Origin of the sequence: Candidatus Merdisoma sp. JLR.KK006 (genome assembly GCF_036941035.1) — a bacterium.
Classification (GTDB): domain Bacteria; phylum Bacillota; class Clostridia; order Lachnospirales; family Lachnospiraceae; genus Laedolimicola.
In genome coordinates, this window is the sequence record NZ_JAYMNS010000017.1 from 1 (window position 1) to 98095 (window position 98095).

The 98095-nt window shown below is 39.6% G+C and carries 85 protein-coding genes and 1 pseudogene; 51 read left to right on the top strand and 35 right to left on the bottom strand.

What is annotated here, in order from left to right:
* Nucleotides 1–99: 99 nt before the first annotated feature.
* Nucleotides 100–663, top strand: coding sequence for an accessory gene regulator ArgB-like protein (locus VSQ61_RS13475; protein WP_334344942.1), 564 nt, complete (start codon nucleotides 100–102; stop codon nucleotides 661–663).
* A 59-nt stretch (nucleotides 664–722) separates the two neighbouring features.
* Here the strand turns inward: VSQ61_RS13475 and VSQ61_RS13480 are convergent, their stop codons facing one another.
* From VSQ61_RS13480 to VSQ61_RS13500, 5 genes are all read right to left on the bottom strand, one after another.
* On the bottom strand, nucleotides 723–1094 hold the full coding sequence (locus VSQ61_RS13480) for a hypothetical protein (protein ID WP_334344943.1): 372 nt from the start codon (nucleotides 1092–1094) through the stop codon (nucleotides 723–725).
* Between the two features lie 147 nt (nucleotides 1095–1241).
* On the bottom strand, nucleotides 1242–3674 hold the full coding sequence (locus VSQ61_RS13485) for a hypothetical protein (protein ID WP_334344944.1): 2433 nt from the start codon (nucleotides 3672–3674) through the stop codon (nucleotides 1242–1244).
* Nucleotides 3652–5802 (bottom strand): hypothetical protein, encoded by a 2151-nt coding sequence (locus VSQ61_RS13490; RefSeq protein ID WP_334344945.1) that lies wholly within the window; start codon nucleotides 5800–5802, stop codon nucleotides 3652–3654. The genes VSQ61_RS13485 and VSQ61_RS13490 overlap by 23 nt, the downstream gene beginning before the upstream one ends.
* Before the next feature lie 65 nt (nucleotides 5803–5867).
* Nucleotides 5868–6473: a DUF4313 domain-containing protein gene (locus VSQ61_RS13495; protein WP_334344946.1), complete on the bottom strand. Its 606-nt coding sequence runs from the start codon at nucleotides 6471–6473 to the stop codon at nucleotides 5868–5870.
* Nucleotides 6474–6476: 3 nt separating this feature from the next.
* Nucleotides 6477–6809 carry a hypothetical protein gene (locus VSQ61_RS13500; RefSeq protein ID WP_334344947.1) on the bottom strand — a complete coding sequence of 111 codons (333 nt, stop codon included), beginning with the start codon at nucleotides 6807–6809 and terminating at the stop codon, nucleotides 6477–6479.
* Nucleotides 6810–7207: 398 nt separating this feature from the next.
* Here VSQ61_RS13500 and VSQ61_RS13505 point away from each other — a divergent pair, with 398 nt between their 5' ends.
* Nucleotides 7208–7594, top strand: a complete 387-nt coding sequence (locus tag VSQ61_RS13505; protein ID WP_334344948.1) for a hypothetical protein — start codon at nucleotides 7208–7210, stop codon at nucleotides 7592–7594.
* A 71-nt stretch (nucleotides 7595–7665) separates the two neighbouring features.
* Here the strand turns inward: VSQ61_RS13505 and holA are convergent, their stop codons facing one another.
* From holA to VSQ61_RS13575, 14 genes are all read right to left on the bottom strand, one after another.
* Nucleotides 7666–8559: a DNA polymerase III subunit delta gene (holA, locus tag VSQ61_RS13510; protein WP_334344949.1), complete on the bottom strand. Its 894-nt coding sequence runs from the start codon at nucleotides 8557–8559 to the stop codon at nucleotides 7666–7668.
* Nucleotides 8549–11218, bottom strand: a complete 2670-nt coding sequence (locus VSQ61_RS13515; protein WP_334344950.1) for an ATP-dependent helicase — start codon at nucleotides 11216–11218, stop codon at nucleotides 8549–8551. The genes holA and VSQ61_RS13515 overlap by 11 nt, the downstream gene beginning before the upstream one ends.
* Before the next feature lie 49 nt (nucleotides 11219–11267).
* Nucleotides 11268–12098 carry a hypothetical protein gene (locus VSQ61_RS13520; RefSeq protein ID WP_334344951.1) on the bottom strand — a complete coding sequence of 277 codons (831 nt, stop codon included), beginning with the start codon at nucleotides 12096–12098 and terminating at the stop codon, nucleotides 11268–11270.
* Entirely contained in the window at nucleotides 12095–12886 is a 792-nt protein-coding gene (locus VSQ61_RS13525; protein WP_334344952.1) for a hypothetical protein, read from the bottom strand. The genes VSQ61_RS13520 and VSQ61_RS13525 overlap by 4 nt, the downstream gene beginning before the upstream one ends.
* A complete protein-coding gene (locus tag VSQ61_RS13530) occupies nucleotides 12883–13590 on the bottom strand; it encodes a ThiF family adenylyltransferase (protein WP_334344953.1) in 708 nt (235 codons plus the stop codon). Before VSQ61_RS13530 ends, VSQ61_RS13525 begins: the two co-directional genes overlap by 4 nt.
* A gap of 4 nt (nucleotides 13591–13594) precedes the next feature.
* Entirely contained in the window at nucleotides 13595–15331 is a 1737-nt protein-coding gene (locus tag VSQ61_RS13535) for a Mov34/MPN/PAD-1 family protein (protein WP_334344954.1), read from the bottom strand.
* A gap of 15 nt (nucleotides 15332–15346) precedes the next feature.
* Entirely contained in the window at nucleotides 15347–15949 is a 603-nt protein-coding gene (locus VSQ61_RS13540) for a hypothetical protein (protein ID WP_334344955.1), read from the bottom strand.
* Between the two features lie 125 nt (nucleotides 15950–16074).
* Complete coding sequence (locus tag VSQ61_RS13545; RefSeq protein WP_334344956.1) at nucleotides 16075–16353, bottom strand: hypothetical protein; 279 nt, start codon at nucleotides 16351–16353, stop codon at nucleotides 16075–16077.
* A gap of 16 nt (nucleotides 16354–16369) precedes the next feature.
* Nucleotides 16370–17317: a phosphoadenosine phosphosulfate reductase domain-containing protein gene (locus VSQ61_RS13550; RefSeq protein ID WP_303661656.1), complete on the bottom strand. Its 948-nt coding sequence runs from the start codon at nucleotides 17315–17317 to the stop codon at nucleotides 16370–16372.
* Nucleotides 17318–17330: 13 nt separating this feature from the next.
* Nucleotides 17331–17789: a hypothetical protein gene (locus tag VSQ61_RS13555; RefSeq protein ID WP_334344957.1), complete on the bottom strand. Its 459-nt coding sequence runs from the start codon at nucleotides 17787–17789 to the stop codon at nucleotides 17331–17333.
* Nucleotides 17786–18511 (bottom strand): Rad52/Rad22 family DNA repair protein, encoded by a 726-nt coding sequence (locus tag VSQ61_RS13560; RefSeq protein ID WP_160274255.1) that lies wholly within the window; start codon nucleotides 18509–18511, stop codon nucleotides 17786–17788. Before VSQ61_RS13560 ends, VSQ61_RS13555 begins: the two co-directional genes overlap by 4 nt.
* 247 nt (nucleotides 18512–18758) lie before the next feature.
* A complete protein-coding gene (locus VSQ61_RS13565) occupies nucleotides 18759–19367 on the bottom strand; it encodes a hypothetical protein (protein WP_334344958.1) in 609 nt (202 codons plus the stop codon).
* Nucleotides 19368–19381: 14 nt separating this feature from the next.
* Nucleotides 19382–20950 carry a hypothetical protein gene (locus VSQ61_RS13570; RefSeq protein WP_334344959.1) on the bottom strand — a complete coding sequence of 523 codons (1569 nt, stop codon included), beginning with the start codon at nucleotides 20948–20950 and terminating at the stop codon, nucleotides 19382–19384.
* 185 nt (nucleotides 20951–21135) lie between these two features.
* On the bottom strand, nucleotides 21136–21723 hold the full coding sequence (locus VSQ61_RS13575) for a hypothetical protein (RefSeq protein WP_334344960.1): 588 nt from the start codon (nucleotides 21721–21723) through the stop codon (nucleotides 21136–21138).
* Between the two features lie 341 nt (nucleotides 21724–22064).
* Here VSQ61_RS13575 and VSQ61_RS13580 point away from each other — a divergent pair, with 341 nt between their 5' ends.
* The 3 genes from VSQ61_RS13580 to VSQ61_RS13590 all read left to right on the top strand — a co-directional run bounded on the left by VSQ61_RS13580 (nucleotide 22065) and on the right by VSQ61_RS13590 (nucleotide 27062).
* The gene (locus tag VSQ61_RS13580; protein WP_334344961.1) at nucleotides 22065–23663 is read left to right on the top strand and encodes a replication-relaxation family protein; all 1599 of its coding nucleotides are present in this window, start codon (nucleotides 22065–22067) and stop codon (nucleotides 23661–23663) included.
* Nucleotides 23664–23740: 77 nt separating this feature from the next.
* The gene (locus VSQ61_RS13585) at nucleotides 23741–26086 is read left to right on the top strand and encodes a type IV secretory system conjugative DNA transfer family protein (protein ID WP_303661735.1); all 2346 of its coding nucleotides are present in this window, start codon (nucleotides 23741–23743) and stop codon (nucleotides 26084–26086) included.
* 16 nt (nucleotides 26087–26102) lie between these two features.
* Complete coding sequence (locus VSQ61_RS13590) at nucleotides 26103–27062, top strand: hypothetical protein (RefSeq protein WP_303661734.1); 960 nt, start codon at nucleotides 26103–26105, stop codon at nucleotides 27060–27062.
* A gap of 56 nt (nucleotides 27063–27118) precedes the next feature.
* On the opposite strand, the gene VSQ61_RS13595 is transcribed toward VSQ61_RS13590, so the two are convergent.
* From VSQ61_RS13595 to VSQ61_RS13620, 6 genes are all read right to left on the bottom strand, one after another.
* Nucleotides 27119–27805 (bottom strand): ABC transporter permease, encoded by a 687-nt coding sequence (locus VSQ61_RS13595; RefSeq protein WP_334344962.1) that lies wholly within the window; start codon nucleotides 27803–27805, stop codon nucleotides 27119–27121.
* Complete coding sequence (locus VSQ61_RS13600) at nucleotides 27798–28721, bottom strand: ATP-binding cassette domain-containing protein (RefSeq protein WP_334344963.1); 924 nt, start codon at nucleotides 28719–28721, stop codon at nucleotides 27798–27800. Before VSQ61_RS13600 ends, VSQ61_RS13595 begins: the two co-directional genes overlap by 8 nt.
* 1410 nt (nucleotides 28722–30131) lie before the next feature.
* Nucleotides 30132–31313, bottom strand: a complete 1182-nt coding sequence (locus VSQ61_RS13605) for a zinc metalloprotease (protein ID WP_334344964.1) — start codon at nucleotides 31311–31313, stop codon at nucleotides 30132–30134.
* Entirely contained in the window at nucleotides 31297–32637 is a 1341-nt protein-coding gene (locus VSQ61_RS13610; RefSeq protein ID WP_334344965.1) for a radical SAM protein, read from the bottom strand. Before VSQ61_RS13610 ends, VSQ61_RS13605 begins: the two co-directional genes overlap by 17 nt.
* 53 nt (nucleotides 32638–32690) lie before the next feature.
* Nucleotides 32691–32861: a hypothetical protein gene (locus VSQ61_RS13615; RefSeq protein ID WP_334344966.1), complete on the bottom strand. Its 171-nt coding sequence runs from the start codon at nucleotides 32859–32861 to the stop codon at nucleotides 32691–32693.
* A gap of 328 nt (nucleotides 32862–33189) precedes the next feature.
* A complete protein-coding gene (locus VSQ61_RS13620) occupies nucleotides 33190–33921 on the bottom strand; it encodes a LytR/AlgR family response regulator transcription factor (RefSeq protein ID WP_303661543.1) in 732 nt (243 codons plus the stop codon).
* A 115-nt stretch (nucleotides 33922–34036) separates the two neighbouring features.
* Between VSQ61_RS13620 and VSQ61_RS13625 the strand changes: the two genes are divergently transcribed.
* A complete protein-coding gene (locus VSQ61_RS13625) occupies nucleotides 34037–34612 on the top strand; it encodes an accessory gene regulator B family protein (protein WP_303661544.1) in 576 nt (191 codons plus the stop codon).
* On the opposite strand, the gene VSQ61_RS13630 is transcribed toward VSQ61_RS13625, so the two are convergent.
* The 7 genes from VSQ61_RS13630 to VSQ61_RS13660 all read right to left on the bottom strand — a co-directional run bounded on the left by VSQ61_RS13630 (nucleotide 34584) and on the right by VSQ61_RS13660 (nucleotide 41888).
* Nucleotides 34584–35867, bottom strand: a complete 1284-nt coding sequence (locus tag VSQ61_RS13630) for a sensor histidine kinase (protein ID WP_303661545.1) — start codon at nucleotides 35865–35867, stop codon at nucleotides 34584–34586. The two genes, VSQ61_RS13625 and VSQ61_RS13630, sit on opposite strands and share 29 nt — an antisense overlap.
* A gap of 299 nt (nucleotides 35868–36166) precedes the next feature.
* Entirely contained in the window at nucleotides 36167–37006 is an 840-nt protein-coding gene (locus VSQ61_RS13635; protein WP_303661546.1) for a nucleotidyl transferase AbiEii/AbiGii toxin family protein, read from the bottom strand.
* Nucleotides 37006–37599, bottom strand: a complete 594-nt coding sequence (locus tag VSQ61_RS13640) for a type IV toxin-antitoxin system AbiEi family antitoxin domain-containing protein (protein WP_303661547.1) — start codon at nucleotides 37597–37599, stop codon at nucleotides 37006–37008. Before VSQ61_RS13640 ends, VSQ61_RS13635 begins: the two co-directional genes overlap by 1 nt.
* Nucleotides 37600–37746: 147 nt before the next feature.
* Nucleotides 37747–38340: a type IV toxin-antitoxin system AbiEi family antitoxin domain-containing protein gene (locus tag VSQ61_RS13645; protein WP_334344967.1), complete on the bottom strand. Its 594-nt coding sequence runs from the start codon at nucleotides 38338–38340 to the stop codon at nucleotides 37747–37749.
* A gap of 119 nt (nucleotides 38341–38459) precedes the next feature.
* Nucleotides 38460–39284, bottom strand: coding sequence for an AAA family ATPase (locus VSQ61_RS13650; protein WP_334344968.1), 825 nt, complete (start codon nucleotides 39282–39284; stop codon nucleotides 38460–38462).
* Between the two features lie 636 nt (nucleotides 39285–39920).
* Nucleotides 39921–40865 carry a ParB/RepB/Spo0J family partition protein gene (locus VSQ61_RS13655; protein ID WP_303661551.1) on the bottom strand — a complete coding sequence of 315 codons (945 nt, stop codon included), beginning with the start codon at nucleotides 40863–40865 and terminating at the stop codon, nucleotides 39921–39923.
* Nucleotides 40866–41888: a ParA family protein gene (locus VSQ61_RS13660; RefSeq protein ID WP_303661552.1), complete on the bottom strand. Its 1023-nt coding sequence runs from the start codon at nucleotides 41886–41888 to the stop codon at nucleotides 40866–40868.
* A 492-nt stretch (nucleotides 41889–42380) separates the two neighbouring features.
* On the opposite strand from VSQ61_RS13660, the gene VSQ61_RS13665 reads away from it, so the two are divergent.
* From VSQ61_RS13665 to VSQ61_RS13695, 7 genes are all read left to right on the top strand, one after another.
* Nucleotides 42381–43610 (top strand): DUF3854 domain-containing protein, encoded by a 1230-nt coding sequence (locus VSQ61_RS13665; protein ID WP_303661553.1) that lies wholly within the window; start codon nucleotides 42381–42383, stop codon nucleotides 43608–43610.
* Between the two features lie 328 nt (nucleotides 43611–43938).
* On the top strand, nucleotides 43939–45528 hold the full coding sequence (locus VSQ61_RS13670; RefSeq protein ID WP_303661554.1) for a hypothetical protein: 1590 nt from the start codon (nucleotides 43939–43941) through the stop codon (nucleotides 45526–45528).
* 15 nt (nucleotides 45529–45543) lie between these two features.
* On the top strand, nucleotides 45544–46530 hold the full coding sequence (locus VSQ61_RS13675) for a hypothetical protein (RefSeq protein WP_303661555.1): 987 nt from the start codon (nucleotides 45544–45546) through the stop codon (nucleotides 46528–46530).
* Nucleotides 46523–47449 carry a DNA polymerase III delta subunit-related protein gene (locus tag VSQ61_RS13680; protein WP_303661556.1) on the top strand — a complete coding sequence of 309 codons (927 nt, stop codon included), beginning with the start codon at nucleotides 46523–46525 and terminating at the stop codon, nucleotides 47447–47449. Before VSQ61_RS13675 ends, VSQ61_RS13680 begins: the two co-directional genes overlap by 8 nt.
* A 40-nt stretch (nucleotides 47450–47489) precedes the next feature.
* Entirely contained in the window at nucleotides 47490–48923 is a 1434-nt protein-coding gene (gene dnaX, locus VSQ61_RS13685) for a DNA polymerase III subunit gamma/tau (RefSeq protein ID WP_303661558.1), read from the top strand.
* A gap of 328 nt (nucleotides 48924–49251) precedes the next feature.
* Nucleotides 49252–52644 carry a DNA polymerase III subunit alpha gene (locus VSQ61_RS13690; RefSeq protein ID WP_502877038.1) on the top strand — a complete coding sequence of 1131 codons (3393 nt, stop codon included), beginning with the start codon at nucleotides 49252–49254 and terminating at the stop codon, nucleotides 52642–52644.
* Between the two features lie 333 nt (nucleotides 52645–52977).
* The gene (locus tag VSQ61_RS13695) at nucleotides 52978–53121 is read left to right on the top strand and encodes a hypothetical protein (protein ID WP_303661560.1); all 144 of its coding nucleotides are present in this window, start codon (nucleotides 52978–52980) and stop codon (nucleotides 53119–53121) included.
* Between the two features lie 34 nt (nucleotides 53122–53155).
* On the opposite strand, the gene VSQ61_RS13700 is transcribed toward VSQ61_RS13695, so the two are convergent.
* Nucleotides 53156–54424, bottom strand: coding sequence for a hypothetical protein (locus VSQ61_RS13700; RefSeq protein ID WP_303661561.1), 1269 nt, complete (start codon nucleotides 54422–54424; stop codon nucleotides 53156–53158).
* 1499 nt (nucleotides 54425–55923) lie between these two features.
* On the opposite strand from VSQ61_RS13700, the gene VSQ61_RS13705 reads away from it, so the two are divergent.
* The gene (locus tag VSQ61_RS13705; RefSeq protein ID WP_160274863.1) at nucleotides 55924–56184 is read left to right on the top strand and encodes a type II toxin-antitoxin system prevent-host-death family antitoxin; all 261 of its coding nucleotides are present in this window, start codon (nucleotides 55924–55926) and stop codon (nucleotides 56182–56184) included.
* A gap of 1004 nt (nucleotides 56185–57188) precedes the next feature.
* On the opposite strand, the gene VSQ61_RS13710 is transcribed toward VSQ61_RS13705, so the two are convergent.
* Nucleotides 57189–58649, bottom strand: a complete 1461-nt coding sequence (locus tag VSQ61_RS13710; protein WP_303661564.1) for a hypothetical protein — start codon at nucleotides 58647–58649, stop codon at nucleotides 57189–57191.
* Between the two features lie 288 nt (nucleotides 58650–58937).
* On the opposite strand from VSQ61_RS13710, the gene VSQ61_RS13715 reads away from it, so the two are divergent.
* The 6 genes from VSQ61_RS13715 (at nucleotide 58938) to VSQ61_RS13740 (ending at nucleotide 66969) form a co-directional block, all read left to right on the top strand.
* The gene (locus tag VSQ61_RS13715) at nucleotides 58938–60026 is read left to right on the top strand and encodes a DUF6094 domain-containing protein (protein WP_303661565.1); all 1089 of its coding nucleotides are present in this window, start codon (nucleotides 58938–58940) and stop codon (nucleotides 60024–60026) included.
* A 74-nt stretch (nucleotides 60027–60100) separates the two neighbouring features.
* On the top strand, nucleotides 60101–63472 hold the full coding sequence (locus VSQ61_RS13720; RefSeq protein ID WP_303661566.1) for a DEAD/DEAH box helicase family protein: 3372 nt from the start codon (nucleotides 60101–60103) through the stop codon (nucleotides 63470–63472).
* 51 nt (nucleotides 63473–63523) lie between these two features.
* On the top strand, nucleotides 63524–64708 hold the full coding sequence (locus VSQ61_RS13725; protein WP_334344969.1) for a hypothetical protein: 1185 nt from the start codon (nucleotides 63524–63526) through the stop codon (nucleotides 64706–64708).
* 243 nt (nucleotides 64709–64951) lie between these two features.
* Nucleotides 64952–65320: a helix-turn-helix domain-containing protein gene (locus tag VSQ61_RS13730; protein WP_334344970.1), complete on the top strand. Its 369-nt coding sequence runs from the start codon at nucleotides 64952–64954 to the stop codon at nucleotides 65318–65320.
* Between the two features lie 10 nt (nucleotides 65321–65330).
* Nucleotides 65331–66119 carry an ImmA/IrrE family metallo-endopeptidase gene (locus VSQ61_RS13735; RefSeq protein WP_303661569.1) on the top strand — a complete coding sequence of 263 codons (789 nt, stop codon included), beginning with the start codon at nucleotides 65331–65333 and terminating at the stop codon, nucleotides 66117–66119.
* Complete coding sequence (locus VSQ61_RS13740; RefSeq protein ID WP_303661570.1) at nucleotides 66112–66969, top strand: hypothetical protein; 858 nt, start codon at nucleotides 66112–66114, stop codon at nucleotides 66967–66969. Before VSQ61_RS13735 ends, VSQ61_RS13740 begins: the two co-directional genes overlap by 8 nt.
* Before the next feature lie 346 nt (nucleotides 66970–67315).
* Here VSQ61_RS13740 and VSQ61_RS13745 read toward each other — a convergent pair whose 3' ends face one another.
* Nucleotides 67316–67804: a hypothetical protein gene (locus tag VSQ61_RS13745; RefSeq protein ID WP_303661571.1), complete on the bottom strand. Its 489-nt coding sequence runs from the start codon at nucleotides 67802–67804 to the stop codon at nucleotides 67316–67318.
* Between the two features lie 335 nt (nucleotides 67805–68139).
* Here VSQ61_RS13745 and VSQ61_RS13750 point away from each other — a divergent pair, with 335 nt between their 5' ends.
* The 31 genes and pseudogenes from VSQ61_RS13750 to VSQ61_RS13905 all read left to right on the top strand — a co-directional run.
* Entirely contained in the window at nucleotides 68140–68505 is a 366-nt protein-coding gene (locus VSQ61_RS13750; RefSeq protein WP_160274872.1) for a hypothetical protein, read from the top strand.
* Nucleotides 68506–68577: 72 nt separating this feature from the next.
* Entirely contained in the window at nucleotides 68578–68916 is a 339-nt protein-coding gene (locus VSQ61_RS13755) for a hypothetical protein (RefSeq protein WP_160274873.1), read from the top strand.
* 3 nt (nucleotides 68917–68919) lie between these two features.
* The gene (locus VSQ61_RS13760) at nucleotides 68920–69342 is read left to right on the top strand and encodes a hypothetical protein (RefSeq protein WP_303661573.1); all 423 of its coding nucleotides are present in this window, start codon (nucleotides 68920–68922) and stop codon (nucleotides 69340–69342) included.
* An 11-nt stretch (nucleotides 69343–69353) separates the two neighbouring features.
* The gene (locus VSQ61_RS13765) at nucleotides 69354–70358 is read left to right on the top strand and encodes a hypothetical protein (protein ID WP_303661574.1); all 1005 of its coding nucleotides are present in this window, start codon (nucleotides 69354–69356) and stop codon (nucleotides 70356–70358) included.
* Nucleotides 70359–72575 (top strand): VirB4 family type IV secretion system protein, encoded by a 2217-nt coding sequence (locus tag VSQ61_RS13770; RefSeq protein WP_303661575.1) that lies wholly within the window; start codon nucleotides 70359–70361, stop codon nucleotides 72573–72575.
* Nucleotides 72572–75271, top strand: a complete 2700-nt coding sequence (locus tag VSQ61_RS13775; protein WP_303661576.1) for a hypothetical protein — start codon at nucleotides 72572–72574, stop codon at nucleotides 75269–75271. Before VSQ61_RS13770 ends, VSQ61_RS13775 begins: the two co-directional genes overlap by 4 nt.
* 11 nt (nucleotides 75272–75282) lie before the next feature.
* Nucleotides 75283–76221: a bifunctional lytic transglycosylase/C40 family peptidase gene (locus tag VSQ61_RS13780; protein ID WP_334344971.1), complete on the top strand. Its 939-nt coding sequence runs from the start codon at nucleotides 75283–75285 to the stop codon at nucleotides 76219–76221.
* Nucleotides 76222–76241: 20 nt separating this feature from the next.
* The gene (locus tag VSQ61_RS13785; protein WP_334344972.1) at nucleotides 76242–76793 is read left to right on the top strand and encodes a YddI family membrane protein; all 552 of its coding nucleotides are present in this window, start codon (nucleotides 76242–76244) and stop codon (nucleotides 76791–76793) included.
* A gap of 8 nt (nucleotides 76794–76801) precedes the next feature.
* Nucleotides 76802–77539, top strand: a complete 738-nt coding sequence (locus VSQ61_RS13790) for a hypothetical protein (RefSeq protein WP_334344973.1) — start codon at nucleotides 76802–76804, stop codon at nucleotides 77537–77539.
* A gap of 22 nt (nucleotides 77540–77561) precedes the next feature.
* Nucleotides 77562–78185 carry a hypothetical protein gene (locus tag VSQ61_RS13795; protein ID WP_334344974.1) on the top strand — a complete coding sequence of 208 codons (624 nt, stop codon included), beginning with the start codon at nucleotides 77562–77564 and terminating at the stop codon, nucleotides 78183–78185.
* Between the two features lie 8 nt (nucleotides 78186–78193).
* Nucleotides 78194–79087, top strand: coding sequence for a hypothetical protein (locus VSQ61_RS13800; protein WP_334344975.1), 894 nt, complete (start codon nucleotides 78194–78196; stop codon nucleotides 79085–79087).
* Complete coding sequence (locus VSQ61_RS13805) at nucleotides 79074–79556, top strand: hypothetical protein (RefSeq protein ID WP_334344976.1); 483 nt, start codon at nucleotides 79074–79076, stop codon at nucleotides 79554–79556. The genes VSQ61_RS13800 and VSQ61_RS13805 overlap by 14 nt, the downstream gene beginning before the upstream one ends.
* A gap of 47 nt (nucleotides 79557–79603) precedes the next feature.
* On the top strand, nucleotides 79604–80584 hold the full coding sequence (locus VSQ61_RS13810; protein ID WP_334344977.1) for a hypothetical protein: 981 nt from the start codon (nucleotides 79604–79606) through the stop codon (nucleotides 80582–80584).
* Complete coding sequence (locus tag VSQ61_RS13815; protein WP_334344978.1) at nucleotides 80584–81600, top strand: hypothetical protein; 1017 nt, start codon at nucleotides 80584–80586, stop codon at nucleotides 81598–81600. Before VSQ61_RS13810 ends, VSQ61_RS13815 begins: the two co-directional genes overlap by 1 nt.
* A gap of 9 nt (nucleotides 81601–81609) precedes the next feature.
* The gene (locus VSQ61_RS13820) at nucleotides 81610–81741 is read left to right on the top strand and encodes a hypothetical protein (protein ID WP_334344979.1); all 132 of its coding nucleotides are present in this window, start codon (nucleotides 81610–81612) and stop codon (nucleotides 81739–81741) included.
* A 13-nt stretch (nucleotides 81742–81754) separates the two neighbouring features.
* The gene (locus VSQ61_RS13825; RefSeq protein WP_334344980.1) at nucleotides 81755–82171 is read left to right on the top strand and encodes a hypothetical protein; all 417 of its coding nucleotides are present in this window, start codon (nucleotides 81755–81757) and stop codon (nucleotides 82169–82171) included.
* Between the two features lie 552 nt (nucleotides 82172–82723).
* Entirely contained in the window at nucleotides 82724–83950 is a 1227-nt protein-coding gene (locus VSQ61_RS13830; protein ID WP_334344981.1) for an adenine nucleotide alpha hydrolase family protein, read from the top strand.
* A 26-nt stretch (nucleotides 83951–83976) separates the two neighbouring features.
* Nucleotides 83977–84228, top strand: a complete 252-nt coding sequence (locus VSQ61_RS13835) for a hypothetical protein (protein WP_334344982.1) — start codon at nucleotides 83977–83979, stop codon at nucleotides 84226–84228.
* Nucleotides 84229–84286: 58 nt separating this feature from the next.
* A complete protein-coding gene (locus VSQ61_RS13840; RefSeq protein WP_334344983.1) occupies nucleotides 84287–85501 on the top strand; it encodes an amino acid--tRNA ligase-related protein in 1215 nt (404 codons plus the stop codon).
* Nucleotides 85502–85515: 14 nt separating this feature from the next.
* On the top strand, nucleotides 85516–86337 hold the full coding sequence (locus tag VSQ61_RS13845; RefSeq protein WP_334344984.1) for a transketolase: 822 nt from the start codon (nucleotides 85516–85518) through the stop codon (nucleotides 86335–86337).
* 12 nt (nucleotides 86338–86349) lie between these two features.
* Nucleotides 86350–87285 carry a transketolase family protein gene (locus tag VSQ61_RS13850; RefSeq protein ID WP_334344985.1) on the top strand — a complete coding sequence of 312 codons (936 nt, stop codon included), beginning with the start codon at nucleotides 86350–86352 and terminating at the stop codon, nucleotides 87283–87285.
* Nucleotides 87275–88705 (top strand): aldehyde dehydrogenase, encoded by a 1431-nt coding sequence (locus VSQ61_RS13855; protein ID WP_334344986.1) that lies wholly within the window; start codon nucleotides 87275–87277, stop codon nucleotides 88703–88705. Before VSQ61_RS13850 ends, VSQ61_RS13855 begins: the two co-directional genes overlap by 11 nt.
* Nucleotides 88706–88708: 3 nt before the next feature.
* Nucleotides 88709–89335: an aspartate/glutamate racemase family protein gene (locus VSQ61_RS13860; RefSeq protein ID WP_334344987.1), complete on the top strand. Its 627-nt coding sequence runs from the start codon at nucleotides 88709–88711 to the stop codon at nucleotides 89333–89335.
* Entirely contained in the window at nucleotides 89328–90557 is a 1230-nt protein-coding gene (locus tag VSQ61_RS13865; protein ID WP_334344988.1) for an aminotransferase class V-fold PLP-dependent enzyme, read from the top strand. The genes VSQ61_RS13860 and VSQ61_RS13865 overlap by 8 nt, the downstream gene beginning before the upstream one ends.
* Nucleotides 90558–90570: 13 nt before the next feature.
* Nucleotides 90571–91422 carry a class I SAM-dependent methyltransferase gene (locus tag VSQ61_RS13870; RefSeq protein ID WP_334344989.1) on the top strand — a complete coding sequence of 284 codons (852 nt, stop codon included), beginning with the start codon at nucleotides 90571–90573 and terminating at the stop codon, nucleotides 91420–91422.
* Between the two features lie 122 nt (nucleotides 91423–91544).
* A pseudogene (locus VSQ61_RS13875) lies at nucleotides 91545–92816 on the top strand (IS110 family RNA-guided transposase).
* Nucleotides 92817–93275: 459 nt separating this feature from the next.
* Nucleotides 93276–94901: an AMP-binding protein gene (locus VSQ61_RS13885; RefSeq protein ID WP_334344991.1), complete on the top strand. Its 1626-nt coding sequence runs from the start codon at nucleotides 93276–93278 to the stop codon at nucleotides 94899–94901.
* Nucleotides 94882–95700, top strand: coding sequence for an alpha/beta hydrolase (locus VSQ61_RS13890; RefSeq protein WP_334344992.1), 819 nt, complete (start codon nucleotides 94882–94884; stop codon nucleotides 95698–95700). The genes VSQ61_RS13885 and VSQ61_RS13890 overlap by 20 nt, the downstream gene beginning before the upstream one ends.
* A gap of 11 nt (nucleotides 95701–95711) precedes the next feature.
* A complete protein-coding gene (locus tag VSQ61_RS13895; RefSeq protein WP_334344993.1) occupies nucleotides 95712–96434 on the top strand; it encodes a class I SAM-dependent methyltransferase in 723 nt (240 codons plus the stop codon).
* Nucleotides 96435–96437: 3 nt separating this feature from the next.
* Nucleotides 96438–97148, top strand: a complete 711-nt coding sequence (locus VSQ61_RS13900) for a thioesterase II family protein (protein WP_334344994.1) — start codon at nucleotides 96438–96440, stop codon at nucleotides 97146–97148.
* A partial coding sequence (locus VSQ61_RS13905; RefSeq protein ID WP_334344995.1) for a hypothetical protein occupies nucleotides 97120–98095 on the top strand: 976 nt, incomplete at its 3' end. The genes VSQ61_RS13900 and VSQ61_RS13905, both read left to right, overlap by 29 nt.

Here is a 98095-nt window from a genome sequence, read left to right on the forward strand (position 1 = left end):
AGCGAGGGGGAAAAATGACGTGGATACCCGTATTTATTACGAGCAATATTTTAACAAAGAAAGTATTAGATACACTTGCTATATAAAAGGGGTGAGATTATGGATCGCTTATCCACAAAACTAACAAATTACATACTCTTAAAAGGCGTTATCGAAGAAAATGACTTTGAAATATACCAATACGGCTTTCATCGATTTCTAGAACTATCCATAAATATTATGTGCAGCATCATTATTGCCATTTTATTAAATATGAAACTTGAATGCATTGTATTTTTCCTCTTTTTTATTCCCCTTCGCTCCTATTCCGGCGGTTTCCACATGGAACACTATTTATCCTGTCTTTTTTTATCCTGTCTATCCTTAACCGGCATCCTCTGTATCGTAAAGTATTTTTCAGCAACACTGCCTCTTTCGTGTGTTTTATACTTCATTTCCTTAGCGGTAATCAAAATAATAGGATCCGTGAACCACCCTAACCGAAGCGTTGACAAAGAGGATAATCTATTTTTTAATAAGAGAGCCAATATCATTCTGCTTGCAAGCCTTATCATATTTGCAATCTTTTTACTTTCAAACAATACACGCTATCTATTTTTAGAAGCACTTGTCTTTACCCTGATGTCTGTATCCTTGATTATCGGAAAAATTCAATATTCGTAAATAAAAAAAGGACTGCCGCTCAACACGGCAGTCAATCCAATATACTGTTTATATAGCAGTCATACAGGATTATCCAATATAACTTCAATTTTATGCTCCAATTCCTGCAGCTGGTGCAAATAATCCTCTCTCAGATCATCTGGTACATCCTCATCCAGATTCTGAATATCTTTATAGTCCTTCTTTCCGATATCCTGCTTGTGTCTGTAAAACCATTGCCATCTCCAGTTTTTCAGAAGACTCTCCGCCATTTTTTCAGGTGCGTCTAATATTTCATCTATAAAAAACGTTGCGCTGCTTTCATGATTTGTAACACCAATCTCTCCAACAACAGATACATAACCTGCATAATATATATGTGCAATATGGTAATCCTGAGATTCCTTTAAGATATCAGAAAAAATTTTTATTAATTCTTCGTATTTATCCATAACGTCCTCCAATTTATCTAAATTTTATCATAAATTTGTCCTATATTATTATTACATCGGGCAAAATTTATGTACATTAATAATATTGTTTATAGCAAAAAAGGGAATACCCTTAATAAGTCTCCCTCTCATATCCTCGATATGCAATTACTCTTTCACACATACTAAAAATTTGTTCTTCTTATAGCTTCCCTCCTTATCAACTGTATTGGAACCATCCAGGCTGTCTAAATACTGTTCACCGGCTTTCGATTTGGATATATACATAGAAAAATCCGAACACACCATCCTTTCCGGTTTCCATGTCTTATATTCCATATTCATCACCAAAAGAGCTCCCAGCTGCTCAGCTTTCCTTTTCATCAGACGGAAAACCATTTTCATTACGTCTCCTATCATTCTGTGCGGAACTCCGGCTTCATAATACCTTTCCAAAAAAAGCACTAAAAACTCTTTGTTTTTTATATCCGGTTTATTTTCAGCCACCTCCTCTCGAGTTAAATCGACAAATTCCAGCTGCGGCTCCATTACACTACTCTTCTTATTGGCATCTCCATACATTCCCTTTGTCAACCGAACTGCAGCACGCATCACTATATTCCCGTTCCAAGATACATACAAAACCTTTTTGTTAGAGTCATGACTGGCCAATAAACACTGCTTATATACTCCGTCTATATAGGAAAGACATGTGCGGCTTGGCATTTCGCCCATTTTCATAACGGGCAGTAGTCCGTCTTCCTCCCAAACGCATAGACTGCCATCCTCATCATACAGATTTTCCATCCAAATATGTTTAGCAGTCTCGGTAATCGGATAATCAAGTTCATTGCCCAGATCATTGCTATGGTACTTCAATTCCTTGAAACGCCCCAACAATTCTGCGGATACCAACCGCCTCAATTCCTCTTTCTTATGGGAAACATTTGTATAGTATGTCCACATAATATGCGCACCATCTTCATAAAGGAACGCCATAATCCTTTCCTTATTGTCCTGCACAAATTTCTGGTCGAAACCAAATACATTCTTCAACTGAAGCCACTCCTGATCCTTCTCTAACGTGTCATTTCTAACAGAGTCCATATCCGCATACTGTGAAAAAATTTCTGCATTACTGGAAACATAGCGCGCCTCTGACACACTCTTGATGTCATTAAGAAGATGCCTTATTTTGTCAAACTTCTCTAACAGCCTCATGGCAACATCAGCATCCAAATCCTTAATATGGACAAGATCCTTCTGCATCCACTTTGACAGAGGATAAAGTGATAATTTAGCTGCAATTGCAGAAATGTCCATATCCTGCCGCAAACATTTACGCTTAATAATCTCCCTCATCACTTTCAGCCTGTCATCAACACGCTCATTCTGTAATTCAGAATACAGCGCAGCATATTCAACGGGCAGTTCTTGTAATACGGAAACCTCTTCAAAAGTGTGAGTTCTTGCAGACAGTAATTTCATGATATCTTCCGGATAATATTTGATGCTCCGGCACTGTTTTAAATTTTTGTCATTCAATGTATTTATATTTACCACGCGGGAATAAAAAGATTTCTGGAACAGCAGGGAATTATAAGGTACTGAACAAAAGATTTCAGGATTATTCCTGACAAGTGACAGAAATGCCTTTTTCTTATGTGTCACCGCATAGATGACAAGATCCTCTCTATACTTACCATTCCAATTTTCATTAAAATACTCATTATAGAAGAAAGAGATATATGAGGCCCGGCTCTCTATCATCTGATGCGCCTCCTGAATTTTTCCCTCATCCACCTTTTTCCTGAGCCTCTCCAAATCATACAACAGCGCACGGTTCTCCAAAAGACGCTGACAGAATTTTTCACCTTTGTTTCCATTATAAAAACCGTCTGACCATCTAAGAAGTGACTCTATTTTATCTGGCTCAGCCTCAATCTGCTTAAAAAGCTCATCGTCAATCTGCACCCTGCCGCCGCACATCCTATTTATAATTTCCAGGATCCTCAAGATTTTTCTATTACGCGCCATACTCCAAAGACATTCCATATAACAATCACACATACTTGACAGCATACTTCCTGATATCACATCATTGTAAAAAAGTTTTCCATGCAGGCGGATTATTTCTTCACCTTCCTGTCCCTGATGCGAATAATAATTATCCAGTCCTTGGCACAGCTGACGCCTTTCTTCACAAAGCAACCCCATATCAGCATAGTACCTCAGATATAGTGCGATATATGAATTACTAACCATTTCATCCTGCAAAACATCATACAGCTTTTCTATTGAATATTTTAATACTTCTTTCCCATCCATCTGCTTTAAAAGAAAGCTGATTCTCCATGCAGGAATACCCCTTTGAAACAGTTGCGAAATATTTTTCCGCAATTCTGCACTATTTATCAGAAGTGCCTGCTGGATACCGGGCAACTCTTTGTAAGCTGCCGACACCCCCATATCAATGATATCCCTGCAGCCCGCTATCAGGTTTTCTTCACTGCACTTTTTTGTCAATGATGCATCAAATTCTGCATTTACAATTAAATGGCAACATTCTCTACGCTGCTTAATCTTCTGAATTTCCATCATGCACTACCTCCATTTTACTTATTATCTCCTGCACTTCACACCAAGCAAGCCTGTTAAAGCGGAATTCATCAACAATACACTCCGCAATTGTACCTGCCGCCTTTTTTCCGATTTTGGCACATATTTTCATGTTATCCCTAAATAGGTTCAGGCACACAAAAAACTTATCATCGCTCCACCGTAACTTCGAAAAACGCTTGGAAAGCATATCGTAAACCTCATAGCAATCTTTGGCAGTTGAAATCTCCTGTTCCATTTCTTCCCGACATCTGCGCAGAGATTCCTGCTTATCCTTCCGCTTTTTCTCTTCATCGCGCTGCTTTTCTTCATTCCGATATATCTCCCATTCTTCATCCGTATAATACTGCCTGCATAACCGCTGCTTTTGAGGTCCATCATCCATAGTATCCCGGATCACAAAAAACAGCTCTTTACTCTGCTCCGGGAACAATCTTTTCGCCAAATCATCCGTCAAAAATGCATAGAAAAAATCCTCGTATTGCGATGGACGTTCTCTGTATAATGACTGTTCTACCCATACGAAAAGTTTCCGTTGTTCATCAAGTGACAGTATCCCCTCTTTAAAATCCAGCCGTTGAATACAGTGCCCCCTGTAATAGCCGGAGGTTTCGATTATCACGTCATCAAGTATGATCTTATCCTTACCCATGAAATTCCCAAGTTCGCATATCCCATACTCTTTGTCAAAGGCTTCCCAAAAGCGGAATATTTCATGATGATCCAGCTTCTTCATGGTATCCATGATATTCGCTTTCATAATCTTCCACTTTTCGCTCATCTCGTCCTCTGACAAAGTCCTTTCATCCTCAACATACTGTTGAAAAAGCTCTACAACATCACACTTTTTCTCTGTAATGAGCCGCTTAAACGTCTGTTTAACCTCATCCGTATCTTTTATCCAAACAAAATCCATATAGCTTCTGCCTGTGCTTTTCTGAAAATTCAGCAGCCATAGTTCAATATCCGAATTCAGATGAAAGTATAGACTTCTTGCAAATATGCACTCAAATTCATCCGGATTCATCCATGCTGCAATGTCACACCAGTTTTCATCGCCAAAATTTACATAAAACCATTCTTCAGGAATATGCATCTCTTCCCTGCCTTGGTACAAATATTTGTATATATCATGATTCTTAATGAAAACTTTCCGTGAAAGGCTTTCTAAAATACCCCTTTTCCCCTCAAGGCATATTTCGTACTTCATATATCTTATTATCAATGCCTTACAGAGTGCCATCAGATGCATCTCTTCCAAATGTTCTGAATTAAAAAGCATTTGTACTCCGGCAAGCGCCATTCTTTCCATTGTAATAGAATTTAGTTCCAGCACATCCGGCATTTTTGCATTTTCCGGCAACGACAAATTCAGATAGAGGATCTCCTGTTCGGTATATCCCATCTCCAAAAACCTGTTCCACGGTGTACTTCCTTCCTTTACATACTTACAAGGCAGCTCTAAAAGGCTTTTTAAAAGGTTGGCATCCTGTTTTCTGTATTTCCGAATGTCATAATAAAACTGTTCCAGAAACCATTCATAAAGCCTTTCATTTCCATACGCCTTTATCGTTCTATCCTTTCCGAAAAACCGCACTGCCTGCTCTCTCGCAAACTCCCACGCGTCCGGTTCATCCCGCAATGTGTATATTGCAAAGATTGCCTCTGCCGTTTCCTGGAAAGAATACCGACATATCCTTGAACGCAGCTTTTCTTTTTCTCCCTCTTTATCCGAAAAAAGAAACAGGGCACAGCTTAGATAAAAATCTCCTTCTGCGCACAGCCTTACTTTTCGCAGAAACTGCTCCAACTGCCTTCCAACGAACATGGAACCTTCCAGCAAATTTTTCCCTTCAGCCAGAGCCAACATAATTGCCCGCATCTGACGTTCACCGCCACCACATCTTTCCTCATACCGCTCCAATACTTCTCCCGGATAATTCAGCCCGTACTGTTCTTCCATAGGGCTTACAGGAACACACTGTCCGAACAAACTGTTCCTTTGTCTCTCCGTAAACTGCTTATCCTCACTCGACAGTGTAAAAAGCAGGTGTTTCATCTGTTGCAACAGTGAAATGTCCACATATTGTTCTAATGATGCCAATTGCATACAATAACCTCCTTTTGTTAAAAAAAGGGCGCCTTACGACACCCTTACAACTCCATTTATAATTTTCAATTCGGGAACAAAGCAAACATTTCCTTAAAACAGCTTTCACATATGCCCTGTCCACGCGCCAGCAGTCCTCTTTCTCCGTTGCTTAATTCCGGAAAAATATCCTGTATCAAATACGGCGCACCTTCTTGATATTCGCGGTACATTGCGGCCGCTTTTTTGCTTACGATCAACGGGAACTCCTTGCTACAGATTTCACAGCTTCGGATAAGGAATTCCTGTTTCTCGCCCAACTCCTCCTGCCATTTCAGATATTGCGCATAAAACTCGTTTGTATATTCCAGCAGTATGCTTTCATCAAACAAAAACTCAGGATACGACACATAGCCCGATTGAACCTTACGCCCAGTTGCTTTTCCCAGACCGTTCTCTTCCAGCCACTTTACGATATCCGCGCCACAATTATTGACATCAATATACGCACAGTTTTTCGCCTGTGGCGCATCAAGGCAACAGGTAATTACAAACGAATCTTCATCGTCAACGCCACTTCCCGCCTTATATATGTACACCCCCAGACTCCTGTTAAACAAGTAATAAACAGGATATAATTGCACATGCATCATCTGTCCGCCAATTTGGTACATCAGTTTCTTTTCTTTCATAAATTAAGCTCCTTCCTTTTTACAAATATAGCCATCAAAAATCTCCACTGTGTTATCTGGTAATCCGGCATCTACTTTGGGTCCTGCCACCAAAAGAACACTGATTACACTACTTCTTTCAAGGCTGGCATCCTTTACCTGATAAGCGGCTATGATATTTTCCTGCACATTGACAGCTACATTGACCTTTGTGCAGTCAAATATATCCTCCTGCTTAACCTCATATCCCGCCACCGACGCCACTGTTTCATAAAATGGCGTCAGTACCTGTTTCATCTGTTCATCAGACAAACAGACTAACTTAGATTTTTCTTCACAACTGTTTTTTCCTTTCATACGCATTTCCTCCTAGTTTTGAATAAAAAATGGCAGAAAACGCACACTTATCCTGCGCTTTCTGCCGTAAGTACTTATAGCATATTTAGTTGTATTCTGTAATTCTGTTCCTCCTCTTCCCATAAAAAAACATCCGGCACAGCCAGATGTCATCTACGTTATATCTATCATGAACCCATTACTGGGAATTGCTTTTACAGGTATTCAGCATAAGCCATTTACCATAAAAATAAAAAAAATTTATAATAGATATTATAATACTCTTTCCGTTTTTGTCAATAATTGTCAAATTTCCAATCCGTTCCCTGCGCCCCTTGACTTTGACATTTATTTCTCTTAAAATTAGAATACTTCCATCCTTTTCCACGCAACCTATAAAAATTGAGGATATAATATTTATGAACATGATTGCAATTCAAAATAATCCAATTTCCAAAAACACAAAGAAATTCTTAAAAAATATCGGCATTACGGATATCTCAGCAGTTGACACGATTTCCTTTTCTTCTTTGGAACAGAACCTCCTACCTTACGATCTTGAAAAAATAGTATATGAGTTAATGCCTCTCGGATGCTTGCGCCACCCTGATGGCGAGATTTTCATTTTTGACATTCCAATGACCAAAAGATTACTGCATATCCTGGCGAATTATGATGTGTATTACTTATCAAGGCTGGCAAAATACAGTCTTAGAGAAATTATGCAGTTCCGCAACCTCGGAGCCAATACCTTCCATGAATTGGAAAAAGTATGCAAGGAATACGAAACTCCACTACCAAGCTGACAACTTGCAATAAAAAAAGAGTTCTACACTTCACATAATACGAAATGCAGAACTCTTATCATAAAATAATTTTATTGCTTTTTTAACTGACATAACTGCGATAAACATAAGCGGAAAGCAAAATCCTGAGCATACCGTCCGCTTTTTATTCCATTCACTGCCTTTTGAATAATGTCAATCCCCTCGTCAGCCTGCTCCAGCGTCATCTTGGGAATATATGTCCTCTGATGAACACCTGCTTCCTGTAAGGAACAGCCACACACATTAACCTTATACAGAATACGGTAGCTCCTTAAAAGGAGAGAAAGCGTACCTATCACGTTCTGTCCGCCATTCTGGATTATCAAGTCCGCCTGATGGAATAAATCTGTAGTCCTGCCTTTGTCTATCAGGCATATCAGCTTGAAAACATCCTCCCGCTCATTCAACTGCACCAGCCGCTGTACTAGTTCCGTCGTTATTTCATCCTGTGTTGTACACAGGCGGTTCAGCGCTGATTTTACATGATATAAGTTTACATCCTCCATTTCATAATTAATACGCATAAGGAATTCCTCGTATGCTCCTTTGGTAATTTTGCAATTCTGCCTTTTTATGTATCCCAAAATCCATTTTTGCAGCATACCCATATCCTTATCCAGCTGCTTTACGCTTTCTTTAGGGAATTTCTTATACAGGGAAAGCCTTTTGTCTATCTCTCTGGCAAATATATATAAATCTGTCTTGGGCGCCGGCTCTTTCAGGTATTTTTCCAAAAACTCATTTGCCACCAGTTTTTCCATAGACACAATCAGAACCCTGCGGTTTCCCATAAACGGCATCTGCTTTGCAAAATCTCTCTCCGTCTGCGTGAACTGCTCCGTTTCCATGAGATTGAATTCCGGCATCACAATCCCCTTGACTGCCTCTGCCCTATATGCATGGAGCAGATAAGGCTCATTTCCAAAAATCAATTCATTTTTCATACCGCGCTCTCCTATTTACAGAAATATATTTCTCAATATCCTTAAGGAAATTGCTTTTCCCCGGATAGTCCTCCAGAATAAACAATACCCTTTTCGCCCTGGTTACTGCCACATATAAAAGCCTGCGATCCTCTTCCACATCGCCGCATTCAAAATTGTCTACCCCATATATAATTACCGCAGGAAACTCTTTTCCTTTCGCGTCATGGGCGGTCAACATGCGGACCTGGGAACGTTCTCCCGTGCTGTAATAAATTCTCGTGTCATCTTCAAAGACCTTCATTGCTGACATAATCTCATAGAGCTGTTTGTAATGCTTAATCTTCTTCTCATACATTATGTCCTCTATCTTCTCAAGTATCTCCTTCGTGCAGACTCCCGTTGGAAAGAAAAACAATCCCAATTCCGACAACGCCTGCTTTAATGGCTTTTTCAACACCTGCATGGCACGATAAATAGAACCATATGCTTTTTTCAGCGGTTCCAACGGTTCCAGAAAATATCTGCTGGATTCGTCCCCATAGAAATCATATATCAATCCCTCATTTACATGGTCCTCATAGATACTGAGCTTCCTGTCTACCTTTTCCACGGAACACCCCATGATACTTAAAAGCCGGAACAATGCCTTATCCTGACACATCCCCTTGACCGCAAGCTCCAACAAGTCCAAAAGCATCTGAAAAACGCAGTCTTCACGCAGGTAGAACTTCGGCCGTTCAAGTGGTACCGCTACACCGGTCAGGACTGCATCTTTGTCTACAATCTTACACAGGTTATTCAGCTCCTTATTTGTCCGGGCAATTACTGCAATATCCGAATACGCATATCCTTTTCCATGTATTTCCTTAATCAGCGCCCCAAACCTGCAATCATTAAAATTGGGTATATGTATAGCCTGCATCCCCGTGGAAAAAGATGCTGCCAGCTGCATTGGCACCCGCTCCCGATTCTTTTCTATCAGACCTGACGCCATTGTTACAATTTCTTCTGAGGAACGGTAATTTCGGGAAAGCAGAATATCTTTCGTTTCAGGAAATATGTCTGGAAAATCCAGCATAAACCGGTTGCTTCCGCCCCGAAAGGCATATATCGACTGATCCGCATCACCACAAATCATCAGATTATTTTCCGGTTCCTTCACCAACAGCCCGACAAACTCCGCCTGGGCATCATCGAGATCCTGCACTTCGTCCACCATGATATAGTCATACTGATTCTGCACCGTTTCCAGAATACCCTGATTGTTTTTCAACAGTTCTACCGCCATACCCACCTGATCGTCAAAGGTAATGTATCCCATTTCTTTAAAGGCTGCATCATACAGTTTCTTGACTCCTATGATTCCTTCCACGTCTTTTTTGCTATATGCGTTAGAAAACGCCTCTATCCCATGCTTGTTAATAAATTCAAAATCTTTCAACAGCGTTGCTATCAGACCGTAGCGCATGGTAAGCCCCTCATAGCTGACCCCGGAAATCAAGGGCGCATGGTTAAGGACTTTCATCAATAGGTTCTTACAGTCCACAAGCCCTGCAAGGCGTACCGGACCTGTCAGGAACTCATTTTGGGTGAGAATCCCAAATGCCAGCGCATGGAGTGTATAAATATTAACTCCCTGTCCCACCTGCACTCTCTCCTGCATTTCCTGCGCCGCTTTCTTGGTAAAGGTAATTGCAAGGATTTTTTCTGCCGGAACTCCTGACTCCACCAGCTTTCGTATCCGTTCTACCAAGACAGCCGTTTTACCACTGCCGGGACCTGCGCACACACGAAGGGGGCCCTTTACATGGTTTATTACATTTTCCTGTTCATTGGAAAAAGAAATCTCCTTTTTCTTTGTATGTGCTTCTTCCACCTGCTTTAAAAGAACAATATTCGGCGGTTTGCAAATATTTTCAAAAAAACAACCGTCACAGGAACACTCCTCTGCCTGTCCGATAATATGCTGTATATGCTCCCATACTCCTTCCGGATGCCTCTCAATATACTCCCCGCTTGAAATCTGAATGATATTATCACCTTTCTTTTCCTCGAACCTTGCAAGCCGGTCCGGTTTGTCAGCGGAAGAAACAAGCCTTACCATCATTACCCTGATCTCCTTTTGGGGATACTTTTTACTAAGCCCTTCCATCAGAACCAGCATTTCCAGACTGTTCTCCACTTTATGCTGCAGCTTCCTCGCCCTATATGAATACGGCTTACAAAAGTTCCTGCATAAAATGACGCCAACAATACTTCCATCAGACTGTTCAAACAGCAGGTCTGCCGTTCCTGAAATGCCAGCTACGTCTATTTCACCGTGGCACAACGGCATCTCCAAAGATACCATTGTATTTACTGATATTCTTGCCAACGATGGGATTGGGAAATTCCTTAAGAACCGGTCAAACAGCGCAATTTCATGTGCAATCACCCTTTTACGCTGCCAGCAGAGGGCGAACCAGTCTTCCTGATACGCCTCCTCCATATACATCTGCAGCTCTTCTATGATGGCATCCCTTTCCTTTCCCATGGCAATTCCCGCAGACATTCTCCTGATTGCCTCACTAAAACATAGATTCCTTGCATTATGGTCTTTCAGTGAAAGTTTTTGCAGTTTATATTTTCTGCCGCATTCCAATCCTGCAATCAAATCCTTACTCCTTATATGTTCCACTTTTTCCTCCTTATAAAAAAACGGGGCAGCTTTCCGCCGCCCCTAAAATCTACGCCACCTTTTTTGGGGCGTCAGTATAAGCCTCCAGTTTCTTTAGTGCGATATCAAGAAGCTGATCCATAACAAACGTCTTGCATACCCAGTTAGGATCAAAATTGTCAAAACCATAATAATTGTAACCATCACAGCCAAGCAAAAAAACACCGTACTCCTCTCCATCACATTCCTTTTTCTCTTCAGCAAAGCAGGCCCAAAACGGCATCCAGATATCATGCTCCAACCTGCTTATATGAAGATCTTCTTCCTTGCACACCGTCTGTATCAGATCTGCATCCTGTTTCTTAAGCGTATTATATGTAATCAGTTTCTCATTTAATAAAATGCCAAGATTAAAGTAATCCGTATAACGTACCGCCCCATTCACTAATTTCTCCTCATTCTCAAAGAATTTTCTCGCAAAACCTTCCACGCCGCATTCATCCAGAAATTCCATATACGCCTTATGAAACCGCTCCTCTTCCGAATCTCCACTGCCCCCGGAATCATCAGAAACCTCAATGTCCCCGCATTCATGTCGCAAACCGATACATTTCCATCCGTTAACACTGACAGCCGTATGCATAATATCCGACATCTCCTCGTCCCAAAAACGATAATCCTCTTGTGCATCGTCATATGCACCTACTAACCTTGTGGGATCATACGTTCTGACAAGCTCCGGCTGGTACTTTTCCCAAAAAAGGTTCAAGTACCGTAAAATCAGATTGCACAGGTTAGCTCGGAGTGGTGCCGAAGCATGATAATTACCCGTTATGCACTCATCAAGCACAGTGTCATCAAACGGGCAGGTATCTATTTTCAAAATATCTTCCAACGTCACATTTTGTCCTCCTTGTTCATTTTAAATAATTCCATTGCATACTCCAGCAGTTTATCCAGCACTACAATCCTGATGAAAAACAAACTATTCATCATCCGAAAGTTCACATCGCCATCACCATTCCAACCTTCAAACAGGCCCAGTAAATACTTGCCTGCATCAAGCATACAAAAATCTTCCTCAAATTTTATACATAATGGTCTGCAGATTTCCTTCAGCAGTTCTTCAATTTTTTTATCCCCTTCCGAAAAAGCCAACTTAACTTTCCGGTAGTTTTGTTTCCTGAACTGCAGATACCATCCTAAATTATAATTCCAAAAAATATAATATTTTGCATCGCTGCGATATGGTTGTATGCACTTCTTCATTTTTCTGGTCAGTTTTGCCGCACTCTTCCACTCTTCCAATTTACACGGCGCCGTCTCCGGCAGCCGGGTCAAAGTCTTCCCTTTGTATGCCATAATTCTATACTGCCAGTTGCATTCCGTCATTATCTGGATAAAAATTTTTCTGGCAAACTCTCCTTCACGCCATCGTGTGATATACTTCTCAGCGTTCACGTCTTTATCCTTTTTTGACAGACAGTACTTAACATCCGGCAATGAGATAGACATATTCATGGTCGAAACGAATTTTTCAATATACCGGTAGAGCAGAAGAAAATATACCCATTTCTTAATTGACAGACGCGATGATTCATATGTGTAAGTCCATGACGTACTTATATCACATATCACTTCTTCATCAATCGGAGTCGTATCAATGGCAAGAATATCTTCCAAGTTCATAATGCCTCCCGCCTCGGCGTCCGATCCATTGAATAGCACTTGAACGCATCAAAGAAAACAATTCCACCCGGCCAGTCATCCGAAAGAAACTTTATCGTATTAACCAACAGGATTAATGCCGCGAACTGGTTGGTTAAGAGATGCTGTGGTTCCACCTGGTTCAAGACCTCACAGCTTTCCTCGCTCCTTTTTACAGCCCCCTCCTGCAGCACATCCGGAAAATAGGTCGCTCTGTCAGGATACATCTCTACCCCGCCTATCCGCGATCCGATAACAATTTCTCCCGACTGGTATTCATTTGCACTGTCCATGTAGATACAATGTTCCCTATTCATATAAAAACCGTGCATACTCTGTCTGCACTGGTGGTTATCGACACACCCCACCAGAAAAACAAGCGAATCGCCCCTCACAAGCTTCTCTATGTCCTTTTCGCAGTCAATATAACCATCATAATAATCTACGGAAAGACCATACGCCTGGGAAAGCATCTCAGCCATGACCTGTGCCTTGTTATACCCTATATCCTGCGGCAAAAAAGCCTGCCTTACCAGATTTTTGTCCTCAACCAAATCACCGTCAACCAGAACTATACGTATTTCATCGTTCCGAAGGCATCTGTTTCCATAAAGATATCTTCCAAGTTCCTTGATATAATGGCTTCCTGTGCCGCCACAGCCAACAATGACAATATCACTTTTCATTTGTCTAATCCTCCATTTCAAAAACATCACTCAGCTTCAGCATTTTGTAATTTCCGGCAATGCCGGCACGCAGCTTATGGGTGATTTCCTTCTTGTCAAGATTGCCAAATACCATAAACAGACGCGTGCCTTTCTCATCATTATCGTCTATGGACGAAAAAAAGGCATTCATGGTTCCATGACTATGTATATCCATAACCAATACTTTGTCATTTTCCATATCATGATTGCGCGTAAAAACAACACTTGCAGACGTCACTTTCTGTTCCGGATAGTATATTTCATACTTTTCCGTTTCCAAGTTATAAAAAATCTGCACGGCAGCTTCTTTGCGTGGATTTCTCTTAAAAAAGGCAACAACATCCATCAAAATCCCATAAGGAATCTTTTTTTCCGTCATCCTGAAATCCACATCGGAACCGTCTTCCCTGCAGTCAAAACATCCATATGGCATCTGCTCAATTCTGTAAACAAAACCATTGTGCCCCGTTACAATAAAAAACCCCTGATTCTTGCGCACATTCATTATCTGAACGCCTTTCCGGGAGCCTTTGAGTACTGGAATAACAAATCCCCTTTCGTCATAATGCATTTCCGTACGCTCTTTTGAAAACTCCGGATAAATGCTTTCTATCACTGTACGGATTTCTTCCAGCGTAGCCGACTCTGCGTTTTTCAGGTCTTCTTTCTCGACCATCATTGTAAAGCCGGAACCACGTACAAGAATAGGCAGGCCAATCCGTTCGTTGGCCATCTCCCTTTTAAACTCCAATACAGGGAACAGCAGGTTAATTTCTGCATTGTAAACGAACATTCCGTTTTCGTACTCAGGATGCTTTTTCCCATAGGTTTTACGGATTTCCTCTAAAGTCACCTGTTCTTTTTCCGCATTTCCAAAATCCGCGCCCGTATATGTTTCCTTTTGGTCCAGGTATCCTATCTGGACAGGCAGGCTGTACTTCTTGCCCTTGATTTCGGTACCGCCTAACATATATGGGAACAACAGGCTGTTTCTCTCATCATAACAGAAATGACAATCCGAATACTCAGGATATTCTTTCACCCATGCCGCCCTTATTTCTTCAAGCGGCACTTTTTCTTTTATTTCCAGTTCATATTTCCCGACTTTAACAGTTAACGGAAATGCGATGGTCTGGTCCTTTTTTACTTCCTGATACTGGATATCCAGCTTGACCCAGCATCCTCCACCCTGGCAGGTCTTTTCATCTGCTTGTCCGTCATCAGAACCACCGTCTGTATCCGCTGCTTCTTCCTCAGCATCCAGTTCGTCATCCTGCTCCTCGTCCGCATCTTCATTCCCATAATCTTCTTCAGACGCAGCTTCCGCAATGTCTAACGGATCATCTTCTTCAGTCCGGTCTTTCTCATCATCCGCATCCGTATTTTCCGCAAGTTTTTCCATTGTTTCATGCAGCCTCGTAAATTCATTGCTGAACTTTACAAGACTGAACTGAATTCCGCTCAATTCAGGATACAGCTTACGAAGCTCTGTCTTTATTTCGTTTTCGCCCAGAGTCACTCCTCCAAACTGTTCCTGCGTAAGCGTACACTGAATATATCCGCTTCTGATCCGCACGGGTAACTGATAGCGTCCACCCTGCTTTACGGGCTTTTTTTCCTTTTTCGCTGTTTTTCCTCCGCCCTTTCCTTTTGCACCTTTTTTCTTGTTAGCCACATCCTCACTGCTGATTCCAAATAATTCTGCTAAACTGCTACTCATAATCATATCCTCCTTTTATTTTTTCCATGTCATTAAATCTTTCAGGCACATTTTCCCTCTCTGCTTTTTTATTGGCATAAGATATTCTTCCGGGAAATTCTGTTTGTTATGGAGCTGCTCAAATAGTTCACGCAGTGGTATATCCTTCACTCCAATACACTTTTCTGACTTATACAGATCCGAGTTGCATGGACTCTGTATAAACAGCGTCATTACCATTTCCAGCCTCTTTATTTCCAGGATGTCCGGAAATACATTACTTCCCCAACAAACTCTCCCATCATCGTATACGTTTCCAAATGGATATCTGTAAAGCACACTATTCCCCGTCGGTTTATCATCTTTTAATACAAAAACCCGCGTTTTTTCCAGCCTGCCCTTATCCACATGAAACGAAAACACAAGTGACGGCACACAGACATCGTACTGAGTATTCTCATACTGCATCATCTGCATGCTTGCAGGCAGCACAGTGACAATATCCGCCTTTAACTTATTGTTTCTAATACCAACTGCACCGTTGTAATATCCAAATGGAATTTCTCCAATAGGTGTTAGTTCTACTGTTTCAACAACCGACTTTTGGAAAGCTTTCAACAGAGATCCAATTTCTACCATTTTAGAATTTTTTTTCCCTTTCTCATCCGTAAATACAACATTGGCACAATCGTAACCATGAGAACGGTTAAAATTCTGATTCAAATAAATCGCTATATCCTGCATTACCATACCCTCCTTTTACTCTACAACGCTCTCCGCTGATTATTTTTGTAATCAACCAGCTTCGATGCATTAAAATAATCTTCGGTACATGAGTCATAGAGACTCAAAATTTCCGGTGTCTCATTAAACAGGTCTGCCATTCCTTCCAGACTAAGTTCATTAATGACCCTCTTATCTCCTGCCAATACCAAAAACAATGTCCGAATTCTTTCACTTTTCTCATTAAGCTGACCGATATCTACAGGCTTCAGCTTCAATATTTCCTTCTTAAGCCGCTTTCCATCAATAAAAATAGCCAAAACGTATCCTCCTTTTTTAGTGAATAAAATTGCAATAGTTCAAAACATAATCAAAGCCTAATCCTCCCGCACTCATAGGTTCCATAACAAACCTGTATACCTTTGGATAATTTTCCCTAAGCCGCTGGTACCTGTTCGGCTGTTCCTCCAAATGGCATCCCATAGCGCAGTACATACAGCCTGTCCTCTGCTCGCCCGTATTGTAATAGGCTCCTTTTTCGCCGCAGATTTTACCGTATACAGGACATATCCTTAAATTATTTTCCACTGCATACCGCAGGATATCCTGCCGCGGCCAGAAACCGAGTGGCTGTGATTTAGGCTTATCTGCAAGATACACGTTGCACCCTGTCCGGTTATACTGTCTCTGCCTCATAAAACCTTCATCCTGCGTAATCCCTATGTATGGCACCCGTCCGGTTCTTTTTGCATACTCAGTCAATGGTTTTTCCTTCATGACTATGCAGCAATATTCGCTTATATCAAACGGCGCATCTATAAGGAATTTCCAGCATTCAGACAGCTTACCAAGCTTCCCCCGTTCATCTCCATGCAGAAGGTAATTCCGGTAGCGCTCTGACAGGTTTCCATGCCTGAGCTTTCGTATCTTTGCAGCAACCTCCTTACTGATCAACGGATAGCCATAAGTAAGCAGGACATCTTTAAAATTCATTTCCGGATACAGGATTTCCACATCATAAAAACTACGGACAAACTCCCGTATCTGAGGGAATTCTAAGCCTGTATCCACAAAAACCTTTGGTATGGACCGGTCCAGAACCCTCTCCACCATATGCACCAGCACCGTTGAATCCAGGCCGCCGGAAAAACTGATATACACATCTCCGCCATAATATTCATACCATTGCCGTATCCGTGTAGCAGAGAGCCTCAGCTTTATCTCATATGGCAGATATTTTCGCTGACTGAACTCCCAATCCTGCAGTTTCAAATCTTTGTCCATGATATACATTTTCTTACACCCTTTTTCTAGCTAAAAAGCTGAAATCAATCTCCTTTTGCAAAAATAAAAGAATGTAAATACCTACTTCATAAATGAACAGGTTCACCCTGTTGCTATGATAGTTTTGTATCCACATTCCTGCTATCCGGGCAGCATCTTCCGCGTTGCCCACAATTTTCCCTTGCTCCAGCCGGCATCCTTTCATTGTAATCTTCTCTGCAATGTCAAACCCGGCATATTTCGTCTCCATTCGTTCGCGGTAATACTTCATCAGTTCCTCCGCCTCGCTTAAATTTTCAAGCAATATCACCGCTTCCATTTCATCAATGCAGAGCCCGTCTTCCACATCCTCCGCCAACTGCATTGCCGCAATCAGGTACAGTGCATAGAGCGCATAAGCGTAATGATAGTTGACATATACATCAAACGGCTCTATCCCATGCTTTCTAAAAAACTGACTTCCTTTCATCATGCTGCGCCTTTCTTGTCAAATGAAACAAATTCCAGCTGCATACTCCCGCGGTATTCTTTGCGTATCCCACGAAAAGTCATTTCATTCAGTTTTTGCCCGATCTGAAATTTTTCACCGTATGCTTTCTGGAGATCATCCCACTGCTTTTTCCAGATGAAAAGCTCGAGTGTTTCCCCATCACAACATACTTTCGCCTTGACACCGCCCTTCGGCAAGGCTTTAAAAGGCTCCATGACCGTCACTTTCACGACCACTTCTTTCTGCGGTTCCCGACCGGGCTGCCGGGATCCGGTTGACGCTTTTCCTTTCATGCCAATCCCGAACCTTTTTGCACATCGTTTAAAAACATCCTGCACTGCAGAGTCAACCGAATTTGCAACAGATGTTGGACGTGTTGATTCTTTGGGATAGATGACATCTGCCGCCCCGCTGGTACTGCGCACAATAGGTACACGCTCGTCATCATAGATACTGAGTTTTCCGCTTGCAATGCAGCTTTCAAATCCATCAGATCCGAAACTGTACACCTGAACAGGGGCTATGAGTTCAAAGTCCCAATTTCCCATACCCACCACGTTATTCAGGCGCTCTTCAATCTTTTCAACCGGTATGTACGCCATCCCTGTTGACGGATGCTTTTTTACCGCATCTGAAGGAAATTCCGCCTGAAGCTTTTCCCATACTTCTCGTATGGGCATTCCATTTACTGTTCTTTCTTTCAAGATTATCCTCCTTTTATAAAATTTTTCATAAAAAAAGCGCCTACAGTAACCTGTAGACGCAATATTTTTATGATGCACCCTTATCATACACAAAAAGACCTGTTTCCAGGAATTTAATCCCTCTGTCAGCATACGCTGGCAATGTGAATAATAAAGAATGTTTAGGATATTATATTACAATGAAAGGGCGTTTGTCAAAGAATTCTTATATTACAGTAGTCTCATTTATTCTTTCATTATTCCACTCTTATCGAAACATTAAACCATATAGATAATTGGCTAATTGGTTTATTAAATCTAGTTGTTCAAGAAAAGGAATCAATATAACAAATCCCAAAATAGAAAAAAGTCTATTTTTTTTATTTAAGGGTAACTTCCAAAAAATAATTATAACTGCTATAACATCAAACCAAAGCTGTGGCGTAAAATAGCTAGACGTACTAATAAATTTATATGCTTCACTCCCAAGTAATAGGTTTGGAATCAAGGTTCCCAATATAGCAATATGTCCATTTTTTCGTCTTAGTGTTATCAAAATATACAACAAAGGGCTACATACTGCCACAATACTCCATAAGAGCAAATATCTGTAAGGAAAATAACGATATACAAAAAGGGTCGCACAATAATAACTAATGACCATACTCAGCATAAAACATAACGTCTTAACTATTCCTTCTTTTGTATTTTTTGAGTTATATTCAACAAAACAAACAACAACAATAAAGACACCTAAATAATTCAAAAGGTCTTTTAAACCCAAATACCCCAATAATGTATTTCCAGGAATTAAATCCACTATTTTTGCCAATGATCCAAATAATAATCCTATAAATATGGATTTACAGTAGCGCATAGAAACCATCTCCCTTAATATGTCTTATAAAAAGACAAAATGTAAGAATAAATTGTGGATATATACATTACACCTTCATAATCTTGAATCAAAAATTTGTTATCAATTTTTGCACTTTCTACTGATTGGAGGTGCATAGACTCCGAATTTAGATTTAATTCTTTTGCTAAGCTCAATGAACTATATGTCATATTTGCGGATTCTGATAAAGTTCTGAATTCATTTTCTATCTCATCTTTGCTCATCAAATTAAACTTGAAAATCAAGCCTAAGAAATCAAAAGCTAAATTGAATGATTCTGTAGATACAAGATAATTATACTGCGATAGAATGTAATTTTCATCTTCTTTGCCAATCTCTACCTCAGCTAAATCTAATATAAGATAATAGTAATATATTTTGGTATTATGCGCTTCATATCCTTTGTCTTTTTCAAACGATAATCGTTCCCTAATTAAATCAAGCTTTTCGTCTGAGATTTCAATGTTTTCTTGAACACAGAATAAGCACTCATAATATGATTGAGTAGAAGAATTTGTTGCGAACAGATTTTTTCCCGTTTGTTCTCCTAAGAAGTTTTCAAGTTTTTTCAATCTTTCATCATCTGAATTAAAAACATATTTTAATAATAAAAATGTTTGATACTCCTCAATCCAATTATCATATTCAACTACATAACTTGGATATAGATTATTTACCATTGGTGTAATAAAATTATAATATTCTAAAAAATATTTTGATCCGTCAAAGTCTTGACTTTGCAAATCCAAACACATAACAGCATAATAAATCTCACTAGACAAGAAAACGTAAGGCAACCGCTCTGATATGTTCTGTATAATTTCATTATCAATACTTGCAACTATTTCAAGTTCTTTACAATTCCAGAGATAATAATAAAGGTTTTCATATTTATAAAAATCTTCATTTTCATAATGATATGAACTTTCTAATTCTAAATAGTCTCGACATTCTTTTAAAAAAATAGAATTTCCATCAATGTAATGATTTCTACATAAGTTCAAATACCAATATATCATAACAAGCCTATTGTTAACACTAGTTTGAGTTGGTATATTGACTTCCAAGAATTGCCTTAATTTTTCTGTATTAAAAGCGGAATTTTCTTTTCCTAAATACATTGCAAAAATGTAATAACATTCAACTGTATCTTCAGTAACTTCCGGATTCAGAGCAATATATTCTTCGATATTTATAACATTTTCATTAGAGTAATCAAGGATATCTGCATATTTTAAATACATTATATCCTCTTTTAGTTTATCATTGAGAGCATCTCTAAAGGCTGTGACAGCTTGTTCATTAACTAATAGATTAAAGTACTCTTGTATTTTAAGATGATAATATGTCTGCTCAAAACTATTAGATTCAATATTTGATAATTTTGATGACATAAAAACACCATCTTCTTTTATAGAGTCAAGCAGAAAATCTTCAACTCCTTCATACATATATATCTCAGAATTATTAACTTGATTACCCGATTGCGGGATAACTTTACAGCCAGACAAGAAAGATATAAGAATGACCAAACTCAAAAAAAATGCTGTTTTCCTTTTCATAAAACACCTCCGTCTTTCTATATTGCAATAGTCGGCTTTACATCTATATTACCCTAAAACCACTTCTCTCTTCAAATTTTTAACAAGGATTTTTGCTTAATGCCTCTATAAATAATACAAGGGATGGCATGAATCTCATACCATCCCTCATTATGCGCTTTCACACTAGACATTTTTCAGGATCTTTAAGGTGTAACAGATGTCTGAGTAGTAATAGTTGCTTTTTTCACTACAGAACCACCCCAAACAGAAGCTTCGTTAACCATCGTAACCTTTTTCCAGTTGCCTTGCAACGCAATATTAGAACGATAAGAGGCATCCTGTTGACCCTTAGTGTTCTCATAATACTTATGAGGGGTAGTAGCCATTGTTGTGGTTGAACTAGTAGTAGCACTTACAGACACTCCTGGCGAAGTTACATTCAGCGTTACAGTTACACTGTGAGTCAATGATTCAGATTCAACTGTGCAGTACCACTCCGTTCTGATGTTAGTGTGATCAGTTTTATTGTACTGAGCAGAAACCTGATAATCTATTAGATCATTCGAAAAAATCGAGCTCAGCCAAACGTTTGCCGTCAATGTACCACCTGTGTCGGTCTTAATAGTTTTAGACAAACTTGCTCTAGGGGTAGGATACTGAACATCCGATAAAGAGTCATTTGGCGCTGCTGGCGTGGGATCTTCAGCCGCAAATACTGTGATGGATGTAGCGCACAGCATTACGACTGTCAAAGCTACAGATAATAATTTTCTTAGTTTTTTACATTTCATGTTTTTTCCTCCTTCTTCATTTGAACTTATACATTGCTTAATTAAGATACTACTATCATAATTATTTCAACTAGAACTTACAAGTCATTTAACGAAATGTACAACTTTTCGTCCCCACGTAGAATGAAAGAAACGAACTTACAATTTAATCTATCATTTTCACACACTATAAAATATCACTTACATCTTGCCAGTTATAACTTTCATGTGCTAAAATACCTTTGTTATTATTAGCATTTAGCTCCTTTCGGAGAAAATGAATACCAAATCCCTGGCAACAGGTTATTTAAGCTGCAGATTCTGCAGCTTTTTATTTTGAATAGAAAGGAGCACTTAAACAAATGCAAAACACACTAAATTATAAAGATACACTGATTAAGGAAGCCTGTCTGCTTTCCCTGACGAAAAGCGACTGCGACCTTTTCATTCTCGCTCAGGTAAATACAATAACTTACCAACAGTTAGCAGCCACCGGACTTCACGGCATTTCCACCACCGGAGGGCGCCTGAGCCTGAAAAAGCTCACGGAGCAGGGATATATAACGGGTAAGACCCTGCCAAATACCAACCGCGTAAAGTATTTCATCCTGACTGCCAAAGGGAAGACACGCCTGGAAAAGATTTTTAGCAGCACTTTTCTAAGCACAAAGCAGATTGATCTTGAGCGCAGACCCCCGACAAGCCAGCAGCAACTCCCGCACCGCATCCACACCAACGATTTATACTTTGCGTATCTCTCCTGCCCATACCTTGAAAATCTACCTGTTTGGCAACTGGAGGCACGCTATCAGGCGGCATCGGAAAAACTGCAGACACCCCGATGCGACGGACTGCTTGAGACAGGATACGGCAATTACTACATAGAACTGGATAACCGTACACAGGGGGATGCCGCATTAGAAAATAAGCTGTCACAATATATGGATTCGGATCTGTTTCTTGGCAGGAATGCAATAAAAAACACCCTAGTTTTTACATTAAACACGGAAGTAAAATCGCCGCCGGTAAAGAAACCACCCTATTCCGTATACCGGATCTTGCTAAAGGCAATCCGCATATGGCAGGCTCTGGAGAAGGAACAGGATAAAGCAATACATTTTTCAGCATTCTGCGACATTATGGAGAACGGCAGCTATCCTTATTTATGCCTGCTGTCAGCAAACGACAAAATGATTTTAAGGAATCTGTGCAGGCAATATCCCGATATCTCATTAAACGATGCCGTCCTTATGAAAAAAGAATTCCTATATGATACATCCCTTCAGGATGAGCGCGTTTCCAATCAGGACGCGCTTTTTTTGAAACGTCTGAAACAGAAATTTTACAGCATACTGGATAACCGCCACTACGCCACTTTGCATTACCGTATTAGACAGGGTATGCGTTTGTATGCCATTCCTAACCACAGGCTGGCAGATAACATACCTTTTCTTTTTCAGCAAGAATATCGTCTACAGCTATGGTTTCCGCAAATCCTGTTCCATATGGGACTGCAGAACTTAGAGGCGTGGAAATACAATCCCTCCCAGTACCTGTCCGATACAGGGGAGCTTCGGTTCTTTTTTTATAACACTTTTGAAAATACGGATTCTTCCCAATCCGTAATCATATTCGAGGATATTGTGCATGACCTTGGCGGACGCGAACGTGTCCGCTTTTTTTTGCGGAAACACCGGAAGGTACTGGACTGCCTGCTCATATTGCTGGTTTCAGACAGAAAGGATGCGGTCCAGTTTATGTCTGAGATGTCCAATATCCTGCAGAAGCCGGAAAACGCCTGTGTGCATATCTGTTTTCTAGATAAAAAGGCAGACCTGTACCAAACACCTGCCATGCAAAACGCCTATTTTAAAAAAGAAAACCTTTGGCTGCCCGCCATGATTGATTTTGACGACTTTACCGGGCAGTTATCCCTTACAGAAAGGAGCGATCTATATTGAGTAAAACGTCTTTCCTTACAAGTTACTTTCAAAGTATCAGGGAGCAGGCCGCGGAAAATTTAAAGGGAAACCGCGCTATGCTGCCCGTTAATGCCGGATACCTGATCTTATTCCTGCATATGCTACATTTTATTTTCAGGTTTCTCGTTTCCCTTTACCGACTCGATTACAGCTTTATCCCTCTGCACCCGGTATACCTTGTATTCTGGATAGTCGCTCCAATACTGCTTTATCTCTATGGCACAAAGTATTCTTTTTATAACTTCCATCAGATAAAGCTGCTCTGCCTGGGAAGCGTACTATCCTCCGCTTTCCTGATTCTGCTCTCACTGATTTACTGCGGATTGTCCCGTATTTTTCTCCCGGCAATCCTGCGCTTTCCCGTGGATGAGGCTTTTACAAAAAATATGGTATTACTGCTTGGACGTATAGTAACGCAGCTGCCCCTTATCCCTATCGGACTCCTCTTATCAAAGGGAGTCTTTTTTGCACTCCGGGATCCCGCGTGCCGCAAACAAGTACTTGCATACAAGATAACACATTCCATAGAGCCGGAATCTCAGAAAAAAAATGAGATTGCCTATAACATGAATATTGTCCGGGACATAAACACCGGGAAAAACATTACTATATATGCAAAAGACCGTTTCCTGCACACGCTGATTGACGGGACCTCCGGTACAGGAAAAACGTCCTCCACAATTCTTCCAGCTATCCGTGACGACTTAAATATGCGGTGCAAAGCAGAGGATATGCAGAAATTCCATGTAAAGCAGCTGGAATCCGCCGGCCTTATCGCATACTCTCCTCCCGCCAATACACGAAGTTTTTCCGTCAACGACTGCATTCCTATTGTAAAACAGCCGGAAAATATATCACCTGCAGACATTGACCACAAACTTAAGGATATACAGGAGAAGCTGGAAAATATCCGCCTTAATTATCCCATATGCGGACTTACCGTTCTTGCTCCGGACGATTCCTTAACGGACGATGTATGCCGCCTGTGCGATGCGCGCGGCATTCCATACAACCGGATAGATGCAGTCCGCGATGCAGACGGAAAGCACAAAAAGAACACTATCGGACTAAACCCGTTTTACATCCCTACCCATATGGAAGATGAGGCAAAAAACCAGATGATCGTAAAGAGAGCCGTCATTTTTTCCGATGTCATGCAGGCAATAACGGACTTAAAGGGAAAAGCAGACTCTTATTTTACCGGCCTGAACCGCCAGATGATTGCCAATCTTGCCATTCTGGTGATGGCAACCGTACCCATATTGCGAAGACGCCAGGCCACGCCTACGGACTTACAAGCAATCATCAACAATTTTAATTTACTTACGGAGTACGTCGATAAACTGGAAGAACTGGACCAGAGTACAAAACAATACGCCTTTATTATCCAATACATACGTGAAGATCTGCTCGGAAAAGGCAGGGACAAAATGGAGGATCAAAGCCGCGGTACCCGGAACATTATCAATGAGTTCCTGCTGATGCCTGCCAACAGGGAGATTTTTTGTTCGCAGAACAGCATTGATTTTGACCGGGCATTAGCTAACGGGGAAGTTACTGTATGCAACTATAATCTTGCCAGCGGCGACACCGATGCCGTTGCATTCGGACTGTTCTTCCTGCTTTCCTTCAATAATGCAGTGTTATCCCGCCCGGGAACGGAATTTACGCGCGTCCCTCACTTTTTCTATGTAGACGAGCTTCCCGTGCTGATCCATCCTTCACTTGAGAAAAACTTCTCATTATTCCGTAAGTTCCGAGTCGCAATGACTGTTGCAATCCAGACATTAGATCAGATGGAAAAGAACGAAATCACCAAATATTTGAAAGGCGTCATTCTTGGGTGCGCCCATATCATTGTATTTGGGCGGTCTTCCCTTTCTGATATGGAAATTTTCTCTGCCCTGGCAGGCGTGCATGATGTGGCAGAAGTACAGCAGTCAACAACGGAAACTGCCATCACTGACAGTTCTCCTCATTATTCATTTTCCAGCCGGGAAATGATAACACAGAAGAATTTCCTTGAGGAAATTGATATCAGAATGAAGGATTTTCAGGAAGTTACCTTCTTTACAACCAGAAACGGGCGCCCTCTTCCCGCTTTACAGGGAATTGTGGAATTCCTAAAACCCACGGACTGGGAGAACATAAAGAGAAACAACATTGTCTTTTATCCGGTTACTGTCAATACGGACAGCCCTATTCCTGATGATTTGGATATTCCTGATGACATCATACCCTCCCAGGAGCAGGAAACAAGCTACAGCTTCCTTCCTGGAACGCCATTAAGCTATTTTCAGAGCGCAGTCAAAAAGCCCATATCGAAAAACTCAGGGAATACAGACCAAACACCCCCAAATTCACTGCCTGACGGCAGCGAAAATATTGATGATATTCTATAAAATATAAGGAGGACTTATGAACTATAAAGAAATAGCAGAAACGGAACCTTTTACTGCAAAAACCCCTTTCCATATGAACCCCGGGTGGGAACTTTTGCTCGAAAACAGCAATAAAAACTGCAGCCACTCTGAGATTGAACTTTTACTGCAAAAGCGGATTATCAATCTTATCGATATTGAAATAATGAAGATTTTGGCACAGTATCCATACACAAACAGCAATAATATAACATTCCTGCTTAACCACACGCTCCATCAGGGCTATCAGAAACCATCCTACCTAAGCAACCTGAATAAACTGAAAAAAGCCGGAATTATTCTTCGATATGCCTTTACAGACACCGCGAAGCAAACAGACGGAGTATTGGCTACTGCCTCTCCGCTCCGTCTGTACTGTTTATCCCAGGCAGCGCATACATATATGGCCTCCATCACCCCGGACTGCCATCAGGCAGCTACTGCATCCATTTCCACTGTCCGCAAGCTGGAGCTTGCATCGTTAAACCAGTTCCTGATACGGTTCCAGCAGCATTACAGCACCCATATCGCCTCATTGCAATACTTAAAAAGCACAAAAATCGGCTCTACTCCTTTTACCATTGATGCTGCCCTTTGCTGTAGTGCAACACATCCCGTTTTCAAGGAGAAAGAGCATATCTGGCTTTTTATGTTCTCCTGCAGGGAGTATGGAAACTGGATAAAAAACAACCTTACCCGGCTTAAAATGCTGCACATCTGGCTCCAAAGGCACTCTGATGAATACCTTGCGCCATTCGTTATCTACCTGACAGAAAACCTGTCAATGGCGTTGACGTTATACTCTCACATACAGAACGTGCCACTATTAGAAAGCTTTCCCGTATATTTTTGTCCGGACAGCCTGCTGGTATCCTCCCCGCCTCTTGATTCAATATATTCGTGCGAACTAGAAGAGGACGGACATTTGACAGCAATACGGCATTCTATTTCTTTTTAATCAAAAGTAAGTGGCAACACATTCATATATCTATTGCCACTTACTTTATGATCCGCCTATATATCTACCTTTTCAATATTATAAATTGTAAGAAAAACTGAAATAATGGATAAAATAAACAATATGATATAGAATGCAAGGTTATCTACCAACGTATACGCCCCTATGTTTCCTTGAGTTAGACATACTAGGATAACCGAGCTAACTATAGTTGCTTTTGAAGACTTCATTTTGACACCAACTAATAAAGCAATAAAACAGATACTAATCATCATTATGGAACTTATGATAATTTGAGAATAGAATGAAAACTCGCTAAAATTGACTCCCCTCATATCTACATCGATAAACCGACTTACAAAACTAAAAATCCCATATGCCAGAAGTTTAGTTATAATTAATGCAGCTATATTAAAAGTCCAAACTGACAGCATTTGAGCCAATAGTATTTTTTGTCTTTTTATTGGATATGAAAACATCAAGTAGATTGTTTTGTTCTTATAGCCGCTAACAATAAACGATGCTAACATTGTACTTGCAAACACAATATAAGACATATTAGCAAACAATTCTATACTTACGCAGAGAATACTTTTATTATACAGTTCCGCCGAGTCCTCCATTTTCATTTCTCCAACCATGAATAAAAGCAATATAAGTAAAATCCCCGTCATAATACAAGCATTGCGCATATATTTTCCGATATGATTCTTCTTCCATTCCAATTTAATCATTTTAATCATTTTTTTCACCTTCTCCCATTAAATGCATGAAATAATCTTCCAGATGTTCTGCCTTTTTGCCAATAGAAATGATTTCATTTCCTTCAAGAAGCAACGCTTTGGTTATCTCTTGAGGTGTGATATTTTCACTATAAATGCGAAGCATGTTTTCACCAACTATTTTATAATCATCATTTAAAAGAAAACCTCCTAATGTCTGCATCGCCTTTCTTACATCCTGCACTTCTACTTCAATATAAGGCGAACGCATTTGAGAGATTTCTTTTGTTGATATTTCTCTTATCATCTGCCCATGATTAATAATTCCAACTGTGTCTGCAATATCTTCTATTTCGGAAAGAATATGTGTTGAAATCATTATTGTTACTCCTAATTCTTCCTTAAGCATACGAAACAGGTCTCTCATTTGCTTCATCCCTATAGGATCCAATCCGTTTGTCGGCTCATCAAGAATCAAAAGTTCCGGCTTAGTTAATACAGCTCTTGCAATTCCTAATCTTTGTTTCATTCCCAACGAATACTGCTTCACCGGTTTTTTAGATGCATCTTTCAATCCCAGTAAATCAAGAGCATTCTCTATTCCCCGTTGGTTATCATATCCGATATACTCGCAATGCAGTTTCAAATTACTTTCTCCGCTAAGGTGTTCATAAAACACCGGAAACTCTATGATACTCCCTATTCTTTTTAAAACTTCATAGGATGTTGATGTCAATTTTTCTCCAAATACTTCAATTGTCCCCCCTGTCGGCTTCCAAAAATTCATTATCATCTTCATTACAGATGTTTTTCCCGCGCCATTGGGTCCCAAAAAGCCGTATATCTCTCCTTTATTAACATGAATATTAAGATTCGAAATAATACTTCTCCCTTTAATATTTTTTTCCAAATTTATAGTCTGCAAAATATATGACATATTGTAAACCTCCTGCATCCTGAAACTAATTTACCAATATTTCACAATAATAAAATAATTATTATACAACATTAACCAATACTTTTCCTTTTTCAAGAGGTGCGCTATCTATGTCCAGCATGCGCACCTCTTAACTTATATTACCAGCAACATGCAATGATACCGAATGCCGGCGTTGTCACTTCCTCCAGCTCTTCAAGCTCTTCAAATCCCTCTACGAACTCTACACGCATCTTGGTTTCCTCCTCTCTGTTTGATTGTTGACTACTTATGTTTCCACTGCCTTACCAGCAGCATGCAATGATACCGAATGCCGGTGTTGTCACTTCCTCCAGCTCTTCAAGCTCTTCAAATCCCTCTACGAACTCTACACGCATCTCTTTTTCCTCCTTCTTTTGATTATTGACGCCTTAAGGTTTTCTGCCTACAGGCAGCATGCAATGATACCGAATGCTGGTGTTGTCACTTCCTCCAGCTCTTCAAGCTCTTCAAATCCCTCTACGAACTCTACACGCATCTTGGTTTCCTCCTCTCTGTTTGATTGCTGACTACTATGTTTCCATTGCCTTACCAGCAGCATGCAATGATACCGAATGCCGGTGTTGTCACTTCTTCCAGCTCTTCAAGCTCTTCAAATCCCTCTACGAACTCTACACGCATCTCTTTTTCCTCCTTTTCATTTGATTATTGACACCTTAGGGCTTTCTGCCTAATGGCAGCATGCAATGATACCGAATGCCGGTGTTATCACTTCTTCCAGCTCTTCAAGCTCTTCAAATCCCTCTACGAACTCTACACGCATCTTGGTTTCCTCCTCTCTGTTTGATTGCTGACTACTATGTTTCCATTGCCTTACCAGCAGCATGCAATGATACCGAATGCCGGTGTTGTCACTTCTTCCAGCTCTTCAAGCTCTTCAAATTCTTCTACGAACTCTACACGCATCTCTTTTTCCTCCTTTTCATTTGATTATTGACACCTTAGGGCTTTCTGCCTAATGGCAGCATGCAATGATACCGAATGCCGGTGTTGTTACCTCTTCCAGCTCTTCAAGCTCTTCAAATCCTTCTACGAACTCTACACGCATCTCTTTTTCCTCCTTTTCATTTGATTATTGACACCTTAGGACTTTCTGCCTAATGGCAGCATGCAATGATACCGAATGCCGGTGTTGTTACCTCTTCCAGCTCTTCAAGCTCTTCAAATCCTTCTATGAACTCTACGCGCATCTCTTTTTCCTCCTTTCCGTTTGATCATTGACACCTTATATCTCGCAACATGCAACGATACCAAATACAGGCGTAACTACTTCTTCTAAAGATTCCAACTCTTCAAACCTTTCAAGAAATTCTGTTTTCATCTCAGGTTCCTCCCTTTCTTATATTTACTATATTTAAAAATATAATAATTTTATTTGATGCTGGCGACATTTTTAATAAACTTAGCCATGTTCAAAACTGTAATAAACCCAAAAAAGAATATAACTAATATAAATATATGTATACTCGAAACATTTAACAGGTTGAAAAAGTGAAGTATCGACTTCAACAATCCTACACAGCCCCAAATACTTATTATATATGCCAGCAATATATATGATATTAAAAACATGTCCTCACGCTTATTTACTATTGTATTCATTTTCTTAGGATTCTTAATAACTTGTCCTATCATAGTCAAAGCTTTCCACCGTGCGCCTTCTATGCCGAGCATAATTGCCAAAACCTGATATCCATCACTTGTTCCTATTGGCAAAATGCAACTTATTATACATCCAATATTAACTAGTGCGCCTATCATAAATACCCATGAATCCGATGACAAACAGAGAATAAGATACATCAAAACCTGTATAAAGTTCATAAAAGTACCCATTAAAAGAACTTTTATTTTTTCCTTACTTTTATGAATACAAAAATTTTTGTACCGCACATAAAATATAGGACTTATTCCCCAAATAAACGAAACATTTATGCTCTTCCATTCTATTCCGAGCTTTTGAGCCATCAGCAGATGACCGCTTTCATGTAAAACAATAGCCAATGCGGATATAAAAGCAATCGCAATCAATGATTTCAAGTCTACGTTTTCTATAGAAAACTTCATATTACTCAGCTCATTAATGATATGTTCACGATACAAAATTAACCCCGCAAGTGACATCATTATAATTAACACTGAAATAATGCAAACAACATTAAAACACGCTTTCCATACATTCCGCTTCCTATTCAATTTTTCTAACGGGATCTCTAGAAACTTCTTGCTATTCAAATCAATGGTAACTTTAGTTTTTATACCCTTATCATCATCAAACAGATTATATCTCTGCAACATTTGACAAATGACATTCAAAGAAATTTTCCCCTCAGATATTTCTCTGCACTTTTGATCTAATTTCAAAGAATCTCTCTCTTTCAAAGCATATGGTATAAATTCAGCAAAGAAGTTATATTGAGCTGCATTAAGCTTAAAATATTGTGATTTTTTATCGCTGGACATAAAATATTTCACTTTACCTCCAAATTCATCCTTTGATACACATATGTCATCAATAATTGGAGGAATATATCCACTAAATAACGAATCCATCTTCCATCAGCCTTTCTGATAAATTTTTGTAATTTTTCAAGAGATTTGTATAACTAATACTTTTTTTGTCGAGTTTTGCCAAAAACTTAATACATTCCTCCATAATGGCTTTCTGATATACACATCGCGGAGGGCAAATTTCATACATATTCCCATTTGATAACAATTGGATCCCTTTACAAAATACCACGCATATGTTTCTTGCAATACATTCCTGACAGGTACTACTATTAAACCGGGAAACATTAGCATAATCCTTTATAATCTCCCCACGCAGACCATTTTCAGAGTCACCTATACAAGCCTTTGCACTATTACAAAACATTTGGCAAGGATAAGCTTTACCATCCGTATCGATTAACAAAGAATGACCAGATGTACAATTCCCTACAATCTTTTTATGCACAATCTGAAATATCGGTGCTACAAGACCCGTAGGTATAATTCCAGGCTCACTGCTTATCAATCTCTCTAAATAAAATTCCGCCAATTCCCTAATAAACGCATCTAATGTTTCCAACTCCTGCGCTACAGACAAATCCTCAGCGTCACTCTCCACAGGTATTGCTAAATAATTAGAACACCCTGTAGCTTCAATGCTTTTCGCCCACTCTATCGCATATCCTGGTTTATATTGCTTTAAATGATTTCGATTAATGGTGGCCTGTAAAACAAATTTTAAATTATGCCGCTGCAAGCATTCGATGCCTTTCATAACTTGATCATAAACACTATCTGATGTATATCCGATTCGAGAAAGATCATTCAGTTTCTTTCCCCCATCAAGGCTGATCGCGACCCTAATATTATATTTCTTAAAAAACTCTGCCATATCATCAGTGAGCATTACCAAATTAGTAATAATAGAAAGCTTTGGTATTTCCAATTTGTTTTGCTCAAAATAGCTGATTAATTCCGGCACAAAAAGAGAAATTTCTTTAAAACCAATTAATGGTTCTCCCCCAAAAAATGAAATGCTTTTTATTCCTTCCGAATATTCTCTTAAAACCATTTTTACTGCTTTCATGTACATATCCGCAGATAAAATTTTGGGCTTATCTGAAACATTGCCATATTCGCCTTCACCGGCATAACAATATTTACATCTTAAATTGCAAGTTCTGGCTGACATAAAGGTAATCCCAACTTTTCCCTCGCCTAATCGCAGCTTTCTCTCTTCCTTCTCCATCAATTCACATTCAGGAATCTGCATTTTTTCAACATCTGATCCTTTTTCAATTTTTGCAATCTGAAATGATGACGGTAAATATAAAACATCATAATCTTCTTTTTCACATTTAACAATGAATGCATCTTTACTCATTTTTCTCTCCTTTACAGTTTTTTAGATTTATTAAACACTATAGAAGCTTGCATCTATCTGTTTTTGTTATTCTTTTTGTCAACGCTGTTATCATCTTGGCTTCCACCAGACATCAATTTGGCCGGTACTTCAAAATCATACATTCCTAATGTAATAGATTTACCCAGACCAAACTTTCCAAAGCCACATAGCATATCAATACTTTTTTTCCTTAAACCTTTCATTGTTGAATCTCCTTTTCAAATGATTTATTTGATAATGCTACTTTATCATGCATTACAACAGATCATACGCTTTTTTCTTAAAAGAACTTCTTTACATAGTTAACGTATTTTAGCTGTTTCTTAAATAACGTTTAAGTAATAAAAAATAGCTTAAACGTTTTATTCTCGTCTTATGCGTATACTTTTACAATAAAAAACAACCCGCAGAAAACATATCTAGCGAATTGTCTTTCTTATTATGACATTATACTTAAAAACCATGTAAAAATTCCATCTCACTGGGATGTAGAGAAGTGAATCCTGAAAGAATAAATACAGAAATGGATATTTATATTTGGCTTCTTACATGTCCGAACATTCTATGAGAAATAGGACATTCTGCCTCATTTTTCATAATAATAACTTTATCAGCATATAAAACTTCTTTTACATTATTCTTGTTCACCAAATAAGCTCTATGACAACGAATAAAATCTGTTCCAACTTCATCTTCAATATCTTTCATTTTGCCAAAAAATTCCATTGACTTATTTTTTGTATGTACAACTAATTTATGCTCATTAACAGATGTTTCAAAGAACATAATATCATCGTAAGCCAATGTTAATTTTCTTCCGCCCCTTGTAATAGTAATAGTTTTTCCTCCGCCTCTCGAAATTTTCATATATTTTCTATTTACATTTTCTATGCATTCACATATTCGATGCTGCAGTTGATGTGGGTCATCTTTTAAAATAAAGTCTAAAGCTTCTACTTTATATTGAAATGTTATAAAGGACATTTCTGAATGAGATGTTATAAACACTATAAATCCTCTCGGATCATATTCTCTTATTTCTTTAGCAAGCATTAATCCATTCTTACTTGCTTTTAGATCTATATCAAGAAAATAAAGACCAGTATTTTCCGATTTTTTTAATTGCTCTATCAATTCCTCCGGATTATCTGTGCTTATACGTAATTTCATATCATATTCCTGAATCAATATAGCTGCCTTAACATAATGAGCTATAATATCTCTCTGCTCCTTAATATCTTCACATATATATACATCTATCATATTCGATATCCTCCATTACGCTTAAGCTATTTTTTCCTTACGTTTAAGAAATAAAACACTACTTTCTAAATCAATTCATTATAATTAATATTAAAAAATAAAAGGCGGTTATTATATGAAAAATTTAATCAGTTATGTTGCAAAAAAAATAATCAATATACTTGATAAAGACAATCAGTGTTCAGAAATAGAACTACTGCAAATGTTTTTTGGACTTCAAAATATTTTATATAATGTTGTTATTACTGCATCTATTTTGCTTATATCGTTAATTACAGACAATTTTATTGAAACTCTTCTGATATTTACTTTTTTTGGAATATTGCGTATCATTGCCGGAGGATATCATTGTAACAGCGTTGAAAAATGCATAATAACTACCTCTCTAGTCATGATTGGCGGTGGCAAATTTATACAGTCCATACACATAAGTCAATCTATATGTATTACTATATGTATTTTAGTAAATATCGTATTTTTTTCTTATATACCAAAGGGTACACACAATAATCCTTACTCTCTAGAATATAGTGTTAAGCAACATAAACGCTTAAAAATAGTTGCTATTTTATTATCCATAATCTCTATTTTATCAAATTCTATACTGCGTGGAGCAATTGTTTACTCAATGTCCATTGTTGCAATTTTACTAATTCCTACTATCAAGCATAAATTTCCAATAATTGAGTAAAGTACCCTGCTTCATATTCTGTGTCCATAATCACATTATCGTAATCATTAGTAATAGTTTTAATATTGTACAAACCCGCTCCTCTACGTTCCCCTTTAGAACTGATACCTATACTTCCTAGCTTGCTGTAGTCAATATCATGCTTAATATATGTATTTTTTATAATAAATGTTATATCTCTATTTATTTTCATTATGCTAAAACCAATACTAGGGTTCTCACATTCTTGACAGGCTTCTATTGCATTATCCAATAAAATACCTATGATTCTTACCAAATCAACACCCTTCATATTGATCTCCTCAATTTTTTCAGTTATTTCAAGACTTACTTCTATATTGAGTTCTAAAGCGTGATTTATTTTAACGAAAATTAGGCTTTTCAGTTCTACAATATCCAAATTATGTAATATTGCTATGGCATCATTTGCTTTTATAAGCTGATTACTGATTGGAAATATCTGCTTATCATAATACCTTTTTAAGCCTTCCATATCATTACCCTCAATATAACCCGCCATACTCACCATAATATTTGCATAGTCATGCTTAAAAACCCTGAGATTTTGATAAAGCTCCTCAATCTGAGACATATATTCCTGAAGATTATCATATGAATTTTGTTTCAATATTATTTTAGCATTAGTATCATACTCTTTAACAATTGTTGTCACCATTGAAAATGTTAATAAAAAATACCCTATATATAATATTATGCTACTAAAAAGAACCGATGATGATGATCCCACCTGCTCAGCCACAGTTATATGCATAACAAAAATAATCATACATAATGTCAAATCCATTCCCAAAATTGCTAAAATCTTTGGGGATAATATCAATTCTTCCTTTTTTTTCAATTTTACTATTTTTCTCGACATTAATCGGCATACCACAATAAAAATTGGATAATCCACAATCATATAAATTGGCCAATGTTTACTAACATTCAATCCTATTATATTCCAAACAAAATGAGTCAAATTATCTACAATTACTAATAAAGTATACGAAAATACTATTAGAAATACATTTACTAGCCAATCCTCTTTTTTTAACCACACTATATACAAAATCAATATTAAAAACATTGGTATAACAAATAGACTGCCAATTATATTGCCAATAAATACTATATTGACAGCAAGAGCAACAGTAATAACAATGTTTTGAAAAATATTTAAACGAAAAGTCAAACAGCTGTTGAATAATAATAAATATGTAATAACACTCATTATTACAATCTGTATTTCCATATATCTGATATCCTTTCCACACATCAAACTTTGGAAGCGGCATTCTTCTAGTTTTATTTTATTTTAATTATAATTGAACTTCAACAATCTGTACACGACATACATATTTTTGTCCCAATGTACAATACAGTGATTCAAAGAGACATTCCAACTCCGAAAGCGAGAAGCGTTATTACGACAATGGCAATATTTCCCGCATTTTACAGGCACTGTAATTCCAGTCGATGAGTTACGATACTTGTCACAAAAAACCTCGTAATCGAATCCTGTATATGCTATTGATGTATTGCACTATGATTTCATGCACCTAATTTGAATAATACCCGAACAGAATTAATAACTGTTTCCCAATCAATATTCTTTGCATATGTGAAACTTTTTTGATAATTTATCCAAAGACGTTCCATAACAGGATCTTTTTCCACATCATCAAGGATTGCTAAAACATCCTTGAGCATTTCCTGCGTTCCACGCTTTTTTGAGGTGGCAATCAGAGCATCACGAAAGACATCCGCGTCAATGTTTTCAGCGTGAATCTGCTGAAGGATATGAATGTCATAAAAATCTCTCATACGCGTATTGGCAACATTACGGCTGATAATGGTTTCAAGTTTTTCCGCAAGCACTGTTTCCAGATTGTAGGCATATATCTCAATAGATCGATCTTCAAGCATAAGTTTGAAACTATACCTTATTTCACTTGGAGTAATTACATCGCCAGTAGATATGTCAATCTTGAGAGGCGTTCTTACTCCATCAAAGAAAGCTTCCATACCGACCCGAACACCGGGATATTCTGCCTCATCCATAATCCGTGAAACACTTTTTATCCGAAACTCCACGCCATCTTCTATTTGTTCGGATATAATCGAAGTTACAATTTTCTCCACATCTTCTATAGTAATATTGACACCCTTTACCGTTGCATCAAGATCCATGGTAGAGCGTGAATCAAGCCCCACCATCGCTGCAACTAACATGCCGCCCTTTAATATAAATTTGTCTTTGTAATCAGATACCGAAATACGTTCCAAAAGGCGCTCCATCATATAGTTTCTCATTAAAATCTGGGCATCCGCAGAATTCTTTTTAGAAAGATTACGAATTAAGTCTTTTAACTGCCTTGCTGAATTTATCATTATAAAAGCACCTCCAGATATTGCCGAAGCAATTTTTCTACATGGAAAAAAGCCGCGTACTGCATAAGTTTTCGCAAGTTCTTATCTTTCCGCAAAACATATTGCTTTAATGCGTTTTGGAATACCTGCATTTCAATATTACTCCGACTCCTCAAAAGATCACAAATTGTCCGTTCCATATCATAAATCGGCACCATATTGCCAAAAGGAGTCTCTGCGCCAATTATCCCAACTCCATGCAGCTCTTTTTTAATCGTATAAACCTTAAAGCCATCTCCGCAGAGCCGAGTCGGATTATAACCAGTTTTTACAGTAATGGAATATACTGCGGGCTCCCGATCGGTAAGGTCATGAAAAAATAATGCCGTCTCATGAGAAAAGACAGCCTGACTGCAACGAAGATGAAGCAGATACATGGCGTCTGCCCATGAATCAGGAGAAATATATACGCCATGAGCCACCTGTTCAAGCTTATGTTCCCGTACATAAGCATAGAAAACAGGCTTGCTTATATTAGCCTCTGTCACCTGAGAAGTCTGGATAATGCCTTTGTTTTGTCGAAGCAACTCGTCAATTTGTTCAAACTTATTCATATAAATATTCCTTTCATGCTAATATTGTAAACCAAATTAGCACAAAAGGAAAGATAAATTTTTTAGAAATAGTTCACTCAAATTTTCCACACACCTTTTTCTTCTTTTTCTTAATGAACTCTTTAAGCTGCATAGGATCTCTAGTTATCACAACAATACCTCCATATAACGCAGTATCTTGGGTCCCACCCGTAACTGTTCGGCATACTTCATCAGTTTATGAATATTTTTTTCCTTAGAAGCTGCGTATCGCTTCATTGCTTCATTTACAACTTGAATATCGCTGCCACTTCCACGCACAATATCGCACAACGTCCTTTCAAGATTATATATCCTGATAGGATTTCCGCTTGGTGATTTTATTTCAATAATTCCAAATGAATAATTATCTGGTATAACGCGTCTGATTATGACACTTTCCTGCTTCAGAGAAGGGGCATTATATCCTTTAGGAAACGTCATTGTATATTTCGCTGGCGTCCTGTCTGAATATCCGAGTAAATACAATGACGTATCATGGGAATAAATCCCTCGTCCATATTTACATTGAAGCAGATAAAAGTCATCTTCCCATGTATCACTTCGTATATAGAGCCCTCGCCCATAACGATATAAATCTCCGGCCTCTACAAGCTCTTGCAACACACTTCGATGCACCCCACATTCTGTCACCTGTTTTGCAGTAATTGTTCCGCTTGGGGAATTTTCTAATAATAAATTTATTGTATCCTTAGCCTGCACAGCAATCACTCCTTTGACTTTTCACACATCAAATTACACAAAAATAATGTGTGTTTGTCAATCTCATTAAAACTATAAAACAATATAAGTATGAATACCGTGCACAACTGGCAAATTGCCTATCCCTTCTTTTGACTTTCCTCCAATTTTTGCCTTAATTTCTCTATCTCCTTCTCATATTTTTCCCTAAGAGCCTCCTGTTTTTCATCGAACTGCGCTTTTATATCAGCTTTTTCCTTCTCATGCTTTCTTTCAATATCCAGCAATTCCACCTTATGCTGATATTCTGAATCTTTTATCCGACTTTCAAGTTCCTGCACTTTTATATTAAGCTCCTTAATCTGGACATCTCTCTCCTGCATCTGCTTCGGGTATTCCTGATACTCGCTTATTTTTGCCTGAAGCTCTGATACATTCTGGCTCAAAATATCATTCAGTCTTTCCTTATCAGACAATATAGAGGCATGCTGATCTGCCTTCTGCTGCATTTCCAGTCTTAGTCTTTCCGTTTCCATTTGTTCATTATGCAGGCTGGTCTCAATCACCTTTTTCTCTTTTTCCGCCCCATTATACAATTCTTCGTATGTCTGCTTATGCTTCCTGGCACCCTCTAAGGCTTCCTGCAGCTCGGCGATCATAGTATCCTTGGAGTCCAGAAGTTTCTGCACATCCACCCTTGCTCTGTCATCCGCCGTTGACAGTGCTTTTAACACATCGGCAAATTTTGCCGACAAACACCTTTGATATTTCTCAAATACATTCATATCTTCTGAAAACTGCGGATTTGCTTCCTGTATCTTTTCTCTTTCAAAAGCTGCCAACAATGCATTCAGTGCAGCATCCTGATTTGAAAACGCCTTCGCTGCCTCCCGAAACCTATCCGCAGTTTCCTGCTCTATGCGAAACGGCGTTGGAGCCTTTGCTTTTTTCTCAGTACCTGACATGCCTATATCCTCCCAGACTCTTTTTCTTTTATTATACACCATTCTTGCTCTTTTTCAATATGTAATACATTACATAGTTTTTTATTGAAATATTTTTTTATTTATATCTTAAAAAGGTGTATTACATTACTATGTATTACATTATTTTTCCTTGTAGTTTCAATATTTTTTAATTTTTATGCGTAATACATTATATTGATTTTTTGAAATATTTGTTATATAATCTAATCAAAGAAAAGTATTACAAAGGCGGTGATTATATGGCAGCTCCCCAATTCCTATACGCCGAATATTTAAGGCTATTAGAACGTGTAATTCTCAATAAGTCCGGGTTTTACCACTGCAAACCGGAGACCCTATGTGTACTGCGCCAAATTCTATACACAGAATATCCGTATCAAGAAGATGACATAGAGTACCTAATGGACATGACAAACTACTACATACGCAAATCAGGATACACTGGCAGAAAATCACGTTTCCCAATCAGCAAGTATCTTGACGCAATCAGCAAGGATGAGTTCTATATAAGCTCATTTGCAACGCCCGAACAGTTCCCTATGCCGTTACAAAAAAAGGATGCCGAAGTCTCATAACTCCGGTATCCTTTTACCAATTCTACTAATTTCTTTTATTCTATTTTCCAACCTTTATCAACCACTCTTCAAGCATTCCCCTGAATTCCTCTACACGGTCTGCAGGAATCTCTACAGTCAGCTTCTTAATACCCTGTGCTTCCGCATTAAATACGTTTGCGATAGCATCCCGGTTCATATTCTTTTTTAGTGCATTCACCTTTGCCTCTGTTATCCGATCATTGAAATTGTCATATATCCACTGCTGGGTGTCTCCATCAAAGTATGTAAACTTTAATATCGCTTTTCTCTTCAGTTTCCCATCATAGTACAGTTCCTGTAATGGTGCATAGACGTTCTCACTGATCGACAGGTTTTCATAAATTGCCGTTTTCTTGATCCCCAGCTCCTTTGCAAGCTGATCTATCCTTTCGCCTTTGCTGTACCGCCTTCTTTTGTAAACATCCATTCTCGATTTGATAATTTCTATTTTCACTTTCTGCGGAAGTTTTGAAAAGTCCCTGTAAAGGTTTGTATCATCTATAATTCCTCTAGCCTGTTCCTCACTCAGTTCGTCCGCCGCATATACGATGCAGGCCGGATAGCGATACTTTTCCTCCTCAAACCCCGGTTCCTCACGGCATTCCTGTATGATTTCACAGCTGATATCACGCCTGTTATGTCCGGCCAGTATCATATATTTACCGTCTGATCTTTCCCACAAAATAGGAGGATCCTCGATACCTTTTTCATAAATCGACATCTTTAATTCAAGATATTTCTCTACCTGGTTATCTTTCAATCTCGGATATTTATTCCATTCTTCCGGAGCATCCACCATTTTATAAACGTCAACATGAGTTATCTTCTTTTTTCCTTTTTCCGCAATCTCACCCAGGCCTATTTTTTCCATCGTCTTTGAAACATCCTGCGTGGCGGATTGTGCATTTGCGGATACCTGCCTTAAGAATGCGGCATTATCTACACTGCCTTTTTTGCCAGCCATTTACTTCACCACCTTATCTGATTTTTCCTTAACCTTCTCCAGCAATTCATCTGCAACTTCTATCATCTGTTTGTTTGCTGCACAGCTTCTATTGTAAACCCCTAGCGGATAATGTTCACGCTGCGAATTGTCAATATTGGCATCGTTTTTTATAAAACTCTTGAAGGCAAGTCCCGGTGCTATCTCCTCCACCAGCTCAAGGGATTCGGGTAAAGATCTCTTTTTACGCATATCCACTTTATTGTATAGAAACCCCAAAATTTTCAGTTTGGGATTATTCTTGCGTACTTCCTCCACCTGGGCCAAAACCGGTGGAACGGCTTTCACTGCAAAAATAGCAGGTTCCAGAGGAGACAATACAAAATCAGCCTCTGCCAGCGCTGCAACGTTCATGAGCCCCGCTGTTTTATCCATATCTACAAATATAAAATCATAGTAGTTGTCCTTCCGTATGGTTCTCAGGCATTTTTCCCATATACGGCCTCTTATGTTTTGATCCAGTACACCAAGCTGCCCTTCCAGTCCTTCACACTTAGCCGAACCCGGTATAATATCTAAATTCACATACTCGGTATGCCTTATATACCCCGGTTCCATAAAGTCGTCATGCATGGAGAAAGCCTCATAGAAGCTGACATCGGGCTGTTCAAGATAATTGGGATAAAGGACACTCGACATGTCCGATTGGCTGTCAATGTCGATGCCAAGCACGTTATAACCTCTCCGCGAAAGCTCATATGACATATTCATTGCTGTCGTAGATTTTCCCGTCCCTCCCTTATGTGTCCATACAACAATTATAACCGGCGATTCGAACCTCATCATCTTCTTGTCTAATTTTGCTGCCTTTGTGTCATCATAGATATTCTGAAGGCTTTCCGGATCCAACTGCGTCGTATCCATAGCCATCAGGTTCTCCAGCTGCCACTGATTCAGCCCCAATGCCCTATGCCAGTCTTTCATATCCCACTTCTTCTGTCTTAGCAGAGCCTCCATTTTTTCTTTCCAAGTTTTCTCTGACATAATGTCTCCTTCCTGCTGAGCGCTGTATCATTTTCTCCTATGTCGCTTTTTTCTCCCCATGTCATTTTTTATGATACTAGATTTTTTTTAATTAATCAAGTTTTCTCTAATTATTTTTTCCGCCCGGCGGAAAAATCAATATCCTAATCATAAATTCTCCCCAAAAATTCCGCCGGGCGGAATTTTTCAACTAAAAAAGATATGTTTGTCCCATAGTTCAAAAATCTGCACACTTTCATGAATTATTGTACCAATTTTTCCGCCCGGCGGAATTTTAAAAGAAAACCATTTATTGCACACGATAAAATAATTGTATTATACTTTCACTATTGGCTATTTTATTTTTTTACCAGGGGCATTATCAGGCTTTTGCCTGTTCGTGCCTTTTTCTGCGCACATATGTCGCACGTGAATCACAGGTTGATTCTAATCAGGACAGGCAAATTGCATTGTCCAACGACTGCTTGTCGGCAATCGTGAAAGGAGGATGAAATGTCAAATTTTCGTAACGTCTCCAAAAGAGAACCTTGCCCAATCTGCGGAAAACCCGACTGGTGCTCCATTCAGGAAGCAAGTCCGTCCACACAGCTCTACTACTGCCGAAGAATTCTTTCAGGCATAGACATTATAAGTCCAGTAAACAACAGGGAGTACGTCTATATAAAACAAACAACTGACGGTTCCTGTCTTTACAAAGACCGCGAACAATATGATGCCGACCGTGACGAGTGGCTGCTTCAGAACAGCGGATACAATCAGCGGCGCCCGCGAAAGGAACGTCCGAAGCAGATTCCTTCGGATCAGTCCGAAAACCGCATGGCTGGTGACACTTTATCAGTTCCGGCAAAGCCAAACCATGAACTCGACCTTATATACCGCTCTTTTTTAAAGCATCTGCACTTAAACAGGATGCATGTACGGTATCTGGCAAAGGAAGGCTGGCCAATAGAACTGATACAGCGTTCCATGCTGCGCTCCCTTCCGGTAAACAACAGTTCCCATTACAACGCATATGACAGGGAGCGCATTACACTGGAACTGATCCATGAATTCGGTTCCGTAAAAGGTGTGCCTGGTTTTTATCAAAAGCAAGACGGAAAATGGACTTTTTCAGGTACATCCGGCATTTTAATTCCGCTATACGATCACAACCACTGCCTATACAGACTCAGGATACGCTTGGATCATCCACAGGTTGATGACTCTGGAAAGGAAAAGAACAAGTACAATAACTTTTCTTCTTACTTTGAAACCAAAACGACAACCGGCGCATTGGCAAACGCATACATAAACGGCTGCCGTTCAGGAAGCCATATCGGATTGTACGACAATCCCGCACTTGATGATTACACTGTCTGCTATATTACGGAAGGAGAAAAAAAGGCTATCTATGCCAACCACGTTCTCCGCATTCCTGTGATATCAATCCCCGGGGTAAATTCATTTAGCAAATTGTTGGAGCAATCTGAAAACGGTTTTACTGTACTGGATTACCTAAAATCACGCGGCTGCCGGATACTGATTATTGCATATGATTCTGACAAGTATATTAATCAGTCTGTCCTGATGTATGAAGACAAAATTATAGAATTCCTGTCTTTGCAGGACTTCCATATAGGAGTCGCTTTTTGGAATCCGGGCTTTGGTAAAGGGTTGGACGATATACTTTCAATCAATATCCGTCCGAATTACGAATTGGTCAAGGAAAATACAGGTGTATAGTTTTGCTATATGCCTGTATTATTTTTTCAAAAATTCCGCCGGGCGGAATTTTACATGTGAATCTCTCGATTTTTCCGCCGGGCGGAATTTTACATGTAAACCTCTCAATTTTTCCGCCGGGCGGAATTTTTGACTTTTTTCTTGTCATGCCGCCTTTGATTTGTTATACTGTATAAAATATTTTTTTATTTATGGTTCTGCAGCACGCAGTCCGTTTACTTAATTCCTAGCAATAGGTCTTATTCACAATCATGAGGACATCTTTGATGTCCTTTTTTATTTTGCCGTATATATTTAACGGTTATTTTTAATAAAAGGAGGATTTAAAATGAAGAAAAAACAAAGTCAGCTAATTACCGACGAAATACTTTATCAAATGGGTGTATACTTTCCACCAGGAATACCGGATTCAGAATCATTCTCAAGGAATACCGATTTTCTCGAAGGCAACCGTATAATCAGCCTAAAAAGGGAAAGTACTTATAAAGCTATGCTCCCAAAATTGAATATGCACAGTTTCCTGAACCTGTCTTTTCCTATGGTTGATTATTACTCTGAATCACACTATGGCAACATCATTAAGGTCATAGGGAAATTCATTCAGGCAAAACTATGCAAAATTAAGAACGAGGACTCCCTAGCTACTCAGGGAATCCCCTTTTTATGTGATCTTGCTGGAATATATAAGGATAAACTATCCTTTTCATTTCCCAGTCCTGAAGAACATGGTGGCGCAGAAATTGCAGCGGCAACGCTGAAAACAAGCCATATATTAAGGGTAGAGTTAATAGGACCTGAAAAAATTGAATTCTACGGCGGCATCGGCTCCACTTCAAAGAGAAAAATGGGATTTTATCATATGAGAAGAAATCCGGATTACAACATAGGAATTGCTAATGTCATTGATTTTTTGGCACATATGTCTGTATGTAATTGTCTTTACTCAATTATTTCGGAAGATATCTCCCCATTAATATCAAATATTTTTTCAAAGGAGCTGGATGAACTTAACGTAAACATCAATGATCACGCTCTCTATACCCCGATAATTCGATTTCTTAATGACAAGGAAGCCATACCATTGGAATTTCTTTTCAAAAGATCTAACAGGCAGGACGGACACCTTCCGCCATATTACTACAGCCCTGATTACACACTTTACCCTAAGCTGGTTCACCTGTTTTATCAGGTTGCTGATGTATTTCAGGATGTACAAAATGAATTTCAGCACAGGGAATCCCTTCACAAAAAGATTGCTACAGCATACATCACCAAAAAGAACATACCTTTATCTATTCAGAAGGCAATGGATAGTTCTGGCTTCCATGACTACTTCGGATATGTAGAATATGATGAAGATGTAGACTTAGATGCAGTCGGCAAAATAGAAAAGGAGTACAAGGCAATCAACAAACAGTATTTTTCCGGTTCAAGATTCATGGATGTAACATTGCGTTTCCGGAAACTTGGGAAGCACAAGGCCAGCGGTCTGTATTATCCGAGCATACATAATCTATGCGTAGACATACAGACCCCGTCTTCGTTCATACACGAACATTTCCATATGCTGGATGAGCAGCTTGGCGATTTATCCCTTGAGGTAGATTTTGATACAATTGTAAAGACATATAAGGCAGCTTTCTTAAAGGAAATGGAAAATTTTGACCCTGCAGTAACAAAGAAACTGAACAGTTCCAGCAAGTATAATTTAAAGTATTTTTTCCGCCGGGCGGAAATTTTTGCAAGATGCGGAGAGATATACTTCAACCGGATTCTTAAGGTAAAAAGCTCTTTATTAGAGCCCACCCTTACATATGCCTATCCTGAATCAGAGGAACTGAACAGGCTTATTGAGAAATATTATGAGCAGCTTCTAAACGAGCTGTCGAGCAGCGCTGTCTTAAAACGGGCAGTTTAACAAAAGGAGGAACCTATGTCAAAGAACATCTATATTTCAGGAATATCTGATTTTTTTACCAAGACAATTGAAACATCTTTTTATGTAAGAAATATTGCTGAAAAACAGACAAGTGAGAGTAAAAAAAGATATTTAGAAGTCCTGCTTCAGGATTCTACCGGCACAATTTTTGGCACAATATGGGAAGAATACATGGAAGCGGAATATGAAAGCTATATGGGAAAAGTGGTACAGATTAACGGAATGGTGATTCAGAACCAGGATGCATCTTATCAATTGATAATAACCCATATGGCGCTTTTGGATGAATACCTGTATTCAGATTACGTTAATGGCATATCTGAGAAGGACACAAAAAGCTACTTGGAATTACTCCATAAATACATCGGAGCTGTCAAGTCACAAAATTACCGTAATCTATTACATCATATCTTTACAAGTATTCCTGATTTTGAAACACTCCCTGCAACCTTGAAAGGGCATCACAACTTTAACGGAGGGCTTTTGGTATACAGTGTGAGCGTCACATGTCTTGCAAAATACATGGCTTATTCACTGGAAAAATACAATTTAAACCCATCTTATTCCTTGCCCTACAACAGCGATCTTGTTATTGCCGGAGGGCTGCTTCACGCAATCGGAACCGTCAACATGTTAAAGCCGTTTCCGGAAATGAAACGCATCCCGGAATCAATCCCGTTGAACCTGCATGAACTTACGATGCAGTATCTATGCCGGATGCTCTCGCAAAATGACGGATTCAGCCTGACAGAAGAGGAAGAAAGCCTTTTGATGCATACAATCGGCTGCGTATATGAGAGTACCGACAGGAAACCAATGATACGGGAGGCTATTATTTTAAAAAATGCCATTCAGCTTCAAGGCGATGTTTCCAGGCTTGAATACTTTTTATTCAGCAATCAGGACAAGTGCGGTTCAGTATTTGATCCCGCGCTTAATAATTATATTTACATACAAAAGGAGCATACGGATAATGGATAAAACTTTTATAGGAAATGATGAGGCATTCCTTAACCTTAATTCTTATGCCATGTCCCAGAATCCCGGTCCCCTCATATTACTGGGGAAACGGGGGCTTGGTAAGCGGCAGGCAGCAATGGATGTCATTGCACAGCTTATGGGATGTGGCAGTGATGAACTGTATAAAAACCCCGACTTTTTCCTTCTTGACAGGCAACAGGATACCATAAAGGTAGAGGATGTACTTGCTCTCCTTGATAAGAGTTCCCTTGCCGCGTTAAAAGGAAAAAAGTTTTTTTTGGTGTGCAATGCGGAAAATATGAACGTCCAGGCACAAAATAAGCTGTTGAAATTACTGGAAGACAAGAACCACACAAATGTCCTTATTTTTCTCTGTAACCAGGATGCTTTGCTTGAAACAATAAAAAGCCGCTGCAATATTATTTCATTCGACCCCTTATCCGTAGAAGAGATATCTCCATACTTCTTGGAAAAGGGTATCGCTCGGGAAGAATTACTGTTTGCTGCTTATCTGTGTGACTTTTGCCCCCATGCCATTGAAAATATGGGTGATTGCTATCCCGCATTACTGGAAACTTGCAAAAACCTTATGCTGGCCCGGAAAAAAGAAGAATTTTTTCAAATACTCCATCTAATCCGGGAGAAGGACCCTGAAAATTTCTATGAAGTACATTCGGCACATTATTGGGTGGCGCTGCAGATGTTTTATTACCTGTTTGAACAGCTGTTGCTGCAAAAACTGATGATTGCAAAGGCGGAAAACAGCATGGACTTTAAGAGCCTTAGCAAGCTTTATTCCTTACCGCATATCTATCAGATCTGTTCTGTACTGTCAGCCCATCAGAAGCAATGGCAGAACAGCAGCTATTCCAAAAACGATTTTTTCGATCTGATACGCTGTATGGTAAAAGAGCCATAGCATCCTGTGTCGGATGAACCACAATAAAAGGAGGAACCTAATGCTATATAATTTATACCGCCCGAAAGACTTTACCGAGGTCAAGGGGCAGGAGGACGTGCTTATTACATTAAAAAAGCAGTCTTTCTCCCAGAAATTCGGCCATGCGTATCTGTTCGCCGGTCATAGAGGTACCGGCAAAACAACAATAGCGCGAATTCTTTCAAAAGCTGTAAACTGTGAACACCCGACAGAAGACGGTCCCTGCGGGCAATGCCCTAACTGCCTTGCATACGGCACAAGCCTTGATGTGCTGGAACTGGATGCCGCCTCAAACAACGGAGTTGACAAAATAAAGGAAATGCTGGCACAGACAAAATACCGTCCCGTCCAGCTTAAGAGAAAAGTATTTATCATAGACGAAGTTCACAACCTATCAACAGCAGCCTTCGACACGCTGTTAAAGCCATTGGAGGAACCCCCGTCGTACTGTGTATTTGTCCTCTGCACAACAGAACTGCATAAAATACCGGTTACAATACGGAGCCGGTGCGAAGAATATGTTTTCCATCCAATCGCGCCGGAACCTATGAGGGAACGCTTAAAAGAAGTACTGAAAGAGCAGAGTGCCATTTGTGAAGAAGACGCACTGAACCTTATTATAAGGAATGCCAACGGCGGGTTACGTGATGCCCTGGGCATATTGGAGCAGCTCTTGACAAGCACTGATAACAATATCACGACCGAGGCTGCAAAAAAAAGACTGGGTTCATTGGACAGCGACCGCATTTTAACAGCATTGTCTGCAATATCTGCTTATGACACCCAATCCGCCCTCAACTGTCTGGATGAATTGACAGGGCAGGGTAAATCGCCCGCCTTGATAACAGAATCCATATTGTCCGCTTTAATGGATATCATTACCATTAAAACCACCGGACAGCCAGAGTCCGTGCTGCACAGCAAAGACTATGTACAATCTGCCTTAGAAATCGGCAACGGCATGAGCTTTGAGCGTCTTTACTGGCTGTGTGAACAGTGCTGCGATTTGCGTGGCTCCATAAGGGGCAGTGCAAATCCCACAATGGATATCAAGCTCGCCCTTATAAAAATGAGCAACCGCGAACTTACCGACAACGATCCTGCAGTTATGTCAGCAACCATTCGGAAACTGGAGCAGGAACTGACAGAACTTAAATCTACGGTAAGAAAACTAATGAGCGCCCAGCCTGCCGACAATTCCCGTTCACGGGCAGTATCTCAAGCCGGCGGGCAGTTCCACACGGCGGATCAGTATGACGTACCTTTTGAAACATCTTCCGGAGTCCAGCAGTTTACAGACGAGGAATTATATTCTGTATATGCTGAAAACTACCGGAAAGAAGAGGAGCGGGAAGGAGGGATGCAATCAGACAGACCGGAAGAACCGGACGGAGAGGAGATCGGAAGCTCCGGCTCCACGCCAGCTTCCGATCTGTTTAAAATACGACCCTAAATATCTCCCTGCAATCTATAAGCCAAGTATAATAGAGGAATGGTACCTGAAGCATTGCCTTGAACGGCATCTGAATAGCCCTTTGTTCTCCTCGGCGATAAACTGCTGCAGAAAAACAGGGGCTTTTTCTTACGAAACAACGCTTTATCCGGTATTCCTGATACTAAAAAAATACTTATCTGTATACACGGAACTTTCCATGATACAGGTCATTTACCTTGGCAATTCTGTTACTCTGTATTCCTGACAGAATTGCAAAAACACAAACCAGTACTGCAGGTGCCGTAAATGGCACCTGCCTTTTTAAAAGGAGGAACATATGAATCAAATATCATTTGCACATCTGCATTCCCATACGCCTTACAGTCTGTTGGACGGATCAAACAAAATTTCCGAATACATAAAACGCGTTAAAGAGCTTGGAATGAAAAGTGCAGCCATCACGGATCACGGGGTAATGTATGGAGTTGTGGATTTCTACAAATGCGCAAAGGAAGCCGGGATTCATCCGGTCATCGGGTGCGAAGTATATGTCGCCCAGGATTCCATGTTAAACAAAAACGACCGCGGTTATTATCACCTTGTACTGCTTGCCGAAAATAATGAAGGCTATCAGAACCTTATCAAGCTGGTATCGCTCGGCTTTACAGACGGTTTTTATTACCGCCCCAGAATCGATTTTAAGGCGCTTTCTGCCCATCATAAGGGTTTAATCGCGCTGAGCGGCTGCCTCGCCGGAGAAGTGCCCAAAAAGCTCTCACAGGGCAATTACAAAGGAGCCTGTGAAACCGCAATGCTCTACCAGTCGCTTTTTGGCAGGGATAATTATTTTTTAGAACTGCAGGACCACGGAATTCCCGAACAAAAGAAAGTCAACCAGCTGCTGGTGCGGATGCATGAAGAGCTGGATATTCCTCTTGTCGCCACAAATGATGTACATTATACAAGGAAAGAGGATGCCGAGGCACACGATGTCCTTTTGTGCATACAGACAAAAAAACTGCTGACAGACAAAGACCGTTTGCGTTACGAAGGAGACCAGTTCTATGTAAAGTCACCTGAAGAAATGTACCAGCTATTTCCTGAAATGCCGGAAGCTTTGGAAAACACGGAAAAAATAGCGAACCGTTGTCAGGTTGAATTTACTTTTAACCATTACCACTTGCCGCAGTTTGAACCGCCAAAGGAATATGATTCGTGGGAATATTTAAACAAACTATGCAGAGACGGACTGATGGAGCGCTACCCCGATTGTTATAAAGAACATGAGGACAGACTTTCTTATGAGCTTAACACAATAAAAAAGATGGGATTCGTCGATTATTTCCTGATTACATGGGATTTTATCAATTATGCCAAAGAAAACGGCATACCGGTCGGTCCCGGACGCGGCTCCGCTGCTGGCAGCCTTGTTGCTTACTGTTTGAAAATTACGGAGGTTGATCCCAAGAAATACAACCTGCTTTTTGAACGTTTCCTTAATCCGGAGCGTGTAACGATGCCTGATATTGATATCGACTTCTGCTATGAACGGCGCCACGAAGTTATTGACTATGTTGTGTCAAAATATGGCAAGGATCAGGTTGCACAAATTGTTACTTTCGGTACTCTTGCCGCTAAAGGCGTAATACGGGATGTTGGACGTGTACTCGGGATACCTGCTTCAACGGTTTCCCAGATTAGCCAGCTTATTCCAACGGATGCAAAAACCACGCTTGACAGCGCCCTTACAGATGTGCCGGAACTTAAGAAAAAATATGAAAGCAGCGATGCCATACGGAAGCTGATTGATATCTCAAAATGCCTTGAAGGACTGCCGCGGCACACATCTACACATGCTGCGGGTGTTGTTATCTGCCCGAAAGAAGTTTCATCTTTCGTACCTGTCTGCCTCTCCAGTGAAGGAGCATTGACAACGCAGTTTGTCATGACCACTTTGGAAGAACTCGGTCTGTTAAAAATGGACTTTCTGGGCCTGCGGACATTGACAGTCATACAAAAGGCAAGGGACGCAATAAAACAGAATTATAATGCCGAGGTTACGTTTGATTACCAGGATCCCTCTGTTTTCCAGTATATCAGCACTGGACAGACAGACGGTATTTTTCAGTTGGAAAGCAGTGGCATGAAAAGCTTTATGCGCCAATTAAAGCCACAAAATCTGGAAGACCTGATTGCCGGAATATCGCTTTACCGTCCGGGACCTATGGATTTTATCCCCAAATATATCAGCGGAAAAGCAGATCCGGCAAGCATCACCTACGAGATTCCTCAATTAAAGGAAATTCTCGACCCTACTTACGGGTGCATCATTTATCAGGAACAGGTAATGCAGATTGTAAGGGCGCTGGCCGGCTATAATTACGGCCGGGCCGACCTGGTAAGGCGCGCAATGTCAAAGAAAAAAAGCAAGGTCATGGAGGATGAAAGGAAGGTATTCCTTTCCGGCAATGAGCATGTTAAAGGCTGCATCAGCAACGGTATCCCGGAAGATGCAGCAAACAGAATTTTTGACCAGATGATTGATTTTGCCAAATACGCCTTCAATAAGTCCCATGCAACGACTTATGCCGTAGTTGCATACCAGACGGCTTACCTGAAATATTATTACCCGGCAGAGTTTCTTGCCGCACTCATGAGTTCCGTAAGGAGCGATACAGGAAAGACTGCAGAGTACCTTCTTTTAAGCCGGCAGCTGTCAATTCCCATAACGAAGCCTGATGTCAATTGCGGAAATTTGGATTTTACGGTTCGGCAAAATGCAATTATTTACTCTCTGGCATCTATCCGTGATGTTGGCGATAACTGCGTTTCAGACCTTTGTGGGGAACGATCAAAAAAACCATTCCAGGACATGAAAGATTTTATTTCACGCATGAATTGCTACAGTACCTTCAACAAAAGAACCATAGAGGCATTGATCAAATCCGGGGCTATGGATTGCTTTGGACACACAAGAAAGTATATGATGGAACAATATCCCGAAATTTTAAACAGGATCAGCTATGAAAAAAAGAATGGAATGGCAGGCCAGACCCCGTTATTCAGCCTGTTTGCAGCAAAAAAAACCGTACAGGAAGAAGAGTTTCCACTCTTAACACTGCTTGCGGACGAAAAAGAGGTTCTCGGCATTTACCTGAGCGGGCATCCTTTGGATGAACTTTACCTGCAATGGATGTCCGGTGTAACGGCTAAAAGCACCGATTTTCAACAGACGGAAGAGAGCTGTGTTCTGAAAGACGGGAAAACGGTAACAGTAGGCGGGATAATATCCTCAATAACTGAAAAACAGACTCGTCAGAAAAAGAAAATGGCAATTATTACACTGGAGGATCTGGTTGGCAGTATAGAGGTGGTTGTCTTTCCGCAAAAGTACGATGATTACTGCGAAAAGATGAAAGAAGGGGAAAAAGTTTTTTTTACCGGAACTGTAAAGAATGAGGATGATAAGAATGCAACACTTATCTTTGAAAAAATGACACCAATAAATGCTTCCATTTCCGAAATATGGCTTCAGTTTTCTAATATTCAGGAGTACGAAAAACTTAACCATAAACTGGAGCAGCTTTATCCAAGGTATAGTGGTGATGTTCAGATAAAGATTTACCTGAGAAATACAAGGCAGGTGAAATGTCTGAATACAACCCGTTTTTTGGTTAATGAGGAATCATGGAATTCTTTATGCGATTTATTGGGGCAGGAAAATGTAAGACTTAGATAATTTAATAGTATGTACGGGGGTTGGTTGACAGCTCCCGTATTTTTTTGTTGTATTTAATACAAAACGAATATATAATATAGTTGTCTTTGGTTTTCTTTCATCATATGGATAGATAAAAATGGATGGAAGAGGCTGTCATCTTATTCATTCTTTATCATATATTAGAACAGATATTATACAGATATTAAAACAGTAATTGGTAAAAGGATGTTCCAAAACCCCAGTAAAATCAATGAATACCGGAAATATATAGGGAAACGGTTAGAAAAAAGTGGAAGAAAATCCACAACCAGGGGGTTAAAACATCATATTTGTAGATGAATTATTTTTGAAATGGATGAAAACTTAGTAATAAAGGATGAAAAGAAATGTAATGTGGATGAAAAATTTTTAAGTGTGGAAAACTTTTTTCCGGTTAGACAGATAAAAATATGTAAAAATATGGAAAATAATGATGAAAAAACAGAGAAAATATAGAAAAAAGGAAAAAAGGGCACAACAAAAAAGCCCTCTATGAAGCGAAAATATTAAATACGGACATATTGCGGATATAATGGCGGGTCAGGGCTCCAAAAGATTCCACTGGCCTGCGCTTTGCTATGTAGTCATTATATACACATGAGATTGCCTGTTTTACCATGTTCATGTTATACTGGATGCACATGGATGCCAGATCACGGTAATCATCATTAGTCAGGATCAATGACGGGTACCGGTGGAATGAACCAATGGAGAACATGGTTAAAAGAGCCTGCGTGCGTTCAGGATCAGCGTAAGGCTCTTTATCATTTGCAAGTTCCAGCACATCATTGAGAGAATCAACATGATTTTTAACTTCCTGCTCGCTTTCCAAAAGCATAGCCTTACGCATATTCTTCTTAGCGTATTCCTGCTTCATACTGAAAGTTACAGAACTGTCTGAGAAAGAATACTGGAAAATGGCATTGCCCTGTTCCAATGCTTTGCGGATTACATTGCGTTTACAATATGATGGGAGAAAACCGCGTAATTTGTCAAATGTAGAGGTAACATCTGTTAAATTTGGATTTGCAGCATCATAAGCAGAGGCGTTATCCACTTCAAGGATCCCCTTTATTGTAAGGCGGAGCGTATTTAGATGATCGACAGCCAGCAGTTCGGAGAGCATATTGCTTGACAGACTGAGATATCCCCGTCCACCCTCGCTTGCCGGCTTATGATAATTTTTATATTCCGGTATGTATACATTGATATGGTTATCAGAAATACCGGAATTGCAAAAGTAGCAATATTCATAGGAACTTAGGATTTCGTTACTGGAACGGATCGTAGCAGGAGTGCAGTCGAGAAGCTCAGCAAGTTCCTTTACACTTACGTTCTTTATGAAACCAAGTGTATCAGGCTGTAGGAAATGATATGTAATAAAAAGCTTGATGGCGTTCACCTTAAGTGTCGGCTGGTAGCCATAACGGTTTTTCTCATTGATATACTTGGTATGTGTAGTGTAAGTACTTTCCCACACAGCCTGGGAGCATGTCCTGCACTGCTCATTCAGCGCATCGCAGACCTCTGTAACTCCTAATGCGGAAAACCGGCACTTTAATTTGCATACTTCACAATTATGGCATCCGGACTTTTCTTCGTTCAGTTTATCTTCAGATTTTTCATAGACTTCTTTATAATTTTTCTGAAGTCCGATTGCTTTTGTAATAACCGCTTTACCAATGCGTGCATAGCTGTTCAGTTCCAAAGTAGCGCTCCTTTCCATATCCATATCAAAATAGATATTGTATTTATCCATATCACAAAACACATAATATGGTATCCTCAAGTTGCATTATAGAATGTTTTGGCAGAAATGTAAATCATGGCAAAAAGGCGAAAAAAAGAGTATCAATTTTTGAAAAAGCATGATATTACAGCAGTTTATGAAGGATATTTAATTGGCGAAGAAAAAGGCATCATTTTCCGAAAATATTGAAATCGAGGGGTTTCCCGAAAGAAATATAGGACAAAAAAAATTTTTTGATTTTTTTTGGTCGAATAAAAAGGTATCAAAAGGTTAAATATTCTGAAATTTAAGGTTTTAATATAAAAAAGGCGAACGAAGAGGTATCAAAAATACAATAAAATGAGGTGAAGAATAATTTCTGGCGTAAAAATTTTTTTATTACCATCTTGTTTCTGAAAAAAACGGCGAAATTACTGGTTTCATTTTATTTTCTTATGCGATTTGGCGAAGAAAACAACATAAAAAACGCTATCTGGCGAAAAAAAAAGTATCATATTACGATTTCTAATACAGGAAAATATGTTATAAAGCTATTTGATGAATACAAAAAAATGATGCTTGAGAAAAAGGCGAAAAAAAAGGTATCATTTTCTCCTAAAGAATAGACTTCCACTCATTATTAATAAAAAGGCGAAAAAAAAGGTATCATTTTTGCAAGAATTGGATATAAAGTTATATTGTTAGGACATCAGCCTAAACAATTATTGAAAAAAATAGTAAAAAAAGCGAAGAAAAAGGAATCAAAAATTGCCGAATAGGTACTTGTGTAATGAATAATAAATAAAAGGCGAAAAAAGTGGTATCAAAAAAAGTTCAGTATGATAAATATTGCAGTTGACCGAGTAGGTTAATGCGGTGGAGATAATAAAAAGGGCGAAAAAAAAGGTATCATTTTGTTAAAAAAAGTACAAAAATGGAAAAAGAGGTAAAATCGGCGAAATAATTAGCATCAAAAATATATATTCTGCATTATGCTTTTGCCGAACTCCATATTGACTATAATGGTCGGCATTTTATTGTTAAAAACAGGCGAAGAAAAAGGTATCATTTTGTAGGAAAAGCGCAAAAAACCGAATAAAAAGTAAAAAGGCGAAGAAAAGGGTATCATTTTTAAGAAGTTATGTATAATTGCATAAAATATAATGGTTCAATACCCTTGGAACATCTTTGCCCGGTAGCGAAAATGCTAATGGAATAGACGATGTTTCATGCTATCATACAGCCACAAGTATGTAACTGAATATATAAGCATGTATACAAAGTTCATTAGAAAGAAAAACAATAAGAGAAAAGCGGGACAGAGAAACTCATGGAAACGTTGAGGACGGCGACCTGATGGGGGCTATCCGGATCCGTGTGGGGTACACGGTGCTGCTGTTTCGGCCTCTTCAAGACCGGAAGCCTCTCGAAATTCATATGGAGCCCTCAATAAAATATTGTTGTAAAATATGCTGTTGAATTTAACATCAAATCAGGGTATACTAAGGGCAGGAAAGGAGAATGTGATTATGCCAAATATCAAACCAATCTCTGATTTGAGGAATTACAGTGATGTACTCCGTGATGTATCTGTGGGCGCACCGGTCTTTCTTACCAAAAACGGACGCGGACGTTATGCAATCATTGACATGCAGGACTATGAAAAAACATGGGCAACCTTAAAACTCATGGGTGAGCTTGCAAAAGGGAAAAAATCAGGAGAGGAAAAGGGATGGCTTTCGCCCTCGGATGTGAGAGCACATTTCCGGGCGAAGGCAAATGAAGAATAGCATCCACTACTCTCCGGAAGCCCAGAACGACATGGACGAGATCTGGGAGTATATTGTCTTTGTTTTTAGGGAGATTGTAGAATATTTAATGCTCTATACAAACCTCTCAACTTGTTTATTTCTTTATTCTTCATGTTATCCCATTTTCAAATCTTATGCCTGTGTCAAATAAACTTGAAAATATAATTTAATGCTTTACTGATTTCTCTATACTGTTTAGTTGATTTTGTCATGTTGTTTTACATATTTTCACCTGCTCTGAATTTTCAAAACTTTCAGCTACAATTTATCGCTATCAATATTTATCTACTGCATAGGTTGATGTACACATATTTTTCTATACTGCATCTGAAATGAATTTTCTCACTAAATTTTTTAACCATGTTGATACGTTTATAATGCATTAAATAAAATCCATATATAGTATGGAACGGAATGCCTATCTCTTCATTTTTTAATTGAGAAATATATGTGTTCATGTTACAATAGGAATGTGTAATTGAAAAGGAAGCAGGATGTGATGTTCTGATGATGCCCTCTAGTCTTACGAAAGAGGGTGGTGCCCATGAGCGTGATGGAAGTTTTGACATTATTGCTTGTTATCTTTGCGGCTCTGTCTTACATAGACAATCATAAAAAGAAATAAGCATCCCTAACCCTCGCAAAGTTTGGATGCTTATTTTTTAAATGTATTCATACTGAGGGCAAATCGGAACTCGTGTCCGATAAACTTCTCTGATTAGATTATACACCAGAGCCGCTTGTTTTTCAAGTGGCTCTTTTTACATATTTTTGATGTATTTTACATTTTATACATCAGTTTACAACTTTTGGACACTTTTAAAGCCCGATAAAACATAGCCCTCAATCATTTTGATTAGAGCGCATGATTTTTTACAGTTTCGAGCTTTTCCACGAAACTGTTGTGTCTCTTGTACCTGACAGATGGACAGATACAAGAAAAGAGAGCCTATCAATGATAGCTCCCTTTAATAAATACAGATTTATTCCCAAATATCTTCTAATTCCAGTTGCGTACCACTTCCCATCTCATAATTCTTAGGGATAAGGTCCGATTTCTCATCATCTGTAAGGTTATAAAAATATAGGGTAAAAGCCCCTTTGCTCTGCTGGTATTCATATTTTGCAAGTGCAATTTTTTTCTCTACAAATTCGTCCAGCGTCTGCTTTATCAGTAAAATGTTGTCTGCTTTTTTCCGTTTTTTAAAGAGTATGATCCGTTGAAAATAGGAATAGTCATAACTCTTTACAAGATACCCGTCCTCATTGGGAATGGAAGATGAGGATAAGGTGATACGCTCTTTTTGCAGGTTGTGATATAACAGCCTGCTTAGGTCAAGTTCCAATGAATTATAACTGCTGGCAGTAACCGCAATCATCTGTTTTTTGGTAACAGCATCAAACAGTATATTACCGAATGTGACAATGGCATATTCTTTGCCGTCTTTTTCCGGAGTCATCACATTGTCAAAGAAATTAAAGGTTAACAAAGCTTCTTCAGGGTTATCTTTACTGTATAAACGAAAAGTAGTTCCTGCCATTGTATGGAGCCTTGTTTTAACGTCCTCATAGCAACGTTTGTTCGGGCGGCTGTTCAGTGCCTTTGCAAGTGTGCCAATTTCGATTGTTATAGCCCTGCTTTCATAAAAATCCAGTTTGATGTTGTTGATCAGCGTTAATAGAATTTGGTTATCTTTGGAGTCAAATACCTTTAATTTTTGCCGATCCTCAATATGCTCAGAGTCTCCGCTTACGAGCATTTGGAACACCGTATTTTCTGCATCAAAGCTAATCAAATCTGCAACATAGGAATCAACTGATTTCTGAAGAGGGACTGAATAGCGGTTTGGCGCAAAAAAAGGAGTATCCAATAAAATTTCAGGTTTTTTTGCGAAATAAGCTTCTATATTTCCATCCCAGTAAACAATGATACTGTCAATCAGGTTAATGATCAGATCTATCTGGAACGAGGACATAATCTGATTTCTGGTCTTGTCGGATATAAGAGGATATTCAATCAAAAGCGACTTATCATTTTGAGCCCATTCATTTATAGCAGTATTATATTTTTTTATGGTCGATTCCACATCTTTGGCGTCGTATATTTTCAGAAAACTGTGGCCTGGAAGGATTTCAAAGTTATGCTGGATGGAATAAAACGGATGTTTTTTATTCGTTATCTCATATTTTTCAATATTTTCCTGCTGCGCTTTTAACCAGCGGCTTTTTTTCTGCCGGCGCATTTTTACCTGTACACCGTAGATAGATTTTAATTCTGACTTTCCGGTTTCCTCTTTGACATATTCCCATAACGTATCAGCAATCAGATCATTTAGGTTGCTGTAGATAGGAAATACTTTTAAATGCTCTATTTCAAAGAAATTAACCAGAGCCTCATTAAGGTTGTCTGCAAGAGACGATATCAGCTGTTTAGGGTATGCCATAGGTACCTCCTTAAACCATGTCCAAAGGTTTATATGTTATTATAACGCAGAAAATGAAAAAAGGCAAAAAAAGAGTTGACAAGTTTACAATTTCCGGAACGAATGACTTGCGGAAATAGAATAATAATGATAGAATGATGAAAACTATTTTTATTTTTTAGCTTACTCCATTTGGGAAAGGCATTGATTTAATTCCTGGAAACAGGTTATATTATGAGAAATAAAAGTAGTCAGCCTCTTATGGGGCTTTTTTTTGTGCCAAAAAACAAATCATAAAAGGAGGTAATAATGGAAGAAGTAAAAAAACAGTCAAGATTTACCCGGCTGAAGTATAATGAGGCAAAAATGGGCGCCTATTATACTGATCCGCAGCATTGCAGGTATATAAGCCGTTTCCTGCAGTTTCCGGAGGAAGATGAGGTGTGCTGCCTGGAACCGTCAATCGGGGATGGGAAAGCAATACTTACCGCTACGGGAAAGATCGGGGAGAATGGGAAAAACCTGAAAATCTATGGAGTTGAGCTTAACGATGATACGTATCAGGCAGTAAAGGACACGGAAGGAATCGACCAGTGCCTGAAGGCAGATTTTCTAAATGATACAATCATCAGCCACAACGCGTTTTCCTTTATATTCATGAACCCGCCATACGGGACATCAGAGGAGAAAACACGGTATGAGGTGGATTTTTTAAAGAAAGTAATTCCGTATGCTACAAAAGAGGCAGTTATGGTGTTTGTTCTGCCACAATATGTAGGAATGGAAGAAGAACTTCTAGATCAGTGGTGCAGTCACTTTGAAACCCGCTTCGTATACCGTTTTCAGGACAGTGAATACGAGAAATACAAGCAGATTGTGCTGATAGGGCAAAGGAAATCCTCGAATGAACGGGACAAAGATGAGGAACAAAGGCTCCAGTCTGTTATTTCCCGTAATAGGGAGATGCCTGTTATCCCGGAAGATTATGACGGCGAGCGGCTGGAAGTGCCCAAATCTTCTGAAAAAGGCATCGAGGAGTTTATGACGAGGATATTCCACGCGGATGAAGCGGCGGAAACATTAAAAAGAAGTCCGTTACAAAGAATCCTGATGGACGCCATATGCGTTCCGCCATATCTGATTGACAATCTCGCGAGGCCGCCAATCATGCCGTCTGAAGGTCAGATGTATCTGCTGGCGGTTTCTGGTGCGGGCCAGGGATTGGTCGGGAATGAAGAAAACGGGGATCTGCACTTACAGCGCGGTGTATCAAGAATTGCAAAAAGGAGCGAGTATGTGCAGGATGACAGCGGAAACATGAAAGAAGTGGAGATTACATTTCCCCAAATCAGTTACAACTTAATAGAATCATCCGGAGTAATCCGGACGCTGCAGTAGGAACGTTTCTCATAAAGGGAAGCGTTTTTTTATTCTACATCGCAGAAAATATAATAAAAGGAGGATATGCTTATATGCGGATTTCAGCAAACGGGGCATTTGCCCATGTAGAATATGTCTTTGCTGCAATCAAAGGTTATAAAAAAATAGCTTTGATATATTCCTGTTTTGAGCGAAGCGAAATAGCATTGAGAGGGTTTACCGCCAATATCAGCATCGGGAATGTAAATCTGTATCCGGAACAGGATTCCGGAGGGGATATAATGATATTTCCTAAGACACAGACTACTAATTACCACACAAAGCTGATGAGAGGGAAGGAACCCGTAAACCATGCGCTCTGCATATCGGATACACTAAATGAAACGTATATTGTTACTTCAAAGGAGTCGCAGGACAAGGATATTTACAACTGGCTGATGAATCACTTTGATCTGCCGCTGCTGACGGATTGGATACCTTATTTAAGGGAAGCAGGGAAAGAGTATATGTCCCGGGTTGAGACAAAAGTATATGGAGATATGCCGGAATGGGCAGAAAACGCATTGGTATATGAAATGTCCATGACAGAGGCCGTCCTGCAGGAACTGGTAACAAACGGATTAAGGAATTGCATGATAAAGATATCAGACAAGCCGCAGAAGCCGCTGCAGTTTGACAACATGGATGATTATTTTATGAAATATGGAAGCTCTTTGATAGAGAATCTGGAAAAGAAACTGAATCCATTGGTAGAGCTAAAAGACACGGTGGATGAAATCGCATTTTTGAAAAAGCGTTACTTCCCACAACAGGCGGCTATCGTAAACGGACTTATGGAATGCATGAAGCACAGTTCTTATGCTTTTCTTAACGAAGATATGGGATGCGGCAAGACTTTACAGGGAATGGGAGTTCCGGAAGGATTTTTTGTCAGGAAGATTATGGAAGAGAATAACATTTCTGTAGAATCCGTGTACAAAGACAGTTCATTGGTAAAATACCGGAATATCATTATGTGCCCGTCGCATCTGGTGGAAAAATGGAAAGAGGCGATACAGACAGATATTCCGTACGCCAAAGTGGTAATCATAAAGAGCATTAAGGAACTGTGCCGGCTGCGGAAACAGGGAAAAGCGAGAACCGGAAAGGAATTTTACATACTGAGTAAAGAAACCGGAAAGCTGTCCTATACTTATGTGCCGCTTCCTTCACAAATTAAGAAGAAAAACCCCATTGTTAAACGATGCAAAAACTGTAAGGACCTGCAGCGTATGTCCATGCGGACACAGTGTATTTGTGGATGTAAAGAGTGGGAACTTGAGGAATGCGAGTTTCAGGCTGTGGGTATGGTATGCCCGGAATGCAACCAGCTTCTGTATCCTGCGGATACGGATACATGCTGTCCTTCGGATGAAAACCGGCCGCTTCAGCCGTCTGATTTTGCTACACAGGCAAAAGCAAACCATGTCTGCAGAAATTGCGGAACTTCTCTTTGGCAGCCTGCCTGCGAACCGGTAAACAGGACATTGTCGTTCAAGCCGATAACCATCAGAAAAAAGTCATGGGTTAAAATGACGCATTGGGCGAACAAAGCAAAGAAGAACAAAAAGACCGTCTGGGTGCATGATAAGTGGAAAGAGGAATACATTGCAGAAAATGGTCTTGATGAAGATGAAATTACATATCCCAAGATTACGGGCGTGCGCAAGTATGCACCATCAAGATATATCAAAAAGTACCTGAAAGGTTATTTCGACTTTGCCATTTTTGATGAGGCTCATGAATACAAAGGCGGAGGAAGCGCACAGGGGTTTGCAATGCATGACCTTGTAAAAGCAAGCCGCTGGCAGCTGGCACTTACCGGCACGATTGCAGGAGGATATGCAAGCCATTTCTTTTACCTTCTTTTCCGTCTGGATCCCAGGAAGATGCGCAGCATGGGTTACACCTATGATGCAGCCGGGGAACGGAGGTTTGTCGAGAGGTATGGAACCATTGCAACTGAATATGAGGTGGAAAATGGGAAAAACGGCGATTATAACACGATGTCCAGAGGCAGGATGATAGGATCACCTAAATGCCGTCCCGGAATTTCCCTGAGCATATTTACGGATTTCCTCATGGATAAAGCCGTATTTTTAAATTTATCGGATATGAGCTCGTACCTGCCGCCGTTAAATGAGACGGTTGAATATGTGCCGCTGGAAGATGAGATTTATGATGTATACCGCGATATCAGGGAAAAGATGAAGACAGCAATGATTGAACAGCAGCTTGGCAACTCAATTTTGGGAAGCTTCTTACAGTTTTCGCTTTCCTATACGGATAAGCCGTACGGACGGTCAAATGTCCTGTCGCCGATAGACGGCGGAATCATTACGGAAGTTCCGGATTTGTCCTATCTGACGAAAGACGGGAAACTCTTGAATAAGGAAAGGCGTCTTTGTGAAATTGTCAAGCGGGAGCTGAAGGAAGACAGAAACGTTTTTGTCTACTGCGAGTATACAGGAAAAGGAGAGGCCCGGGTAACAAAGCGCCTGAAAGAAATCATTACCAGGGAATGCGGTCTGCGGGCGAAAGAAGTGGAGATTCTTGAAAGCAGCAATCCGCCGGCGGAAGAAAGGGAGGCATGGATGCACCAGATGGCAGCAAAAGGCGTCAGGGTGTTCATCACAAATCCCCGCTGCGTGAAGACGGGACTGGATTTCCTTTTTGAGTATAGAAATGCGTTGTATAACTATCCGACGATTATCTTTTACCAATACAGCTACGACCTTTTTACCATGTGGCAGGCGAGCAGGCGTCATTACCGTCTGAACCAGATTCTAGAATGCCGGACCATATATCTTTTGTCAGAAAGAACAATCCAGATCGATGCGCTGGAGATGGTGGCGAGCAAACAGGTAGCCACCAGCGCGATACAGGGGCATTTTTCATCAGAAGGTCTGTGTGCCATGGCACAGGGGGTAGACCCTAAAATAAAACTTGCACAGGCAGTCACCGAAAAAACACCGGAGCAGATGAAAGGCTTAAAAAGTATGTTTGATGTACTGAATCAGTGGCACTCCGCTACCGGGGAACGGCAGGAGCATAGGCAGATGAAAACCTTTGAGGAATTGACAGGAATAGATATTACAACAAGGGTGAGCCGATCCGGAGGATTATTGTCCGACACGGGAGAGTCCATAGACCTGTTTGACCTGTTTGGTTTAAAAACGAATAGTGAAGATCGGATAAAGGAAGAGGAGGAGGGGTTCGAAATGCCACAGGAAGAGAAAGCTGTTGAGGAAGAAACAATGGAAGAAGATTTACAGGTGAAGCAGGCTGAAGATGCCGGAATAAATTCAAATGCGCTGTTTACTACGTTTTTATTGGATACAGGTTCCATAGGCGAAATATTCAGTAAAAGCGAAAAAAAGAAAAAGAAAGCCGGCAAAGGGATGCCTACATTATTTAGTATGTAACAGAAGTCATTAATGGCAGAAAATATCTGCCCCAAAAAAGGAGGAAAATATATGAAATTTACAGTGGAAAGTTCAAGATTTGCGGAGTGTATGAGAAAAATTCAGCCCGCAGTGGGAGTCACCAAGGAGAAAAAGGAGGTTACAGAAAATTCCGTACGGCTGACCATGACCAAAAAACAGAAGATCAAAGAAGGCTATATTGGAATGGCAGTCAGTTTCGATGGAAAAAAACAGTTGTTCAGTGCGTTTCTGATTAATGAACTGGAGATGGAAGAAGAGGACTATGATGCATATATCAGCGGTAAAAAGCTGTGTGACATCACAAATGCCCTGAATAACGGCAATGAAGCGCCGTTATCGTTGGAAGTCGGAAAGAGCTGTATCATAAAAAAAGGTGGAAATCAGATCCAGATACCGCTTGGCGAAGAACCAGTTATCATCGCGCCGACAAACGACTGGCTGGTAAGGACGACCATGGATACAAAGAAGTTTCTTGAAATTTTGTTCAGGGCGGGCAGGTTTTATGATTCTGGTGCTGATGGTGTGACAGGTTCCGTTTGTATCCGCTTTGACATGGAGAATGGAAAATTTCAGATGAGCAGCACTGACACTTATAAGCTGGCTTTCTATGGGGACAGTGTAAAATACGAGCTGCCTGATTCTGTAAAGGAGGAAGGCTCAGAGCAGAAAAAGGAGCTTCTTTATCAGGTGGATGGAGACCAGTTAAAAATCCTCACAAAGTTTTTGACAGGGAAAAATACGGAGATCTGCGCTTATGAGAAGTACCTGTATTTTAAGAGCGAGGCAGATATCGCTATGTTCATGATTAAAGATGCCGGAGACAACCCGTATGCATTGAGCGGGGTAATTTCCATGGCAAATGGGCATAGCAGAGCCAGCAAAATCACGGCTCTTCCAAAGGATGTTCTGGAAACCCTTGATGTTTTCGATGTAGCAAACCAGGGAGAGGAACCCTTCGTCTATATTACAAAGAACAAAACCGGAGGTCTCTGCTTCAGTACAAAAGCAAAGACATATAAAGGCATTGTGCCGTGCAAAGTCGAAGGAAAGTTTAAAGATATGATACTTAATTCTAAGTTTTTCCGCATGGCTCTTGATAACTATGACAGGGAAGAAGCCATGAGCATCTTTGTGGGGGACAGCAACGAGGGCATATTGTTTAAAGACGCCGAGGAAACGGAAGATTTTAATATTGTAATCAGAATTACAGAATAGTTGGTTATTTGGGGAAAGATGTGTGAATTACATCTTTCCCCGTTTTTTTGTATTCAGGTATCCAAAAGAAGATTGCCGGCAGAGCCGACGGGTGGGGAAAAATTTTCCGGCTCAACGGTTAACCATAGAATGGAATTAATGGCTATAGGAATGTAAAAATGTAAAAAAATATTTTACAAACGAGTTGATAATGTGGGAAAATACGAGTATACTATAAACATGGAAAGGGAGGGAAAATACGATATGTCATTTGATGCTTTATTTGAACAGAGAATATTAGTGGGTAAAAAATTAAAGGACTGCATCAGGGATTCAGGCTTCACTAAAATATCGTTCTCTAAAAAAGCGGATATCTCAAGACCTACACTGGATCGCCTGTTAAGCGGCACGGTTGATAACAAGAGTACATTTGACAGACATATACAAAAAATCCTCAATGTATTAGACATGACCGTGGATCAACTGCTCTCCTATCGTCCGGTCGGAGAAGTCAAAAAAACAGGTGCGGTGTATTCCTTAAATGCGCCGTCTGATTATTCAATGGATGAAAAGACAAAAAAACAGTATGGTCTGCTTATGGATGTCATAGACCTTTGTGCAATTTATTATTAAGGTGATTGTTATGAGTGAAAAAATAACGGCAGAAAATCTTGATCAGGTAATTCGGAAGAATAAGGAGATAAGCGCGGACATTGAGCAGTGCAGGCAGCTGGTATTCACCCAGTTTAACCGGATGCAGGTAAGTTCACCGCCGCAGCTGGCAATCCAATTACTCAGGACATACGGGCTGATCCAGATGCCAGTCAATAATCCTTATTTTGGCGGTGCTATTTATGTGAAAGAGGGCAGACGGATTCCGTTTATCAATACAGCACTGCCGCGTGCGAATCAGTATTTTGCGGAATGGCACGAATTATATCATCTTTTATTTGATACAGTGTCATTCGACCATCTTATCGAGCCGGAAAACACTATGGAAGAGAGAAAAGCGGAATATTTTGCTTCCAGGATGTTGTTGGGAAATTTAATGTCGTATTTTTCTGAATTGCCAGAGGATATGGATTTCCGTTCCAAAGTTTATAACTGCATGGCAGTATTCCAGACGCCATACAAGGCTGTTTTGATTGCATTATACGAAACTGCCGCCCAGACGGAGAATAATGCCCTTATGGATAAGGTGAAAACATACTTTGATAATGTCCACCCAGACATGTCAGAATGTTTTGCAGAGCTGGGATTGGACAACACACTGGTTCTGCCTTCGTATGTCGTGGATGTAAGTTCGCTCCAATCCAGGATTAAAGAATGCGAGCAGGAAAGACCGGATATAAGTTACCACAAAGATAACGAGCATTTTTTGGAGAGGGTTATGAAAGAAATCAAGCTGGTTGCAGGTGAGTCATATGTGTAATATACTTAATATACCTCATTACGACAAGTATAACGGTGAAAAGAGAATTGCGCTGCTGGATAATTCTGCGGTATCATTTATGCTACAGCTTGATAATAAGGGATATAAACCCGACTTAATGTTACAAGGGTATGATGTAATATTTCTGCCAGAGTGGGTTGTTGAAGAAATTCGGGATTCAGAGTCTAGAGTTCAATATATAGAAAGACTGGAGAATACAGGTGTTCCTATCAAGATTATAAAGGAAGACTTTTATAGCAATTTGATGGACAAGGAAGAAATTTTCCTATATGAAATAGTAAAAGCAGCTGTATCCAGATTAGGGGATTTAAAAAAATATCTCCGTGAGAATGTAGACAAAGAAGATCCGCTGGATATGGAACCATATGAAGACTGGATACGTGAGATGTATACAAACTGGCCACTGGAAGGGGGATTAACGGTCAGCGGACGGGTAAAAAAGAAAAATGCAGGGGAAATTTCGCTGACTATTTTATCTGAAATATTTTCATGGCATTATCCTGATACGGAGATTTTGACAGTATACACACAGGATTCCGATTCCTATGTTTTTCAAACGTGTGCTGAGGAACTTTTAAAGAAGGCAGATCACCTAAAAAATGTAGCCCCGGTAAGTGTTACATACCGCTCAAATGATTCCATACTTTGCCAGATGTACAGGGATAAGCAGCTGGCAATAGAGGAAATCGGGGATATCCGTAAGGACGCAAGAAATGTGATATATACATTGATGCGTGAAGATAATACAGTCGCGCTTGTGACTAAAGTACTGGATAATGAAGAATTTGTTAAGCTGATACAGAACAAATCTGTACAGATTATCTTTTAAAATTAAACGAAAGAAAGCGGATTATGTACGGTTCATTCCGTCAAATCCATAATAATGTTTTTATGATATGATTAGCGCGTCAAGAATACCATTTTTGACGCGCTAATCATGATATAGGTATTATAATAAAACAGATATCAGGTAATCAAAGGTCTGTTGTTCATTTACAAACGAAAGTCTTTTTAATCGGTGCAGTACTTATTAAAAAGTTTTATGTGGTGTGGATGCAGTATTTTTTCGCATAATAAAAAGTATGGCAGAGATTATCTCCGTCATTTTGATATAAAATGAGGTAGATAGTATGAGGTTATTTGAATACAACAAAGAGCTGGAGAATGGAAAGGTATCAAATGTACACATGATTTGCTGGATAGCTTAGTTTATCTTGGTTATAATCTAAAAACGGCTGATAAAAAATCTGAATATCACCATTATCATCTACTTCACCGCCTGCGCTTATGAGATTTTCTTTCCATAAATCATTTGTCAGGCTGGTTACATACAAATCTATTCCTATCTCTCTTGTTGCCACATAGGACATCAAAAAGACTATTCTCGTAGCAATGCCCTGTCTGCGGTAATTGCGGGGGATTAGAATGCTTGAAACATGGACAAAATTGCTGAATCCGGATGCCAGATCTTCACGATCCCTTACACAAAACTGCAATATCAGCAGCTCCTTTTTTTCAGTATCTCCAATATGAATTTCATAGCGGACATATTCGCCCTTCTTTTTTACAGTTCCCTTGGCAAGATATAATTTTTCAAAGCATTCGTTCAGGATGCTAATAAACGCAAGTTCATTCTTTTTAAAACGTCCCCGATATTCTATCATTTGTAATTCCCCTATGTGTTATATAAAATGATAATGTAATTCAATTATTATAACAAAGAAAGTGCCGACAAAAAAACAATAAATACGCGTAAGAAATTTACACAAATATGAGTAAAAATACGCGGCGGTTTTTGTATAATAATACCATTTTTGGGTTTATTTTACCGAAATTGAAAAAGAAAAATAATAAAAAAAGGGAAAATAGTCAATTGTAGGCAGATGTATCGAATCGGAAATCCGGTACTATTGACGGAAAAGAATCTTCTGATAAGATTAAAAGAAGTAAAAGCACATGTGATTTTTATAATTTGATATGAAAAAGGAGGCTTGCACGCATGTATGACCTGGTGTGCAGGGCCGATACCCTTTTTCTTGCTGCGCAGATCAGAATGGAAGGCATTCTGCTGACAGGGAACGAGTGGGATTTTTTGATGGAAGACCCCGAGGACGGCGTATTTGCCACCCTCATTGACAAAGCGGAAGATATCGGTGCCAGCGGATATCAGCTTTTGATGACCATAGGGGTAATCGGTCTGGTATTCTCGATTATTTTTACGGCAATTTCCCTGCTCATGACATCCAACGCGCAGAAGAAGGAGGAGAAAAAATCACATGCGCTGGTTATATGCGTTGCTGGAATTTGTATTTTCAGCGTATTCAGCATAGTCGGTTTTTTCAAATCAATCGGCTCTGGATTATAGTTAGTCACTTGAGGTGGAGGCAAAAAGCTCCACCTTTCTTTTTTTGCGCGAAAATTGGGAAGGAGGAAGAATTTGGCATCAACAGGAGTATTCAGGGTACCAAGGGAGTTTAAGGATGAAGATAAATGGTTCCGCTATTTTACCAAGAAACAGGCACTGGTATTGATACTGGTATTACTGGCGGACTACAAGCTTATTATGGCAGCTGCACCCCACGGCATGGTTATTGCGGCTGTCATTGTATCTATTTTAATTACTCTGGTGGCAGGCGGCATGGTCATGATCGAACTGCCGGTAGATGTGATGTTTCTGACAGGGGGCGGCATTACGCTGGATCAGTGGCTTTTCAGGGTGATGTTAAGGAAATGCCGCCGGGTGTTATATACAAAGCATACACAGGAGGGAAGCTGATGTATGAAAGAAAAAAATAGAGAAAACCGCCATATCGTGAGGAAAAAGATATGCACAGCGGCGCTTTTTTTATGCGCATTGCTGCTGACGGGGTGCGGGGATGACGGGGAGAGCATTTATAATTTCTCAGGCGTTGAACCAAAGGAGATCGACCCGTGGGTATACCTGCAGGATACCGCGCTGTCCTCGAACACACAGATACTTGGTTTCGCCTCATCCGCAAGCCGCCTTGGGATTACCGTGGGGGTTATGGGGATTGTCTTTTCCATTATGTATATGGCCATCCGGATTTTTTTTGCCCGGAACGCGAAAGTCAGGGAGGAAATCAAGGAGGAAGCCATGATAAAGGGAATGGTGGCAATTATGATTTTCAGCGTCCCGTTCTGGCTGGGGATTTTTAAGCTGGCAGGTGAGATGCTGATTTAAAGGAGGAAGCAATGCAGACTATAGATACATTAGTCCGCTCCGTGCAGATAATCGCAGTAATTATCGTGGTTTTACTGGCAATATTCGGCGCGGTTGGATTTTATTTCATGAAGATACACAGGAGCAGGGTACAGGAGAAACATCTGGATTACAGCCAGTTTAGAAGGCTGGACTCCCTGGAATATGTGAGATTCGACGACGTGGGGGAGTACATGGTTGTTGCAGACGGGAAAAAGCGCTTTATCGGGGCGATTGCCTGCAGCGGGTGCGAGTTCCGCGATGCGGAGGACGAGGAACGCCTGCAGATTATACGGGGATACCTTTCCTTCATCAATGTACTTGATAACCAGAATATACAGTTTTGGCAGATGGCAAGGGATGTCAACCTGGATAAGATGGTAACGGATTACAAGGAGCAGCTCACGAGCCTTCAGGAGAGGCAGTATCTGATGACGCTGGATTATGAAGAAATAAAAAAGGAGTCGGAGCAGGTTCCGGAAGGTGAAGAAGAACGGTACGACCTGTATTATCAGAAACTCAGGCAGATGCAGAGGGAAATCATGTCCTTGGGCTACCGCGTGGATCAGCTGAAAATCCAGGTGCAGTATCTGGAATCCGTCAGCGGCGAGAAAGCAGATCCGCATTTGGATCAGCTGTATATTTACGACTGGACTTATAACGCCATTGATTTTACACAGGAACTTACGGAGAGCGAGATTTACTCCAAAGCTGAGAAGCAGCTCGAGAACAGGGCGGCGGCGTATATATCCTCACTCCGCAACGCCGGGGTAAAGGCCCGGATGCTGACAGGAGTGGAAATACTGGAACAGATGCGCCGCTATACACATCCGGTCAGCGCAGCAAAGTACCGCGCTGACGAAATTCTGCAGTCCGCATATGACAGCATTGCGGTGACGAGCAGTTCCTTAAGGGAAATGGAAGAAACGGTCAGCCAGAACGCATTAAGGGAAATGGCGGCAGAGTTTGCATTCATGGAAGAGGAGGAGAATCTGTAGATGAATCGGGAAATTATAGCAATTCTGCTCATAGCGGCATCGGGAATCTTATTTTTTGTAATCATGGCGGTTGTAATAGTAAGACTGCTTAAAAACAGGGAAAAGCCGAAACCGGCAGGAGAGGACGAGAAGCTGTTCAGGCGGGTATCTGCGGCGCGGGAGATAGTGGCGCCGGATGGGGTGGATCCGAATCCCCTGTCTTATTTCATTCTGAATGATGCAGGGCATGACGTGTATGTAAGGTGCTTTACCATTGATGCCCTGCCTAAACGGACTGCTTTCGCAACGACATTTCCAGCCCTGTTCAACAGCGGGCGGATGCGGGTCAGCGTTTTCATAGAGCCGCTGCCGGAGAGCCGTGCGGCACATATGCTGGATACGACAATCGTTGAAATCGAAACGAATATTATCAGTGCGGAAAAGAATTACAACCGGAATATGCTCCGCAAGCTGAACGGGAAGCTTCGGGAGACCGAAGGGTGGGCAGAGCGCATAGAAACAGGCGAAAACAGCCTTTACCATGTTTATTTCCTGTTCGTGCTCATGACATCTTCGCTGGAGGAACTCAATTATGAGTCGGATTCTTTCCGTAATCTTGCAAAAGAGAAACAGATTACGGTCAGCGCCTGTTATGGCGTGCAGCCGGAAGCCTTTTTGTCGGGAATGCCTTTAAACCGCAGGGTAAACGCAGGGATAGGGCCTGTGAAAACTGCCGGATTAAAGAGACATACGATGGACAAACTCAGTATCTCTAGTATCTTTAACCATACCCAGACAGATTTCATCCATGAAAACGGCGTCGTTTTGGGAAGGAACATGTCCAGCTGGAAGCCTGTGGCGTATGACTGCTATGATACCAGCCACAACGGATATAACGTGGTTTTCTGCGGGATGACGGGTACGGGGAAGTCTGCCACGATGAAGATTCTTGCATCCCGGTACATATCCAAAAACGGATACCGCTTTGTTGCAATTGACAGTCAGGCAAGGGGAAACCGCGGGGAGTATGCGATGATGGCGGACGTGCAGTGCGGCATTAATTACCAGATAAAAGTCGGAAGCGACATTATTTTGAATCCCTTTGAGGTCCGGGAAGAAGAGGAATGGTCGGAAATGGACGGCGATTATATGGTGTTAAAGCTGAAAGATAAAGTGGAAGATGCCAGAAGCAGCCTTATGATCATGGTCCAGGGAAATAAGGGAGCTGCGGATTTTGAACTGACAACCTACCTTGAGCGTGTCATTACGGACATAATAGTGGAACTGTATGAGGAACGGGGAATCATTGACGGCCAGGTGGACAGCCTGTTTGAGGAAGGGCTGCAGGAGAAGGAGATTTTGGGAAGCGGGAAAAGGCGGAAAACGCTGCCCACGATGACGGATTTTTATAAAAAGGCTTTAAAAAAGGAGCGCGATAACGAGATCAGGGAACACAAGAAAGCCTACCGCATTCTGCTCGACAGCCTAAAGGAACGTATCCGGGAACTGTATTACTGTCCAAAGTGTCTGCGCTTCTATACAAGAAAAGAGTATGAGACGTTAAAGCATGTCTGCGGATGCGGGGAAAATGGTCATAAGATACAGGCCATACAGGGGGTAAAAAGCTACTTCGACGGACAGAGTAATGTTGTCATAGACAGGAATGTGAAATTTACCAACATAGACCTGTCGCAGCTTCCGGAAGAGGAGAGGGCGGTTGCCCGGCTGGTGGCACTCAGCTTTGTAACGGAACATTTTATAAAGAAAAATGCAATTAACCCAAAGAAAATGGAGTATATGGGTGTGATCTGCGACGAGCTGCATGAAAATTTCAAGTCCCTGCCCGCCGTACAGAAGCTTGATTATGTTTCCAGGACGTCAAGAAAAAGGCTGGTGTCGCTGTGGACGGCAACACAGGCATTGAAGGATTACCAGAGGATGCCGGAAACGGAAGCCCTGTTAAAGCAGGCGGCAACAAAATTTGTGTTCAAGCAGGACTATCAGGACCGGAGCTGGGTGAAAGAAGCGCTCAACCTTACAAATGGACAGGCAGACCGCATCCTGGAACTTGGCGGGGATCCTTCGGACAAGAGCGAGGACCGGAAAGGGGAAGTCTGCATCGTGGATAACGGAAAGGTATGCTTCTGTAAGGTGGACTACTTAAAAGCGGCGGAAGCGGTATTTGTGGAAACGGATGCCAGGACACTGCAGGCTATGTACGGAGGCGAGGCAGGATGAGGGGACTGAAAAAAGCACTGTGCCTTGCATTGTTATGCATTCCGCTTTTGCTCTGCCGGGGAATGGTCGTGTATGCATCCCAGTCTGACAGCATAGAGAATGATGTCGATGAAGGGAACAACAACCGCTTTGATACAACATCACCCTGGCTGAAAGGTACGTCAGACGAGTCTATTTATGGGAATCCCATTGATGCAGGGGAAGAACAGCAGGACATTACCGTGGGCAAGCCCGGACGTGTGGAAAAATACATTGCAGAACTGCTAAGGAATATAGGCAGTTCCGTTATTGCACTCCTGCAGGATAACATCGGCGCATCCCTGGACAGTATCGTATACGGGAGGGTAGGAAGCGGGCAGCCCAACAAGGTTAACATCTATGCCTTTGAACTGCGTAAGGGAAATCCTTACGGCGTGACCGCATCAGTATGTTATGCGCTGCTTAGGGGAATGATGTTCATTTTCCTCGGGATTACTTTTGTGTTCCAGCTGGCGAAATCGGCATGGACCGGACAGACCGCAAAAAGCAGGGATGAAATCAGGAGTATGTTTCCGTCCATGGCATTGAAGTTTGCCGCGCTTATTTTAATGCCGTACCTGCTGGACGTGGCGCTGTATGTGAGGGATGTCCTGCTGTACGGCATTAAGGAAGTAACTTCGCAGATGATAACCGGAGGGGCAACATTATCACTGTCGAAGGCTTTTCTGATTAATGCGGAACGCAGCGGAACTTTTGTTGATGCCGTCATGTACCTGGGAACAGTGGTCTTAACGGTTTATTTTGTGTTTTTATATGTTGCCGTGGCCATAGATATGCTGGTCTGTTTTGTCAGTTTTCCTTTTTTGTGCGTACTTCAGAGCAGGAAGCGGGATCTGCTTGGCGGATGGGTAATGACCATGTTTTCCAATATCATGACGCCCGTGATAGATGCCGTACTGCTCCTGATTCCATTGCTCACAAGCCTGATGTTGTCGGACACGATAAAAGGCGTGGCGGTTATCCAGCTGGTCATGTGCATGCTTCTTATTCCGGCGAGGATCCGGTTTAAGGCGCTGCTGGGAATCCAGAGCAACGAACGGAACGGCTTTTTGGGAGCGATGGCAATGATGACGCTTACAAGGGCAATTGCATCACGTATCAAACAGGGTGTTGGAAAACTCGCAGATGCTTTTTCTGATGCGAGAAAGAGCCGTATGTATGGAGAAATGGCGGATGTTGACAGGGAAGAAGAGGAGTCCTACTTGTCAGCGGCAGAAGGAAAAGGCAGCCCGAATAACAGACTATCAGAAGATGGAAATAATCTGTCAGGGGTAGATGGCGGACAGGAAAAAGGCGTTTCATCTGCGGAAACAGGAAGCGAAAAACCGGAAGATCAGAATAATGCGCCAGTCCTTGACAGGGAACCAGATGATATTGCAGTCCCTCAGACGGCGGATTATGCACAGGAAGGGTTATCGTACGGAAACTTTAAAGAAAGGACGGATTTCCCGTCAGATATCTCAGGTGCGGATGATGCCGGTACCGGGACTCCGCCTCAAAATAAAAACGATTTACTGCGGAGCATAGACGGTGCAATGAATCAATCGCAGGAAAATCTGGATAAATTGAAGGTAGACCGCGCGGAACTGGTACAGCAGGATAAACAATTGAGGCGCCAGATGTTGAACCACAGGCGCGGCTCGGAAGAATACCGGGAGCTGGAAACGGAAAGGGCGGATATAGAAAGCCAGACAGCCCGGCTGGATAAGAGAATCGCAATGGAGAACGGGCGTCTTAACCAGCTTCGCCAGCAGTCAAGGCAGCTTCATACAGCAATGGGCGTACATGGGACACCGACAAGCTTTGATGACAGAAGGGCGGAGATTTTACAGAAAAGGGCGACCATCTCCAATTTTGAACAACCTGAATTTAAGGGTGTTCTTAGCAATGCACAGATGCGGGATTTATACAAGAAACGCGCTGTAGCGAATGTGGTAAAGGTAGCTGCCGGGACAGGCGGCGGCGCTGCATTAGGGGCAGTTGCCGGCGGCTCAGCAGTATTTTTAGGCGCTTCGGCGGCAGCACTTTCTTCCGCAGGAGGTATTCAGGCGGGCGGAGGCGCAGGAGAGGCAGCGGTAGATGTATCTATTGAAGCCGGGCATATTGCGGGAGCGGCTGCCAGGAGTGGGGGAAAAAGAATTTACCAGGCAGCTGATATGGCGGCATCCGCTTATCTCATGAATAAAATCAGACCTGCAGCAATGCAGGCATCCTTTTATATGGATACCGGAACCACGGTGGGCGGTACAGTGGAAGCTCCTACATTAGATAAGGAAGAAACAGAAACAGTAAGCGGCATAAATACCCGGTCCGGTAAGCAGATACAGGCAGATGTTTCCTATGCAGTGCAGGAAATCCTGAGCGTAGAAGGCACGATGAAGAACAGTACGGCGCTGCGGGCGATGCAGCAGGCCAACCTGCGGGCAGAGAAAGAGATAGCAGTCATGCGCGAGGAAGGAAAAGTAGTTCTGACCGAGGAGATAATCCGCACAAAAAGGATAGAAGCCCAGACAGCGGCGATTTCAGAGGCAGTCCTTTTGCAGATGGAAAAGAAAGCCAGATATGACCGCGGATCCGAGGACTATGAAAATGCGGCAAAAATGATTCAGGAACGGGTAAAACAGATTTTAGAGGACAAGAACCGTCCCTTGGTATAACAGGAGGACAGATGAAAAAGGGCAAATTAAAAGTATTGCTGTGCCTGCTTTTATTCTCCCTGCTTCTTTCGGGGTGCGAGGGAGATTATGGGTATTATGGAAAAGCGGACATTCCCCCGCTGGTGGAGCAGTGGAGGGAAGAGGTGGAATTTTATGCGGATATGTACGGGATTGCCGAGTACGTCGATGTGCTGCTTGCAATTATCGCACAGGAGTCCGGCGGTGATGCGGAAAAAACACCGGATATCATGCAGTGTTCGGCAAGTGCGGGACTTCCGGCAAATTCCATAACGGAACCGGTTGAGAGTATCCGGCAGGGGGTGTGGTATTTCAGTTCACTGCTCGCAGCAGGCACGGACAAAGGCGTGGATATGGATTCCGTAATACAGGCCTACAATTTCGGCGGCGGATACATAGATTACATAGAAGCGGAACGGGACGGACACCACTCGGAAGCAGCTGCAAGGGAATTTTCCAGCAGGATGTGCGCACAGCATGGATACTCCGTATACGGAGACGTGCTGTATGTGGAGCATGTACGGTCGTGGCTGAGCGGCTCCGATGGCATGGGAGAAGGTGATTACGATACCATGCTGGCATGTATGCAGGAATATTTAGGAGTACCGTATTTGTATGGCGGAAGTGGGAAATATGGCATTGATTGTTCTGCACTCACGCAAAAAATCTTTAAGTCAGTGGGCATCACCTTGCCAAGAACGGCGCAATCACAATATGATTTTGTGACGCATATTTCGGACGCGGAAGCAGAACCGGGTGATCTGGTTTTCTTTGAGGGAACTTACGAAAGCGGCACATATATAACCCATGTGGGTATATATGTAGGAAACGGCAGGATGTTCCATGCAAGCTCCGGTAAGGGATATTGCTGTTACTCGTCAATAAACACAGCCTATTACCAAAACCATCTTGTCGGTTTTGGGAGGCCGTAAAGAAACAAGGAGGAAGAAACATGAAATATGGTAATTTCAAAAAAGCGCTGTTTTCAACACTGGTTACAATTCTGGTGGTTCTGCTTTTTCTGACGGGCACGTTTTTACTGGTTATGTCAAGAGATGGCACAGGGGAAGACAAATCGCAGACAGAGGACATGGCAGGACAAGAGGAAGTGCCTTTGGAACAGTCGGCCGGACAGAATTCGGAGCAGTTTTTACAGTCATTTGCAGAGGTTTTGTATACCTACGATACCAGGGAACGCAGGTTTTACGAAGGTACGGAAGCATTTATGACACCGCAGGCATATGCGGAACTAGTGCCGTTTTCAGTAGGAGAATCAACGGAAAGCGGAGAGAAAATTCCGGCAGTGATATCTTCACTTCGGGAGGCGAAGTGCTATTATTGCTGCTTTTCAGAGACAGAGGCAGAAGTCATCATGGAGAGCTGTTTTACGCTGAACGGAAGCGGAAACGGGCAGATTATGCAGTATATCAAGCTGAATATCGAAAAGCAGAGCAATGAGTGGAAAATTACAGGTATCAATGTTTTAGATACTCTGGAACAGTGAGGTGGCAAATGAGACAAATAGAGGTGATCTGCGGCATTCCGGAAGACACCACATCAACCGGACTTGTAGAGAGGATTTGCCAGATGGCATTAGAAAGAGAAATAAAGGTTGTTATACATCCATGCTTAAGCAAGCAGGAAGTGGAATATAAGACGTTTTCTATGGATAATCACGAGAATGTGGTTATTCTTCTACAGGAAAATATGGATATGTCGGCATCTTACCAGTCATGGGAAATTGCGGCACTCAGGGACATTAAAAGAATCCCGGTAGTTGTGTCGGTAGATAGGAAGCACTACGGTACGGATTACATGGCGGTCCTGTATGCTGCGGGGATTACGGACGCGGTTTATGAAGAAGATGCCGATGCGGAGGAATTGACGAAAAGAATCCTGTCAAGGCGCTCCAGAAGGGAATCCAGGGAATATTACGGAATCAGGTCTATGGATGAAGTTGTGTCAGTGCTGGATATTTTGGGAAAAGATACGCTTGAACGGTATGTCTATTATATCAGCGCAGGCATTGATGCCCATGATACACAGATCCGCTATCAGGAAGTCCGGGATAAATTAAGTTATGTTGAAAATTGTTGCCTGGCTGAACACCTTCCGGAAAATATCATACAGGAATTACAGTCAGATGAGGGATTTGCCTTATATCAGAATACTATGCAGAAAATGAAAAAAGGAAGGGAAAAGAAAATGGGTACAGGGAATTTAAAAGTGGGTCTCAGAATGGGGCCTTGAGAGAAAAAGGAGGAAATATTTAGTGAACGAAACACAGACAAAGGGGAATGAAGACCGCATTTCATTTATTATGGAAGAAATAGAAAAGCTTTCGACACATATTAAAACGTACAGTGTAGGTTCTTACCCTGTTTTTTACTTACAGCTTCATAGTATTTTGAAAGTACAGGATATCCTTGAGATGCGTCTGTCCGATGTCTATGAATGTGTACATGGCAATGTGTATGTAAAAGATCAGATTATATGTGATGAAAAGGAAGTTGGACTGAGCGGGGAAGACAGAAAAAATCTGGCATGGTATGCGATGCAGCGCATAAAGGTCAGGAATACGGAAGAGGAACAGATGAAAGAAATGTATCTTTGCGTTAATAAACAGGGGAAACCGCTTCAAAAGCAGGTGTATAGAAAAATGCTGGAACGCTCCAGCAGTGAACTGGATCTGAGCAGGGTATACAATTCCGGGTATCTTCGCAGTCTGTACGGTTATCTTGAAATTGCATACGGTAGAAAAACCATAGAGGATGTTGCAACAGAATATCAGGTGGAGCGGTATTATCTGCTCAACCGCATTTTTAAAGGCATGAGCATTGAATATGACAGCCAGCTCTTAAATGAGGTGGCAAATATTGATGAGGCCGATTTATAGGAGGACAGATGCAGATTACATCAATAATAAAAAAACTGAAGGAATTAGCGGAAAAGAGTCCGGCAGGGGAAGAACTGGCAATGGAGGCGGCAGCAATGCTTTCGCTTCTTATGGCAGGTCAGGATGGCAGATGCACGATTCATCTGCTAAGGGGAGATACAACCGTATTCTTCTATTCCTCCCTTCCGGATGATGAGGCAGGATTCTGGAGATGCCCCCTGCCCGCAGTAGAAGAAAGATGCCGGATCAGGAATGACAGCCGGGCATTCGTGCTGTCAGATATGGGAAAGTATGAAGGATTCCTGATATTGGAAGAATCTCAGGGAGGAAGCGGATTGGCATCAGAAGATACGGAAAATCTGTTATGGATATTTCAATTATTTTGGTGTACGTGTCTTTTGGCAGATGAGTCAGAGAAGAACTTCTTTACCGATCCGGTAACGGAGCTGCCGGGAATAGCCGTATTTAAGCAGGCGGCATCCCGGATAATCGCCTCCGGGCAGGAAGGGTATCTTGTCGTTGCCCGGGTTCCGGTGTATTTGGAAAGACCGTATTCTGAAAACAGCATGGATTGCAGGCTTCAGGAGCTTGCAGGGTATTTTAGGGAAAAGGAAGGCATAACGGCTTACCGTATTGCGGCGGATATGATAGCCATTCTGACAGATGGCGAAAAGGGGACAGCATTGGATCATATGCAGAAGATTATGCTGTTGCTGCCAGAAACGTCCCTGTTTCTGACATCGCTGGTGCATATGGAAAAAGAAAAGGTCTTAACGAAGATTCAGGAGGAAATGGGTAAGTTAGGGGAAGGCAGTACCGGGATCGAGACTTCCTGCCCAGGCCCAAGACTGCCAATATTCATAAAGGACAGAAACAAGGGGGATGGGAATGGAAAAAATTGACAAACTGCATTGTCTGCAGATTGCTATTGCAGTGTTCTTTGGATGTATGGCTTTCTTTTTCATTCCTCCGTCCATTGCATATGGGGAAGAGGTATACATTCAGGAGGAAACAGGGGAGAGCGAACAGGAAAACTCCATATATGATGCGTTAAGAGAACGGATACAGGATTCTTGGGAGAGCGGCATGGAAAATTTGGAGGAAGTTAATCCGATAGAAATCAGCGGCAATTTTGCTGAACGGATCCTGCGTACCATAGCGGCGGCTTGTTACAGCAATTTAAAAAGCATAAAAGCAGGGGCACTGCTGATAGGGCTTGTTTCCTTTGTTTTGGGAGCAGCTATTGCACTGTTGGCAACAAAAGACAAGAAAATGCGGAAAACGGCAGTCAGCGTCGGCATGATAGCGGTGCCGGTAATCCTTTTGATTATTGTATTTGGTATTTCCTGGTTTATCAGTATTTTCCGGTAACGGATTGATAACCGGTAAAACATATTATTTTAACGGAGGTGCAATCAATGAAAGACCAGTTGTATGAAATTTCAGGAAAATTTTTAGGCGGAAGAAAAGAGAAAGAACATTCTTATGTGCCGGAAAGGACAGATGGGCATCTGGAGCGTTATAAAAAGCTGATGGATACAGGGGAATATATGCAGATGGCTTTTGAAAAGGCAGGAGCAGACGGCACCCTTTCCAAAGTGGACAAGGACATCATTATCTGCATGGCATCAGATGCAATTACGGGGGATCCGTATGATCTGCGGTACAAGTCACAGAAGCTGGCGGACGTATACTATGTAAAAGTGGTCAGGGTGGACGATGAAAGCCGTACCGTCTGGGTAAGCCACAATGAAGCGCGGAAGGATAAACGTCCGGAAATCGAAGAAGAAATCAATAACCGGCTGAAAAAGGATAACGGGAATGCAAATTTGCGTGTAAAGGGCAAGGTAATCCGTATCCAGTCTAAAACGGTAGATGGAGAGAACATAGATACGGGCGTATGGCTGGACTTATGCGGTGTCGGAATCTTAGGGTTTGTGTATATCGGCGACTGGGCAAATACATTTACGTCCGCGCTGAAGGGAACAGTATCTTACGGTGATGTTGTGGAAGTATGCATACATGAAAAAAAGATAAGAAAGCAGAAGAAACAGGACATTATCTATTATGCCTGCTCCAGAAAGGAGCTGGTAGAGGATCCGTGGGAGCAGAAATCGCTGGAAGAAAAGTATCATGTTGGCGACATTGTGCGCATTAAGTGCCTGTCACTGAAAAAGGGGCACTGGTTTGGCGAAATCAATGGCTTGGAAGATATCCAGGTATTTACCGAGTACCCGTCATCAGCAAGAGATTTTCCAATTATTCCGGGCATGGAGTATATGGGAAAGATTTATTACATGAATACAAAGGAACGTTCCTTAAAAGCAAGGGTGTTCCAGGCGCTTACGCTGGAGGGATACGAAAAGCCGGAAAATAATCAGGAGGGAGAGGAAACGTAATGGCTGATACGGAAAAGACAACAGAGAGGGCTGCCCGCGATATAGTAGGTATGATGGGGTATAAGGCACTTTTTGAGTATATGCCGGAAATGGAGATCAGTGTGCCGGATTCGGATAAAAGAAATTCTCTGGATAAAATTGCCTACTATTACCGGAATGAGGAAATTGTACTGTCCGATCTGTATATCGGGTATGTGATAGCACTGTACAAGTATACAATCCCCAAAGTAGTGGCGGAAACGATTCAGGCATTAGGCAGTTTCTGGCCACAGAAGCGCGTGCCGCGCTATATTGACAGGGATGCGCTGCTCAGCAGGATAAAGAAGATGTGCAGTATGGGGATGTTACGCAGGTTTGTCTACACAAAGGAAGGAAACAATATCGTCTTGTATTCCACAACGCCTGAGTTCTGCAAGGTCATATATCAGGCGCTAAAGCTGAATACGGATGCCAGACACGAAAAAGACATCCTTCCACCCCTTGAAATCGTGGAAAAAGCAGCCTCGTCACTGATTACAAATGAACTGATGAAAAGTCCGCATTTAAAAGAGTTTGATTTTATGCCTTCGTATCAGGATAAGGAAAACGGGAAAATCATCTTTAACAGCAGGATTTTTCACGAAATTGCCGGAAAAAATTATGTGACAATAGTGGAACCGATGTTTACCCGCGTGGACTTGAAAAGGTTTACGGAATCTGAATGGGACAAGCATTTACAGAAAAAAGTATCTGCTTTAAAGGGGTATATGGAGCAGCTCAATAAGGATGGAAATATTGTTCAGGCGGTATTGGTATGTGAGGATTTGGAGGATTTTAAGAAGATTAGCGGTATGGTCTGTACTCTGTTTCCGGAAAGCATGTTGCAGCATATCTACTACAGTTCGGAGGGTGCAATAAAGAGCGCATCGTATGACCTGCATAGCAGTCTTGTACGCATTACCAGTGTAAAAGACGGGGAAGATGGGAAAAAAGTGCTGGGGACTGTTACCTCCCAGCACACATACCCTTTCTTCTAAGGAGCGTATATGGGAAGAAAAGAGAAGATTGCATTAATGGTTGCAGGAGGGATTATCTTCCTTATTGTAATGTGTAAGGGATACGGTATATGGGCAATTGCAGGCGCGGCGGCGCTTGGGTGGTACTGGAAACGTAAATAGAGAGGAGAAGCAAATGAAAAGGAACAAAGAACTTTTTATTGAGATTATAGGACAGATTGCACAGGAGGACTGGCGCAGAAGGCATATTTGTCTGCCGTCTATTGTTATCGCGATTGCTTTGGAGGCAATTGACTGGGAAAAGAATGAGGTTGAAATAAGCCCAAATGAATTATTTTCGCATCAGGAGGGTTTCCATGCAAACTCTCCGGTTTTGCGGCATGTCATAATGGAACATAATGATTACCTTGCCACATGGAAGGATCATTCTCAGGAAGCTCCTAATTGGGAGGAACTTATAGGAGAAAGCAATTACATAAGGGCCGTTCAATCGCTGCAGGATCCTAAGTATCCTTATTGTAAGTCATCAGAATATGAGGGGATTTTGGTTGGAATAATTGAACAAAATAAACTGATAGCATATGACGAATAAAAATTACTGCAGGAAAATATAGTGATTTAAGCATCCGAGAGGGTGCTTTTTCTTTGTATGACGGGCACGCCAATGTTCTGTGGCAAAAGTCCACTTAGACGTTGTTACCAACGAATTTTACGTCGAACTGCTGTACGCCGAATGGTATGTGCTGATTGTGCGAGAAGGGAGATTGTTATAATTGTAAGATTAAAAAAGAGATATACAAGGTTTGATATAAGGATTATATATGGGGGGAGATATGACATTAAATTAGGTATTAAGTAATTGTTTTTGTTTTTGTATTTTTTTCAGAATTACTGGGATTAAAAAGAAAAATAATTACTTGTTGAAAGAAATACTTGGAAAGTAAGTACTAGAAAGTTTATTAAGGTTGATCAATTAATAGACTGCTATATATTTCACATTAAAATGGTGTAAAAATTACGAGGAAACTCTTAAAAATTACGATGCATGTAATACAAGAAATAATAATGGTATGGTAAACAAAAAATATACTAACATGAATACATTATTTTGCTTTGAGTACAAAATAATTATGGAGAAACGAATATGAAAAGTGTAATATGTAGAAATTGCGGATTGCCGGAAGGAAAAATACCGAGTTATGGACATATTAAGCTTAATAATAATGAGAAATGCCATTTTTGTAAATTATTTGAGACACAAAAGGATAAATATGGCAGACTTTATAATTCCAATCGAGAGGATGAATTATATTCCCTTATTAAAAATGTAAAGAGAATAGGAGAATATGATGTTATTGTTATGTATACAGGTGGAAAAGATAGTACATACACACTTTACAAATTGGTTATGGAGTATAACTTAAAGGTTTTGGCAATTACATGGGATAATGGATTTTTTGATGAAGATGTAATAAGTAACATTAAACGTGTAGTTACAAAACTAAATGTAGACCATATTTTTATACATATGGAAGAAAGCGTATTAAAAGACATTTACAGAAATCGTATTCTTAATTTTGGAAGAATATGTTCATGCGGTCCGCTTTCTATATTGTTTATATCACCATATATTGAAAAATATCAGCCTAGCTTTATTTTCTATTCAAGCTCTTTTGGACAACTTGTTGCACAGAATGAATGCGTTTTAGATGAAAACGATGATTTAGAGTTGGAAGCACGGAAATTTAAGATGCTTATGTTAAAATCAGGCAAAGTTTCATTAAATAGAATTGCATCACAATCATATTATTCAGTTTTGCATGATATATTATCGGGTGAATTTTGTTCTGAAACGATAAAAGTCTTAAAAGATAATTTGCGTTCTTTATCGAGCTTACGAAAAAGAAATAATAGTTTTTATATATATCCATCTTATTATATGAATTGGGATAAACAGATAATAATTAGCAATATAACAAAACTAGGATGGAAACTACCGAAAGCAGTCGAAAATACAGTTCACACTAGTTGTAAAATGGAGCAAGTAAAAAGTTATTTGGCATACAAACAGGGAATTATTAATTTTGATATATTGGAAATGTGTGCAGAAAATAGATATGAGAAAAAGGAAAAAAATGCGAGTCAGGAATTAATAGATATGGGATATTGCAATGTTATGCCAGGGCAATATCCAGAGTTGCTCGAATGGTTAGGATTAAGCGAGGATGATGTTAATCCTGCATTGGGTAACGCAGATCAAAAAGAATATATTATTAATACAGAAACGTATCAAAAGCTGGGATTACAAGAATCAAAAGATGAATTGTTACAGCAGTTAATGTATGTTCATAAGAAAGGAATTCTTATATAAATTACTACGGATTATGGAGGATAAAGATGGAGAAAATTAAGCAATTTAAAGCAAATTGTGACAAATTCATAGTAGAGCTCCATAGAATTGTTGATATAACTAAGTTTAATACAGAAAAATGGAATGTATTATCTTTTAATGTGGAGTACGGTGTCATTACAATAAATGTGGATGGAGTTAAGTGCAATATTTTTGGTGAAGGCAACATAATTTTTAAAGGAGCAAAGGATAAAGAAGAGGTTAGCGCGATATTAGAAAAAATCATGCTGGAGATATAATAAGCTTAATTTACGAAAGGGGTGAATGGATGCATTTCATAGGATGCATCAGGTAAAAATGGCAAACAGTAAAAAAGAATTGACAGGGTGGATTGTTACATGTACGGAGAATAGCATGTTATTGAAAACATTTGCGGGAGAAGTAAGACTTCAATTGCAGTCGTCAAAAGGAATAACACAAAATCAGGTAAAGTTAAATTCGTTTGTGAAAGTTATAGTATTACAAAAAGAAAATATTTTCGAGATTGAAAAAATTGAAGTAATAAGTGAATCCAGAGATGAATTTCCTTTGGAACCAGATATTGACTATAGTAAAAACTTAAAAGTCAGACACTTATGGATGCGAAATGAAAAGATGAGAGCTTTGATTATGATACGTAATCAAGTGCTTAAATATGTGTCTGAGTTTTTAGATAGCAATGGCTTTATACAAGTACAAACGCCGGTCATAACAGGAACAGAATGTGTTTGTAGTGGTTCAGTGTTTGGAATGGAATATTACGGCAGAACAGGAGTTTTAAATCAAAGTCCTTGGATGTATGTTGATTGTATTGTAAATTCTGGAGTAGAAAAGGTGTATGCAGTTATGCCATCTTTCCGGCGTGAAGAAAAGCAAACAGCATATCATTTGTCAGAATTATGGCATATTCAATGCGATCAGGCCCTAATAACAAACGAAGAGGCGATGCAACTAGAGGAAAAAATGATATGTTATGTTATATCTCATTTATTAGAGAAGATGGAAAGCGAACTTAACATACTGGGAAGTAATATCAATGCATTAAGGCAGATTGCAGCACCTTTTGAAAGAGTGGACTACGATTCCGCTATTAAAATTTTAAAAAACAGCCAAATAGAAATAGAGTGGGGTAAGGATTTAGATAAAGAAGAACAGACCATTTTATCCACAAAAATAGGAAAACCATTTTTTCTGTATAATCCACCATTTAAAACAACAAATTTCTTTTTTAGAAGGGATGAGAACAGACCAGAAATTGCGTTTACACATGATTTATATATGCCCGGAGTAGGAGAAGTGATTGGCGGTGGGGAACGCATAAGTGATATAGATCAATTGAAAAAGAATATGTTAGAGTTTGGCAGCATGTTTGATGAATATGAATGGTATTTGGAAGGGAAAAAATATGGAGCAATACCACATTCAGGATTTAATATAGGTTTCGATCGATTAATAATGTGGATTATAGGTGCAGACGATATTCGTGAAGCCGTCCTATTCCCTCGCATTCCTGATTGTGATATTAAGCCATAAGCGAAAGATAAAGTATGACAAATAATGAATTAAGAAATAAAGCAAAATATATCCGCATACAGTGCATTGATATCATTACTAAAATAAGATCAGGTCATCCCGGAGCATCGTTATCATTAGTGGATGTCTTGGTAGTCCTATACTATAATCATATGCAAATTGACGTCAAAAATCCGAACTGGACTGATAGGGATCGCTTTGTTCTATCAAAGGGACATGGATGTATACCTTTATACGTCATGTTGGCAGATATGGGTTTTTTTGACAAAAAAGAATTATTTACAATACGTGAAATAAATTCTATTCTTCAAGGTCATCCTGATAGGAATAAGACACCTGGCGTGGATGCTAGTACAGGGTCTTTAGGCATGGGAATCTCAATAGCTGTCGGAATGGCCTTACAGGCAAGAATGGAAAAAAAGGACTACTATATTTATGCTTTATTAGGTGATGGAGAACTTAATGAAGGACAAGTGTGGGAGGCGGCAATGGCTGCGGCACATTATCATTTGGATCATCTGATTTGTGTAATTGATAATAATGGGAGTCAAGTAGATGGGATCAATTCGGAAGTAATGAACACCGAACCAATAGCGCAAAAATGGAGAGCATTTAATTGGGATGTATGCGAAATAAATGGACACGATTACTTTGAAATTAACGAAACATTTAATCGGATAAAAAATGTAAATAATGCTAAACCTCATATGATAATTGCACATACAATCAAAGGAAAGGGTGTTAAAAGTATTGAAGGTGGATTAGAGATTTACGGAGAGAAATTTACAGAAGAAATGGGAAGAAAGTTTAGGAATGAAGTTATTCAAGGAGATTAAAATTAGGAATTTATGCAAAATACAATAGTAGAAGAAATCATTAAGTTAGCTGAACAATATCCGGAAATTAGCATGTTAACCGCAGATTTGGGTACAAATATTGGTATCAGAGCATTTGAGCAAAGATTTCCTCAAAGATATTTCAATATGGGTATTGCCGAACAAAATCTTATGTCTGTGGCTGCTGGCATGGCATTATCAGGCGGAATTCCATTTGTAGCTACATTTGCTTGTTATGCAAGCATGAGGGCATGTGAGCAGGTGAGAACTTCTATTGCTTATCAAAATGTGAAAGTTCGTATTATAGCTTCACATTCAGGTCTCAGCGTAGGAGAAAATGGCGCATCACATCAATGTTTGGAAGATATATCTATTATGCGAGCAATTCCTAATATGGTAATTTTATCACCAGCAGGCATCGATGAAGTTAAAGAAATGATTACACAAACTATGTACATTAATGGACCAATATACATAAGACTGCCAAGAGTACATGAAAGCTTTTCCGTAAACTCAAAAAAAGAGATAGCAATAGGAAAAGCAATTATAGTTAAAGAGGGAAGAGATATAACATTAGTTTCTACAGGATATATGCTTAGCAGAGCCTTAAATGCTGCAAAGATACTAGAAAATGAAGGCGTTAGTGTGCAAGTGATGCATATAGGAACAATAAAACCCTTTGATAAAACAGCCATTAAAATGGCGGCAATTGCAACAAGAATCATGATTACAATAGAGGATCATTCTATTATAGGTGGTCTTTTTAGTGCAGTAGCCGAGGTTATAGCGGAAAATGCTATTAATTGTATTGTAAAGCCGATTGGGGTCAATGATGTATTTGCAGAATCCGGAAATTATTTACAGTTAATAGAAAAGTATGAAATAGGTGCAAAAAGCATAGCAAAAAAGGCAATTGAATTAATTGGAGGTGCTAGAATTGAAAACTAATATAATTTCCCCTTATGATGGAAAAGTGATTGGTGAGGTAAAAGAATTTACAAATGATGAAGTTGAAGAAGCAATTAATAATGCACAATACGAGTTCAATGACGGAGAATGGTCTCGTTATTCTTCTGATGAAAGAGCGCAGATTTTATTTTCTATAGCCAATTCAATTGAAAAGAATAGTCTCGAATTAGCAACAATAGAAAGTAATAACAATGGTAAGGTAATTAAAGAAACAATCGGAGAAATGAAATCTATTGTTGATACTTTCCGATACTACGGCGGAATGTCAAATAAGATAAGTGGGGAAACATTACCATTAGATAATAAGAAGTTTATTTATACACAAAGAAAGCCTTTAGGTGTAATTGCTATGATTACTCCCTGGAATTCACCTTTGCTAATGATGGCATGGAAAATTGCCCCTGCATTAGCTGCTGGTAATACCGTAGTGCTTAAGCCTTCAGAATACACACCGCTTTCGTCTATAAAATTACAACAACTTTGCTTGGAATCAGGATTACCTAATGGAGTTTTAAATATAGTCACTGGTCAAGGCAATACAGTCGGGAATTATTTGGTTAGTAGTGATAAAATTGCAAAGGTATCTTTTACTGGTTCTATTATAGTTGGGAAAAAAATAGCTAGTATTTGTGGTAATAATTTAAAACCAATTAGCATGGAATTAGGAGGAAAGGCGCCTAATATTATATTTGAAGATTGTAATTTGGATAATGCTGTTCGAGCCGCTGTAAAGGCAGCCTTTGGTGGACAGGGACACTCATGTTCTGCAGGATCTAGAATTTTTGTACAAAAGTCTATTGAGAATGAATTTATTGAAAAATTTATAAAATTGACAAAGAAGATAAAGATAGGCGATCCATTAAATATGGAAACAGAATATGGACCTATTAGTAATACTATGCAATTAGAGAAAGTTGTTAAATTGGTAGAAGTTGGATTAAAGGAAGGCGCCACTCTGGCATACGGGGGAAAAAGAATTGAGGATCCAGCATATAGAAACGGTCTTTTCTTTTATCCAACAATATTCACAAATGTGGATTCCAATATGACAATCGCGCAAGAAGAAATCTTTGGACCAGTAGTGTCAATATTAGCATTTGATGATGAGTCACAATTGATTAAAGATGCTAATTCTGTAAAGTACGGACTTAGTGGCGCTATATGGACAAAGGATATTAATAGAGCATTAAGATTAAATGAAAAGTTGGAGATGGGGACTCTGTGGATAAATTGCTATAAGCAAATTTCTTGTAAAGCCCCCTATGGAGGAATGAAATCTAGTGGATATGGTAGAGAAAATGGGAAAATGGCAGTAGATGAGTTTTGCCAAACTAAAACTGTTGTTATTGATTACAGTGACCAGGTATCTATATGGTATGAAGGAGAGAAGGAGGAATAGTTGTTGAAAACGGTCGGTTTACTTTATTCAGATTATGTTTTGGTTGAATATATAAATAGTTTGCTAAAAAAAGAATTTAAGAGTGTTCGCTTTTTAAATTTGGTAGATGACTATCTCTTGCAAATTATAGGAGATAAGAAAGCAGTATACCGAAGGGTTTTACAATATTGCAAAAATATGGAGGAAGCAAAAGTAGACTTGATAATAAATACATGTACTTCTCTTTCTCCTTATGTACCCCAATTAAGAGAAAAAACAAACATCAAAATTGTTTCCCTGGAAGATTTACTGATTGAATGTATTCAAACTTATAAGAAAATTGGCGTTATAGCAACTATCGAAACTGCTTTAAATAGCGTCAAAACAGTTGTTTTGGCCGGAGATAAAGAATTTGTAGGTGAAATATGTCAGGGTGCATTCCAAATGCTAAAAGATAAAAAGGAAACCGAACATGATAAAGTTATTATATCTAAAATCCATCAATTAGAAAACGAGGTAGACGCAATTATCCTTGCTCAAGCATCAATGAATCGAGTAATTTCGGAATATTCAAACAAGTATTCGGTTCCGGTATTTGGTCTGGTAAGTTGTTTAATTGATAAATTGAAAGAATGGGAAAAAAATGATTGATGCATATGAGATAAGAGAAAATTTTTCAATTTTAAGTGAATTAGATGAAAGTGGCAAACCTTATATTTATTTAGATAATGCTGCAACATCATTAACTCCTAATGTAGTAGTAGATAGAATAGCGGATTATTATAAGCATTTGAACGCTAATATACATAGGAGTTTTTACAAACGTGCAATTCAAACAGAAAAGGAAGTCGAATTGGCCAGTATTAAAATTGCCAATCTAATTAACGCAGATCCAAGCGAGATTATATATACTAAAAATGCAAGCACAGCTTCTAATATGCTTGTTCAATTATTAGTGCAAAATGATATTGTTAAGTCAGGCGATACAGTTATTGTATCGTTAGAAGAACATCATTCAAATTTCTTACCTTGGTTATATTTGCAAGAGAAAGGGATAAACGTTAAAACAGTTTCTTTAAATGAAGAGTATCAAATTGACTTAGATCAGTTAGAAAGTATATTAAAAGAAAATAAAACTAAATTCGTTGTGACCGGATACGTTTCAAATGTAACAGGCGCCATTCATTCAGTTACAGATATTATTAGACTAGCACATAGTTTTGAGGCAAAGTGCATAATTGATGTAACACAAGCGATACCACATTTCAAAATAGATGTAAAAAATCTTGATGTCGATTATATATTTTTTTCGGGACATAAGATTTTAGGGCCTACTGGAATTGGTGTTTTATTTGGAAAAAAAGAATATTTGGCTAAGATTAAACCATATATGTTTGGTGGCGGAATGGTAAAGAATGTAAAGCATAATCAAGTAGAAATGGCAGATATACCACATAAATTTGAAGTTGGCACACCAGACATAGCTAACGTTTTAGGATTAGGTGCAGCTGCAGAATTTATTCAGAAAATTGGTTACGAGAATATTTATGAATATGAAGAAGGACTTAAGTCATATTTGCATGATAAAATCAAAAAAGTTTCTCATATTCGAACATATGGGCCAAGGCAGTTAATAAATAAAATAGATAGCTTATCTTTTTCGTGTGATGTGATATCAAATGAAGAAATCTGTTTTATACTTGACAAATATTATAATATAGCAATACGAAGCGGAAAACTATGCGCACAGCCTTTGGTGGATCAATTGAATCCGGAAGGAGTTTGCAGAATAAGTTGTTATTTTTATAATACTTGCGATGAAATAAATACACTGTGTAGTGCATTAGATAAAATAATAAAAAGTTATTTATAGGGAGGAAGAAATAATGGAAAATCATAAACTCTGGAAATCAATTGCTGCAAAATGGAAACATCATTGTCCACCTGGAATACCTTCGGAAGACGATCAAAAACTTTATGAAGAACTTATGTTAGAAGGTTTAGAAGGTAAAGAAAAGAAAAAAGTTTTAGTATTAGGTGCAACTCCAGAAATACGAAATATCATTGCAAAGCATGATGATATCGATGTAACTATTATAGATCAAAACATGGAAATGATTTTGGCTATGACAGAGTTAATGACAAAAGAAAATAAGAACGAAAAATGGATACAGGGTAATTGGTTAACTGTAGATTATTTCAACCATTACTTTGATGTAGTTATGGGAGATTTAGTTATATGCAATATTCTGAAGGATAATCAAGAACAATTTATTAGTCAGATAAAGAGATTTTTGAAACCTGGAGGTTATTGGATATCTCGCATATATTCTATATGTAATTATACGGAATTTAAGAGTGTAAATCAATTACTTAAAGAATATGATCAAAAGGATAAAATCGGAGATTTTGAAATTAGCGAATTTTTGAGACAGGCAGGTATTACGTATTGGAATGATAAAACCCAGCATATTGAGTTGAAATATTTAGGGGAAGAACTTAAGAGTATAATGGAAAATCAGGAAAAATGGAATGAACTGTCATCAAAACAGAAAAAAATTGTACAGGAAGTATACGACTTGTTTGCACCATTTAATATTAACTTTTTTATCACTTACGAAAAGGAAACGGATAAAATTTTGGGAAAAAGCTTTATAATAGAGAAAAAAATTATGAATGAATGGGCAACACAATTTAAAGAAAAGGGTTATTTTATGTATAAATTAAAAAGTCTATAGAATGGAGCACTCCTGTAATTCAGAAATAATGCCAATTGAATAAAAAGAAACCTCGGATGTATGATTAGAGTGTTCAACTTGGCGGTTGAAAACAAACACTTCAATCAACGGAGGTTTCTATCATGAATTTAACACAGAATGATAGGCTAAAGCAAGTAACATCTGATACTTTAATTGTGGGAGTTGATGTCGGATCACAGACACATTTCTGCAGGGCGTTCGATTGGCGGGGATTTGAACTCTCCCGCAGGGTATTCAAGTTCAGTAACACAGGTATGGGATTCCTTACATTCCTTCGATGGACAGAGGAACTCATGAATAAGACCGGAATGAAAAAGGTGATTGTAGGCTGCGAGCCTACCGGCTGCTACTGGCTTACTTTCCAGAAGTTCCTGCAGGAGCATGATGTAGAGCTTGTGACGGTAAATCCATTCACGGTCAACAGGAGCATGGAGCTGGATGATAACAGCCCGGAAAAGAGTGACCTGAAAGACCCCAAGACAATAGCACAGCTTGTGAAAGATGGGAGATATTCAATATCGTATCTGCCAAGCGGTGTATATGCCGAGGTCAGAGAGGCTTTCGTATGCAGGGACCAGATCATGAAACAGCATGTGCGTCTGTCAAACCAGATACAGGGATGGCTGCAGAAGTTCTTTCCGGAGTATTTTGAGTGTTATGCTGACTGGGATTCAGCGAGCGGACTGATGCTGTTAAAAGAAGCACCGCGGCCACAGGACATCCTGCAACTAGGGGAAGGGATCAATCAGATATGGCGTGATGCAAAAGTACGTGCGGCAGGGATAAAGAGGGCGCAGACCCTGATAGAAGCCGCACAGAACAGTGTGGGATTGGAAGGCGGTGAAGCAGCAAGGCTTGAGATATGGGTATTGGTAAATGACTATATACTCAAGGCAGAACAGTTAAAAAGACTTGATGCATATCTGGAAGAAAAAGTAAAGGAAGTACCAAATGTGGAGAAACTGCTCGCCATAAAAGGAGTAGGGCTGAGCACCGTGATAGGCTTTGCTGCGTAGGTAGGTGATATCGGACGTTTCACCGACCCGAAGCAGATACAGAAACTCGCCGGACTGGAGATAGTGAAGAAGAGTTCCGGCAAGAAGAAAGGACAGCCGCGGATCAGCAAGAGGAGCAGACGAAAACTGCGCAGGACGATGTATGAGTCGGCAAGGGCACTGATCAACTGGAACCCGGCATTTCAGGATGTGTTCCTTTATTACCGGAACAGGGAGAGGAACCCACTGGGAGGAATGCAGGCAAAGATAGCCGTTGCATGTAAAGCGATTCGGGTGTTCTATGTAGTATTACAGACAGGCTGTGAGTTTGATGAAGAAAAGTTCCGAAGGGACATCATCAGAGCGGAAGCAGTCTGATCAAAAGCACATACTGTAACAGAAAACGTCCGCCAGGAATTCAATTGGTGCTGGATTACAGGAGTGCTCTCTAGGCAGTGACAAAGCAGAGCGAAGCCGCTAAGACATTTTTAATAGGGCATGACCCTGGAATGGAGCAGAGGCGGCACCCCACTATGGGCAGGCTGGACGAAGGAATTTAGGACGCACTGGAAAACAGATGGATGATCCTGTTAGACATGAGAGGTTAGCAGCCATAGGGAAGAATGGGACACAGATTCGCCTTCATAAAGAGGATGACGTTTTATTTCGTGAACCTTTCTGACTGGAAAACGATGTGCATTGAACCAGAAATGACACAGTTTTCGCTCATTATCAAATGCTTTGGAATTGCTGTAACTATATAAATAATTGTACAAATGGCTAAAATAAAGGCTTTTCTGTGCAAAATATATAAGAAAGTATAGAGAGAATATACATATGGAAGATTTTTTATTTACATATATAGATAACTGGGCAGAAAAAGAACCAGATAGAATAGCTTTACTTGAAACAGATGGCACATCCAAAACATATTATCAAATAAAAGCTTTTTCAGAGGTGGTTATGGACAGTTTACTTAAATGGAAAATAGGCCCAGAAGAAAAAGTATTAGTGTTATGTAAAAAAAGCTTCTATTCTATTGTAGCCATGATTGGGATTATGCGGGGAGGAAGTTGTTTTATTCCTTACAATTTGAATAAAATCAATTCCGATTTTTTACCTTTTTTGAAAAAAAATAAATTTACCCATATTATTATTGATATATATGCGCTGGAGATTTTGTATAAGAATAAATGGTTTGATGAGAATATAAATTACTTTTTTATATGCGATACCCCTGAAAAACATTTACTCAAATATGATATCTCGTCTTTAAACTTAAAATGGATTGAACTGTGCGAAAGAAAAAGTGAAAAAGGAAGTAATCATAGTGTGAACTTATCCACAGATATGCTTGCGTATATTATTTATACATCCGGAAGTACAGATAATCCAAAAGGAGTAATGATTTCTCATGATAGCATTACCCCTGTAATTAAATATAGAGCTGAAAGTTTGGAATGGAATAGCGATTCAATTATTTTAAGTATTGCTCCACAAAATTTTGATATGTTTATCATAGAATTGTTTTGTACTTTTAAAGTTGGCGGGAAAATCCTTTTATTGGACAGATGGAGAATAATTGATGAATTAATGCTTTTAGTAAATAAATATTTTATAACAAATTTTATAACCGTGCCGACATTATTTTCACTAATTATTAAAAGAAAAGACAAATTATCAAAATATGATCTTTCTAGTTTAAAGGGTATTGGATTTGGCGGTGGAAAATGCCCAGTTAGCTTGCTAAAAGAATTGGATAATTTTTTCAAGAATAAAGTTCGATTCTATCATGGATATGGCTTAACAGAAACAGCATGTCATGCTTTGTATTATACTATTGAGGATGTACAGAAAATTCAAACTGCTTTGCTACCTTTGGGTCAAGCGATACCAGGAACAGAGAGCTATGTTCTTAACGAGCAAGGAAAAGAAGTTAATGAGGGAGAAATCGGCGAACTCGTTATTGCCGGTTATAACATCATGGAGGGCTATTATTTAAATAATGCTGAAACTTGCAAAAGAATAAAGTTCATAAAAGATACGTTAGGAAATGAAGTTAAAGCTTTATATACGGGAGATCTTGTACAAAAGAAAGATCAGCAGATATTTTTTGTCTGTCGAAAAGATGATCAAATAAAATCGGCAGGACATAGGGTAGAATTAGACGAAATTGAAATTCGAATACAGACAATTGAAAACATATTGGAATGTTGTGTAATAGCTGTTCCTGATCCAGAGTACGAAAATAAAATTTGGTGTTTTGTAGTATTAAAGGATAATACTATGTCTATCCAAGACTTAAGAAAAGAAATCAATAATTGTCTTGAAATATATATGCGTCCACACAAGTTTTTTATAGTGGACAAACTTCCAAGAAATTTAAACAATAAAATTGATAGACAAAAATTGCTCAAAGAATATTATGAAAATGGAGAGAAAAATGAGAACAAGAGAACTTAACTGTACTACTGGAGATATTCAGATTTATGATAATCCGGCAAATGATGTAAAACATGTACTAGTAATTTGTCATGGCATTACATACTCTTACGAAGCCGTATATGCATACAAGATAGATGGCAAAAGCATTGTAGATATGTTAAATGTTCTTGGAATATCAGTTATCGGTTTTGATTTTGCGGGATTCGGAAAAAGTATGTTAACAAAGGGAATGATGATAAATTCTGAGGTTGCAGTCCTAAATTTGCAAGAAGTAATTTCATTTGTAAAAGAACACTATGATGGTGCTGCAATAACAATTATGGGATGGTCCTGGGGTGCACAGATTGTGGGAAAATACGCTACAAGATATCCAAGGAGTGTTGATAAAATTATTTTGTATGGTTTGCCATGTCATATTAATAAAAATAAACTGCTTAAAGTCAATGGTGATATCAGAGAAAATACAATGGAGCATGCAAAATCTGATTTTAGTTGTAATGAAACAATTGTTTCAACAGATGTAGTAAATGATTTTGCAGAGAATGCAATTCGCATAAACCCTTATAGTTATAATTCACCTATTTACGAGTTGTCAACTGTTGATTATCTGGTTGAACCAGCAAAAATAGTTGATCCTGTTTTGGTTATTCATGGAAACGAAGATGAAAGGATTGATATTATTGACGAAACAAAGTTTTTCATGGAAATAAAATCAAAACACAAGACACATGTATCATATCAAGGAGGTCATAGCCTCCATTTAGAAAAATATCGTGATAAATTCTGCGCTATTTTAGCAATGTTTATTAAAGAATAGAGGGCAAAAATATGGAATGGTGGGAAGAATATTTTGGTGAGGCATTTTGCTTAACTGCTATTGCTATGAATCTACACGCAAAAAGAGAAATAGATTTTATTTTAAACAAAGTTGAAATTCCTGATGATGCAAGAATATTAGACATGTGTTGTGGCTATGGTCGACATTCACTGGAGTTGGCAAAAAGAGGCTATTCTGTGCTAGGAGTTGACTATTCCGAAACATTAATAAATAAGGCGCAAAGTGCGAATGTCTTCGAGGATAAATTGCAATTTATAAAGGGTGATATTCGTAATTATATAGCAACAGAAAAATATGATTTAGTACTGAATTTGTTTGTTTCAATAGGTTACTTCTCATCAGAAACAGAAAACATTAAATCAGTTGAGACCTTATGTAATGCGGTAAAAAAAGGTGGATATTTGGTTCTGGAAATTAATAATTCAGAGAATATCCAGGAAGGTGAAGAAATAACAAAAGCTAGACATGGCACCATAATTAAAACAGAACGTTGGTATGATGCAGATTCAAAAATTTTGCATAGTAAAAGAAAAGTAAATACACAAGATAACCAAAAAGAGTATGATATGAATATTCGTATTTATACAATATATGAAATAATGGAAATGTGCGAAAAATATAATGTTAGATATGTACAACATTATAACGGATATACAGATAGTGAATTAGCAGAAAAATCTACTAAATTGGTCGTCATTTTAAAAAAGGATTAAATAATGGAAAATGTATATAAGCTGATTTGTGTTCCTTTTGCGGGCGGATCGTCAAAAAGTTATTTAAAATGGAGAAGCGTAATTGATCCTAGAATTGAATTAATTTTTTATGAAATGGCGGGACGAGGAACAAGGCAAAATGAGAAAAACATGCATACAATGGAGGAACTAATACACGATCTTGTATATTTTATAGAAAATACAGCAGACAATGAACATCGCATTTCAATTTTTGGGCATAGTATGGGTGCTTATGTATTTTATGAGGCTTATGAATCCTTAAGCAAAGATGTTAAAACAAAAATAGATTATATTTTTTTGTCAGGAGCCGTTTCATTAAAATACATTATTGCGAGCCCGGTTTGGAATCAGATACTGTTACCAAAAGATGAATTTTTAAATGTTGTGGAAATGCATGGATGGGTTCAAAAGGAAATTTTGAGGCGCGATAGTGTAAGAGATTATATATATAGGGTTATGAAACATGATTTTTCGCTAATGAATAATTACATATGGACAATGAAGAAAATAAATATGTATTCACAGGTTTATATTTTATATGGCCAAGAGGATATATATCAGGTAGAACAATACTATTCTTGGAAGGAAAATATAGAGGCACCATTATATTATTGGGGATTTAAGGGTAATCATTTTTTTATTTTGGATCAGTATCAGGAAGTAGTTGAAACAATTAACCGAATATTATTGTGAAGAAAGCAACAAGATAATGAAAAACGAAGAAAAAAAAATCGGAAACGATTGTGTTTATTTATGCTTAGAACAATATTTTCAGGAAATAAATAGTGCTTTTCCTTTATACTCAGCTTTTATAATTGGAGGAGGACTAGATATTGAAGTAGGCGGCGTGGAAAATTCTTTTATTGGATGTAAAAAAAAATTATGTGATATATACATAGATGGACTAAATAAGCTGGGGATTAAAGTTATTAAAAAGGTTTTTCCCGTTTCGGAAAACGTAAATGTGCTAAAAAAAGAGTTACAGCAAGGAAAATACGTTATTTTACAACTAGCTTCTAAAGAAATAGAATATCATTCTATTTTCGCGGAAAATCGAAATGTAGGACATTTTGTAAATATAACTAGAATCAGAGGTTCGGAAATATTTATAAGAGACAATTATATTCCGACAAGAGAAATATCTACATTTGAGGGGTGGTATAGTATAGAAAAATGTAATACAGCTTGGCAGAAATGCGGCTGCATTTGTTTTATATTAGAAAAACAAAATTTACCTGAATTTAACAATATAATTTGTGAATACAATAAAAAATATTTTGGAAGTGTCATAAAACAATATTGTGAAAAATTGGAAGATATAAAAAAATTTTTTTTGTTAGAAATACAAGGATTAACAAAAATAAGTAAAGTGGAAATAAATAAGAAAATATATAATTTGATATATGACATAAAATTATTTGGATTTTTATTTAGCAAAAAGTACTTACATGCATATATGACAAAATTTGATATCATGGACTTTTTCTGGTTAGATGAATACTCAAAGGTCGTCAAGGAATGGAATGGGTTAATATTATTAATTTTAAAGCTAGAATTCTTCATAAATGAAGAAAAAATTGCGTCTTTAAATAATAAAATTGAAAAAATAATACAATATGAAATCTTGGTTTTACAGCATA

Excerpts from the sequence above, each read along its gene's own strand:
- VSQ61_RS13845 (WP_334344984.1), top strand. The coding sequence starts at position 85,516 with ATGACAAATAATGAATTAAGAAATAAAGCAAAATATATCCGCATACAG.
- VSQ61_RS13555 (WP_334344957.1), bottom strand. The coding sequence starts at position 17,789 with ATGATGAAAGGAAGTCAGTTTTTTAGAAAGCATGGGATAGAGCCGTTT.
- VSQ61_RS13635 (WP_303661546.1), bottom strand. The coding sequence starts at position 37,006 with ATGATAAATTCAGCAAGGCAGTTAAAAGACTTAATTCGTAATCTTTCT.
- VSQ61_RS13625 (WP_303661544.1), top strand. The coding sequence starts at position 34,037 with ATGAAAAATTTAATCAGTTATGTTGCAAAAAAAATAATCAATATACTT.
- VSQ61_RS13810 (WP_334344977.1), top strand. The coding sequence starts at position 79,604 with ATGAAAGACCAGTTGTATGAAATTTCAGGAAAATTTTTAGGCGGAAGA.
- VSQ61_RS13740 (WP_303661570.1), top strand. The coding sequence starts at position 66,112 with ATGTGTAATATACTTAATATACCTCATTACGACAAGTATAACGGTGAA.
- VSQ61_RS13535 (WP_334344954.1), bottom strand. The coding sequence starts at position 15,331 with ATGAGTAGCAGTTTAGCAGAATTATTTGGAATCAGCAGTGAGGATGTG.
- VSQ61_RS13490 (WP_334344945.1), bottom strand. The coding sequence starts at position 5,802 with ATGCAATTGGCATCATTAGAACAATATGTGGACATTTCACTGTTGCAA.
- VSQ61_RS13765 (WP_303661574.1), top strand. The coding sequence starts at position 69,354 with ATGCAGACTATAGATACATTAGTCCGCTCCGTGCAGATAATCGCAGTA.
- VSQ61_RS13505 (WP_334344948.1), top strand. The coding sequence starts at position 7,208 with ATGAACATGATTGCAATTCAAAATAATCCAATTTCCAAAAACACAAAG.
- VSQ61_RS13480 (WP_334344943.1), bottom strand. The coding sequence starts at position 1,094 with ATGGATAAATACGAAGAATTAATAAAAATTTTTTCTGATATCTTAAAG.
- VSQ61_RS13485 (WP_334344944.1), bottom strand. The coding sequence starts at position 3,674 with ATGATGGAAATTCAGAAGATTAAGCAGCGTAGAGAATGTTGCCATTTA.
- VSQ61_RS13715 (WP_303661565.1), top strand. The coding sequence starts at position 58,938 with ATGGAAGAAGTAAAAAAACAGTCAAGATTTACCCGGCTGAAGTATAAT.
- VSQ61_RS13770 (WP_303661575.1), top strand. The coding sequence starts at position 70,359 with ATGAATCGGGAAATTATAGCAATTCTGCTCATAGCGGCATCGGGAATC.
- VSQ61_RS13680 (WP_303661556.1), top strand. The coding sequence starts at position 46,523 with ATGGATAAAACTTTTATAGGAAATGATGAGGCATTCCTTAACCTTAAT.
- VSQ61_RS13585 (WP_303661735.1), top strand. The coding sequence starts at position 23,741 with ATGCTGCCCGTTAATGCCGGATACCTGATCTTATTCCTGCATATGCTA.
- VSQ61_RS13570 (WP_334344959.1), bottom strand. The coding sequence starts at position 20,950 with ATGAAAAGGAAAACAGCATTTTTTTTGAGTTTGGTCATTCTTATATCT.
- VSQ61_RS13895 (WP_334344993.1), top strand. The coding sequence starts at position 95,712 with ATGGAATGGTGGGAAGAATATTTTGGTGAGGCATTTTGCTTAACTGCT.
- VSQ61_RS13660 (WP_303661552.1), bottom strand. The coding sequence starts at position 41,888 with ATGTCAGAGAAAACTTGGAAAGAAAAAATGGAGGCTCTGCTAAGACAG.
- VSQ61_RS13745 (WP_303661571.1), bottom strand. The coding sequence starts at position 67,804 with ATGATAGAATATCGGGGACGTTTTAAAAAGAATGAACTTGCGTTTATT.
- VSQ61_RS13775 (WP_303661576.1), top strand. The coding sequence starts at position 72,572 with ATGAGGGGACTGAAAAAAGCACTGTGCCTTGCATTGTTATGCATTCCG.
- VSQ61_RS13890 (WP_334344992.1), top strand. The coding sequence starts at position 94,882 with ATGAGAACAAGAGAACTTAACTGTACTACTGGAGATATTCAGATTTAT.
- VSQ61_RS13870 (WP_334344989.1), top strand. The coding sequence starts at position 90,571 with ATGGAAAATCATAAACTCTGGAAATCAATTGCTGCAAAATGGAAACAT.
- VSQ61_RS13750 (WP_160274872.1), top strand. The coding sequence starts at position 68,140 with ATGTATGACCTGGTGTGCAGGGCCGATACCCTTTTTCTTGCTGCGCAG.
- VSQ61_RS13840 (WP_334344983.1), top strand. The coding sequence starts at position 84,287 with ATGGCAAACAGTAAAAAAGAATTGACAGGGTGGATTGTTACATGTACG.
- VSQ61_RS13805 (WP_334344976.1), top strand. The coding sequence starts at position 79,074 with ATGGAAAAAATTGACAAACTGCATTGTCTGCAGATTGCTATTGCAGTG.
- VSQ61_RS13780 (WP_334344971.1), top strand. The coding sequence starts at position 75,283 with ATGAAAAAGGGCAAATTAAAAGTATTGCTGTGCCTGCTTTTATTCTCC.
- VSQ61_RS13620 (WP_303661543.1), bottom strand. The coding sequence starts at position 33,921 with ATGATAGATGTATATATATGTGAAGATATTAAGGAGCAGAGAGATATT.
- VSQ61_RS13590 (WP_303661734.1), top strand. The coding sequence starts at position 26,103 with ATGAACTATAAAGAAATAGCAGAAACGGAACCTTTTACTGCAAAAACC.
- VSQ61_RS13785 (WP_334344972.1), top strand. The coding sequence starts at position 76,242 with ATGAAATATGGTAATTTCAAAAAAGCGCTGTTTTCAACACTGGTTACA.
- VSQ61_RS13735 (WP_303661569.1), top strand. The coding sequence starts at position 65,331 with ATGAGTGAAAAAATAACGGCAGAAAATCTTGATCAGGTAATTCGGAAG.
- VSQ61_RS13665 (WP_303661553.1), top strand. The coding sequence starts at position 42,381 with ATGTCAAATTTTCGTAACGTCTCCAAAAGAGAACCTTGCCCAATCTGC.
- VSQ61_RS13495 (WP_334344946.1), bottom strand. The coding sequence starts at position 6,473 with ATGAAAGAAAAGAAACTGATGTACCAAATTGGCGGACAGATGATGCAT.
- VSQ61_RS13850 (WP_334344985.1), top strand. The coding sequence starts at position 86,350 with ATGCAAAATACAATAGTAGAAGAAATCATTAAGTTAGCTGAACAATAT.
- VSQ61_RS13710 (WP_303661564.1), bottom strand. The coding sequence starts at position 58,649 with ATGGCATACCCTAAACAGCTGATATCGTCTCTTGCAGACAACCTTAAT.
- VSQ61_RS13575 (WP_334344960.1), bottom strand. The coding sequence starts at position 21,723 with ATGAAATGTAAAAAACTAAGAAAATTATTATCTGTAGCTTTGACAGTC.
- dnaX (WP_303661558.1), top strand. The coding sequence starts at position 47,490 with ATGCTATATAATTTATACCGCCCGAAAGACTTTACCGAGGTCAAGGGG.
- VSQ61_RS13605 (WP_334344964.1), bottom strand. The coding sequence starts at position 31,313 with ATGGATTCGTTATTTAGTGGATATATTCCTCCAATTATTGATGACATA.
- VSQ61_RS13760 (WP_303661573.1), top strand. The coding sequence starts at position 68,920 with ATGAAAGAAAAAAATAGAGAAAACCGCCATATCGTGAGGAAAAAGATA.
- VSQ61_RS13475 (WP_334344942.1), top strand. The coding sequence starts at position 100 with ATGGATCGCTTATCCACAAAACTAACAAATTACATACTCTTAAAAGGC.
- VSQ61_RS13675 (WP_303661555.1), top strand. The coding sequence starts at position 45,544 with ATGTCAAAGAACATCTATATTTCAGGAATATCTGATTTTTTTACCAAG.
- VSQ61_RS13630 (WP_303661545.1), bottom strand. The coding sequence starts at position 35,867 with ATGGAAATACAGATTGTAATAATGAGTGTTATTACATATTTATTATTA.
- VSQ61_RS13700 (WP_303661561.1), bottom strand. The coding sequence starts at position 54,424 with ATGGATAAATACAATATCTATTTTGATATGGATATGGAAAGGAGCGCT.
- VSQ61_RS13670 (WP_303661554.1), top strand. The coding sequence starts at position 43,939 with ATGAAGAAAAAACAAAGTCAGCTAATTACCGACGAAATACTTTATCAA.
- VSQ61_RS13650 (WP_334344968.1), bottom strand. The coding sequence starts at position 39,284 with ATGTCAGGTACTGAGAAAAAAGCAAAGGCTCCAACGCCGTTTCGCATA.
- VSQ61_RS13900 (WP_334344994.1), top strand. The coding sequence starts at position 96,438 with ATGGAAAATGTATATAAGCTGATTTGTGTTCCTTTTGCGGGCGGATCG.
- VSQ61_RS13730 (WP_334344970.1), top strand. The coding sequence starts at position 64,952 with ATGTCATTTGATGCTTTATTTGAACAGAGAATATTAGTGGGTAAAAAA.
- VSQ61_RS13865 (WP_334344988.1), top strand. The coding sequence starts at position 89,328 with ATGATTGATGCATATGAGATAAGAGAAAATTTTTCAATTTTAAGTGAA.
- VSQ61_RS13540 (WP_334344955.1), bottom strand. The coding sequence starts at position 15,949 with ATGGTAGAAATTGGATCTCTGTTGAAAGCTTTCCAAAAGTCGGTTGTT.
- VSQ61_RS13525 (WP_334344952.1), bottom strand. The coding sequence starts at position 12,886 with ATGAACTTGGAAGATATTCTTGCCATTGATACGACTCCGATTGATGAA.
- VSQ61_RS13800 (WP_334344975.1), top strand. The coding sequence starts at position 78,194 with ATGCAGATTACATCAATAATAAAAAAACTGAAGGAATTAGCGGAAAAG.
- VSQ61_RS13830 (WP_334344981.1), top strand. The coding sequence starts at position 82,724 with ATGAAAAGTGTAATATGTAGAAATTGCGGATTGCCGGAAGGAAAAATA.
- VSQ61_RS13500 (WP_334344947.1), bottom strand. The coding sequence starts at position 6,809 with ATGAAAGGAAAAAACAGTTGTGAAGAAAAATCTAAGTTAGTCTGTTTG.
- VSQ61_RS13790 (WP_334344973.1), top strand. The coding sequence starts at position 76,802 with ATGAGACAAATAGAGGTGATCTGCGGCATTCCGGAAGACACCACATCA.
- VSQ61_RS13595 (WP_334344962.1), bottom strand. The coding sequence starts at position 27,805 with ATGATTAAAATGATTAAATTGGAATGGAAGAAGAATCATATCGGAAAA.
- VSQ61_RS13655 (WP_303661551.1), bottom strand. The coding sequence starts at position 40,865 with ATGGCTGGCAAAAAAGGCAGTGTAGATAATGCCGCATTCTTAAGGCAG.
- VSQ61_RS13610 (WP_334344965.1), bottom strand. The coding sequence starts at position 32,637 with ATGAGTAAAGATGCATTCATTGTTAAATGTGAAAAAGAAGATTATGAT.
- VSQ61_RS13615 (WP_334344966.1), bottom strand. The coding sequence starts at position 32,861 with ATGAAAGGTTTAAGGAAAAAAAGTATTGATATGCTATGTGGCTTTGGA.
- VSQ61_RS13720 (WP_303661566.1), top strand. The coding sequence starts at position 60,101 with ATGCGGATTTCAGCAAACGGGGCATTTGCCCATGTAGAATATGTCTTT.
- VSQ61_RS13820 (WP_334344979.1), top strand. The coding sequence starts at position 81,610 with ATGGGAAGAAAAGAGAAGATTGCATTAATGGTTGCAGGAGGGATTATC.
- holA (WP_334344949.1), bottom strand. The coding sequence starts at position 8,559 with ATGAAAAATGAATTGATTTTTGGAAATGAGCCTTATCTGCTCCATGCA.
- VSQ61_RS13580 (WP_334344961.1), top strand. The coding sequence starts at position 22,065 with ATGCAAAACACACTAAATTATAAAGATACACTGATTAAGGAAGCCTGT.
- VSQ61_RS13565 (WP_334344958.1), bottom strand. The coding sequence starts at position 19,367 with ATGCGCTACTGTAAATCCATATTTATAGGATTATTATTTGGATCATTG.
- VSQ61_RS13600 (WP_334344963.1), bottom strand. The coding sequence starts at position 28,721 with ATGTCATATATTTTGCAGACTATAAATTTGGAAAAAAATATTAAAGGG.
- VSQ61_RS13815 (WP_334344978.1), top strand. The coding sequence starts at position 80,584 with ATGGCTGATACGGAAAAGACAACAGAGAGGGCTGCCCGCGATATAGTA.
- VSQ61_RS13640 (WP_303661547.1), bottom strand. The coding sequence starts at position 37,599 with ATGAATAAGTTTGAACAAATTGACGAGTTGCTTCGACAAAACAAAGGC.
- VSQ61_RS13835 (WP_334344982.1), top strand. The coding sequence starts at position 83,977 with ATGGAGAAAATTAAGCAATTTAAAGCAAATTGTGACAAATTCATAGTA.
- VSQ61_RS13825 (WP_334344980.1), top strand. The coding sequence starts at position 81,755 with ATGAAAAGGAACAAAGAACTTTTTATTGAGATTATAGGACAGATTGCA.
- VSQ61_RS13695 (WP_303661560.1), top strand. The coding sequence starts at position 52,978 with ATGGATGAAAACTTAGTAATAAAGGATGAAAAGAAATGTAATGTGGAT.
- VSQ61_RS13725 (WP_334344969.1), top strand. The coding sequence starts at position 63,524 with ATGAAATTTACAGTGGAAAGTTCAAGATTTGCGGAGTGTATGAGAAAA.
- VSQ61_RS13705 (WP_160274863.1), top strand. The coding sequence starts at position 55,924 with ATGCCAAATATCAAACCAATCTCTGATTTGAGGAATTACAGTGATGTA.
- VSQ61_RS13530 (WP_334344953.1), bottom strand. The coding sequence starts at position 13,590 with ATGAAAAGTGATATTGTCATTGTTGGCTGTGGCGGCACAGGAAGCCAT.
- VSQ61_RS13885 (WP_334344991.1), top strand. The coding sequence starts at position 93,276 with ATGGAAGATTTTTTATTTACATATATAGATAACTGGGCAGAAAAAGAA.
- VSQ61_RS13550 (WP_303661656.1), bottom strand. The coding sequence starts at position 17,317 with ATGGACAAAGATTTGAAACTGCAGGATTGGGAGTTCAGTCAGCGAAAA.